The 107676-nt window shown below is 54.1% G+C and carries 102 protein-coding genes, 1 other RNA gene and 3 pseudogenes; 51 read left to right on the top strand and 55 right to left on the bottom strand.

The features are described 5' to 3' along the window. Positions 1-304 precede the first annotated feature (304 nt). Positions 305-1615: an MFS family transporter gene (locus AC1RKG_RS23370; RefSeq protein WP_020828328.1), complete on the top strand. Its 1311-nt coding sequence runs from the start codon at positions 305-307 to the stop codon at positions 1613-1615. A gap of 1 nt (position 1616) precedes the next feature. Here AC1RKG_RS23370 and AC1RKG_RS23365 read toward each other — a convergent pair whose 3' ends face one another. The 5 genes from AC1RKG_RS23365 to trxC form a co-directional block, all read right to left on the bottom strand. Continuing rightward, entirely contained in the window at positions 1617-1949 is a 333-nt protein-coding gene (locus AC1RKG_RS23365; RefSeq protein WP_020828327.1) for a YfiM family lipoprotein, read from the bottom strand. 239 nt (positions 1950-2188) lie between these two features. After that, positions 2189-3544 carry a CDP-diacylglycerol--serine O-phosphatidyltransferase gene (gene pssA, locus AC1RKG_RS23360; RefSeq protein WP_020828326.1) on the bottom strand — a complete coding sequence of 452 codons (1356 nt, stop codon included), beginning with the start codon at positions 3542-3544 and terminating at the stop codon, positions 2189-2191. A 153-nt stretch (positions 3545-3697) separates the two neighbouring features. Further along, positions 3698-6346 (bottom strand): bifunctional acetate--CoA ligase family protein/GNAT family N-acetyltransferase, encoded by a 2649-nt coding sequence (locus AC1RKG_RS23355; RefSeq protein WP_122080066.1) that lies wholly within the window; start codon positions 6344-6346, stop codon positions 3698-3700. Between the two features lie 169 nt (positions 6347-6515). Continuing rightward, positions 6516-7211, bottom strand: a complete 696-nt coding sequence (locus AC1RKG_RS23350) for a tRNA-uridine aminocarboxypropyltransferase (protein WP_142814526.1) — start codon at positions 7209-7211, stop codon at positions 6516-6518. Positions 7212-7331: 120 nt separating this feature from the next. Continuing rightward, positions 7332-7751 (bottom strand): thioredoxin TrxC, encoded by a 420-nt coding sequence (gene trxC / locus AC1RKG_RS23345; protein WP_041414882.1) that lies wholly within the window; start codon positions 7749-7751, stop codon positions 7332-7334. 208 nt (positions 7752-7959) lie between these two features. Here trxC and AC1RKG_RS23340 point away from each other — a divergent pair, with 208 nt between their 5' ends. Beyond that, on the top strand, positions 7960-9060 hold the full coding sequence (locus AC1RKG_RS23340) for a tRNA/rRNA methyltransferase (RefSeq protein WP_020828322.1): 1101 nt from the start codon (positions 7960-7962) through the stop codon (positions 9058-9060). Positions 9061-9132: 72 nt separating this feature from the next. Here AC1RKG_RS23340 and emrB read toward each other — a convergent pair whose 3' ends face one another. The 7 genes from emrB to AC1RKG_RS23305 form a co-directional block, all read right to left on the bottom strand. Next, positions 9133-10668: a multidrug efflux MFS transporter permease subunit EmrB gene (gene emrB, locus AC1RKG_RS23335; RefSeq protein WP_048761023.1), complete on the bottom strand. Its 1536-nt coding sequence runs from the start codon at positions 10666-10668 to the stop codon at positions 9133-9135. Positions 10669-10685: 17 nt separating this feature from the next. After that, positions 10686-11858 (bottom strand): multidrug efflux MFS transporter periplasmic adaptor subunit EmrA, encoded by a 1173-nt coding sequence (gene emrA, locus AC1RKG_RS23330; RefSeq protein WP_046372788.1) that lies wholly within the window; start codon positions 11856-11858, stop codon positions 10686-10688. A 25-nt stretch (positions 11859-11883) separates the two neighbouring features. After that, positions 11884-13335 carry an efflux transporter outer membrane subunit gene (locus AC1RKG_RS23325; protein ID WP_122080065.1) on the bottom strand — a complete coding sequence of 484 codons (1452 nt, stop codon included), beginning with the start codon at positions 13333-13335 and terminating at the stop codon, positions 11884-11886. A 24-nt stretch (positions 13336-13359) separates the two neighbouring features. After that, entirely contained in the window at positions 13360-13881 is a 522-nt protein-coding gene (mprA, locus tag AC1RKG_RS23320) for a transcriptional repressor MprA (protein ID WP_020828318.1), read from the bottom strand. Positions 13882-14040: 159 nt separating this feature from the next. Next, positions 14041-14394: an L-valine transporter subunit YgaH gene (ygaH, locus tag AC1RKG_RS23315; protein ID WP_020828317.1), complete on the bottom strand. Its 354-nt coding sequence runs from the start codon at positions 14392-14394 to the stop codon at positions 14041-14043. After that, a complete protein-coding gene (locus AC1RKG_RS23310; RefSeq protein ID WP_116691877.1) occupies positions 14384-15130 on the bottom strand; it encodes an AzlC family ABC transporter permease in 747 nt (248 codons plus the stop codon). Before AC1RKG_RS23310 ends, ygaH begins: the two co-directional genes overlap by 11 nt. A 124-nt stretch (positions 15131-15254) precedes the next feature. Continuing rightward, a complete protein-coding gene (locus AC1RKG_RS23305; RefSeq protein WP_048761032.1) occupies positions 15255-16454 on the bottom strand; it encodes an MFS transporter in 1200 nt (399 codons plus the stop codon). Positions 16455-16555: 101 nt separating this feature from the next. On the opposite strand from AC1RKG_RS23305, the gene AC1RKG_RS23300 reads away from it, so the two are divergent. Then, the gene (locus AC1RKG_RS23300; protein WP_020828314.1) at positions 16556-17434 is read left to right on the top strand and encodes a LysR family transcriptional regulator; all 879 of its coding nucleotides are present in this window, start codon (positions 16556-16558) and stop codon (positions 17432-17434) included. Between the two features lie 29 nt (positions 17435-17463). Here the strand turns inward: AC1RKG_RS23300 and proX (AC1RKG_RS23295) are convergent, their stop codons facing one another. The 6 genes from proX (AC1RKG_RS23295) to AC1RKG_RS23270 all read right to left on the bottom strand — a co-directional run bounded on the left by proX (AC1RKG_RS23295) (position 17464) and on the right by AC1RKG_RS23270 (position 24591). Further along, the gene (gene proX, locus AC1RKG_RS23295) at positions 17464-18465 is read right to left on the bottom strand and encodes a glycine betaine/L-proline ABC transporter substrate-binding protein ProX (RefSeq protein WP_020828313.1); all 1002 of its coding nucleotides are present in this window, start codon (positions 18463-18465) and stop codon (positions 17464-17466) included. A 50-nt stretch (positions 18466-18515) separates the two neighbouring features. Next, complete coding sequence (gene proX / locus AC1RKG_RS23290; RefSeq protein WP_046372790.1) at positions 18516-19511, bottom strand: glycine betaine/L-proline ABC transporter substrate-binding protein ProX; 996 nt, start codon at positions 19509-19511, stop codon at positions 18516-18518. Positions 19512-19574: 63 nt separating this feature from the next. Continuing rightward, positions 19575-20693, bottom strand: coding sequence for a glycine betaine/L-proline ABC transporter permease ProW (gene proW, locus AC1RKG_RS23285; protein WP_116691881.1), 1119 nt, complete (start codon positions 20691-20693; stop codon positions 19575-19577). Further along, positions 20686-21888 (bottom strand): glycine betaine/L-proline ABC transporter ATP-binding protein ProV, encoded by a 1203-nt coding sequence (gene proV / locus AC1RKG_RS23280; protein ID WP_020828310.1) that lies wholly within the window; start codon positions 21886-21888, stop codon positions 20686-20688. Before proV ends, proW begins: the two co-directional genes overlap by 8 nt. Before the next feature lie 406 nt (positions 21889-22294). After that, entirely contained in the window at positions 22295-22981 is a 687-nt protein-coding gene (locus AC1RKG_RS23275; RefSeq protein WP_041415640.1) for a response regulator, read from the bottom strand. 11 nt (positions 22982-22992) lie between these two features. Continuing rightward, positions 22993-24591 carry an ATP-binding protein gene (locus tag AC1RKG_RS23270; RefSeq protein WP_020828308.1) on the bottom strand — a complete coding sequence of 533 codons (1599 nt, stop codon included), beginning with the start codon at positions 24589-24591 and terminating at the stop codon, positions 22993-22995. A gap of 326 nt (positions 24592-24917) precedes the next feature. Between AC1RKG_RS23270 and AC1RKG_RS23265 the strand changes: the two genes are divergently transcribed. Both AC1RKG_RS23265 and AC1RKG_RS23260 read left to right on the top strand, forming a co-directional pair. Then, on the top strand, positions 24918-26273 hold the full coding sequence (locus tag AC1RKG_RS23265; protein ID WP_493183774.1) for a 2-hydroxycarboxylate transporter family protein: 1356 nt from the start codon (positions 24918-24920) through the stop codon (positions 26271-26273). Positions 26274-26407: 134 nt separating this feature from the next. Next, the gene (locus AC1RKG_RS23260) at positions 26408-27352 is read left to right on the top strand and encodes an MBL fold metallo-hydrolase (RefSeq protein ID WP_392455477.1); all 945 of its coding nucleotides are present in this window, start codon (positions 26408-26410) and stop codon (positions 27350-27352) included. Between the two features lie 5 nt (positions 27353-27357). Here the strand turns inward: AC1RKG_RS23260 and AC1RKG_RS23255 are convergent, their stop codons facing one another. Next, on the bottom strand, positions 27358-28251 hold the full coding sequence (locus AC1RKG_RS23255; RefSeq protein WP_493183773.1) for a LysR family transcriptional regulator: 894 nt from the start codon (positions 28249-28251) through the stop codon (positions 27358-27360). 123 nt (positions 28252-28374) lie between these two features. On the opposite strand from AC1RKG_RS23255, the gene AC1RKG_RS23250 reads away from it, so the two are divergent. Further along, on the top strand, positions 28375-29115 hold the full coding sequence (locus AC1RKG_RS23250) for an SDR family oxidoreductase (protein ID WP_493183772.1): 741 nt from the start codon (positions 28375-28377) through the stop codon (positions 29113-29115). A 73-nt stretch (positions 29116-29188) separates the two neighbouring features. Further along, positions 29189-29401 carry a DUF1289 domain-containing protein gene (locus tag AC1RKG_RS23245; RefSeq protein ID WP_020828303.1) on the top strand — a complete coding sequence of 71 codons (213 nt, stop codon included), beginning with the start codon at positions 29189-29191 and terminating at the stop codon, positions 29399-29401. Between the two features lie 75 nt (positions 29402-29476). Here AC1RKG_RS23245 and nrdF read toward each other — a convergent pair whose 3' ends face one another. The 5 genes from nrdF to AC1RKG_RS23220 form a co-directional block, all read right to left on the bottom strand. Then, positions 29477-30448, bottom strand: a complete 972-nt coding sequence (gene nrdF / locus AC1RKG_RS23240) for a class 1b ribonucleoside-diphosphate reductase subunit beta (RefSeq protein WP_020828302.1) — start codon at positions 30446-30448, stop codon at positions 29477-29479. 8 nt (positions 30449-30456) lie between these two features. Further along, the gene (gene nrdE / locus AC1RKG_RS23235; RefSeq protein WP_493183771.1) at positions 30457-32601 is read right to left on the bottom strand and encodes a class 1b ribonucleoside-diphosphate reductase subunit alpha; all 2145 of its coding nucleotides are present in this window, start codon (positions 32599-32601) and stop codon (positions 30457-30459) included. After that, positions 32583-32987 carry a class Ib ribonucleoside-diphosphate reductase assembly flavoprotein NrdI gene (gene nrdI, locus AC1RKG_RS23230; protein ID WP_020828300.1) on the bottom strand — a complete coding sequence of 135 codons (405 nt, stop codon included), beginning with the start codon at positions 32985-32987 and terminating at the stop codon, positions 32583-32585. The genes nrdE and nrdI overlap by 19 nt, the downstream gene beginning before the upstream one ends. Positions 32988-32995: 8 nt before the next feature. After that, positions 32996-33232: a glutaredoxin-like protein NrdH gene (nrdH, locus tag AC1RKG_RS23225; protein WP_020828299.1), complete on the bottom strand. Its 237-nt coding sequence runs from the start codon at positions 33230-33232 to the stop codon at positions 32996-32998. A gap of 280 nt (positions 33233-33512) precedes the next feature. Continuing rightward, positions 33513-33944 (bottom strand): carboxymuconolactone decarboxylase family protein, encoded by a 432-nt coding sequence (locus AC1RKG_RS23220; RefSeq protein WP_116691886.1) that lies wholly within the window; start codon positions 33942-33944, stop codon positions 33513-33515. 96 nt (positions 33945-34040) lie between these two features. Here AC1RKG_RS23220 and pdxR point away from each other — a divergent pair, with 96 nt between their 5' ends. Next, positions 34041-35474, top strand: a complete 1434-nt coding sequence (gene pdxR / locus AC1RKG_RS23215; protein WP_493183770.1) for a MocR-like pyridoxine biosynthesis transcription factor PdxR — start codon at positions 34041-34043, stop codon at positions 35472-35474. A gap of 66 nt (positions 35475-35540) precedes the next feature. Here the strand turns inward: pdxR and AC1RKG_RS23210 are convergent, their stop codons facing one another. Beyond that, a complete protein-coding gene (locus AC1RKG_RS23210) occupies positions 35541-35849 on the bottom strand; it encodes an ElaB/YgaM/YqjD family protein (protein ID WP_020828296.1) in 309 nt (102 codons plus the stop codon). 231 nt (positions 35850-36080) lie between these two features. On the opposite strand from AC1RKG_RS23210, the gene asr reads away from it, so the two are divergent. Continuing rightward, positions 36081-36554, top strand: a complete 474-nt coding sequence (gene asr / locus AC1RKG_RS23205; RefSeq protein ID WP_493183769.1) for an acid resistance repetitive basic protein Asr — start codon at positions 36081-36083, stop codon at positions 36552-36554. Positions 36555-36750: 196 nt separating this feature from the next. Here asr and AC1RKG_RS23200 read toward each other — a convergent pair whose 3' ends face one another. Both AC1RKG_RS23200 and AC1RKG_RS23195 read right to left on the bottom strand, forming a co-directional pair. After that, the gene (locus tag AC1RKG_RS23200; RefSeq protein ID WP_493183768.1) at positions 36751-37131 is read right to left on the bottom strand and encodes a DUF4440 domain-containing protein; all 381 of its coding nucleotides are present in this window, start codon (positions 37129-37131) and stop codon (positions 36751-36753) included. After that, positions 37128-38510 (bottom strand): MFS transporter, encoded by a 1383-nt coding sequence (locus tag AC1RKG_RS23195; protein ID WP_493183767.1) that lies wholly within the window; start codon positions 38508-38510, stop codon positions 37128-37130. Before AC1RKG_RS23195 ends, AC1RKG_RS23200 begins: the two co-directional genes overlap by 4 nt. Positions 38511-38616: 106 nt before the next feature. On the opposite strand from AC1RKG_RS23195, the gene AC1RKG_RS23190 reads away from it, so the two are divergent. Next, positions 38617-39513, top strand: a complete 897-nt coding sequence (locus AC1RKG_RS23190) for a LysR family transcriptional regulator (RefSeq protein ID WP_116691891.1) — start codon at positions 38617-38619, stop codon at positions 39511-39513. On the opposite strand, the gene AC1RKG_RS23185 is transcribed toward AC1RKG_RS23190, so the two are convergent. After that, complete coding sequence (locus AC1RKG_RS23185) at positions 39473-40513, bottom strand: alpha/beta hydrolase family protein (RefSeq protein WP_493183766.1); 1041 nt, start codon at positions 40511-40513, stop codon at positions 39473-39475. The genes AC1RKG_RS23190 and AC1RKG_RS23185 overlap by 41 nt on opposite strands. A gap of 138 nt (positions 40514-40651) precedes the next feature. Here AC1RKG_RS23185 and AC1RKG_RS23180 point away from each other — a divergent pair. Next, a pseudogene (locus AC1RKG_RS23180) lies at positions 40652-41655 on the top strand (helix-turn-helix domain-containing protein). 267 nt (positions 41656-41922) lie between these two features. Further along, positions 41923-42261, top strand: a complete 339-nt coding sequence (locus AC1RKG_RS23175; RefSeq protein WP_048761078.1) for a DUF2002 family protein — start codon at positions 41923-41925, stop codon at positions 42259-42261. A 27-nt stretch (positions 42262-42288) separates the two neighbouring features. Here the strand turns inward: AC1RKG_RS23175 and AC1RKG_RS23170 are convergent, their stop codons facing one another. Together AC1RKG_RS23170 and AC1RKG_RS23165 are read right to left on the bottom strand one after the other, a co-directional pair. Then, on the bottom strand, positions 42289-42735 hold the full coding sequence (locus tag AC1RKG_RS23170; protein ID WP_020828288.1) for a DUF1198 family protein: 447 nt from the start codon (positions 42733-42735) through the stop codon (positions 42289-42291). 66 nt (positions 42736-42801) lie between these two features. After that, a complete protein-coding gene (locus tag AC1RKG_RS23165) occupies positions 42802-43140 on the bottom strand; it encodes an MbeD/MobD family mobilization/exclusion family protein (RefSeq protein ID WP_020828287.1) in 339 nt (112 codons plus the stop codon). A gap of 173 nt (positions 43141-43313) precedes the next feature. Between AC1RKG_RS23165 and smrA the strand changes: the two genes are divergently transcribed. Next, the gene (gene smrA / locus AC1RKG_RS23160; RefSeq protein ID WP_041415633.1) at positions 43314-43886 is read left to right on the top strand and encodes a DNA endonuclease SmrA; all 573 of its coding nucleotides are present in this window, start codon (positions 43314-43316) and stop codon (positions 43884-43886) included. Between the two features lie 48 nt (positions 43887-43934). Here smrA and AC1RKG_RS23155 read toward each other — a convergent pair whose 3' ends face one another. Then, positions 43935-44348 (bottom strand): DoxX family protein, encoded by a 414-nt coding sequence (locus AC1RKG_RS23155; RefSeq protein ID WP_020828285.1) that lies wholly within the window; start codon positions 44346-44348, stop codon positions 43935-43937. A gap of 118 nt (positions 44349-44466) precedes the next feature. Here AC1RKG_RS23155 and AC1RKG_RS23150 point away from each other — a divergent pair, with 118 nt between their 5' ends. Further along, entirely contained in the window at positions 44467-44745 is a 279-nt protein-coding gene (locus tag AC1RKG_RS23150; protein ID WP_020828284.1) for a GNAT family N-acetyltransferase, read from the top strand. A 211-nt stretch (positions 44746-44956) separates the two neighbouring features. Then, on the top strand, positions 44957-45463 hold the full coding sequence (locus tag AC1RKG_RS23145; RefSeq protein ID WP_041414871.1) for a DUF1543 domain-containing protein: 507 nt from the start codon (positions 44957-44959) through the stop codon (positions 45461-45463). A gap of 104 nt (positions 45464-45567) precedes the next feature. On the opposite strand, the gene AC1RKG_RS23140 is transcribed toward AC1RKG_RS23145, so the two are convergent. After that, positions 45568-46302, bottom strand: a complete 735-nt coding sequence (locus AC1RKG_RS23140) for a class I SAM-dependent methyltransferase (RefSeq protein ID WP_493183765.1) — start codon at positions 46300-46302, stop codon at positions 45568-45570. A gap of 161 nt (positions 46303-46463) precedes the next feature. On the opposite strand from AC1RKG_RS23140, the gene AC1RKG_RS23135 reads away from it, so the two are divergent. Next, positions 46464-46916 carry a GNAT family N-acetyltransferase gene (locus AC1RKG_RS23135; RefSeq protein ID WP_493183764.1) on the top strand — a complete coding sequence of 151 codons (453 nt, stop codon included), beginning with the start codon at positions 46464-46466 and terminating at the stop codon, positions 46914-46916. 26 nt (positions 46917-46942) lie between these two features. Here AC1RKG_RS23135 and AC1RKG_RS23130 read toward each other — a convergent pair whose 3' ends face one another. Then, positions 46943-47614, bottom strand: coding sequence for a winged helix-turn-helix transcriptional regulator (locus AC1RKG_RS23130; protein ID WP_046372807.1), 672 nt, complete (start codon positions 47612-47614; stop codon positions 46943-46945). 264 nt (positions 47615-47878) lie between these two features. On the opposite strand from AC1RKG_RS23130, the gene AC1RKG_RS23125 reads away from it, so the two are divergent. After that, positions 47879-48664, top strand: a complete 786-nt coding sequence (locus AC1RKG_RS23125; RefSeq protein WP_052730602.1) for a MipA/OmpV family protein — start codon at positions 47879-47881, stop codon at positions 48662-48664. A 190-nt stretch (positions 48665-48854) separates the two neighbouring features. On the opposite strand, the gene AC1RKG_RS23120 is transcribed toward AC1RKG_RS23125, so the two are convergent. Continuing rightward, positions 48855-49790 carry a LysR family transcriptional regulator gene (locus AC1RKG_RS23120; RefSeq protein WP_020828278.1) on the bottom strand — a complete coding sequence of 312 codons (936 nt, stop codon included), beginning with the start codon at positions 49788-49790 and terminating at the stop codon, positions 48855-48857. A 136-nt stretch (positions 49791-49926) separates the two neighbouring features. Between AC1RKG_RS23120 and AC1RKG_RS23115 the strand changes: the two genes are divergently transcribed. Genes AC1RKG_RS23115 through AC1RKG_RS23105 form a run of 3 tightly spaced genes read left to right on the top strand, consistent with a single transcriptional unit; the run spans position 49927 to position 52114 of the window. Beyond that, positions 49927-50580 (top strand): DUF3313 domain-containing protein, encoded by a 654-nt coding sequence (locus tag AC1RKG_RS23115; protein ID WP_115058173.1) that lies wholly within the window; start codon positions 49927-49929, stop codon positions 50578-50580. Between the two features lie 40 nt (positions 50581-50620). Then, positions 50621-50971, top strand: a complete 351-nt coding sequence (locus tag AC1RKG_RS23110; RefSeq protein ID WP_046372809.1) for a DUF3302 domain-containing protein — start codon at positions 50621-50623, stop codon at positions 50969-50971. A gap of 6 nt (positions 50972-50977) precedes the next feature. Continuing rightward, positions 50978-52114, top strand: a complete 1137-nt coding sequence (locus AC1RKG_RS23105) for an HlyD family secretion protein (RefSeq protein ID WP_122080054.1) — start codon at positions 50978-50980, stop codon at positions 52112-52114. Between the two features lie 245 nt (positions 52115-52359). Here AC1RKG_RS23105 and AC1RKG_RS23100 read toward each other — a convergent pair whose 3' ends face one another. Further along, positions 52360-52680 carry a TA system toxin CbtA family protein gene (locus tag AC1RKG_RS23100; protein ID WP_493183763.1) on the bottom strand — a complete coding sequence of 107 codons (321 nt, stop codon included), beginning with the start codon at positions 52678-52680 and terminating at the stop codon, positions 52360-52362. A gap of 67 nt (positions 52681-52747) precedes the next feature. Between AC1RKG_RS23100 and AC1RKG_RS23095 the strand changes: the two genes are divergently transcribed. The 3 genes from AC1RKG_RS23095 to AC1RKG_RS23085 all read left to right on the top strand — a co-directional run bounded on the left by AC1RKG_RS23095 (position 52748) and on the right by AC1RKG_RS23085 (position 55583). Continuing rightward, positions 52748-53104, top strand: coding sequence for a hypothetical protein (locus AC1RKG_RS23095; RefSeq protein ID WP_493183762.1), 357 nt, complete (start codon positions 52748-52750; stop codon positions 53102-53104). Positions 53105-53692: 588 nt separating this feature from the next. Beyond that, positions 53693-54883, top strand: a complete 1191-nt coding sequence (locus tag AC1RKG_RS23090; protein WP_493183761.1) for a reverse transcriptase family protein — start codon at positions 53693-53695, stop codon at positions 54881-54883. Continuing rightward, positions 54870-55583, top strand: coding sequence for a retron Ec48 family effector membrane protein (locus AC1RKG_RS23085; RefSeq protein WP_493183760.1), 714 nt, complete (start codon positions 54870-54872; stop codon positions 55581-55583). Before AC1RKG_RS23090 ends, AC1RKG_RS23085 begins: the two co-directional genes overlap by 14 nt. Before the next feature lie 186 nt (positions 55584-55769). On the opposite strand, the gene cap3 is transcribed toward AC1RKG_RS23085, so the two are convergent. From cap3 to smpB, 7 genes and pseudogenes are all read right to left on the bottom strand, one after another. After that, entirely contained in the window at positions 55770-56201 is a 432-nt protein-coding gene (gene cap3, locus AC1RKG_RS23080) for a CBASS system CD-NTase/cGAS isopeptidase Cap3 (protein ID WP_493183759.1), read from the bottom strand. Positions 56202-56241: 40 nt separating this feature from the next. Further along, positions 56242-58011, bottom strand: a complete 1770-nt coding sequence (locus tag AC1RKG_RS23075; protein WP_493183758.1) for an E2/UBC family protein — start codon at positions 58009-58011, stop codon at positions 56242-56244. Next, positions 58011-59312 (bottom strand): CBASS cGAMP synthase, encoded by a 1302-nt coding sequence (locus tag AC1RKG_RS23070; protein ID WP_493183776.1) that lies wholly within the window; start codon positions 59310-59312, stop codon positions 58011-58013. Before AC1RKG_RS23070 ends, AC1RKG_RS23075 begins: the two co-directional genes overlap by 1 nt. After that, positions 59312-60382: a CBASS cGAMP-activated phospholipase gene (locus AC1RKG_RS23065; protein ID WP_493183757.1), complete on the bottom strand. Its 1071-nt coding sequence runs from the start codon at positions 60380-60382 to the stop codon at positions 59312-59314. Before AC1RKG_RS23065 ends, AC1RKG_RS23070 begins: the two co-directional genes overlap by 1 nt. Before the next feature lie 479 nt (positions 60383-60861). Next, positions 60862-62102, bottom strand: a pseudogene (locus tag AC1RKG_RS23060) (integrase). 203 nt (positions 62103-62305) lie between these two features. Further along, positions 62306-62669, bottom strand: a transfer-messenger RNA (tmRNA) gene (gene ssrA, locus AC1RKG_RS23055). Between the two features lie 49 nt (positions 62670-62718). Beyond that, a complete protein-coding gene (smpB, locus tag AC1RKG_RS23050) occupies positions 62719-63201 on the bottom strand; it encodes an SsrA-binding protein SmpB (protein WP_020828274.1) in 483 nt (160 codons plus the stop codon). 161 nt (positions 63202-63362) lie between these two features. On the opposite strand from smpB, the gene AC1RKG_RS23045 reads away from it, so the two are divergent. Together AC1RKG_RS23045 and AC1RKG_RS23040 are read left to right on the top strand one after the other, a co-directional pair. Continuing rightward, the gene (locus AC1RKG_RS23045) at positions 63363-63797 is read left to right on the top strand and encodes a type II toxin-antitoxin system RatA family toxin (protein ID WP_020828273.1); all 435 of its coding nucleotides are present in this window, start codon (positions 63363-63365) and stop codon (positions 63795-63797) included. Further along, on the top strand, positions 63790-64074 hold the full coding sequence (locus tag AC1RKG_RS23040) for an RnfH family protein (RefSeq protein WP_020828272.1): 285 nt from the start codon (positions 63790-63792) through the stop codon (positions 64072-64074). The genes AC1RKG_RS23045 and AC1RKG_RS23040 overlap by 8 nt, the downstream gene beginning before the upstream one ends. Positions 64075-64188: 114 nt before the next feature. On the opposite strand, the gene bamE is transcribed toward AC1RKG_RS23040, so the two are convergent. The 3 genes from bamE to nadK form a co-directional block, all read right to left on the bottom strand. Further along, positions 64189-64527, bottom strand: coding sequence for an outer membrane protein assembly factor BamE (gene bamE, locus AC1RKG_RS23035; protein WP_012146393.1), 339 nt, complete (start codon positions 64525-64527; stop codon positions 64189-64191). A 113-nt stretch (positions 64528-64640) separates the two neighbouring features. Further along, positions 64641-66302 (bottom strand): DNA repair protein RecN, encoded by a 1662-nt coding sequence (gene recN / locus AC1RKG_RS23030; RefSeq protein ID WP_493183756.1) that lies wholly within the window; start codon positions 66300-66302, stop codon positions 64641-64643. A gap of 86 nt (positions 66303-66388) precedes the next feature. Next, positions 66389-67267: an NAD(+) kinase gene (gene nadK, locus AC1RKG_RS23025; RefSeq protein WP_308530089.1), complete on the bottom strand. Its 879-nt coding sequence runs from the start codon at positions 67265-67267 to the stop codon at positions 66389-66391. Between the two features lie 124 nt (positions 67268-67391). Between nadK and grpE the strand changes: the two genes are divergently transcribed. After that, positions 67392-67964, top strand: a complete 573-nt coding sequence (gene grpE / locus AC1RKG_RS23020; protein ID WP_020828269.1) for a nucleotide exchange factor GrpE — start codon at positions 67392-67394, stop codon at positions 67962-67964. A gap of 51 nt (positions 67965-68015) precedes the next feature. Here grpE and ung read toward each other — a convergent pair whose 3' ends face one another. Beyond that, positions 68016-68699 carry a uracil-DNA glycosylase gene (gene ung / locus AC1RKG_RS23015; RefSeq protein WP_020828268.1) on the bottom strand — a complete coding sequence of 228 codons (684 nt, stop codon included), beginning with the start codon at positions 68697-68699 and terminating at the stop codon, positions 68016-68018. 346 nt (positions 68700-69045) lie between these two features. On the opposite strand from ung, the gene grcA reads away from it, so the two are divergent. The 3 genes from grcA (at position 69046) to AC1RKG_RS23000 (ending at position 71326) form a co-directional block, all read left to right on the top strand. Further along, positions 69046-69429 (top strand): autonomous glycyl radical cofactor GrcA, encoded by a 384-nt coding sequence (grcA, locus tag AC1RKG_RS23010; RefSeq protein ID WP_020828267.1) that lies wholly within the window; start codon positions 69046-69048, stop codon positions 69427-69429. 186 nt (positions 69430-69615) lie between these two features. Continuing rightward, positions 69616-70578, top strand: coding sequence for a Tle-like phospholipase domain-containing protein (locus AC1RKG_RS23005; RefSeq protein ID WP_128865108.1), 963 nt, complete (start codon positions 69616-69618; stop codon positions 70576-70578). Further along, entirely contained in the window at positions 70571-71326 is a 756-nt protein-coding gene (locus AC1RKG_RS23000; RefSeq protein WP_493183755.1) for an ankyrin repeat domain-containing protein, read from the top strand. Before AC1RKG_RS23005 ends, AC1RKG_RS23000 begins: the two co-directional genes overlap by 8 nt. A 58-nt stretch (positions 71327-71384) precedes the next feature. Here AC1RKG_RS23000 and srmB read toward each other — a convergent pair whose 3' ends face one another. Continuing rightward, positions 71385-72710 (bottom strand): ATP-dependent RNA helicase SrmB, encoded by a 1326-nt coding sequence (gene srmB / locus AC1RKG_RS22995; RefSeq protein ID WP_020828264.1) that lies wholly within the window; start codon positions 72708-72710, stop codon positions 71385-71387. 99 nt (positions 72711-72809) lie between these two features. Here srmB and trmN point away from each other — a divergent pair, with 99 nt between their 5' ends. Then, the gene (gene trmN / locus AC1RKG_RS22990) at positions 72810-73592 is read left to right on the top strand and encodes a tRNA(1)(Val) (adenine(37)-N(6))-methyltransferase TrmN (RefSeq protein ID WP_493183754.1); all 783 of its coding nucleotides are present in this window, start codon (positions 72810-72812) and stop codon (positions 73590-73592) included. A gap of 42 nt (positions 73593-73634) precedes the next feature. Here the strand turns inward: trmN and nadB are convergent, their stop codons facing one another. Continuing rightward, a complete protein-coding gene (gene nadB, locus AC1RKG_RS22985; RefSeq protein ID WP_020828262.1) occupies positions 73635-75236 on the bottom strand; it encodes an L-aspartate oxidase in 1602 nt (533 codons plus the stop codon). Positions 75237-75449: 213 nt separating this feature from the next. Between nadB and rpoE the strand changes: the two genes are divergently transcribed. The 4 genes from rpoE to rseC are packed head-to-tail and all read left to right on the top strand — an operon-like array spanning position 75450 to position 78141. Further along, positions 75450-76025 (top strand): RNA polymerase sigma factor RpoE, encoded by a 576-nt coding sequence (gene rpoE, locus AC1RKG_RS22980; protein ID WP_012146382.1) that lies wholly within the window; start codon positions 75450-75452, stop codon positions 76023-76025. A gap of 30 nt (positions 76026-76055) precedes the next feature. Next, a complete protein-coding gene (rseA, locus tag AC1RKG_RS22975; protein ID WP_128865105.1) occupies positions 76056-76709 on the top strand; it encodes an anti-sigma-E factor RseA in 654 nt (217 codons plus the stop codon). Continuing rightward, positions 76709-77668: a sigma-E factor regulatory protein RseB gene (gene rseB / locus AC1RKG_RS22970; RefSeq protein ID WP_020828260.1), complete on the top strand. Its 960-nt coding sequence runs from the start codon at positions 76709-76711 to the stop codon at positions 77666-77668. The genes rseA and rseB overlap by 1 nt, the downstream gene beginning before the upstream one ends. Beyond that, the gene (rseC, locus tag AC1RKG_RS22965) at positions 77665-78141 is read left to right on the top strand and encodes a SoxR-reducing system protein RseC (protein WP_046372820.1); all 477 of its coding nucleotides are present in this window, start codon (positions 77665-77667) and stop codon (positions 78139-78141) included. The genes rseB and rseC overlap by 4 nt, the downstream gene beginning before the upstream one ends. Here rseC and AC1RKG_RS22960 read toward each other — a convergent pair. Next, positions 78138-78976: pseudogene (locus tag AC1RKG_RS22960) on the bottom strand (hypothetical protein). The gene rseC and the pseudogene AC1RKG_RS22960 overlap by 4 nt on opposite strands. A 541-nt stretch (positions 78977-79517) precedes the next feature. Here AC1RKG_RS22960 and lepA point away from each other — a divergent pair. From lepA to acpS, 7 genes are all read left to right on the top strand, one after another. Further along, on the top strand, positions 79518-81317 hold the full coding sequence (gene lepA / locus AC1RKG_RS22955) for a translation elongation factor 4 (RefSeq protein WP_020828257.1): 1800 nt from the start codon (positions 79518-79520) through the stop codon (positions 81315-81317). A 30-nt stretch (positions 81318-81347) separates the two neighbouring features. Then, positions 81348-82325, top strand: a complete 978-nt coding sequence (gene lepB, locus AC1RKG_RS22950) for a signal peptidase I (protein ID WP_020828256.1) — start codon at positions 81348-81350, stop codon at positions 82323-82325. Positions 82326-82507: 182 nt separating this feature from the next. Beyond that, the gene (gene rnc / locus AC1RKG_RS22945) at positions 82508-83188 is read left to right on the top strand and encodes a ribonuclease III (RefSeq protein ID WP_493183753.1); all 681 of its coding nucleotides are present in this window, start codon (positions 82508-82510) and stop codon (positions 83186-83188) included. Beyond that, positions 83185-84093 carry a GTPase Era gene (era, locus tag AC1RKG_RS22940; RefSeq protein WP_020828254.1) on the top strand — a complete coding sequence of 303 codons (909 nt, stop codon included), beginning with the start codon at positions 83185-83187 and terminating at the stop codon, positions 84091-84093. Before rnc ends, era begins: the two co-directional genes overlap by 4 nt. Before the next feature lie 8 nt (positions 84094-84101). Further along, complete coding sequence (gene recO / locus AC1RKG_RS22935; protein ID WP_198640001.1) at positions 84102-84833, top strand: DNA repair protein RecO; 732 nt, start codon at positions 84102-84104, stop codon at positions 84831-84833. A 73-nt stretch (positions 84834-84906) separates the two neighbouring features. Next, positions 84907-85638, top strand: coding sequence for a pyridoxine 5'-phosphate synthase (gene pdxJ, locus AC1RKG_RS22930; protein WP_046372886.1), 732 nt, complete (start codon positions 84907-84909; stop codon positions 85636-85638). Continuing rightward, a complete protein-coding gene (gene acpS / locus AC1RKG_RS22925; RefSeq protein ID WP_020828251.1) occupies positions 85638-86018 on the top strand; it encodes a holo-ACP synthase in 381 nt (126 codons plus the stop codon). Before pdxJ ends, acpS begins: the two co-directional genes overlap by 1 nt. A gap of 63 nt (positions 86019-86081) precedes the next feature. On the opposite strand, the gene AC1RKG_RS22920 is transcribed toward acpS, so the two are convergent. The 3 genes from AC1RKG_RS22920 to AC1RKG_RS22910 form a co-directional block, all read right to left on the bottom strand. Further along, positions 86082-86342, bottom strand: a complete 261-nt coding sequence (locus AC1RKG_RS22920; protein ID WP_187961801.1) for a YfhL family 4Fe-4S dicluster ferredoxin — start codon at positions 86340-86342, stop codon at positions 86082-86084. A 128-nt stretch (positions 86343-86470) separates the two neighbouring features. Continuing rightward, positions 86471-88009 (bottom strand): phosphoethanolamine transferase, encoded by a 1539-nt coding sequence (locus tag AC1RKG_RS22915; protein WP_122080035.1) that lies wholly within the window; start codon positions 88007-88009, stop codon positions 86471-86473. Between the two features lie 134 nt (positions 88010-88143). Continuing rightward, positions 88144-88992 carry a MurR/RpiR family transcriptional regulator gene (locus AC1RKG_RS22910; RefSeq protein ID WP_041414843.1) on the bottom strand — a complete coding sequence of 283 codons (849 nt, stop codon included), beginning with the start codon at positions 88990-88992 and terminating at the stop codon, positions 88144-88146. Between the two features lie 168 nt (positions 88993-89160). Here AC1RKG_RS22910 and murQ point away from each other — a divergent pair, with 168 nt between their 5' ends. The 3 genes from murQ to yfhb are packed head-to-tail and all read left to right on the top strand — an operon-like array spanning position 89161 to position 92100. Continuing rightward, on the top strand, positions 89161-90054 hold the full coding sequence (murQ, locus tag AC1RKG_RS22905) for an N-acetylmuramic acid 6-phosphate etherase (RefSeq protein WP_122080034.1): 894 nt from the start codon (positions 89161-89163) through the stop codon (positions 90052-90054). A gap of 18 nt (positions 90055-90072) precedes the next feature. After that, positions 90073-91440, top strand: coding sequence for a PTS transporter subunit EIIC (locus AC1RKG_RS22900; RefSeq protein ID WP_493183752.1), 1368 nt, complete (start codon positions 90073-90075; stop codon positions 91438-91440). Between the two features lie 3 nt (positions 91441-91443). After that, the gene (gene yfhb, locus AC1RKG_RS22895; protein WP_128865099.1) at positions 91444-92100 is read left to right on the top strand and encodes a phosphatidylglycerophosphatase C; all 657 of its coding nucleotides are present in this window, start codon (positions 91444-91446) and stop codon (positions 92098-92100) included. 40 nt (positions 92101-92140) lie between these two features. Here the strand turns inward: yfhb and yiaY are convergent, their stop codons facing one another. Together yiaY and AC1RKG_RS22885 are read right to left on the bottom strand one after the other, a co-directional pair. Then, the gene (yiaY, locus tag AC1RKG_RS22890; RefSeq protein ID WP_122080033.1) at positions 92141-93292 is read right to left on the bottom strand and encodes an L-threonine dehydrogenase; all 1152 of its coding nucleotides are present in this window, start codon (positions 93290-93292) and stop codon (positions 92141-92143) included. Positions 93293-93491: 199 nt separating this feature from the next. Then, positions 93492-94544, bottom strand: a complete 1053-nt coding sequence (locus tag AC1RKG_RS22885) for a DUF2157 domain-containing protein (RefSeq protein ID WP_198640004.1) — start codon at positions 94542-94544, stop codon at positions 93492-93494. 183 nt (positions 94545-94727) lie between these two features. Here AC1RKG_RS22885 and tadA point away from each other — a divergent pair, with 183 nt between their 5' ends. Continuing rightward, positions 94728-95240, top strand: coding sequence for a tRNA adenosine(34) deaminase TadA (gene tadA / locus AC1RKG_RS22880; protein WP_044554547.1), 513 nt, complete (start codon positions 94728-94730; stop codon positions 95238-95240). Here tadA and mltF read toward each other — a convergent pair whose 3' ends face one another. Further along, positions 95241-96701, bottom strand: a complete 1461-nt coding sequence (gene mltF / locus AC1RKG_RS22875; protein ID WP_128865118.1) for a membrane-bound lytic murein transglycosylase MltF — start codon at positions 96699-96701, stop codon at positions 95241-95243. Between the two features lie 276 nt (positions 96702-96977). Here mltF and purL point away from each other — a divergent pair, with 276 nt between their 5' ends. The 6 genes from purL (at position 96978) to glnB (ending at position 107427) form a co-directional block, all read left to right on the top strand. Beyond that, positions 96978-100871 (top strand): phosphoribosylformylglycinamidine synthase, encoded by a 3894-nt coding sequence (purL, locus tag AC1RKG_RS22870; RefSeq protein ID WP_493183775.1) that lies wholly within the window; start codon positions 96978-96980, stop codon positions 100869-100871. Between the two features lie 810 nt (positions 100872-101681). Beyond that, positions 101682-103118, top strand: a complete 1437-nt coding sequence (locus AC1RKG_RS22865) for a sensor histidine kinase (protein ID WP_046372891.1) — start codon at positions 101682-101684, stop codon at positions 103116-103118. Positions 103119-103120: 2 nt separating this feature from the next. Continuing rightward, complete coding sequence (qseG, locus tag AC1RKG_RS22860; protein WP_130016682.1) at positions 103121-103993, top strand: two-component system QseEF-associated lipoprotein QseG; 873 nt, start codon at positions 103121-103123, stop codon at positions 103991-103993. After that, complete coding sequence (gene glrR, locus AC1RKG_RS22855) at positions 103990-105327, top strand: two-component system response regulator GlrR (RefSeq protein WP_020828186.1); 1338 nt, start codon at positions 103990-103992, stop codon at positions 105325-105327. Before qseG ends, glrR begins: the two co-directional genes overlap by 4 nt. A 128-nt stretch (positions 105328-105455) precedes the next feature. Beyond that, positions 105456-107078: an NAD+ synthase gene (locus AC1RKG_RS22850; RefSeq protein ID WP_115058250.1), complete on the top strand. Its 1623-nt coding sequence runs from the start codon at positions 105456-105458 to the stop codon at positions 107076-107078. Between the two features lie 10 nt (positions 107079-107088). Then, positions 107089-107427, top strand: coding sequence for a nitrogen regulatory protein P-II (glnB, locus tag AC1RKG_RS22845; RefSeq protein WP_004847623.1), 339 nt, complete (start codon positions 107089-107091; stop codon positions 107425-107427). The last annotated feature ends 249 nt before the right edge of the window (positions 107428-107676 follow it).

Raw genomic sequence — 107676 nt, 5'->3', positions numbered from 1 at the left:
TCAGAAGTGAAACGCCGTAGCGCCGATGGTAGTGTGGGGTCTCCCCATGCGAGAGTAGGACACTGCCAGGCATCAAATAAGCCAAGAGGCCATCCGCAAGGATGGCCTTTTTGCTATGTCCGCTATATAAATATTTGCTGTTATTTCGCCCAATTTTCACGCCAGTCTTCAATGCGCATCACAAAAATCACGCTATATTCTTCGCCCGCTATTTGTTTTAATTGTTAACTCAATATTAACACTTGAGTTACATTTAAGCGGCAGGACGCCGACTTCACGGTTTATCTGGCTCGGAGAATAGAAAATGACAGAAACAACCTCGGCGATTGAGGATGGAAATACCGTCGATCCGGCAGTGCAGGACAAAAAGAAACGCATTTTCGCTATTGTTGGCGCTTCATCGGGTAACCTGGTGGAGTGGTTTGATTTTTACGTCTATTCCTTCTGTTCTATCTACTTTGCCGCTTCATTTTTCCCCGCCGGTAACAGCACCACCCAATTGCTACAAACTGCCGGCGTGTTCGCCGCCGGTTTCTTCATGCGCCCGATCGGCGGCTGGTTGTTCGGTTATATTGCCGATAAGCATGGTCGCAAAAACTCGATGCTGATCTCTGTTTGCATGATGTGTGCAGGATCGCTGGTGATCGCCTGTTTACCGACCTATGAGTCGATCGGAAGTTGGGCTCCGGTGCTACTGTTGGTTGCGCGTCTGTTCCAGGGCCTGTCGGTCGGCGGTGAGTACGGTACCAGCGCCACCTATATGAGCGAGGTGGCAATAAAAGGGCGACGTGGTTTCTATGCTTCTTTCCAGTATGTCACGCTGATTGGCGGCCAATTGCTGGCGTTGCTGGTTCTGGTGGCTCTGCAGCAGATCCTCTCTGCCGAGGAACTAAAGGCTTGGGGCTGGCGTATTCCCTTTGCGATTGGCGCGGTATTGGCGGTAGTGGCGTTATATCTGCGTCGGTCGCTGAATGAAACCTCCGATGCCAAAACCCGTAACCATAAAGATGCGGGGTCACTGAAGGGGCTGTGGAAAAATCGTAAAGCCTTCCTGATGGTGTTGGGCTTTACCGCCGGTGGTTCGCTGAGTTTTTATACTTTTACGACCTATATGCAAAAGTATCTGGTCAATACTTCCGGGATGGACGCCAAGCTGGCCAGCGGCATTATGACCGCCGCACTCTTTATCTACATGCTGCTGCAGCCCTTGGTCGGGGCATTGTCAGACAAGATCGGTCGCCGCAGTTCAATGCTGATCTTTGCCTCGTTGGCGACCTTGCTGACCGTGCCTATCTTGCTGACGCTGAAAAATGTCAGCAACCCTTATGCGGCCTTCGGTCTGATTGTGCTGGCGTTATTTATCGTCAGTTTTTATACCTCGATCAGCGGGCTGCTGAAGGCTGAAATGTTCCCGCCGGAGGTGCGTGCGTTAGGCGTTGGCCTGTCTTATGCGGTGGCTAATGCGATGTTTGGCGGGTCGGCGGAATATGTTGCACTGTCGCTGAAGTCGTTTGGCTTCGAGAATGCCTTCTTCTGGTATGTTTCCGGCATGTGTCTGCTGGCGCTGATCGTTTCTCTTCGCTTGCACCGCAAAGGGAAAGAGATCCAGCTGTGAATCAGCGGGTTGCGTGGTAAAGGCTATAGCCGGTCGCTGCTCCCGCGACATCCCAGGCAAAATCTTTCCAACTCCAGCCGGTGCCGCCTTCGCGACTGTCATACAGTTCTTTGGCGGCGCCGAGCCCGATTGAAAACATCAGGCCAAAGCTGCGGCTGCGTGCCTCATTCCAGTTTTGATGATCGCCATAAGCCGCACCGGCGGCAGCGAAAGCCGCAGAGGCGACAAAGTGTTGTGCCTTGTCTTTCCCGGTCCAGCTGTCATTTGCCAGGTGGGTACAGCCGCTGGTGAGCAATAAAAAGGGGAGCACGGCCAGGCAGCGGAGTGGGCGCATAATGAAAACATCCTGTTGTCATGACACATAAAAACCCCGGCATAGGCCGGGGTGAGACTGCTGAAAAACATATAATGTTTGTCAGCAGGCGTTAAAGGTTTTGAAAATAAATCAGGAAAATCAATTTATTGATTTTCGGCTGATGACACAAAGGGGGAAAAACCACGCTTTTATTCCCCTTTGTCAACAATCTGACCCCGGCATAGGCCGGGGTCTGCGATAGCTAAATTATAGCGGGATTACAGTATACGGCTAATCAACCGGTCAATACGGATACGGCGCAGACGGCGGATCAGCTTGCGCACTTTGATCGGGTACTGCTGGATGCTTTGCAGTTCCAGGTAGTTCCCCACCACGGTGGTGTGAGTGCGGATGCACTCCAGCTCTTTATGCCGTTGCTCACGCATCTCCTGCTTGGGATCGTGGATCAGAATGGCATTTTCCAGATCCAGCCGCCAGGCGCGCGGATTGAGGTTATTACCGGTAATCAACTGCCATTCGTCATCCACCCACATGCCTTTCAGGTGGTAGCTGTTATCGCCGTCTTTCCACAGGCGAACAATCAACTGGCCGGTATCGACGTAGCGCTGCAAGCGGCTGAGAAAGCGTCGCAGGTTGATTTCGTACAGATAAGGCAGGGCGCCGATAATTTTGAACGGCTGATCTTCCGGAATATAGAAATCATTGGCGGTTTTGTCGCCCACAATAATTTCCACCTGTTTGCCCTGGCGCAGCAGATAGATGATATTGCGCACCAGCAGGGCCGGCAGGTTGAAGTAAGGGGTGCACAGCGTCAGTTTCTGATCGGCACAGGACATCAGATGGTGAATGGTTTTATTCAACACGCTTTGCTTACCCAGCCCAACCAGCGGCGTTACCGCCAGCTCATCGTTGCCCGCCTGGTTGCGAAACTGATAACCGGCTCGGCGCAGACCGAAACGAAATAAGCGAGTTTCGTTTTTGATCTCCGGGCTCTTGGGACGATCGTCACGATCCAAACGTTGCACGGCACCGGCGGTCAGCAGGTGCTGCTTGATGTAATCGATCATGGTATTGGCCAATTCGCCATTGGTGATCAACTGGTAACGATCGTAGCGGTATTTCTCATGCTGATGCAGGTAAACGTCATTGATGCTGGCACCGCTGTAAACCACGGTATCGTCGATCACAAAACCTTTCAGGTGCAACACGCCCAGGGCTTCGCGGGTATTCACCGGCACGCCGTAGATTGGCACGGCAAGCTCTGGGTGCTGGTCTGCCATTGAGCAATACCAATCGGCGTTGGTATTGGCGGCCGCGGCGCCGATGCGCCCACGCTGGGCACGATGCCAGTCGACCAGAATGCAAATCTCCAACGCCGGGCACCGCTGCTTGGCTTGATAAAGCGCGTTGAGAATATCGCGTCCGGCGTCGTCATGCTCCAGATACAGAGCGACCAGATAAATGCGTTGGGTGGCGTTAGCGATCAATTCCAGCAGCGTGGCACGGTAATCAGACGGTGTGTACAAAGTACGTACATCAGCTACCGTCTGGGGGAGTTTGGGCAGTTGTGCAAGGTGTTGTTGATGTTTGCTACGTTTAAATTTTGACAACATCACAGTGCGCTTCTTCTCTCATGATTAGATGGCCGGAACGCCAAATACGGGAAAACAGTAAATCGAATAATCGGGCGATAATACCACTAGTTGTCCCGATTGTGCGTATGTTTTGGCGTTAAGTGGTGGATTCGTAGCGCATTGCGACACAGGTCACTGCGCTTCTTCCGCCTGCAGCGGCAGGGTCAAATTGACAATACCGTCCTCAAGCTGCACATCGATGCCAAAGCCCAGCCGTTGCGCCAGCGCTATCATTCCGCGGTTATTAGGCATGGTGATGCCGGTCAGGCGGGCCAACCCGTGGGCGCGGGCATAGGCAATCATTTTTTCCAACAGTTGACGCCCCAGACCGAGCCCTTTCAGATCTGAACGCACCAGCACGGCAAATTCCGCGTCGGTATTATCCGGGTCGGAGAGGGCACGTGTTACGCCAATGATTTGGTCATCCCGCACCGCGACAAAAGCCATCTCCCGATCGTAGTCGATCTGCGTCATGTTAGCCAAATCGTCATGGGTAAACTCGTTGATCTCACTGAAGTAGCGATAGTAGAGATCTTCCTTGGTCACGCGATCGATAAAGTGTTTCAGCGCGGGTTCATCTTCTGGCAGGATCGGTCGGAACAGGCATTGCGAGCCGTCTTTCAATCCGATGGTTTCTTCCAGCTCATGAGGGTAAGGACGGATCGCCAAGCGTGCCTGCGGATCACCTTCGAACGGAGCAAGCTGCATGGAAACGTCGAGCAGGGTGAATTCGCTGCCAGAGGCCAGAACCGGGTGGATATCCAGACGGGTAATTTCCGGGCAGTCGAGGATCAGATTGGACACCTGCACCAGCAAGCGGCTCAGTCCAGGGATATCCAGCGGTCGTAAAGCGCTGCGGCCGCGAATTTTTCCGCCTTTCACCGCCTGCAATACCAGATAACGCGCCAGCGCCATATTCAGCGGCGGCAGCGCTACGGCGACCTGATTTTCCTGGCGCCATTCGATACCGCCTTCACCCAGCATGATCAGCGGGCCGAAAATGGCATCTTGCTCCACCGCGATACGAAGCTCCTGCGCTCCGGCGCGGTTGGCCATGCTCTGAACCAGCAGGCCGTGAATGCGCGCTTGTGGATAGGTACGTTTAACGCGGTCGAGAATTGCCTCAGCGGCGCGTTGTACCTCGGTAGCGGTGCGCAAATAGAGCATTACACCCTGAACTTCAGACTTGTGCGGAATATCGGGGGAGCGCAGCTTCAGGGCCACCGGATAGCCGATTTGCTCGGCAATATGCACGGCTTCGGCGCTGTCTTCGGCAATCCAGGTAGGCAGCGTCGTCAGGTCATAGGCCTTTAGAATCGACTGTACCTCGTGGGTATCGAGCTGCGTTGCGCCTTCCGCCAGCGCCTGCTGAATCAATCGGTGAGCGTCGGCGGTGTTGGCCGTCAGACCGACCGGAAGCGCCGGGGTTTCTTTAAGCTGTTTCTGATTACGGCGATATTCCACCATATGCATAAACGCGGTTACTGCACCTTCCGGCGTTCGGTAGGTGGGAATACCGGCTTCGGTAAATAACCGGCGGGCTTCTTGCGAAGAGTACTCGCCGCACCAGTTGGTCAGCAAAGTCACGCGTTTGCCACGCGGGTGCTGACGCACGGCCTCGATAATACGTTCGGCGGTCAGGGTGCCTGGGGCTGCCGCGCTAGGTGCGTGGATCAGCAATAAAGCGTCGTAGTCGTGGCTGTCGAGCAGGGTCTTGACCGCCGCCAGATAGCGCTGCGGTGTTGCATCGTCTCGCAGGTCAATCGGGTTGCCGGCGCGTATAAAGTCGGGCAAGGCGTCACCCAACTGCGCCAGGATCTCGTCTCCCAGCGGCGCCAGCTTGCCGTTGCGCCCCAACAGTTCGTCCAGCGCCATTGCCGCCGGTGCCGCACCGTTGCTGACGATCATCAACCGCTCTCCGCGCAACGGATGCATATGGCTCAGCGTTTCCACTGCCGAGAACAGCTCGTGGGTATCCTGTACGCGCAGTAAACCGGCGCGTTGGATTGCGGCATCGTAAGCGGCATCCAGCCCCTGCTGACTGTTTAGCAACAGTTGGGCCTGCTGACTGCGTCCGCTTTTGACCACCAGAATGGGTTTGTTGCGCGAAGCACTGCGCGAGGCAGATAAAAAGCGGCGCGCATCGCTGATGTTTTCCAGATACAGCAGGATGGCGCTGGTTTTACTGTCGCGCGCCAGAAAATCCAGCAGGTCGTCGACGTCGATATCCAGGCTGTCGCCCAGCGCGATAAAATAGGAAAAGCCGACTTCGCGTTGCTGTGCCCAGTCGAGAATGGTATTGGCCACCGCGGCGGACTGGGAAATAAACGCCAGCTTGCCCTTGAGGATCGGTACCGGCGAGAAACTGGCGTTGATGCCTTGCCAGGGGGCCAGCAGGCCCAGGCTGTTCGGCCCCAGCAGGCGCATCGAATAACGCTGCGCGCAGGCTTTCAGCTCGGCGAACTGTTCTGGCGGCGAGGAGAGCACAATGGCCGTTTTGCAGCCGCGTTTGCCCAAATCCTCAATCAAGGCCAGATTGCGATGCGCATGGGTACACAGTATGGCCAGATCGGGGCTGAGCGGCAGGCTGGCGACGTCCGGGTAGGCCATGACTCCGCATACCGCCTTATAACGCGGCGTGACGGGCATGACCGGCCCGTTGAAGCCGCCGGCCAGCAGGTTGCTCATCATCAGGTTGCCGGCGCGGCCAGGCTGCTGTGAAGCGCCGAGAACGGCAATCGATTTAGGACGTAAAAGCGCTTCTAACCCTCGCTGGCTCATGCACGGCTCCTTTATATCCGTTATCCTTCAAAAGACAGGGGTGTTGGCTGCCCTCTCTCACCCTGGTCACTTAGTTAACTAAGCTCCCTGGGATGCGTTCAGTTGCCGCCTACCTGTCTTTCGAATGCTATTGGCTATAGGCAACATTACCGCCTTGATTCTAGGCGTTTTACAACGGCTTTGCTGTGACCGATGCCTCCGGGCGAGTAGGTTTCCCTGCCAGATACTGTTGACGGAAGTAGCGAAAATGCTCAGCCAGGCCGTCGGCCGCGGCGGTATCACCGGCCTGTTGCAACAGCGCTGTCGCCACTTCCGCGGTGCAGTGCTGCTCGGTGCGGCTGGCTTCACGCAGTTGGTAATTTGAGGCGGCGGTAACATTGAGCGAAAACACCGGAAACTGATTGAGGTACGGGCTTTTGCGGAACATCTTGCTCGCCTCGGTCCAGGTGCCGTCGAGCATAATAAACAGCGGCGGTTTGCCACCGACGGGCAGTTCGCTGAATACCGGTCGTTCAGGGGCGGCATAAGATGCGGGAAACACCACGTAAGGCTGACGTTCGGGATCGTTAATCGCCGCCAGCAGGCCAGGGTCAACCTCGGTACGCGACCAAAGAAACGCCTGGGTATCCGGCAGAATATCGGCGATCAATCTGCCGGTATTGCTTGGTTTGAGCGGTTCTGCGCCAAACATGATCAGGCAAAAACGGCTGGCGGCCGGCTGCGGCTGGATAGTGTCACACAGGCAGTTTTTTTGTGGCAGCAGACACCCCTGACAACGCGTAATGCGGTTGCCACGCGCCAGAAAAGGGCGGGTTGATCGTTCCAGGCGAAACTGGCGCAGGCGAAGTACGGCGTTGTCGGTCATAAAGATCCCGGGGAAAAAAACGCCATTGTAACGCAGAAAAAAGCCCGACGGGAGCGTTCGGGCCGGTTTGAAATGCGGCGGTGTCATTGACAATGGGCAACACCGCCTGGACTTTCTGCGTTAAACTAGTTCATTGAGCCAGTTATCAAACGGCGTTTTCGGCATGGCGCCATTGAGCATGTCGACCATTTTTCCGTCGCGGAAGAGCATAATGGTCGGGATGCTGCGGATGCGGAAACGGGCGCTCAGTTCCGGTTCAGCCTCGGTATTCACTTTTACGAAGCGGACTTTACCGGCGCGCTCTTCGGCAACGTCTTCGAAGATCGGCGCAAAGCTGACGCAAGGGCCACACCACGGTGCCCAAAAGTCGACCACCACCGGCAGGCCATCCTGCAGCAGCGCGTCCAGTGTCGCGGCGGTGGCATTGATCACTTCACCGTCAAAAAGCGCATGGCCGCAACGGCCGCATTTTGCGCCGTCAGCCACACGATCTTCAGGTACGCGGTTGGTGGCATTACAAGCGGGACAAACTGTATTCATGATGACCTCGGATACTGGGAAAGCACGACATACCGCATTCGGGTTGCGGAGATGTATCTTTAATGCTGCTTATTATCGTTAAAAGCGCGTCAATGAACAAAGAGGTTTGTTCAATGAATACGATAGTTGTTAGCTTTTAGCGCAAGTAGGTGGCTTAGCACCCCAACATCAGGTAATCTTCGCGCCCTGCGCGTTGGTGGAGAAGAAAATGAACGATTCATTTAGTGGCAAGAACGGTAAAGTTAAAGTGATGTACGTCCGCAGTGACGACGACAGTAACGGCGACGACCGTAACAAGAATAAGCGTCCGGCCGGCAAAGGCCGTCCGGCAGACGGTGCTCGCTCTTCGGGCCGTACCGGTCAGGACAAGCCGCGCGGTAACAACGATCGCCGTGGCTCTGGCTCTGATTCCCGCCGCAGTGAAAGCGATCGTCCTCGCCGTCCAGCGCGTACTGAAGACCGTGGCGGTTATGATTCGCCATGGAAAACCGTGTCTCGTGGTCCGGAAGAAGAGCCGGCGTTCGATCACGGTGGCATCAGCGGCAAAAGCTTTATCGATCCAGAGCAACTGCGTCGCCAGCGTGCGGAAGAAACCCGTGTGTACGGTGAAAACGCCTGTCAGGCGCTGTTTGCCAGCCGTCCGGACGCGATCGTCCGCGCCTGGTTCGTGCAGTCGGTCACGCCGCGTTTTCGTGAAGCGCTGCGCTGGATGGCAGCCAACCGCAAAGCCTACCACGTGGTAGATGAAGAAGAGCTGGCCAAAGCGTCCGGCACCGAGCACCACGGCGGCGTATGCTTCCTGATCAAAAAACGTCAGGGCCTGGATGCGCAAACCTATCTGAAAGAAGCACCGGCGAAAGACTGCGTGCTGGCATTGGAAGAGGTGGGCAACCCGCACAACCTGGGCGCTATCGTCCGTTCTTGCGCACACTTTGGCGTGAATGGCGTTCTGTTGCAGGATCCGGCATTGCTGGAGTCCGGTGCGGCGGTACGTACCGCAGAAGGCGGCGCGGAACACATCAAGGCGATCAGCGCAGATGACTTCCTGTCGGTGCTGGATACTTTCCGCAAGGCCGGTTACGCCATCGTGACCACTTCTAGCCATAAAGGCACCCCATTGGCGCAGGCTAAGCTGCCGGCCAAAATGGTGCTGGTGTTGGGGCAGGAGCGTGATGGCCTGAGCGACAGCGCCTGGCAGCAGGGTGATATGAACGTGTCTATCGGTGGTACCGGCAAGGTAGAAAGCCTGAACGTATCGGTCGCGACCGGCATTTTGCTGGCCGATTGGTGGCGTCAAAACCAGGCTTAATATCCGTCGCCTGGCTGCAACGGTATAAATAAAAAACGGGCGCCTCTGGGCGCCCGTTTTGCTTTATCTGGTTTAGTGAGCGCCGCCGCCCCCACCGCCGGAGCTGAACGGCGGTTTCGCCACCCAGACCAGCACCAGCAGGACCAGGAACACCCCGGCTGACAGCCAGAAGATCTCGTTGGCGGAGATAATCAGCCCCTGCGCGGTGATCTCGTTGGCGATGTAGGCTGAGGCCTGCTGCTTGCTCATGCCAATTTGTTCCAACTGCCGGTACATCTCTTGGGATTGTGGGTTGTAAGGATTCACAAACTCCGTCAGCTGCGAGTGATGCTGCGATTCTCGCTGGGTCCACAAGGTCGTGGTGATCGATGTCCCGATCGATCCCGCCAGTGTTCGAGTAAAGTTCGACAGGCTCGATGCCGCCGCCATGCGCTCGGGCGGTAGACCGGACAGCGTAATGGTGGTCAATGGCATAAAGAAGCAGGCGATGGCGAAGCCCTGAATAAACTGCGGCCAGGCCGAGGCGCCGAAGTCCATTCCCGGTTCAAAGGTATAGGCGCGCCAGTAGAAGCACACCGCATACATAATGAAACTGAAGGTCACCAATCGTCTCATATCGAGCCGGTTGCCGAACTTGCCGATGATCGGCGACAGCAATACCGGTATCAACCCGACGGGTGCCGAAGCCAGCCCTGCCCAGGTGGCGGTATAGCCATAAACCTCCTGCAGCAACTGCGGCAATAGCACAATGGCGCCGAAGTACAGCATGTAGGCCAGGCTGATACACAGGCAGCCGACGGTAAAGTTGCGCGATTTGAACAGTGACAAATCCACCACCGGGTGGTCGTCCGTCAGTTCCCAGACAATCAGGAACAGCAGCGCCACCACCGCCACCACCGTCAGAACGATGATCTCGGTCGAGTTGAACCAGTCGAGCTCCTTGCCCTGATCGAGCATCACCTGCAACGACCCTATACCGACGATCAGCAGCACCAGACCGACGGTATCGATCGGTTTGATCTCGGTTTTGGTTTCCCTGCCTTTCAGCGTCGACATCGCCACCAGGATCACCACGGCACCGATCGGGATGTTGATGAAGAAGATCCAGCCCCAGTGATAGTTGTCACTGATATAACCGCCGAGGATAGGCCCGAAAATGGGCGCAACGATCACCGTCATCGACCATAGTGCCAGGGCCATCGCTCGCTTGGCGGGCGGATAGTTGTTCAGCAACAGACTCTGCGACAGCGGGATCAACGGCCCCGCGACCACACCCTGGATCACGCGGAAGAAGATCAGCATGCCCAGGCTGTTGGAAATGCCGCACAGCCAGGAGGCGAGTACGAACAGCGCGGTGGACCAAAGGAACAACCGCACTTCACCGATGCGCTTTGCCAACCAGCCGGTGATCGGGATGGAAATGGCGTTCGCCACGCCAAACGAAGTGATCACCCAGGTTCCCTGCGAGTTGGAAGACCCGAGGTTACCCGCAATGGTTGGGATCGCCACGTTGGCAATGGTGGAGTCCAGCACCTGCATAAAGGTCGCCAGGGCAAGCGCGACCGTCATCCAGGCGAGCTGAGCACCTTCAAGCGGTTTCTGTGCCAAGGTAGCCTCCCGCGCGCTTAACCGGCATTCGCATGGATCACGTCGGCGATCATTTGGTTAACCGGTGCCAGGTTCAACGCCAGGGCGTCGCTTTGGTACAGCGGTTTGTCGCGCACCACGTCAGACAGCACGCGGCCGTCCAGATTGGTGGTGTCAACTTTAACCAGGGTCGACAGACCGATACGCAGCGGATGATCGGCGATTTGCTTGGCGTCCAGTTCAATACGTACCGGCAGACGCTGAACCACCTTGATCCAGTTACCGGTGGCGTTCTGCGCAGGCAGCAGTGAGAAGGCGCTGCCGGTACCCATATCGATACCGACCACTTTACCGTTGTACACCACGTCATCACCGTAAATGTCACTGACTACGGTAGCCGACTGGCCGATACGCATATTGGCGATTTGGGTTTCTTTGAAGTTGGCATCAACCCAGATGTGATCGGCTGGCACCACTGCCATCAGCGGGGAACCGGCGGCGATTTGCGCGCCAACCTGTACGCTGCGGCGTGAGACATAACCGGTGATCGGGCTGATGATTTTGGTCCGTTGCAATGCCAGCCAGGCGTCACGCATTTGCGCTGCGGCCTGTTGAATGGCCGGCTGCTGCTCCAGCGGGGTATTCAATACCATCGCCTGGTTAGCGTTGTATTGCTGCACCGCCACTTCCAACGCCGCCTTGGCGCTGTCGACTGCATCGCGAGCATGTTGCAGCTCTTCACGGCCGATAGCGTCAACGCTGCCGAGCACGACGCGGCGTTTCAGATCGTTTTCAGCCTTGCTCAGGTCAGACTTGCGCAGGGCAATGTTGGCCTGATACTGCTTGCTGTTGATGATCAGCTGGTGGGTCTGACGCACGCTATTGGCCAGGCCGGTTTTGGCGCGTTCCAGCGCCTGTTCGGCATCGGTCGGATCAAGGGTAATCAACACGTCACCCTGTTTCACATAGTCGGTATTGTCGAAGTTGACGCGGTTAACGCTGCCGTTCACCTGGGCCATGATCTGGACCTGGTTACCGGAAACATAGGCGTCGTCGGTTTCCTGATGATGACGTAACACCAGGAACCAATAGACTAAATATGCCACCCCAATAACGATGAAAATAACCGTCAGCAGCAGCAGCCAAAATTTACGCTGCTTCTTTTTGCCTGCCGGTTGCTGCGGGTTTTGAGTCTCCGCGCTTGCGCTCATGGTGTTCTCCAAGCTCTCTATTTTATTATGCTTTTGAACCCGTAGCGGCCGGGGCCTGATAGCCACCGCCCAGCGCACGGATCAGTCCTATCTTCGCCTGCAGCAAATTGCTGCTGGCATTCAGTTCCGCCTGCTGCTGCTGCAAAAGCTGCGTTTGGCTGGTCAACAACTGGTCGCGCCCGATAATCCCTGCCTGGTATCGAGCGTTAGCGACGCGGTACACCTGTTGCATCGATTCGGACGCAGATGCCGCCTGCAGCTGCTGTTGCGCAGTGCTTTGTTGGACGGTGATGGCATCGGCGGTTTCCTGCACGGCATTCAGGATGGTTTGGTTATAGGACTCCACCGCCTGGTCATACAGCGCGGACTCCTCACCCAGCTTGCTGCGCAGCGCACCGGCGTGGAAGATCGGCAATGAAATTGCCGGCATCACGTTCCAGGCCTGGCTGGCCGCTTCAAACAGATTCGGGCTGGTCCCACTGGTGTTGGTGGTGGTCAGGCCGGCAAAAGCTGAAATGGTCAGGCTGGGGTAAAATTCTTTACGGGCGGCGCTGACGCGTTGGTTATAGGACTCCACCAACTGACGCTGTGCGGCGATATCCGGACGTTTGCCCAACAGATCGGCGGTCAGCTCACCTTTTGGCGCCATTAAATTGCTGGCGGGAAGGGCCACCGGGCGCAGGTGCTGCATGGCGTTCGGGCCCTGGCCTGCAAGCGCAGCCAGTTGGTGTCTGAGCTGTTCAATCTGCGATTGCAATTGCAGGATCTGCTGCTTGGCGCCGTCGGCTTGCGCCTGGGTTTGTTGCGGAACATCAACGCCGGTGATGCCGGCCTTGTATTGCTGTTGGCGCAAGTCCGCCAGGCGTTGGTTGTTGTCCACTTCCTGCTGCAACAGCTTTTCAAGCGCGAAATTGCTCTGCAACTGGTAATAGGCGGAGGCTACCGAACTGGTCAGCGTCAACGCGGCCTGTTCCTGCTCGGCGCGGGCCGCATCGACCTGTGCCTTGGCGGCGTTGACCTGGTTGCGGTATTTGCCCCACCAGTCGAATTCATAGGCCAGGTTCAGCCCCAGCGAGTTGGAGGTTTCGTAGATCGGTTGATGAGGATACCCCAGCCCCAGGTTCACGTTTTGCGGCACTTTCTGGCGATTGCTGCTGGCGTTGAGATCCAGATTCGGCCCGTTGGCGGCACTGGCTTCCCCCATTACGCTTTGTGCTTCGCGTACGCGTGCCGCTGCCTGTCGCAGCGAAGGGGAGCTTTGCAGCGTCTGGGTCATCAGCGCGTCAAGCTGCTGGTCGTTAAGCGCGCGCCACCACTGCGGGCTGACGTTCAACGAGCTGACCTTCGGCTGCGCAAGCTGCAGAGCCTGCGGATCCATCAGGGTGGATTGCGGGGCAATATTATCGGTAGACGCACACCCGGCCAGCAGTAATACGGCGAACAGTGGGGTGAATCTCCAGTTAAATGGGGATCGCATAGTATGTATGTACCTGAACAGAAATTATTGGGATAACTGTTCTGTAACTTCCATCTGGTCCAGGCGCGTCAACAGCTTACGCGTCAGCTTTTCAAGCTGTTGCTGTTCATCATCGTTCAGCGTGGACCACAGGAAATGCAGACACTTGTGCTGCGGTGGCAGCAATTGATTGAGAAACTCTTCTCCCTGCGGCGTCATGTGCAGGTGCAGGCAGCGACGATCGTTGTCGCTTTCACGGCGTTCAATCCAACCGCGTTTCTCAAGTTCGTCGGCAATGCGCGTGGCATTGGTCCGTGACGAGCCCAGGGCAGAGCTTAGCTCAGAAGGCTGAATGCTGTGGCTTTCCTGCGCATCCAGAGTAATCAGCGCCATAAACAATGTTTCGTTAATCCCTTGTGCTTTCAGCATTTTATTGCGGTTTTCCAGCAGCTTGCTTTGCATGTGCATGCACAGGCGGGTCAGCAGGATTTCCTGGTAAGGGAAATCTTTCTGACGCTTGGCGCGGAAATTAAGCATTTGTTCAATGGGAGCAAACGAGCTTTCCATAATTTTGGGCCTCATTAGTTTCGTTCGAGATAGTAACGATAGTGATTAATAATGTAAATGTTCAGCAGGGTGATTAATTTAGCAATTCGTGTCATTTGTCAGCGGATTGTCAATAAACCCACTTTAAGCAAAAGGGTTAATGCGACGTGCTGCCTAAGATTAAAGGTTACCCTGACTGAAAATCATAAATAACTTTAATGTAATGCCAAAGGATGCCGCGCCAATCAGCGTCGACAAAATGATGCTTTTGGTTCGGTAAAAACACAGGCCCAGCGCGGCGAAACCGACCAGAGTGGGCCACAGCTTGTCCGGTTCACGCATCACTACCGGGGTGCTGGAAACCACCAGCAACGCGCAGATTGAGGCGATGCCGATGCTGTCGAGTAACAGTGCGGTTTTACCGCGTTTGATCCCAGGTTGTGCCCGCGCAGGCGCCAAACGCAAGGGTAAGTAGCGGAACAGATAATTAGCACAGCCGACCACCAGGCCGATCACCAGCACATCAGTGTTCATCAATGGACTCCGTTGCCGAGGGTTGGAACAGGGCTGCGATACAACCGGCGCTGATGCCGGCCAAAATGGCCACTGGGATAGAGAACAGCACTACGCCAAGCAGCGCACCGGCCAGAGCGGCGGCGATGGTCAGGCTTTGCGGACGTTTAAATGCCGCCAGCAGGAAGCTGAGGAACAGCGCCGGCAACATAAAGGATAATGAGGCTTCAATCACCGGGAACTGCTCTAGTGGCCCATTGCCGAATACGGCACCCAGCGCGGTGCCTGCGACCCAAGACAGCCAGGAGCAAAGCGAGATGCCGATCATCCAGTTCTCGCTCCAACTGCGGTTATTGCGCATCAATTTAGCGGTGGCGGCGGCGAACACTTCATCAGTCAGGCCAAAGGCCCAGAGCGCAGTTTTGCCGCCCGACATGCGCGAGACGATGCGGTGGCGCAAAGCAGGACCATACAACAGGTGCCGTATATCCATTGCCATCACGGTCAGCGCGGAAACCCACAGTGACATACCGGCGCTTAACAAGGCGGTGATCACGAACTGGCTGGCGCCCGCATAGATGATGCAGGAGAAGAAAATGCTCTCTAGCGGGGAGAACCCCAGCTTAACGGCGCTAAGGCCAAACGCAAAAGCCACCGGCACATAGCCGATAACGATCGGTAAACTGTCGACAATGCCGTGGGTGAAGGTGGAACTGACGGCTGGGGGATTGATACTTTCTGCAGCTTGGCTTTGCATAATGTATTTGAATCGCAGGGTATATAGGGAACCAATAGTTTATCCCCAGAACATTACCAGAGAGTAAGTAATGTTTATACCCTGCGCCGCTAATAAATTTCCGCTATGACTATTCGCTTGCTAATCAGATGGCCGCCGGTCCCTGGGGATCATGACGCTTGCCCAACCACCAGGTGAGCAGGTTAAACAGGCACAAAATGCCCCCTGCTGCAGCGACCCCTGTCCACCCCGCGTGCTGATAGGCTGAGGCAGACAGCAGCGAACCCAGAGCGCCGCCGATAAAATAGCTGGTCATGTAGCCGGCCGTCAGGCGATTGCGCGCTTCCGGCATAATGCGATAAATCACGCTCTGGTTGGTAACGTGTACGGCCTGCACGGCCAGATCGAGGATCAGAATGCCGACGATCAGTGCCCACAGCGATTGTTTAGCGAAAGCGATAGGTATCCACGACAGCAGCAGCAGTACCAGGCCTACCGTAGTGGTTAATCCCGCCTTGCCCTGATCCGCCAAATGCCCGGCACGGGAGGCGGCCAACGCTCCGGCGGCCCCCACCAGCCCGAACAGGCCGATGACCCCTTCGGAATAACCAAAAGGCGGGGCCGCCAACAGGAAAGCCATTGAGGTCCAGAGCACGCTGAAGTTGGCAAAGGACAGCGCACCGAGCACTGCACGGGTTCGCAGCAGCGGTGAACCGCAAAACAGGGTGAAAATAGACTTCAGCAACTGAGGGTAATTCAGTCCGGAGTGCTGTTTGTAACGTGGCAGCGCGCGCCACAAGATCAACGCCATCAGGATCATCAGCACGCTGGCCACCCAGTAAATGGTGCGCCAACCGCCGATTGAAGCCAGTGCACCCGCTACGGTACGTGCCAAGAGAATGCCGAGCAGCAGGCCGCTCATAATGATGCCAACGGTTTTCCCGCGTTTTTCCGGGTGTGCCAACGTAGCGGCCAACGGCACCAAAATTTGCGCCACTACCGAGAACAACCCGGTGAGGGCCGTCCCCAGGATCATCATCGGCAGCGTGGTGGAGCTGGCGGTGATCAGCATGCCTCCGGCGGCCAGCAGCGTCATAAACACGATCAGCCCACGACGTTCAAACATATCGCCGAGCGGCACCAGCAGCAGCAGGCCTACGGCGTAGCCCATTTGGGCGGCGGTGACGATAAAACCGGCCTGATTGACCGATAGCCCAAAGTTTTGAGCGATGGTTTCCAGCAGTGGCTGCGCGTAGTAGTTACTGGCGACGGCCAAACCGGTGGCGATGGCGATCAGCACAATCAGTGCCGGGCTGAGGCCTGGAGGTGAATTTTGTTGGCTCATTGGTTTCAATCACAAGAAAAAGTGGTGCAAGTATCGGGCAGGACAGCGGGTTAAACCAATGTATAATTTTCATCTGATTAATCTCATTTAGAGATAAATGAATGAACCTGAAACAGATCCGTTTTGCGCTGGCGGTTGCCGAAGAGCAGAGTTTTACCCGGGCGGCGCAGCGCTGTCATACGGTGCAATCGGCGCTCAGCCACCAGATCGCCAAATTGGAAGAGGAGCTGGGCTGTGCATTGTTTGAGCGTACTTCGCGCCGGGTCAGGTTGACCACCGCCGGGCAGGCATTTATTCAACCGGCGCAGCGACTGCTGGCGGCAAAACAGATGCTGGTGGAAGAGGTTGTCGCCGCCAGCGGCACGGTTTCCGGTACCCTGACCATCGGCACAATTTCCACCATAAACGCGATTGATCTGACCGAAAAATTGGGTAACTTTCACCGCCATTATCCCGCAGTGAATATCCGGCTGTACGTGGGCATGAGTGAAGAGTTGTTGGAAGACGTTCGTCAGCAAAAGACCGATGTGGCGTTTGTCGGCCTCTGGCCGGGGGATATCGATATGCTGCCGGTGTCCCATCGGCAACTGACCGACGAGCCACTGGTGGCGTTGGTGTCACCACAACACCCGTTAGCCAGTCGGGAACGCGTGAATTTGCAAACCTTGTCGGAAGTGCCGCTGGTGGACTTTTACAGCGGGACCGGTGCCCGGCGCCAGACTGACCGCGCGTTTCAGGCTGCAGGCATCAAGCGTCACGTCAGTTTTGAGATTGACCATATCGAATGGCTGGAGAATTTGGTACGCCGTGGGTTGGCGACGGGCATTGTGCCGATTTCGACGGCGCAGCGCTTGAGCACGCTGGTGTCGATTCCGATAGAAGATGGTCCACGGCGTCAGGTGTACTGCGTTTGGCCGCAGCCGCTGCCACGGACCGCCGAGCGTTTTTTACAGTTTAGCGGGATTGAAATCAGCGAATAGGGCGCGACAGGTTGCCGCGCCCAGGGTGATTATTTCTTCGCGGCTTCCGCGGCGGTTTTCACCCAGCCGTCGAAGGTGGCCTGATGCGCCTTGATCCAGCCATTTACATGGTTTTGGATATCGGCTTCGGAGGCCTGGCCTTCATGCATCCGCAGGTTCTGCGCATTCACGTCGGCAATCGGCAGCTTCATGATGGCAAACAGCTTGGCGGCCGCCGGGTTGGCTTCGGCCCACTGCTTGTTGGCGGCGATGCGCATGGTGTTGACCGGGAAACCATAGTTGGCGCCGTTAGGCAGCTTGGTATCGAGGTTTTTCTGCTCGCCCGGCATGGCGGAGAACGGCACCTGCAACCAAACAACGTCGCGGCCCGGCACCAGCACGTCACTCACCCAGTACGGCGTCCAGGTGTAGTACAGCACCGGCTTACCTTCTTTGTAGCGAGTAATGGTATCGGCAATCATCGCCGCGTAGTTGCCCTGATTGTGCTCGACGGTTTTCTCCAGGCCGTAGGCTTTGATGTGATGGTTAATGGCCGCCTCGCAGCCCCAGCCTGGCGTACAGCCGGTCAGGTCGGCCTTGCCGTCGCCATTGGTATCGAACAGCTTGGCAATATTGGGATCTTTCAACTGTTCAACGTTGGTGATGTGGTATTTATCGGCGGTTTTCTTGTCGATCAGATACCCCTGCGCCGCCCCGTTGACGTAAACCCCTTCACGGTAAAATTTGGCGTCACCGCCTGCGGCCTTGTATTGATCGGCGTGCAGCGGATCCCAGTTTACCGCCAGGAAGGTCGCGTCGCCGGAGGCGATGGAAGTGTAGGCGACGTTGTAGTCCACTTCGCGGGTGTCTTTAACGTCATAGCCCAGCTTTTCCAGCGCCTTGCTGACCAGCAGCGTCTGGAAGGTCTCTTCTGAAATGGTGCTTTGCACCGGCTGAACGGTGACACCTTTACCGGGCAAGTCGGCGGCGGAAACCGCCTGTGAGCTAATCAGTGTGGTAAGGGCAACCGCCCAGATTCCTGTAGTGCGCATAGTGAAATACCTTTTTATGTTATGAAGCCGGAATTTCCGGCACCCTGGGATTATTTCGCTGCTGCCGCAGCCGTAGTGATCCAGCCGTCAAAAGTGACCTGATGCGCTTTGATCCAGCCGTCTACGTGACGTTGTATGTCGGCGGCGCTGTTCTCGCCTTTGTGCATGCGCAGGTTCTGCGCGTTCACGTCCGCCAGCGGCAGTTTCATGATGGCGAACAGTTTGGCGGCGGCCGGGTTAGCCTCGGCCCATTGCTTGTTGGCGACGATATGTTCGTTGTTGACGGAAAAGCCGTAATTTTTGCCGTTCGGCAAGGCGGTATCGTTATCTTTCAACGAACCTGGGCTGGCGGAGAACGGTACGGTTAACCAAACCACATCACGACCCGGTGCCAGCTCATCGCTCACCCAGTACGGCGTCCAGGTGAAATACAGCACCGGTTTACCCTGTTTGTAGCGAGTCAGGGTGTCGGCGATGATGGCGGAGTAATTGCCCTGGTTTTGAGTCACTGTGTTGCTCAGGCCATAGGCTTTGATATGGGTGTTAATGACGTTGCCGCACACCCAGCCAGGTTCGCAGCCGGCCAGATCGGCCTTGCCGTCGCCGTCGGCATCGAACAACTTCGCCAGCTTGGGATCTTTTAACTGGGAGATATCGCTGATGTGGTATTGATCGGCGGTTTTCTTGTCGATCAAATAACCCTGGGCCGCATTGGTGATATAGGCACCCTGGCGATAGAACTTCTTGTCGCCGCCGGCGCTTTGGTACATGTCGGTTTGCAGCGGATCCCAGTTCACCGCCATGTAGGTGGCGTCGCCGGAAGCGATAGAGGTGTAGGCGATATTGTATTCCACCTCGTCGGTAGGCTGGACGTCATAGCCCAGCTTGACCAGGGCGCGGTTGACCAATTCGGTCTGGAAGCTTTCTTCGGCGAGGGTGCTTTGCAACGGTTTTACCGTGACGCCTTTGCCGGGTAATTCGACGGCGAACGCCTGTGTGCTTAGCAATGAAGTCAGGGCCAGAGCCCAAATTCCTGTCGAGCGCATAGTGGTTCCTTCGTTTTTATAAATGCTGTCGGTGCCCCCGACGTTTGGCCGGGGGCAGGGCGATTAAGGCTTTTTGATGAAGGGCCGGGTGACTAACCCGATCGGGCCGTGAGCATACCAACGGCCGATGCCTTTGCTGCGGCGATCGCGCCCCAGCGATTGGGTGAGGCGGTCGAGAATAATCGCCAGGATCACGATACCGACCCCGCCAACGGCGGCCAGCCCCATATCCAGACGACCGATACCGCGCAATACCATCTGGCCCAGGCCGCCAACGGCGATCATCGAGGCGATAACCACCATCGACAGCGCCAACATCAGCGTTTGGTTTACGCCGGCCATAATGGTTGGCATTGCCAGTGGCAGTTGCACTTTAAACAGCAGTTGGCGCGGGCTGGCACCAAAGGATTCGGCGGCTTCGATCAGATCCTCAGGCACTTGGTTAATGCCCAGAATGGTCAGTCGCACGATCGGCGGCAGCGCAAAGATAATGGTCACCACCACCCCCGGCACGTTACCGATACCGAACAGCATGACGATCGGCACCAGATAGACGAAGGCCGGCGTGGTCTGCATGGCGTCGAGCAGTGGCCGGATCACCTTGCCGGCATGTTTGCTGCGCGCCAGCCAAATGCCGAGCGGCAGACCGATGACGATACAGAAGAACAGGGCGGTCAGGACCAGCGCCAGGGTCACCATGGCTTGCGACCAGGCGCCAATCGCACCAATGGCAATCAGCGACACCAGCGTCGCAGCCCCCATACCAAGGCTGGAGAGCTGCCAGGCAATCAGCGAGAACAGCAGAATGGCGATCGGGGCAGGCATGCCGAGCAGCAGCTGCTGAAAGCCGCTGAGAATAAAATCGACCGGTACGCGAATGCCCTGAAACAGCGGGCGAAAGTGCAGCACCAGCCAGTCGATGCCGTGGGTCACCCAGGAGTCAAACGGCACCCAGGTTTTGTGGAACGGATCCAGCAGGCTGAAATGTTCCTGTTGGACCGGTGCGCTGTTAAGCCAGTCGGCACCCTGAGCGGCCTGATTGGCGGCGTCATGGGTTTCTGGTGGCGGTGTGCTAGACCAGGCATCGCCGGCGGGCGCTGACGAGGTTGCGGCGTCAGTCGCCGGTGCGGCGCTGGGGTCGGCAGGCGCAGTCGCCCATGGATCCTGTGTAGTGTCACTCATTCGCTGGGCCCTCTTTATCTAAGGCCTGCAACAGCATGGCCTTGGAAATAATTCCGATATAGTTATTTTCTTCGCAGACCACGGGGACCGCACAGGGCGCCAGGGCAACCAATGAAATCAGTTCGCTCAGCGGCATGTCGGCCGGGACCGGGGCAGGGGCTTCCAGCAGGGCGTCATCCAACGTCTGGTTGGCCGCCAGCGCCTGCTTGAGTGAATCTACCGACACCACGCCGATAAATTTCTTCCCGCGTTCAATAACATAACCATAATCGCGGTCTTCATCGCGCAGCAGCTGTAGTGCTGAACGCGGACCAAAACCGGGGGTTTTGCGAATAAGGGCGACAGGACGACGCTGGGCGATATCCTTGGCGCTGAAAACGTGGCTGATATCGACGCCACGGAAGAAGGTGCGGACATAATCGTTGGCCGGATTATTTAATATTTCCTCCGGCGTACCGACCTGAATAACCTCTCCGCCTTGCATAATGGCAATACGATCGCCAATACGCATTGCCTCATCCAAATCATGGGAAATAAAGACGATGGTGCGCTGATGCTGGGCCTGTAATTTGACCAGCTCATCTTGCATCTCGGTACGGATTAATGGATCCAGCGCCGAGAAGGCTTCATCCATCAATAATATGTCCGGATTATTCGCCATGGCACGGGCTAATCCCACGCGCTGACGCATCCCGCCGGAAAGTTCATCGGGATAAGAATAGGCATAATTCTCCAGCCCGACCTGACGTAATGCTTCCAGGGCTTTTTCCTGGCGCTCCTGCGGTGGAATGCCGGCCAATTCCATACCGAACGCGGTGTTATTCAATACATTCATATGCGGCATTAAAGCGAATGATTGAAACACCATGCTGATCTTATTACGGCGTACGGCGCGCAGTGCGCTGTCGGATATTTTAGATATATCCTCGCCATCAATCAGCACCTGACCGCGGGTGGGTTCTATCAGACGATTGAGAAGGCGTACCAGGGTGGATTTTCCGGATCCGGAAAGCCCCATGATGACAAATATCTCGCCTTCTTCAATGGCCAGAGAGGCGTCTTTTACGCCCAGTGATAATCCGGTTTTTTCAAGCAATTGGTCTTTTGTCAGGCCTTTTTCAATCAGTTTGAAAGCGCGATCCGGATGTTCGCCAAATATCTTATACAGGTTCTTTACTTCGAGTTTAATTGCCATGCAATTTGCTGTTTCCTCTGATGAATTATCAAACGATAAAAATTTCCCAATAGAAAATAATAGTCCCCTATACCCTAACACAGTGAATATCTGAGACAACCCTCAATGTCCGATGAATGGGATATTGACGATTTACATCAAGTTTTCGATTGGTTATGGTAATGAGGTGAGTGCTCAATTATCAGTGACTGATATTTCCGATAAACGGTTGGTTTTAAGTAAGAATAATCCGCTCTGATTATTGCTGTTATTTGCCTGCCAAAGCCTGTTTTCGGACAATAAAAAACCCGACCAGAGGCCGGGTAAAAGTCATCAGTATTTCATCAATTTTCAACGACAGGTGCCGATATCGAGGGGATATCGCCGAAGTTATATTACCCCTTAAATATGACAGCCAGATGGCAGCTTATGCCTTGCGATACAGACGCCGCGGATGACCAATATTGCCGTACATCATTTCAACGCGCACAAACTGGGTGGCGACGCAGTATTCCAGATAACGTCGGGCCGTGGTTTTGCTGATCCCGACCTGTTCGACCACGTCTTCTACCGCATGCGCCGCTTCCGGTTGCTTGATAAACAGCGCCTGCACCAGCTCCAGCGTGTTGGTTTCTATGCCTTTGGCGCTGGGTTCGCTGGAGAACTGCTTGGATTGCAGGTTATACAGCGCGTCGACGTTGCTTTGGTCGATTACCTTGAAGGTGCGCTGGGTTTGCACAAACTGCATAAAGCGCTCCAGTGAGTTGCGCAGCCGCTTGTAGGAGACCGGTTTAATGATGTAATCGAAGGCGCCATTGCGGATCGCCTGGCTGCAGGTATTCATGTCGCTGGCGGCGGTAATAAAAATCACTGAACAGCCGGGGTTTTTCACCGCCGCTTCTTCCATCAGTTCAATGCCCTGGCCGTCAGGCAAAAAATTGTCCAGCAGGATCAGCCGTGGCTGGTGGGCATTGACTTTGACTCTGGCCTCGGCCAGCGTGGCGGCATAAGCCACCACCCGCAGAGCAAAGTTCTGCTCAATAAATTCCGCGTGCAGCGTCGCCAGCTGTGGCTCATCTTCCACGATCAAAACGTCCAGTGCTTCTGGTTGCATCATTCGGGTGCTCAAGATTGTTTAGGGATAAACAAAGAAAAAATAGCGCCGTGCGGATCGTTGTCCGACACTTCTATGCTGCCGTGCGCCTGCGCCACGTGGCTGGCAACCAGGTGCAGGCCGATGCCGTGGTCACCCTTGTCATCTTTGGTGGTGACGCCCTGTTCGAACAGCGTATCGCGCACCTCAGGGGCAATACCGGTGCCGCGATCGGCCACTTCAATCACCAGTTCATTGCTGCTGTCGCTGATATAAAGTTCTACCGCCTCATAGGGCGCACCGTAATGCAGCGTAGCGTCTACCGCATTATCCAGCAAATTGCCGATGATCGACATCAATTCGGTTTCATTCAATGCCGCAGGGATCTGCCGCAGCTGGCAGGCCGGGTCGAAGCGAAGCTCCACGCCTTTTTCCTTCGCGCTGGAGTATTTGCCCAGCAGCAGGCCGCATAATGCCGCCGAACTGAAACGCTGTGAGATAAAGTCGAGGATCTCCTGCGCACCTTCAGATTGCGCCTCCACATAACGGATGGCCTCGTCGTAGCGTTGCATATGCAGCAGGCCGGCGAGGGTGGCGGTCCAGTTCAGCTGTTCGTGGCGCATGATGCGCAGGTTGTCAGCATAGCGCTTCACCTGGCTAAGCTGGCTGCTCAGGGTGTTGATGTCGTTTTTGTCGCGGAAGCTGATCACCCAGCCCTGCAGCTCTTCTTCCTGCATGATGCGTACCCGGCTGGCGATAACCCGGACATGGTTGAAGCGACAGACCTCGTCATGGGTGTCATGCCCTAACTGTGAGGCGCCGAAGAAATCCGGCTGGGATTGGATCACCTCACCGATTTCTCTGCCCATCAGGGCGGCGGCGGGCTGACGCAAATCCAGCAGTTCGCGGGCCGCGTGGTTAATGGTGATGATCCGCAACTGAGGATCGACGGCAATCACCCCTTCATAGATTGCTTCCAGCAACGCTTTCTGTTGGCGTACCAACAGGGCAATTTCTTTCGGTTCCAGCCAGAACATTTGGCGTTTTAAATTCTTCGATAACAGCCACGAAAATACGAACAGCGCGATTAATAAAAGCACTATCGACCCAAGAATTTGCGTCAGAGTTCTGGAATTTAAATTGTCGATATGTGATTTGAGATAACCCACCGAAACAATGCCGATGACGTTATTATTTTCGTCCAAAATGGGCGCTTTACTGCGCAATGAAATGCCGATGCCGCCTTTGCGAATGGAAATAATGCTTTTGCCTTCGAGAACCTCTTTATTATCGCCGCCGACCATCGGCGTGCCGATACGGTTGGCATATTCAGAGTGATAAAGATGCCGGGTTTGCTTATCGCCGATAACGATATAGCTGGCATCGCTGCTGGCGCGAATTTTCTTCATTAGCGCTGCAATTTTAACCGGGTCTTTTTTTTCCACTGCGGTGATCAGGGAAGGGATCAGGGCAATCTCTCGGGCCTGCACCTGCGCTCGCGCGCCGAGGTCGCGGTGCAGTTGCGCATCGAGCTGGTAGTAGGTGTAAGCACCAATAAACGTCAACAGCAGGCAGGAGAAGGCAACCAGGCACAGGAATAGCTTGATTTGAAATGAGAGTTTTATACGCATGACCGGGGTTCGCCCTGATAAATCCTGAAGGCTTACCCTATCATGAGTGGCCGTTAATGTAATATTGCGCCGGATCAACTTGTGATCGCAGCCACGGGATTATTCTTGTCGAGGTGGTTAATGCAGCAGCTGCAATAAAACTGATAATTCTTAAAGTAAAAATAACGTTAACACCATTAAAACCACGGCAGATTTTACATAATCCTAATTAACACCATAGAAACCATAACCACCATTAAAAACCCTTTTTAACTTTGAACAAAATCACAGCAGATAATCCGTGCGTTTCTCTATGATGGCTGAACAAACTAATAAGAGGCCAGATTATGAGCACAACAGATGATTCTTTCCTCGCCGCCAAAGACAAAACCGCTGAAATACCGCTGCGGGAAAAATGGTGGCATATACTGGACAATTACAAAGTAGGAATTATTCCGTTGCCGTTCTTTGTTCTGGCCGGCGTACTTATTTTATTGGATTGCCTGGAAGGGAAATTACCGAGCGATATCGTGGTCATGGTTGCCACATTGGCGTTCTTTGGTTTTGCCTGCGGCGAGTTTGGCAAACGCCTGCCGCTGATCGGCAAAATGGGGGCCGCGGCGATCTGCGCCACCTTTATTCCTTCTGCGTTGGTGCATTACGGCTTGCTGCCGGACGTGGTGGTGGAATCGACCACCAAATTCTATAAATCGACCAATATTCTGTATCTCTACATCTGCTGCATTATCGTTGGCAGCATTATGAGCATGAACCGTCAGGTGCTGATCCAGGGCTTTCTGCGCATTTTCGCGCCGATGCTGTGCGGTGAGATTGCCGGCATGCTGGTAGGAATGGCGGTGGGCATGGCGTTGGGGCTGGAGCCGTTCCAAATCTTCTTCTTCCTGATTTTGCCGATCATGGCCGGTGGCGTCGGTGAAGGCGCGATCCCGCTGTCGATGGGGTATGCGGCGATTCTGCATATGGAGCAGGGGGTAGCCTTGGGGCGCATTCTGCCTATCGTCATGCTTGGCAGCCTGACCGCCATTGTTCTGGCCGGCTTGCTTAACCAACTGGGTAAACGTTACCCGCACCTGACCGGCGAAGGCAGCCTGATGCCGAGCAAGCAGGGCGAAAGCGAGATGAGCGCGGTGGAAAAAATCAGCGGTAAGGTGGATGTCAGCACCATCGCCTGCGGTGCGCTGCTGGCCATCCTGCTATACATGGTAGGGATGTTGCTGCACCGCATGATTGGCCTGCCGGCACCGGTTGGCATGCTGTTCGCCGCGGTGGCGGTGAAGCTGGCACATGGCGTGTCCCCACGCATTCAGGAAGGTTCGCAGGTGGTCTATAAATTCTTCCGTACTGCGGTCACCTACCCGATTCTGTTCGCCGTCGGCGTAGCGATCACTCCGTGGCAGGAACTGGTTAACGCCTTCACCTTCCAAAATCTGGTGGTGATCGTCAGCACCGTGTCTGCACTGGTGGCGACTGGCTTCTTCGTCGGCAAGAAAATTGGCATGCACCCGATCGATGTGGCGATTGTCTCCTGCTGCCAGAGTGGGCAGGGTGGCACTGGCGATGTTGCCATCCTCACCGCCGGCAACCGTATGTCGCTGATGCCTTTTGCGCAGATAGCTACCCGTATCGGCGGCGCGATCAATGTCTCGCTCTCTTTGCTGGTACTGGCCAAATTCTTCGTATAACTCAAAAAAATCCTTAGTGTTTCTTTGCCTTTCCCCGCCCCCGCGGGGATTTTTTTATTCATTTTTTGCCTCCGGCAGGCGTCATTTCCGCTTTGGGTTAATACTTAGCGCTCAAACGACAACAAGGAGTCACCATGTTCTGGAAACGTTACCTGCTGGGGGCGGCGCTGGCCGTTATGTCGCTGCAAACCCTGGCCGCCGCGCCGCAGGTGAAAACCCCCACGCCGGGTTTTTATCGCATCATGCTGGGCAGCTATGAAGTCACAGCCTTGTCTGATGGCGTGCTCCGTTTGCCGGTTGACAGACTGCTGCTGAACAGTTCGCCAAAGCAGATAGAGACCGCTCTGGCCGAGCATCATCAGGGCCTGCCGGTCGTCACCTCTGTTAATGCCTACCTGATCAATACCGGCAGCAAGCTGATCCTGGTTGATACCGGTGCGGGTTCGCTGCTGGGGGACGGGTTGGGCAAACTGGTCGTAAACCTCAAGGCTGCCGGTTATCAGCCACAGCAGGTGGATGAAATTTACCTGACGCATATGCACCCGGATCATCTCGGCGGTTTGACGCAAAACGGTAAAGCTGCTTTTCCAAATGCAGTGGTGCGTGCCGGGCAGCAGGATGCGGATTTTTGGCTTAGCGAGAGTCGGTTGAAACAGGCGCCGCCGAAGGAGAAAGCCTCGTTCGAGAATGTTATCGCCGCGCTCAAGCCTTATCAGGCCGCCGGACATTTTAAAACGTTCAGTAATGATGGTGAGCTGTCGCCGGGGATCAGTGCGTTTGCCGCCCATGGGCATACGCCAGGCCACAGCATCTATCTGGTGGAAAGCCAGGGCAAAAAATTGTTGCTGCTGGGGGATTTGATCCACGTGGCGGCGGTGCAGTTCGCCCATCCGCGTGTCGCGATAAGTTTTGATAAAGATGCCAAAGCGGCAGTAGCCCAGCGGCTGCGGGTGTTTAGTGATAGCGCTCAACGCAGTGTGCTGGTGGGCGGACCGCATCTGTCATTCCCCGGGTTGGGTTACCTGAATAAACAGGGGGAAGGTTACGACTGGGTGCCGCTGGAATATGGCGCCATGTAAGGCGTTTATCGGTTACGGGCGGCGAACACTTTGCTGAAAAAGTCGATGAAGACCCGAACCCGCGGTGAAAGTTGGCGGTTGCGCGGGTAGAGCAAGGAGACCGGCATCGGAGTGGAGGGGAATTGCGGCAGCAGGGGCAGCAAGCTGCCGTTGTCCAGGCTGTCGCGCAGGTGATAACGCGGCACCTGAATGATCCCCAGCCCCATGCGCGCCGCAGCAACCAGGCTTTCCGCCGCGCTGACCGACACCGTGCAAGGCAATGTCACCTGCCGCGCCTGGCCGGCCACAGTAAATTCCAGCGGCATCAGGGTGCCGCTGGCCGAGGAACGGAAGCCCACCATGCGGTGGCCTTCAAGTTCGCTGATGGAATGCGGCGTGCCAAAACGTTGCAGGTAGTCCGGGGCGGCGCAGGTAACCTCTTCAAGCTCGCCTAACCGACGCGCCACCATATCGCTGTCTTTCAGTTTGCCGACCCGCACCACGCAGTCGATACCTTCGCGCACCGGATCTACCAGCCGATCGCCCTCGCTCATAAAAAGTTCGATATCCGGATATTGCGTCAAAAAGTCGGGAAGTTCCGGCATTAAAAAGTGACGTGCCAACGTGCCGTGCACGTCGATGCGCAGCAGCCCACGCGGTTTGGCACCGGCAAACGCCATCTCGGCATCTTCGATATCCGCCAGAATAGTCAGGCAGCGTTGATAGTAAGCTTCGCCATCCAGCGTTGGGCTGACGTGACGGGTGGTGCGTTGCAACAACCGCACCTGCAGCCGGGTTTCCAGTTGCTTGATGGCATCGGTCACCGTCGATCGCGGCAGGTTCAGATCCTGTGCGGCCTGGGTAAAGCTGCGTTGTTCCACCACGCGGGTAAACAAGCGCATGGCATCGATTCTGTCCATGGTTATTGTTCGCTAAATTCGGATAGTGATAACGAAGAGTAGGGGATTATTCGCCGGGGCGAAAGGTGCATGATGTTGTCACGCCGGTAAGTCGCCGGCGCATAGCCGACGAGGATAGAGAGCATGAACACCAAGACTCAGCAAGTTGCTATTGTCACCGGCGCATCGCGCGGTATAGGCGCGGCCATTGCCGAACGCCTGGCTGCCGACGGTTTTACCGTGATCGTCAACTATTCAGGCAATCAGGCATTGGCCGATGAGCTGGTGCGCAAAATTGAACAAAGCGGGGGGCGGGCGCTGAGCGCCAGGGCGGACGTCAGCGACGCCGCTGCCGTTGCCCAGCTGTTTGACCGTGCCGAGCAGGCTTTCGGCGGCGTGGATATCCTGGTGAATAACGCCGGGGTGATTGCGCTGGCTCCGGTCGCAGAAATGAGCGATGCCGATGTCGATCGGCTGATCGGCATTAACCTGAAGGGGACCTTCAACACGCTGCGAGAGGCGGCGAAACGCCTGCGCGACAACGGGCGCATCATCAACTTTTCATCCAGCGTGGTCGGGCTGCTGCAGCCGAGCTACGGCATGTATGCCGCCAGCAAGGCCGCCGTCGAAGCGCTGACCAGCGTGCTGGCGAAAGAGCTGCGGGGGCGCAATATTACCGTCAACGCTATCGCGCCGGGCCCGACCGCCACCGGGCTGTTCCTGGACGGTAAAACGCCGGCGCTGATCGACCGGCTGGCGAAAATGGCCCCATTGGAGCGTCTGGGTCAGCCGCAGGATATCGCCGCGGCAGTGTCATTCCTGGCCGGTGCAGACGGTGCCTGGATCAACGGCCAAACCCTGCGGGCCAACGGCGGCATTATCTGATTTTACCGGGGCGGTTTCTCTCGCGGCAGGATCGGGTATCCTGTCGCGAGAAATCCACCGGAGGAAACGCCTTATGGTAGGCCGCAGCAGAAGAAGAAAAACCGGCAGTCAGATTGACGATGGCGTGCGTTCACCCTGCAATAATGTTTGCCAGATCGACACCGAAAACGCGTGGTGCCGGGGCTGTTGGCGCACGCTGGAGGAAATCGCCGCCTGGTCGAGTGCCGATGACGAGGAAAAGCGGGCCATTTGGCAGCGCATCCGACAGCGTACCGGAAATATCTAAACTGTAGGGGCGCGGTAGCCTGCGCCCGTTCAGCGGTTATGGTTTAGAGCGAAGTGATTCGCCCCGCGATTTCACTCAGAAATCCCAGTCGTCATCTTCAGTGTTGACCGCTTTACCAATCACGTAAGACGAGCCTGAGCCGGAGAAGAAGTCGTGGTTCTCGTCGGCGTTAGGCGACAGCGCCGACAGAATGGCCGGATTGACCTGCGCCATCGACGGCGGGAACAGCGCTTCGTATCCCAGATTCATCAACGCCTTGTTGGCGTTATAGTGCAGGAAGGTTTTCACGTCCTCAGTCCAGCCTACACCGTCGTACAGCTCTTCGGTGTAACGCACCTCGTTATCGTACAAATCCTGCATCAGATCGAAGGCGAAATTTTTCACCTGTTGGCGCCGCGCCGCGTCGACCTTCTCCAATCCTTTTTGGAATTTATAACCGATGTAATAACCGTGCACCGCCTCATCGCGGATGATCAGACGGATCAAATCGGCGGTGTTGGTCAACTTGGCGCGGCTCGACCAGTACATCGGCAGATAAAAGCCCGAATAGAACAGGAACGACTCCAGGAATACGCTGGCGACCTTCTTCATCAGCGGATCGTCGCTGCGGTAGTGGGCCAGAATGATGCTGGCTTTTTTCTGCAGCGCGCGGTTTTCCTCGCTCCAGCGGTAGGCATCGTCGACGTCCGGTGTCTGGCACAGCGTAGAGAAAATTGAGCTGTACGAACGAGCATGCACCGCTTCCATAAAGCTGATGTTGGAGTACACCGCCTCCTCATGCGGCGTAATCGCATCTTCGATCAGCGCCGGCGCGCCCACGGTATTTTGAATGGTGTCCAGCAGCGTCAGGCCGGTGAACACCCTAATGGTCAACTGCTGTTCCTTTGGCGTCAACGTTGCCCACGACGGAATGTCGTTCGACAGCGGCACCTTCTCCGGTAGCCAGAAGTTGGAGGTCAGGCGGTTCCACACCTCCAGATCCTTATCGTCTTCGATGATGTTCCAGTTGATCGCGCGCACCAACTGCGCCGGTTTAGGGGTATTCATAGATTGCCTCACAGTGCGCAGGACACGCAGCCCTGCACCTCGGTGCCTTCCAACGCCATCTGGCGCAGGCGGATGTAATAGATGGTTTTGATGCCTTTACGCCAGGCATAAATCTGCGCGCGGTTGATGTCGCGGGTGCTGGCGGTATCGCGGAAAAAAAGCGTCAGCGACAGCCCCTGATCGACGTGCTGAGTGGCGGCGGCATAGGTATCGATAATTTTTTCCGGCCCTATGTCGTAGGCATCCTGGTAGTACTCCAGGTTGTCGTTGGTCATATAGGGCGCCGGGTAATAGACGCGACCAATTTTTCCCTCTTTGCGGATCTCGATGCGTGACACGATCGGATGGATGCTGGAGGTCGAGTTATTGATGTAGGAGATTGAGCCGGTGGGCGGTACCGCCTGCAGGTTCTGGTTGTACAAGCCGTGCATCATCACCGACTGGCGCAGCGCCAGCCACTCTTCGCGGCCTGGGATGGCGATATTGGCGTCGGCGAACAGCGCGCGAACCCGTTCGGTTTGCGGCTGCCATTCCCGTTCGGTGTATTTGCTGAAGTATTCACCTGAAGCATAGGTCGACTCTTCGAAGCCGCCGAATGCGCTACCGCGCTCGATGGCCAACCGGTTAGAGGCGCGAATGGCGTGGTAAGCGACGGTATAGAAATAGATGTTGGTGAAATCAATCCCTTCTTCTGAGCCGTAGAAGATGCGTTCGCGGGCCAGGTAGCCGTGCAGGTTCATCTGGCCGAGGCCAATGGCATGCGAACTGCGGTTGCCTTCGGCAATCGACGGCACCGAGCGAATGTCGCTCATGTCCGCCACCGCCGTCAGCGCACGGATCGCGGTGTCGACCGCTTTGCCAAAGTCGGGGGCATCCATGGTTTTGGCGATGTTGAGCGAACCGAGGTTGCAGGAAATATCCTTGCCTACCTGGTCGTAGCTCAAGTCATCGTGATAGGTGCTGGCGCGGTTAACCTGCAAAATCTCGGAGCACAGGTTGCTCATGTTGATGCGCCCGGCGATCGGGTTTTCACGATTGACCGTATCTTCAAACATCATGTACGGATAACCGGATTCAAACTGGATCTCCGCCAGTACCTGGAAGAATTCACGCGCATTGATGCGTGATTTGCGGATGCGCTTGTCATCCACCATTTCGCGGTACTTCTCGCTGACGCTGATTTCCGAGAACGGCACGCCATACACTTGCTCGACGTCATAGGGCGAGAACAGGTACATCTCTTCGTTATTCTTCGCCAGTTCGAAAGTGATATCCGGGATCACCACCCCCAGCGACAGCGTCTTGATGCGGATTTTCTCGTCGGCATTTTCACGCTTGGTGTCGAGGAAACGCAGAATATCCGGGTGATGAGCGTTGAGATAGACCGCACCGGCACCCTGACGCGCGCCCAGTTGGTTGGCGTAAGAGAAGGCGTCCTCAAGCATCTTCATGATAGGGATCACCCCTGAAGACTGGTTCTCTATGCGTTTGATCGGAGCACCGACCTCGCGAATGTTGGTCAGTAAAAACGCCACGCCACCGCCGCGTTTTGACAGTTGCAGCGCAGAGTTCACCGCCCGACCGATTGACTCCATATTGTCTTCGATGCGTAACAGAAAACAGGACACCAGTTCGCCGCGCTGCTGCTTACCGCAGTTGAGGAAAGTGGGCGTCGCCGGCTGGAAGCGGCCCGAGATCATCTCCTCCGCCAAATCTTGTGCCAACGCGGTATCACCTGACGCCAGCGTTAAGGCGACCATGCACACCCGGTCTTCGTAGCGTTCCAGGTAGCGCTTACCGTCGAAGGTTTTCAGCGTGTAGCTGGTGTAATACTTAAAGGCGCCGAGGAAGGTCTCAAAGCGGAATTTTTTCGCATAGGCCTGTTGGAAAAGCTGTTTGATAAAGGCGAACTCGTACTGCGCCAACACGCTCTGTTCATAATAACCTTCCTCCACCAGATAGCGCAGCTTCTCCTCCAGGTTATGGAAGAACACGGTGTTTTGGTTCACGTGCTGCAGGAAGTAGTGCCGCGCTGCTAACCGATCCTTGTCGAACTGGATACGGCCTTCGGCATCATAAAGATTGAGCATCGCGTTGAGCGAATGGTAATCCAGCGCGCTTGCGGCGGGCCGGGTCAGTTCTGTCGTTGCCAAAATGCGGTTACTCCCTGTCGAACGTTTGCAACGTCTTGTGTGGTGCCGAGCAGCTCAAAGCGGTAAAGAAAAGGCACCTGACATTTTTTGGCGATGATGTCGCCGGCAATGCCGTACGCTGCGCCGAAATTGGTATTCCCGGCGGCGATAACGCCGCGCAGGAAAGCGCGATTTTGTGGATCGTTGAGAAAGCGGATCACCTGGATCGGCACGGCTCCTACGGCGCTGCCGCCGCCATAGCTGGGCACGATCAAAATATAGGGTTTATCCATCAGCAGTTTGCTGCGGGCGCCGGCGATAGGGATACGTATCGCCGGCAATCCCAGTTTTTCAACGAACCTGTGGGTGTTCTCCGAACTGCTGGAGAAATAGACCAGCGGGTTCATGGGCAACCTCAGGACGCCAGGGCGTGGGCCAGCGCGCCGATTTTGTCCGGCCGGAAGCCAGACCAGTGATCTTCACCGGCGATAATCACCGGAACTTGCTGATAGCCAAGGGATTTAACATGGTTCAGCGCCTGCTGATCCTGGGTGAGGTCGATCACCTGATAACCAATCCCTTGTTTATCGAATGCGCGATAGGTGGCGTTGCACTGGACACAGTCCGGTTTACTGTAAATAATAATGCTCATGATTCGCATTTACCTTTTAGGCTGAAGGAAAGGCGGACAGGTCAGATAACGGAGCATTGAACGGCGTTTCTGACGGCGTTACCAACCGCTACATGTTCCCTGCGGTTGATGAGTTAAATACTATATGTGGATATTTAATTTATCAACCACGCTATATATGGTGTTTTGGTGGGATTCACGTTGAGGCCGCATCAGGGCTGGAAAAGCAGAGGGAAAAATTTTTTTGGCGGTTGTTGGCGGGAAACCCCTCTCGGGCGAGAGGGGGGAAAGTGCGGTTTCGTCATTGACGCATGCTGATGGCCAGGCGGTTAAAGGCGTTCATGATGCTGATGGCGAAGGTTAAATCGGCAATTTCCGCATCGCTAAAGTGCGTCTGCAGCGCTTCAAACGCGCTGTCCGGTGCGCCAGTTGCGGCGATCAGGGTCACGGAGTCTGCCCACTCAAGCGCCGCGCGCTCGCGGTCGCTGAACGCATGACTCACGCGCCAGCCCGCCAGTTGGTCCAGCTTGGCGTTGTCAACGCCACTTTCTCTCAGTGCTTTACCATGCATATCCAGGCAGTAGGCACAGCCGTTAATCTGCGATACGCGCATAAACATCAGCTCAATTGTCGCCTTGTCCAGCGCGCCTTTCTCCAGTGCCATCAGGGCGGTCACCATGCCTTTGTAAGGGGCGGGAGAGAGTTCGGAATATTTCAAACGTTGCTTAATCATGGTCAACCTCAGTTAGCGAACAGCAGAATAATGAGGCTACTTTAATGGCGATATGGACTATGCTATAGAGCCATAAAATGATTATTTAACCAGGCCATGATGCGTCAGTTTCTCTCCTCTTTGCGGCTGGATGCTCAGCTCGCAGATCCTTTGTACCGGCAGATTTATCTGCGGATTAAAGACGCCATTGCGCAAGGAAGCCTGCTGGCGGGCAGTCGGCTGCCTTCGGTGCGTGGGCTGGCGAGCGATCTGGGCGTGGCGCGGGCCACGGTGGAAAGCGCTTACGGCCAACTTATCGCCGAAGGTTTTCTGCAAAGCCGGGGACAGGCTGGCACTTATGTTTCGCCGCAGCTGCAGAATCTGCCGGTACGCGCAGCATTGACGACGGAAGTGTTGCCAGCGGTGGCGGCGAATCCATTGCATCCGAGTGGTGCGACGCAGCCTTTTCAATTGGGGTTGCCGGCGCTGGATGCTTTCCCGCGCGCACTATGGCAGCGGATTGTCGGTCGCCAATTGCGTACTGCTCCTTTGGCGGCCATGGCTCATCCGTCAACTCAAGGGTTGCCCGATCTGCGCGCGGCGATCGTGAATTATTTGCAGCTTTCGCGTGGTATCAATTGTCGACCGGAACAGGTTTTTATTTGTGCCGGCTATCAGGCATTGCTGGATTTGGTGATCGGCACTTTACTCAAGACCGGTGACGAGGTGTGGCTGGAAGACCCCGGCTACCCGGTGACCCTACCGCTATTTCGCGCCGCCGGCATGCAGCCAGTGGCCGTGCCGGTTGATGAGCAGGGGATGAATATCGCCGTCGGTGTTGCCGCGGCACCTCGAGCACGTATGGCGGTGCTGACGCCGACCCACCAGAGTCCCCTGGGCGTCTCGCTTAGCCTGGCGCGGCGTATGGCCTTACTGGAGTGGGCACAGCAGCAGGGGGCATGGATACTTGAAGACGATTACGACAGCGAGGTTCGTTATCATGGTCGGCCGCTGCCGCCGTTGAAAAGTCTCGATCGTCAGGGCAGGGTGCTGTACGCCGGGACTTTCAGTAAAACCTTGTTTCCGGCACTGCGTATGGCTTATTTGGTAGTGCCGCTTGAACAGGTGGACGCTTTTGGACGCAGCAGCCGGTTACGCGGTTGCGGCTGCCCGCCACTGATGCAGGCTAGCGTGGCTGATTTTATCCATCAGGGGCATTTCTATCGCCATCTGAAACGTATGCGGCCTCTCTATCGCCAGCGCCGTGAATGGCTGGCGCAGGCGCTTGCACGACAGCTGGGGGAGTATTTGACGGTATCGTCGCAGGCCGGGGGCATTCAATTACTGGCACGATTGACGGCAAAAGGCTTGGATCGGAGGATCGCGCAAGAGGCCTGGCAACGCGGGTTGTCGATACAGGCACTTTCGGATTGGCACATAGCCAGTGCGGCGGGAGATGGCCTGCTGATGGGGTTTGCCAACTTTACCCAGCAGAGCGAGGCTGAGCGGGCAGTGGCCAGGCTAGCCGAGTTGTTTGACGCCACAAATTAAACGGCCCGCGGTTTCCCACGGGCCAGACGCACATCTGTTGTTTTATCTTTATGACTGCAAGGGGTGTTAACGCCGGGCCAGCAGAACGCCGAGGACGATGCCAACCGCGGCCCCGATCCCTACGCCCTGCCAAGGTTTGTCGCGCACGTAGCTGTCGGCTTGTTCGACGGCATCGCGGGCGTGCTGTGTCAGATTGCTGGAACCATTGAAGCGAGCACGGGCGTCGCGTAACACGCCTTTGGCTTTGCTGTGCAGCTCTTTCAGTTCCTCTTTGGTTTTGTCACCGGATGCACGTAGCACCTCATCCAATGTATCAGCCAAAAGAGTGACGTCCTGATCAATGTCGCGTTCTACTTTTTCTGATTTCTTAAACATTCGACTCTCCGTTTTTGACACATGTCTCTTAAGTGTAGACCATTTCTCAAAATGTGCCGGCGATCACGGTAAAATACCTGGTGGGATAACGTCATCGGCGATGCCTGTCTGTGTTGTACATTTGGTTACTCGGCGAAACCAATCACTCACGGAAGCGGCTCATCGATTCCTCTAGTATCTGCTTCAACGGCCCAACGGGGCTTACTGAAAAAACACTCTGAGGAATTAAAGATGAAAAAAGTATTAGCCCTGATCGTTGCTGCCACCATGGGTCTGTCTTCTGTTGCTTTCGCTGCTGATACTGCTGCAGCTCCGGCAACGGCTGCTCCGGCTGCAACCACCACTACCGCTGCGCCAGCTGCTGAGAAGGCTCCTGCTAAAGCCACTCATCATAAGAAAGCGCACCACAAAGCGACCAAGAAAGCCCCAGCTCAGAAAGCCCAGGCGGCTAAAAAGCACCACAAAGCCACCAAGAAAGCCCCGGCTCAAAAAGCTCAGGCCGCTAAAAAGCACCAAAAAGTAAGCAAAAAAGCTCCAGTACAGAAAGCTCAGGCTGCTAAAACTCACCACAAAGTAAGCAAAAAAGCGCCAGCTCAAAAAGCCCAGGCTGCTAAAAAACACCACAAAAAAGCGCCAGTGCAGAAAGCTCAGGCCGCTAAAAAACACCACAAAGCCACCAAAAAAGCAGCAACTCCAGCCGCTTAATTGAGTGAGGAATGCGGTGCCTGAGGGGGCCGCATCATCCCGACGTTATTGAGACACCCGGCTTGGCCGGGTGTCTTCTTTTGAGGGCTAGCTCATGATGATCAATCGCTATCTGTTCGAAGTGATTTTCAGCGCCGTCACCCTGTGTGGGCTGATCGTGGCCTGGGAACTGTTTCTGGCCGACGGTTTTCTCTGATTACTGCGCGATGGGCGTTTCATGCAGGTGCCGCCAGCCCAGCCCGGTTTCGGTTTGTTCAAACACCACGGTGGAGTTGCGCAGCGTCGCCGCCTGTCCAGGCAGCCTCTGTTTCTCGCGATAGCTGACCACTGCCCCCGTCGGCCATTCGGCCACCAACGTCATCTCTTCTATGCTGATTGCCAACCCCGGTTTGGCGGCCCGATGCGCACGGAAAAACGCGCTCAGTGCGGCAAAATCGAGTCGGCTGCCGTTCAGCGCGATCATGCTGAAGGCGGGATCAAAACGAGCCAACAGCCCCTGTTCATCTCCGGCCCCTTTTTCCAGCCAGTTTTCAATGGCGACGTGTGCGTTGATCACTTCGGTAAAATATTGGTTCATTGGTGTTCCTGTTGAGTATTGAGACGGCGCACTATGGCGCGGTTTGCGATGCGCAGGCACAGCAGCATGGGGATCAGCGTGCTGGCGGCGGCCAGGTAAAAACAACTTTTGTAGGCGACGGCGGGGGTAAAATGTTCCAGCAGCAGGTTGAGTAACAAGCTGAGCAGGGCGACACCCAGGCAGAAGCTGAGCTGTCGGTTGATATTCCACAGCGCACTGGCGTCGGCCAATTGCTCATCGGCAATATGCAAAAATGCGCTGCTCTGCGCGGTGCTGCTGCACAGGCTGCCGCCAAAGCCCATCAGGGCGAAGGCCGCAACCTGCAATCCGTAATCCCCAGCGTGCGCAATCTGCGACAGCGCCAAAATGCCCAACCCTTGCAGCAAACAGCCGAAGATAAACAGCGGTTTCGGGCCAAAATGGTTAAATTTCCTGCCGGTCAACGTGATGGCCAGGAACGAGGCCAGCGACCAGGGCAGCATCAGGCTGCCGACCTGCGCGGCACGCATGCCCAACTGATTTTGCAAATACAGCATGGCGATCAGGCTGACGCCGATAAACAGGCCGGGGATGCACTGATAAATCATCATCGACGTGCGCAACAGCGGATCCTGAACCAGGCGCAGGTTCAGCAAAGGGTGGGTAATGCGCAGGCTACGGCGCAGGAAATAGGTCAAGGCGATCGCTCCTGCGGCCAGCAGTAACGCGCCTTGCGCAAGGCCCCCGCGTTCCCCCAGCCGGGTGAGGCCCAGTAAGATCAGCGTCAGGGCCGTACAGGCGCTAAGCAACCCCTTGATCTCGAGCGGTCGACGTTGCGGATCGGGTACCTGAGGGCGCAGCCAGAGTGCGGCCAACAGCAGCGCCAGCGCGGCGAGCGGCAGGTTGGCAAAGAACACCCAGCGCCAGTCGAGCCGGTCGACAATAAGCCCCCCCAATGCCGGTGACAGTGCCGGGGCCAGCAGGCCTACCAGCATAATGGCGGCGGAAAGCCCCGCGCGCTCATGGCTACGGTACAGTTGGTAGGTCAGCGTTTGGCCGATCGGGATCAGCAACCCGCCGCCCATACCCTGCAGCACTCTCCAGCCAACCAGTTCGCCGATGGAATCGGCATAGCCCGCCGCCGCCGTTGCCAGCATAAACAAGGTTAACGACAGCAAAAACACCCGCCGTCCGCCAATGCGCTGCGCTAACCAGGCGCTGAGCGGGATCACCAGCGTCAGGCCGAGAATGTAGCCGTTACTGACCCAGGCCAATTCACCGACCGAAGCCTGCAGCGCATGACCGATTGAGGGGTAAGCGACGTTGGCGATAAACATGTTGATCAGATCGACAAAAAATCCGAGCAGGTAGACGATTGCGACTTTGATGCGATAGGGCATGGTGCCTCCGGTTGAAGGCCAGCAGTGTAACGGGCGGGAAAGTGCGGATAAATCGGCTACGAGCGATTACACTGTCAAAATTATTTTGATAATAAGGGGCAACAACATGCTTAACCTGCAGCGTTTGGCTATATTCGTGGCCGTGGTGGACGCCGGCAGTTTCACCGCTGCTGCGGTGGCGTTGGGGCAAACTAAGGCGGTGGTCAGCTTCAATGTCAAACAGCTGGAGAGCGAACTGGGGGTGTCGCTGCTGGTGCGCAGCACCCGACGGCTGGCACTGACCGACGCCGGCGAACGTTTTTATCAACGTTGTCTGCGGTTGTTGCAGGATGCGGAAAACCTCTTGGATGACGTACGTCGGGATCACCATGGATTGAGCGGCGTATTGCGCATCACCACTACGCCGGAATACGGCGCTCAGGTGGTGGTACCGGCGTTGGCGGCGTTTTCCCAATTGCATCCGCGCCTGCGCATTCAGCACGTTTCCTCTTCCTATCATGCCGATTTGATTTCAGAGCGTTTCGACGTGGCCATCCGGCTGGGACAACTGGCGGATTCCAGCCTACGGGCGGCACTGCTCGACAGCTTTGCTATTGTGCCGGTCGCCTCGCCAGCCTACCTGGCCCGCCATCCCATTGCGTCTCTGGCCCAACTGGCACAGGCACAGTGGATTGCTCACAGTCGCCTCAGTTCGCCGCTGAGTTGGCAGGTCATTACCCCTGAGCGCCAGGCGGTGCTGTTCAAAGTGGAAGATGCCGCCACGTTGATGGGCGACAGTGCCGCGGCGCTGTTGGCGTTTGCTTTGCACGGTGCCGGGGTGGCGCTGTTGCCCGAATGGCTGGTGCGGCCTGCCCTCGCCGAGGGCAAGCTGTGTCCGCTACTCACGGACCATCAGTTTCCTGCGCAGAGTATTTATGCGCTATACCCCAACACCCGCCACGTACCGGAAAAGGTGAGGGCGTTTATCGATTTCCTGCGGGCGCGGGTAGCCACGGATGAATAAATGCCATGATGGCGGCCAGCGTTTGCCGGTGTACGGCTTCGCGTTGTTCGCTGGAAGAGGCGCAAAGCACCGCCCCATCATCTTCTTCACTCGCCAGGATTTGCCGGCCTTTGGGCTGACAAACCGGCAGGAAATCGAAATGATTGCCGCTGGATAGCCTCAGTGCATGAATAGGTTGCTTTCCGTTATCCGCCGCCAGCGTGGCACCGCCAAGCCCGGGTTCCTGGCCGTCGGGCAAAAAGTGCTGTGGCTCGACGATCAGTAACGGTGCGCTGAGCCGACGCAGGCTGGTCGGCAGCAGGTAGGGCACCATGCCGGGATCTAGAGCCACCGCAAAGCGAATGCGCGGGTCGGTGTAGTCGGCGTCAAATGCCCTGGCGGAAAGCTTCGTCAGTGCGACGTTGGCTTGTGTATAAAACTGACAGTTGGGCGACTGCGGTGCTTGTCGGCAGCCATCGATGAAATCGCTCAGCCGGACTTTACCGCCGATAGCTGCAATGGTGCTGTAACCGCCCTTGGAGTGGCCGATAACGCCAATCGCCTGAGGGTTGAGCATCGGCTTCCAGCGAGGGTCGGTGGTGACGGCGCTAATCAAGGCGGAAATATCGCTGGTTTGTAACCACAGCTCGGCAGATAAAGCCGGAACCGAGTTACCGGTAGTGCTGCCTGGGTGGTTGGCCGCCACCACGATCGCGCCTTGTTGGGTCAGCGCTGCCGCCAGCCAGGCCTGGCTGGCGTTATTGCCGCCGCTGCCGTGGCTGATCACGATCAGCGGAAAATGCCCACTTGCTGCCGGCGCGTCCGGCTGACTCTCAATGCCGGTAAAGACCCGGTTTGCACCGATGAGCTGCGGTTTAGCCGTTTCAGTGGTGGGGTAGTAAATTCGGCTGACTAACGAACGCGAGCCGGCCTGAAAGGTTTCATCGTGGGTGGCGACCTGATAGGGGGACGCGCTCGCAGTACCGCACCACAGCATCAATAACAACAAGGTTGTTTTCATTTTCACTCCTCAAGGTATCGAGATTGAGAGGGTGGCATTGGCGGCGCCATCCGGCGACCTCGATCGCGATCCGGGTCGTTAAATGATTGTTTTAACAGTACACTGTTGATTCCGTGTGCAAACGACAAGACCTTGATGATGCCGCTTATTCCTCTCACATTTCTGTTCGGTCTGCTGTGCCTGGGGCTGCTGTATCGCCTCGGTCGTCCAACGGCGCGGCGCTGGGTCTTTCAGCTATTGTTGTTGCTGTGCGCGTGGCAAAGCCTGCTGGTGGGTATCCGTTATGGCTACGGCATAACGCAATTCAATCGGCTGCAACCGTTCGGCGCGATGGCGATCCCTTCACTGGCTTATGTCGCGTTTTTGGTGAGTACTCAGGGCCGTTTGCGGCGGCGCGAACTGTGGCATCTGATGCCGCTGTGCCTGACGCTGTTGGCCAGCCTGACGGCGCCCTTTTTGCTGGATGCCATGATTGTCGGGGGTTATCTGGGGTATGGAGCCGCATTGCTGTATGCGTTGCGGCGCGGTGAAATGCTTTGCCGCAGGTGGCGCTGGCGGAAAGTTGGCTGAGCTATCGACTGTGGCGCGGTGTGGGGGGCTTGCTGATCATGGTGGCGGTAGCCGAAGGGGTGATTGCGCTCGACTTTTCCCTGTTTGACGGGCGGCACGCCGGTTGGCTGGCAACGATCGATAATCTGTTGGTGGCGTTGAGCCTATGCTTGGTGCTGTCGCGCAGCCGACCTGCGGAAAGCCCGGTTGAGGTCATATCGGAAACGGCGGATAGCGGGGGGGAAGATGAGGATCAACTGGCCGAGTGGTTTGAGCGGGTGCAACAACGGCTGCTGCAAGATGACTTCTACCTGGAGCCTGAGCTGAACCTGGCCCGGCTGGCGCGCAAGGTGGGCTTGCCGGCGCGACGGGTTTCGCAGGCTATCAATCGGCATACGGGAATGAATGTGTCGCAATATGTGAATCAACTGCGTATTCGTCAGGCGGCGCAGTGGTTGCTCGCCGGTGATGAGCCGGTGACTGATATTATGCAAAAGGCCGGATTCACTACCAAATCGAATTTTAACCGCGAATTCTTGCGCATTCAGGGTGTGAGCCCAAGTGAATGGCGCAGGCAACAACAGCGGCTTTAAATAATACTTTGTTATCCCTTGCCGGGTTTGGATCGGGGCTATGCTAAATGCTGTTGATGAGCCGTACGGGCGTGCCGTCAATCTCTTGATTTTACGGTACTGAGGGTGTTTCCGGGCGTGATGTTGACGCTGCGCCTGCTGTTGCAAAAACGGCAAAATACCTGGTTAAGGAATATTCCTAAACCCACATCCATACCGAAAAATTTATTGTTTCATCTCATGATTACGGTAAGGTCGCTCAGCGGTCCAGAACGAGAGGAGAAATCGATGTATTTACGGCCGGATGAAGTGGCTAGAGTGTTGGAGAGTACGGGGTTTGAGCGTGATTATGTCACCGATCAAGCCTATGGTTACCGCAAGGGTGAGCACTACGTGTATGTGAATCGTGAAGCGCGGATGGGCAGAACCGCGTTGGTGATCCACCCGGCGCTGAAAGAGAAAAGCGTGCATTTCGCCACGCCGACCTCGCCGATACGCACCAGCGATCAGTACCTTGAGTTTCCCCTGGATTTAAGCAGCGATACCCCGAGTGCGCGTTATGGCATTCCCCACGGTTTCAGCTCGCGTGACGCGCTTTCGCGCTATATCTACAGCATGTTTCTGTAATGCATCCCCCGCCTGCGGGGGACATCTTCACCAATTGGCAATGGCTTCCTGGTTAAAACGCTCGTTGTAGGCGCGGCGGAACTGTGCCAGCTCGAAAGCATCGATATCCAGATCGGCAAAATAAAACAGCGCTGCTTCGGTGTGCTCGGCATGTAACTCTGGCGACAGACCGGCACGCAGCAGGGTTTCCCGCCACAGGGCAATCTGGTGGTCGTCTGCCTGTTTGATAAAGGTCAGATAGATAAACAGCAAATAGGCCGCCTGGTGCATCTCTTCGGTGTAACCGTTATTCAGCATGCGGATAAAGGTCTGGCTGTTGCGGCTCCCCATCTCCTGAATCATCGATTCAATCAGCATAGGTTTCACTTTCAACAGGTGGGCCAGAGAGTCAATGGCTTTGCGGGTATCGGAAGTTAGAATGCGGTAACCAATAATAAATACAACGATCAGGGCAGCGATGATGATCCAGGTCATTTATGATTTATTACACTCTCGGAACGCCAGTATTTGGCAGGAGGCGCTGCAGGACAGCGCCCGGTGTCAACGCTGTTCGCCGCTGAAATTGTCGGCTGCCCGCTGCTGATTGCGCAGGTGGTGGTTGAAGCTGGCGGCATCTTTGGCCAGTGCGTCCAGATGGGCGCCCAGCATTTTAATTTGCTTCACCAATGCGTGCTGCTCCGGCACTGAACTGGCGGTGCTCAGCTTGCGTACCAACTGTTCGTTCTGCATACGCAGTGCGACTTCGCGCTGTTTAGCCTCTTCCAGCAACTGCTGCAGGGCCTGATAGCTGTGCTGCCATTCACGGTGCTGCTTTTCGAAGCTGGCCTGCAACTCACTCATGGCATTTTGAAACTGGGTTTCCAGCTCGCGCATTTTCATGGGATCGATCCTTTGCGGCACTCAATAATGGTTTTGCAGTATAACGAAAACTGCACAGAACCTCACCCGTTGACGACGATTGCGGAAAATTCCCGGCTTGCAACCGGAGCTGTGGGTCTTACAATCAGGCTTATTCCGGCATGAAAGGCTTAGTGTCCAAGAGTGGCTTTGAGATGAGCAACCAAGACAAAGATTTTTTTGAACAGGCGATGGCGGATGTCATTCCGTTATCCCGCGGCCCCGAGACGTTGTACTTGAAGCCGCAGGAGACCATGGATAAGCGCGCGCGCCGTGAAGCGCAGGCGCTGCAGCAGGAAAACTTTCTCAGTACCGGCTTTCTCGAACTGATCCCCTGTGAGCAACCGTTGGAATATAAAGGCGAGGGCATTCAACAGGGCGTGCTCGACAAGCTGAGCCATGGCCGCTACCCGCCACAGGCCAGTCTGAACCTGTTGAAACAGCCGGTGGAGGCCTGTCGGCAAGCTCTGTTCCGCTTTATTGTACAGGCGGAAAAGCAAAGTCTGCGTTCGCTGCTGATCGTTCACGGCCGTGGGCGAGATGATGAAAGCCACGCCAACGTGATCCGCAGCTATGTCGCCAAGTGGCTGGCCCAGTTTGAGCAGGTGCAGGCTTTTTGTCGGGCGTTGCCGCGCGATGGTGGTGAAGGTGCCTGTTACGTGACGTTGCGCAAATCTGCACAGGCGAAAGCCGATAACTTCGAACGTCACGCCAAACGCAGTCGATAAACGGGCAACAGAAGGCCAGCCGGTAGCGGGGCCACCGGCTGGTGGGGGTTATTTATTGAAGAATTTATAATCCAGCGAATAACGTCCGGCGCCGGTGACCGCCAGCAGCAACAGCCCGCCAATAATGCTGATGTTTTTGAAGAAGTTTATTTCATTGCCCATCATTTCCATGCCGGTCATTTTCCAGAATGGGTGGCCGATAAACGCGGTGCCGAGTACGTAAAGGGCAAAAATAACCGCGATAGGGCGAGTAAATAACCCAAGAATAAGCGCAATGCCGAAAAAGAACTCCACCACCACGGCGATAATCGCCGCTAAATAAGGCATGGGCGTACCATACCCTTCCATTGCCGTGACGGTTGCACCAAAGCCAACCAGCTTCATCCAGCCAAATATGATAAACAGGATCATCAACAATATTCGGGATAGCAGAATAACGCCGTCTTTTGAGCTTTCACCCATTTTGAACTCCTCAGCCACTGTCACAATTATGTTGTGTTACTGATTAAAGAGTAGACTAATATTGGCTTTGTTGTAGCGACAACCGAGAGTTACGCACTTTTTTATAGGAATAAATTCTATGGATCTTAAATTTTTGGAAGATGAAAAGCGTTTCTATATAAACGATCAGCAGGGGAAGATGATTGCCGAGATATCTTTTGTGCCCAGCGGCGACAAATTAACCATCATTGATCACACCTGGGTTGACGAAGTGCTAAAAGGCCAGGGGGTAGGTAAAAAGTTGGTGGCGCTGGTGGTTGCCAAAATGCGCGCGGAAAACCGCAAAATCATTCCGTTATGCCCGTTCGCCAAACACGAATTCGACACCACGCCAGAATATCAGGATATACGCGCCTGAAACCTAGCGGGGCGTAACCACGTCCCGCTGCTCAGCACATGCCAAAGTTGCTACCACTGCGTTGGCCGGAACCTGCGGTCTTTGCGCGTAATCCATGCTGATAAGCTTTCCCCCCAATAGCGAACTCGCTCTTTGTGGCAGCGCTGGTTGCATAATAATCGCTATATAATATATTACATAACGATTATTAAAACAGCGGGATAGCAATCTAATGCCGGGATTATTGATGTTCTATGTGGGCGGCACCGCACCGGGTGCCAATATCGAATTGCACGACGTACAATTCGTTGCAGCGGAGCGGCCAGAACAGGCTTATCCCTTGCTGCGCGAGAAATGGTTTGGCGATAAGAACAAGGTGCATGTTGATGGCTATTCGCGTATTGAATGGGCGGATGGCTATGACGTGGCGCTGAAGGCAGAGCCGTTCGTCGGGCCGGAGAAGCTGTTCTTCGTTAACGTGGGCGGTTACCGCAGTGACGAGTTGGCTGAGCTGCACGAGTTTGGCCTGTTTGTCGCGCACAGTGCGGATGAAGCCAAAGAAAAAGCCAAGCAGACGCTACTGACCGGCAGCTTCAAGCAGCATAAGGATGATCTGGCAGAGGTGGATGATTGCCTGCTGTTGCAGTCACTGCAGGGTTACCATGTTCATTTGCAGGCCAATGCGCAGGGTAAAGCGGCGCAACCGCTGTGGCAGGGCTATTTGCCGATCGGCGAGTAGAACGTGATAGCGGCGCCGATGCCTGCAACCGCGGCCTAAGCCATTGGGGGGAGGCAGCCTCCCCAATATTGGATGTGTTCAGGATTTATTGCGGAAAAGAAGCATTAAGCAGGTTTATGAGCGGCGAGAATAAATATCATTGGGCGCTCTTTTTCTTCGTCCAGCGCCGGGTTTTCTGCGATTTGTTGAGCCGAAGGGCCCCATTCGTTCAGATAGCTAATAACGAAGCCTTGCCGGATCAGCAAGTTTACGTAGCTGCCAAGCGTGCGGTGCTGCTTGATGACCCCATCTGCCAACCAATTTGAAATCCGCTGACCTTCCTGCTGATAGCCGTTAACCGGCCACGACTTCTGCCCGTTTTGATCGACCCACCATCCCTGATGCTGTGGTGCGGTATAAATGGGGTGCTCGGCGGTGAAGATAAACTGCCCGCCAGCCGCCAGCGCCTGATAAACCGTGGCGAACAACCGTGCCAGATCTTCGATGTAGTGCAGCGTCAGTGAGCTGTAGGCGATATCAAAAGACGCCTGCGGCAACTGAAGCTGCTCCAGATCCTGCTGGCGGTATTCAATGCCGGCATCCTGGGTCATCGACTGCGCTTTACCGAGCATTTTTTCTGAGACGTCCAACCCCAGTAAGCTTACGGCGCCTTGTTCACGAGCGCTGCGGCAGAACCACCCGTAGCCGCACCCGAGATCGACTACGCGCTTGCCGTGCAAATCCGGCAGTATGCTGCGGATAGTCGGCCATTCCGGTGCGCCGTCCAGCCCGTTAACCGAGCGGCTGAGCTGGGCATAGCCGTCGAAGAAGGCCTGATTGTCATAAATATTTTGCGTCATAATGACTCCTGTTTTGGTGAAATCGCTGCCGGTTAAGGGGCAGCGTCGCCATATTATCTGCCCACCCTGCTGATTTCCATGATAAAGGTCGTGCTAACCTCCACGGGTTACCGCATAATTTTACGCCAGAAAAAGAATGAAAAATCACCTCAGGAAAAGATATGAAGATTATTTCGGTGCGTCAGTCCCCCGAGTTTAAACAGCAAGCGATCGGTTATTTCCAACAGCAATGGGCTTCGGAAGAAACGCTGATGATGTATGAGGATGCCATCACTCGTTGCATCGGTGCGGCTAATCCATTGCCGCAGTGGTATTTGCTGGTGGATAACAGTCAGATCCTGGGGGGCGCAGGATTAATCACCAATGATTTCATTAGCCGCGGTGAACTCTATCCATGGCTGTGCGCGCTGTATGTGGAGGAGGCCCACCGTAACCGCGGTTACGGCAGGTTGTTGATTAACCATGTAGCGGATGAGGCTCACCAGCTGGGTTTCCCACAGTTGCATTTGTGTACCGATCTGGAAGGCTACTACGAGAAACAGGGGTTTGCCTTTAATGGGTTGGGTTACCATCCCTGGGGCGAGGCTTCGCGAGTGTATACGCGGGATCTGTAAGAGGATTAACTGGCTCTGATAGCCAGTTAATAACGCTTTGGCAGCCGGTTAACCGCCAGCAAAATACCTTTTTCGACGGTAATATAATCTCCCTTGCGCAGGTCAGATAATATTTTCATGATGCCACTGCGCGAGAGCTGCGTTCGTTGCTGAATATAGCGTGGGACCGTAGTGGATAAGCGAAAGGCTTCTTTTTCATTCATTAGCATCAGCAAGTGATTGCAGACAACCTCGTAGGCATCGTTGCCTGACAATAACCTGTCGCGGATGCTCAGAACTTGGATGACATAGGCTTGTATATGCACTAAGTTTTGCCAAAGGTTTTCCCGTGCCAGCGTTTCCAGCACATCACTTTCCTGGTACATCACCAGTTCAACCGGTGATTCGGCCAGGAAAAATATCAACTCTTTAGGGAAGAAGGTTTCCGCGATACCGGCGAGCGAGGGTTCTCTAAAGTTGGCTATTTTCAAACCATCACTGTCGCGGCATGCGGACATTTCACCGGACTGGAGCAAGAACCAATGCCGAATGCCATTGTGAAATAAGCGAATTTTTTTGCCCGCTGGAAAAGAACATTTTTTACCATAGGGCATTAAGGCGTGCTTAATCGCCAAGATATGCTCTATCGGCTTATCATCTTTATTAAATAAAGTGGCTGAGTTTCTTTTCCCAAGAGTGAAGAGAACGTCTGTTTCCATAATGTCATGTTCCAGGGGCGTAAATTTATTACGGTGAAGCCAGGGTCGAATTTTTCCGCATACTATATTATGCCTTGTAGCTATGCAATTATGCAGCTCTGTCTGGTGGGTGGTGGCGGGCTGTGAATGGTAAAATAGGGTGAATATAATTAAAAATCAATTTGTTGCCTGGTGTGCATTTTTGGACACTTAAGCCGCTATCAGACAATTACCCTGGTGGAGTAGTATGCACGGCGTTTGATGCTCCCACTATGGATGATAATAATGAAACCGTGCTCAGATTTTCTAACTCCTCGCATTAGGGGGAGTAAGTTTAGTATTTCTCTTTCGCTAATTTTCGCTTACCTTATTTATTCGCCTTTTTCAGTTGCAGCGAGCTGGTCCTTAGGGGCAGCTGCGATGGTGAATGATTATGGTTATGTTGATACCGATGCTAAAACCCAGGGATTGCCCACGTTAAACTATGAGAAAGGGAACTTTTATATTCACTCTTTGGCGGCGGGGTATTATCTGCTGAATATGCCAAAGGATCAGATTTCGATCATCACCTATTATTCCCCCCTGGGTTTTGATCCGGATGATAGCAATAACAGCCAAATGAAAAAGCTGGATAAGCGCGATGGCACAGTAATGGCCGGGATGGCCTTCACCCATAAAGAGAAATGGGGGGTTATTCGCGCCTCGCTGGCTGGTGATACCCTTGATAACAGTAACGGTGTGGTAGGGGACGTGGCCTTTTTGTATCCAATCAAGGCGGGCAAGCTACGCCTTGTTCCCGGTATTGGCGCGGTCTACAACAACGGTAACCAGAACGATTACTACTATGGCATTGGCCATGCGGAGGCAAAAAGCAGCGGTTTCTCAACGTATTCGGCCGGAGAGAGCTGGAGCCCTTATGTGGAGCTGAGCGCCAACTACCAGTTTAACGAACATTGGTATGCCTTGGCGTCAGTGCGTGCCGTGCAGCTGAGCAGTGAAATCACCGATAGCCCAATGGTGGATAAAGATATCTCCAGCCAGGCTTTACTGGGCGGTGGATACCGATTTTAAGCTACATGTTCGTAAGCCTGTGCCGCCTTCAGGGCTTGCGTGCCTGTCTGCTCTGGCGACGCGACCAGGTTGCGAGCGAAGTGACGATCGGGAAAGACCGGTAAACGAGTAACTGTCGACGGTTCGGAAAGACGAACAGCATCACCTCGCTTCGGCGGGGTTTTGCTTTTAGTGTTTGTGGCCGTTATCGCTAAATCAGGCGCTGCTCATGCAGTTTCATATTATGCATGATGCTGTCCATCATCACCTGAACCCTGTGGGGTAACACCCCACGCTGGCGATAAATAAGAAAGGCTTGCATATCGATACAGCGCTCACGTTCAATACAAGGCATCAGTGACCCCGATTCCAGCGCAGAAGCGACGGAGTAATAAGGGGCATAGACGATGCCAAGCCCCTGTTTTGCCAGCTCGATGGCCGGCAGAATATTGTCGCATATGCTGCTGCCGGTGACTGCTACCTGCATCAATTGGCCCTGAGAACTATAACAGCTCCAGGTATTGTGGCTCCCTCCCAGCACCCGCAAGGTAATGCAGCGATGCGCAGTCAGCTCCTCTGGCTCGACAAGAGGGGCGTTCGCGATATAGTCCGGTGAGGCAAATAACCCGACGCGAAAACGGGTCAGGGGCCTGGCGATCAGGCTTTCATTTTGCGGCTGGAAGAAACTGATCAACAGATCGCAGTCACTGTCGAATACCGCACCGTACTTCTTCTCACGTTCATCCGGATTGCGGGTAACCAAATCGACGATCAGCTCCGGCGATTCGCGTAACAGCGGCGGCAGCAGATAACGGGTCAGGAATGAATGGATACCAATAGGTGCGCCCAGCGTCACCATGCCATTCAGACTGCGTTTATAGGTACCTGATATATCGAGCAGATCGTTATGCTCATCTAACAGCTGAGTGGCTCGGCGTAAAAATTGTTCGCCAAACTCGGTTAGCGACAAGCTGCGCGGGGTGCGTAAGAAGATCTCCAGGCCAAGCCGGCGCTCCAGCGCCGTCAGGGTGCGCGACACATTTGACTGTGGCATGTCTAGCCGCTGAGCGGCCTTGCTGACGCTGGCCGTTTCGGCAATGCAGCGAACGATCCTGAGTTCGTCGATCTTGAAGTCTTTTGATTTCACTCTACGCGCCAGTCTGATTTTGTATATCAAAAATGATATACATTTTTGCCTGTATTGTCATATGACTTATCAGTCACTAGCGGGTACTATTTCGATTAATTATTTATTGCTTATTAAATTAATATTGGAAGCTATGATGAGAAAAAAACGTGCGGCCATTTTGCCCTTGGTATTCATTCTGGCCGCTTGTTCATCCAAGGTCACCGAAAAAGAAAAGTATTCTACGTTCCTGAATAATTACAATGATATTACCCAGGGGAAATCGGCCTCCGGTAAGGACGTTTTATATTGGAAACAAACTAACGTTGACTATTCTAAATATAAATATTTGGTTTATCAGCCGATGATCTATTTCCCGCGTCCGAAACCCACTGAGATGGTAAGCCAGCGCGCACTTGATAATATCCTAAACTACACCAACCAGCAGTTTAAGCAGTCTATGGCATCCCATTTTATCTTAGAAGATGTGCCACGTGAAAATACGCTTATTTTCCGAGGGGCTATAACGGCTATCGATACCCATAAAAAAGGGCTTCAGGTGTATGAGGTATTGCCAATCACGCTACTGGTGGCGGCAACACAGAGCGTAACCGGTCACCGCACCATGGAGAGCTCTGTGTATATGGAAGGCGAGTTTATCGATGCTTCGACTAATCAGCCGGTTATCAAAGTGGTGCGCAAAGCGTCCGGAAATAATTTGAATAATGAAAAGGCAAAACTCACCGTAGACGATGTTAAAAATGCCATTGATATCATTGCCAAAGATATCAAAGAGTATAAGACAACATAAGCCTCAATGTGTTATTTAGCGTTACCAGCCAGGGTGTAGCATGTTTCTAGATTATTTTGCTTTAGGCGTATTGATCGCCGTGTTTTTGATTTTATTTTACGGCGTGATAATTATTCACGACATTCCTTATTTGCTGGCCAAAAAACGGCAACATCCCCATCAGGATGCCATTCACGTGGCAGGCTGGGTCAGCCTGTTTACCCTGCATGCTATTTGGCCACTGCTGTGGATTTGGGCGACGTTATATCGGCCAGAGCGGGGATGGGGCATGAGCGAGAAAGCCGAACACCCTGAAGTGCTGCAAGCGCGAATTCATCAGTTACAAAGCGAGTTACAGCGAATGCAGATGCCCGTTGCAGATGAAAGCTCGTCGTCCAATAAAGGGTGTTGAAAGGGTATGGATCTCTTAATTATTCTCAGCTACGTAGCGCTGAGCTACGGCGTTTTCAAACTGTTCCGTATCCCCATCAATAAATGGACCGTGCCGACCGCAGTATTGGGCGGCATTTTTATCGTAGGAGCTTTGATTCTGGGGATGAATTACAACCATCCTTATACCTACCGGGCGCAGAAAATCGCTGTTTCGGTGCCCATTGTTCCCCAGGTATCGGGAGTGATTGTCGAGGTTACGGATAAGACCAATGTGCTATTGCATAAGGGCGATGTGCTGTTTCGCCTGGATGATACCCGCTACCGTGCCCGGCTGAACAAGCTGCAGGCAGATCTTGCCAGCGCGCAGGCGGATGTAAGAACACGACAGGCTACGCTAAATGAGTCCTCGGCCAATGTACAGCGGGTTTATGCCGAGTATGAACGCACGCGCCAGGATTATCAGCGTTACGCCAAAGGCGCGGCAATGGCAGTTAACCCTTTCTCGGAACAAGACATCAGTCATGCCCGGCAGCAGTATCAAGCGCAATCTGCAGCGCTGCAGGCTGCCAAAGCTCAGCATCAGCAGGCGCAGGAGCGGCTTTCGGGCCACTACAATGGTGAGGACGCCCGCATTGCCAGCCTGAAATCACAGATTGCGGAAGCGACCTACAATTTGGAACAAACGACCATTCGAGCACCCAGCGAGGGTTATGTTACCCAGGTGCTGGCTCGGCCTGGCACCACCGCAGTGCGCTTGCCGTTCAAGCCGGTGATGATTTTTATTCCGCAGCAAAAACGGCAGGTGGTGGCGGTATTCCGTCAAAACTCGATCCTGCGTTTAACCCAGGGCGATAAAGCCGAGGTGGTATTTAACGGCTTGCCGGGGAAAATCTATGGCGGCTCGGTCACGCGGGTGCTGCCGGTCGTCCCCGACGGCAGCTATCAGGCCAGTGGTGTTATGCAAGGGCTAAACGTTGGCGCTCAGCAGGAGGGTGTTTACGTGATGATCGATTTAGACCCTGTTCCCGCGCTGGACAAATTGCCCGATGGGGTTACCGCACAGGCTGCGGTCTACACCGAGCACTTTGAGCATCTTTCCATCATGCGCAAAGTCCTGCTGCGCATGACCAGCTGGCTGCATTATCTCTATCTGGATCACTAACGACCAGTGGTGCGCTACAGACACAAAAAAGCCCGCAACGTGAATTGCGGGCTTTTTCGTTATTGCCACCGGATCTATCTGGGGTCACCGGCTGGCGGAGTCTGAATTGGTGTTGTAATTCATTGAAATAACTTAGGTAATCTCTAATTCAACTTTTCTTTGGTGCCTATACAGGTGCCTAAAAGTTTTTTCACCCCTTTTTGATGAGAAAAATAAAGCGAGATAGGGAGAAAGACTTGCTCTATTTATGTGTGCACTAATCCGGTAGCTCGCCTGGCTCTGAGTAAATCGATAGTGGTCAGGAATGGTGTCTGCTCTTGCCAGGTGAATCCTTTACGGTCGATGCGCACCAGTTCATAGCGTTCCACCAGGAAATTCACCGCATCAGCAAGTGTGATACCCGCCTCGATATGTTCCTGGATGGCTGAATTATCATGGAATGGTGTGTCGCTGAGCGTAAGACTGTAATGATGTTCCAGTAGGTACGTTAACAGTTGCTGCCAGACCTGAACGGGCGACAGGCGTGGCGAAACCGGCACCGTGGCCGGTACAGTTGAAATATGCATGAGTTGAGTCCCTGATAAAGGAAGAGGAAGGTGTTACCTGGTTACGGCTGACTGGGGATAATTTAGTGTGCCACTACACCTTGTGAGTTACTGGAGTGAATTTGCAGACTGGCCGACACCCGAAACTCACGCAATGTGGGTTGATTTTGCCAAAGAGATAAACCCCGAAGAAGACCAGACATGGATGCTTCGTAAATATACAAGTATAGTCAACTGGAAGGCTCCTGTTCCTCAACCTGGAACACCGCTTCATTTTCATCAAATGAATGGAGTTAATTACATCCTCGCTGAGGATGGCTTCCCTTTAGGAAGCATCGCAGCTGCAATCAACACAGAAAGAAAAGGTCTACTGCGTGTTAAGGTTGGAGATAAGTTGAACGTAGAGCTTGATTATATCGGGCCAAATGATATCAGAGCACGCTAATCTTTCCCTATGAAACTTCGTATGATTTTCATATAAGTGCCTAACCTTACTGGTAAATAATTTCTCAAATGAGGGGGCATTCGAAAATGCCCCCTGCAACACTATAAACTGGTTCAGCAGGGCTTGGTTTGCTTCCTGTACACGATTTCGCTGTCCACGTAGCTCCCTCAGGAACATTATGCTATTCCTTCAGGACCGAACTGGAGGGCACAATGATGGGTACTTCATTGGCTGGGACTGTACGGAAATGACATTAAAAGTTACCTATATTGCTGCATTTTGTGCTGCCGGATATTGTTTCTATCTGTAAACGCTGATAATGTTCATACAGCTCAAGCGCTTCGCTTTGAATGCTGCAACCATGTTATACAAATTGCTAGCTTTGCTTCCTTAGGGAGGCGTCTGGTTTACCAGACTCGATCCGAGGCCCCACCGTCGCCATCGACGGCTGGCGCCGTAGCTGTCGGGCATTACTTACGGTCGTAGAACACAGAGGCTGTTGCTAGCAATGTTTGGTGTATGCATCTCTGTTTTTCTGCACCCTTGATTATGGGGAGACCGTAAGTAACTTTGCCTCTGAGGTTTAATATGCCTTCTGATATCCCAATTAATAAAAGTAGTTCTGGCATTTCAACATTGAATGCACTTTCTAAGACTTTAGGCTTTTCACTTCCTGAGCTGGAAGAAATTAGAAATATACCATTAGATAAAAGATATTTTAAATTAGAAAAACCTAAAGCTGATGGAAGTTTGAGAGTTGTTTATCGGCCTCATCATAAATTGAAAAGATTACAGCGAAGAATCAACTCCAGAATATTTCGTGAGCTTGTTGTGTGGCCTGATTTTTTATTTGGATCAGTACCAAATGACAATGATGAAGAGCAATCCTTAAAAAGGGATTATATTACTTGTGCTGAGCAACATTGTTCAGCGAAATCAATTCTTAAGATAGATATAAGAAACTTTTTTGATAATATACACCGCGATTTAGTTAGCGATATCTTCAATGATTTCTTTAGCATAAAGTCAGAGGCTAATGAGTATATTGTCGATATTTGTTGTGCTGGAGATTTTATTGTGCAGGGGGCCTTGACCTCTAGCTATATTGCTTCACTGTGCCTGCATGATATTGAAACTAAAGTATGTCGAAGAGCCAGAAGGAAGGGATTAACATATACGAGGCTGGTCGATGATATAACTGTGTCGTCTAAAGTTTATGATTTTGATTTTTCTCAAATAAGAAAGCATATTGAAGATATGCTTGCTGAAAAAGATCTGCCTATTAATCCTGATAAGTCATGTGTTCATCAAATTTCTACAAAGCCCCTTTTAGTGCATGGTCTGAGAATCGATCACAGCAAACCAAGACTTCCTTCTGATGAGGTAAAGCGGATTCGTGCTTCTTTGCACAATCTAATAAATAATTCATCAAAAAATAATAATAAGACATCTCTGGCATACAGGGTTGAATATAATAGATGTATGGGAAGAATTAATAAATTAGGACGGCTTGGCCATGAAAAGCATTCTGTATTTATGGGGAAAATCAGAAAGGTGCGACCAATGCCATCTTATAGGGATATCAAAGAGTGCAAGAAAAAACTAAAACGGTTGGAGTATCTTTATTCAAAGGGGTTTAATAAAAGTGAAAAATATTTCAGAGATTTTCAATTGGTAGGGCATAATATATCTCTTATTAATAGAAGTAGCTCATTTTCCATTTTGGCAAAAGAATTTAGAATAAGATTGAATAAGGTTAAGCCTGATGTTGAAAAATAAAATATCCAGCACGGATAAGTTTATAATTGCTGTGGTTGTAATCTGTTTAATATTAGTGGGGATCTTATGCTTTTCATTTTTCAGAACGATTTATGGACTAAATCTTAATAAATTAGATTTTTGTTTGCAAAGTAAATGTATTGACTTTTTTGCAACTAAAATTACCGGTGTTGTTGCGCTCGCTCAATTCTTTGGATGGCTTGTCACATTAATTGCGGTGCTTGGTGGAGCGATTATTGCGTTAAGAACATATGTTACTGGCATAGGAAATAGTAACATCACTAATCACATTGCGCATTTCTCTATGTTTAGAGATTTTGTCAATTCAGAAATTAATAAGAGGAAGAAAATATCCCCGGACACAATAGATATACATATGTGGTATAATGTTATTTTCCCAGAATCCAAGTCTGGAAATTTAATGTACAGTCAAATATATCTTGACCATTTAAATGAAATAAAGGGTGTTGTTGAAGATGCAAACTTTCACATTTCAACTTTAACAGGGAAGTATAAATATCAAACACATCAGCGTAAAATGATAGAATCTCTTTCTAATGTAGGTGTATCTATTAATAATGGACCAAAAAATGTATTTATTGATATGGAATATGAGGCATTTAGCCTTATGGATTCAGTTAATAACACATTTGTCAGTGGTCATTATTTGTTTTGTGCACTTGAAAGGAAATATAATTAAAAAAAGGTAGACATCAATCCTTTAAGGAGTGTGTTAATCTATTAAAAAATAAATTAATATAATTATAATTTCACGGTCATGATTTTTATTGCTATGGAACATGCATTGAGTTATTTTTTTTGATTAATTTGCTATGTGAAATGCTTTATATATTTGAAGATCTAAAATTAGGTTAATCATTGTAGCCTAGCTTTTAATCCTGGTGGCTGTAGGCTTTTCTTTTAGAGGCTTTATATCGTTACCATACTTCTTCCCCAGCCATACTCCTTTCCGTCCTACAATCAACATAAACATAGGTTCAGTTGCAATCAAACCTGTTAGCCATGACTTTATATCAATATTAGATGGCTGAGGTAAATCCTCAGGATGGGTATGCCATTCACCTAAATAAACAAGAAAGCCATCAGAATTTTCAAATAATTCGTTAACTTTTTGTTGATGATGATTGCCTTTTCTCACCATTTGAGTACGACTCCTGATATCATCCTGACCAGGTTCTGAAATGTGAGTAATCACAATGTGCTTTCCTCTGCGTTCTCCTATTAGAACCCCTCCTGCCTCGGTACTGGCATAATGTATTTGTCGATATGAATTGAGTAGCTGCACGACGTCACTCATGATAACAACATGATTTTCAAAATTATCAACAAACACTAATTCATTTATGTTCATTACAAATAGGGCAATTAGATTGACGTGGCAAAAATTGAGGTTTGAGCGAACGTCCCCCCTCAAGTACATGTTCACTGTAAGTCCATTTTATCTTTGGTTCCAGAGTACTTAGCACTGCCATTTGTGCCAAAGATGCAGTTATGCTACTAACCGCAGCATCGTATGGTGTGTAAGTGCTACCACAGCTTTTGCTTTTCTCACTTGATATATCGAGATGGTAAAATCGAGAATCAATCCCGTTGCGGTACTTTTCGGGATTAGAAATCATGCATCCATAACAACTACGACCATCATCGATGAAAACTTTTGATGCCCGTCCGTTGCCATCATTGAATGCATGAATAATAATTGGTCTTTGTTCTGGTGAAATATTCCTTACTAAAGACGCCATGCGCTTAGATACTGGTGGGCGACCTGTAGCATCAATAATAATGTCGTATTTCTGCATTACATCCGTGCTGAGGCAAAACTGTTTTTCAAATCCGACAATCTTCGTCTTTAAATGCACAGAGTCTTGGAGTCTTCTCGCTAGTGAAATGGATTTAGACCATCCAAAATCATGCGATGATAAGGTATGGCGTCCAAAGTTACTGGGTTTGTATAAATCATCATCATAAAGGTGTAGGAAACCTTTACCAAGTCCAGCCCCGTTCCGAAGTAATAACTCCGCAAGATACCCACCAATTGTTCCACATCCAACCAGAGCTATACACCTTTCCGACAGGTTTGCTGCTCCTTCCCGCTGGGAATTTCTACTTAGTAGTGTCTCAATGTCCGCACGAACAATCCCCAGTCTTTGATATGTTATACAAACGTTTTTTCCTCCCAATATTTTGGCTAGTTTGACCGTTGAGTTTTTGGCTGATCTTTTATGTCTTCTAAAATCAATAGAGTTTGTGCAGAACTCAATGTAGATAGCGAAGATATCTTGGTTAAAAATATCAAAGAGAAAAATGTATCTTTTTTTTCCTTCCGCTTTGATGTGGTCGATGACCCTATTTCTGGCATTGTGATCCGCTTTTGCAAGCCAATCCAGTAAGTCTCGAAATGAGGCCGGGGGCCATTTCATGCCAGCAAGGCGGCTGGGGTTTACAGAAATGTAGTGTGTATTAATAAGGTATTCTTTTAACGAATTCCGGGGGAGATACCTTTGCTTAAGCCATTTTGAAATAACACTTTCCATGTCCTCCGGTGACGACTCCTCGACCGTTATGTACTCCAGTCTGGTCGCACCATCAGGCATAAGTGATTGCGACAGATGGGTTTTAAGTCTGGCCCCCCTGTTTGCGTTTGATAATATAAACAGGCTATCGCTGGGTCGCCAATAGGCAGCAAATTCACCTTCCAATTCTCTCTTATCGTTCAGCCCTTCTACAGTTGCTGATACTGAGTTAACTAGTGTTCGGCGTATTTGTGCATCAACTTCTCTAAACGTTTCCTCTAAGTTATTGGAATCCCAGTCTGCCTCCATTTGTTCTACGTAACATAGAAACCCTTCAAGGCTTACATGGGGCATAAGACGGTCTTTGAACTGCTCGGGAAGTTCAAAAATGTAAGCTATTGGTAATTCAGTAAAAGGGTCAGAGTGGGGCACTAAAGCAACATTAAAGTTACCGGCTACAGTCTCGTATTCTTTCGTATAATAGCCCTTGCGGGGATTCTGACTATATAGAATTGCTTTCTCAGGGAGATTGCGGGCTCGCGTATAGCGATACCCGCAGCCTATCATCACTTTATGGAGACGCCCTTCTTCCATCAGCCGCTTACCATCGTTTTGTTAATTTTTGTCGGTGCAGGCTCCTTAGATGGAGCATCGTGAAATGCAGGGGCCGCAGTTATTGATGTGATCAGCGAAGCATTGGTTACTCGCTCTCCAAAGGCTTCATTCATTTTTTGTAATGCATCATCTCTACTGCTTGCACATTCAGCATCAAGGAAAATACCATACAAGCTTCTCATAGTTTCAACGATGGTTCTTTGGTGAAGGTTATGATCGCACTCAGCAGGGAATAGTAACTTTTCATCAGTGTCGTCGGGGCTTTCTAAACCATTAGAGAATTCTTCAGGCAGTAACTTTGCAACGAGTTTCATCGTCCCTGTGAGGTCAGAACCATTGTGATCCTCTTTGTCGAGGATGTTTACCACTGCAGTCATCAGACTGATTGATGATGGTCCCCCAACGTCCCATTGAGCATCCCTCCAGGCCTTCATAAAGCGGCAAACTGAACGGAGGTGCCCGCCGATTCGCTTACAACTGTCGTTAAACCAGTCTTCAACGATTTTAGGATCGCTGATCGACCACCTTCTTTCACCATCACGTAGTGCTAAATTGACTTTGTCAGACTCTACTAAGTATGCCTCGCGCATATCTATGTTCGCTGATAAAGACTCAAACATTGCATCAGCACTCTTTATGAGGTGTGCAGAATCGGCTGCTGTTTGTTTTTTCTGGAATTGTTCTTTCGGGATTGCATACATCGGCACATCGATGTGTGTTTTCTCTCGAGGAATTTTGATACGGCCACAGGTGTTTTTTTCTTCAAACCACCATCCATCGTTTTCGGCTTCTAACGATTTCAGGGAAGTGTCTACAAGAAGGAGTAGCAGGGTATGACCAATGCGCGGTTCGGATTCGAAGACGGTCATGGGCATGTAAGTGCCATCATCAATATCCATTTCTTGACCTGGATGGAAAGGCCTGTTTAACGTATCATACTGAAAGCTTCCCTGAGTCCAGAATCGGGGCTGTAGTTTGATGAAGTCATCACGGGCTTCATCATCCATTTCAAAAATAAGTCGCGCGACTTCCGCTTGATCAGCACCAGAGAGGTAGCGAACATTAGTTTGCGCCAGTTCTAATCTCACTCCCTCGAGACTAAGTGCGTACGTTCTGACATCGATAGCAACCGCTCTGGCTTCCTTAAACACATCTCTCGTTCTTTCACGGACTATTTGTCGTAGCTCTTTCAGTTTCGTTGATTCACTCTTGCTCAGTTTGAGCTTACTGATTAAGCCATCCACATTGTGACTGTAGTAATTGTTAAAATCCCAACGCATCACAGTTTCTCCGGCACGATTGTGCGCTTAAAGGGTTTTGCTGGTGTAGTGAAGAAGTTTTTTAGTTTCGGGTTCTGAGCGAACTGAGTATTAGCGAGTTGCTTTCCCCTTGCACTTAAATTTTGCAGTGAACTCTCAGTGGCATTATCCAGAGTGATATCACTGGCTGCTTCATTGGGAATAACTTCATCTAAGTAGGTGTAGTTATCGAGTGCGCCATTGAGCGTAAGCTCACGCAAAAGCATATTTTTATGAAGATGCTGGTTAGCCGTCATGGTTGTCAGTACAAGTCTTTTACCCATTCCCCACAGGCGGCAGTATCCGTTCCACCATTTTTTGCTCAGTAGCTTAGGACTAAGTGAATACTCTTCACCGACAGTACCAATATTGAGGATGTGAATGTCTTTGTGAGTAACATTAAAGTCAGATTTCATATCCCTGAATACTTCCAGCAGCCCGATATAACTTGGGTTGTTAGCAACCAAACCTCCATCAGCAAAATACGAGTGTAGATCTTCGCAATAGTGTGGGGCAAAGTACGTTGGAGCAGCGGAGGTCGCGAGTGCGGCATCAATCAATTTTAACGGCCCGTCGCGCGTGAAAGCTGGGTTATGCGGTGTTTTGAAAAACTGAGGCTTTCCTGTAGAAAGATTCACTGCTGGGATCATAACTCGTCGGGACAAATCATTGAACTTGGTTTCAGCACCTATCATCGTTTCAATGGTTTCTCGGAGGGGAGAGCTACTGTAAATAGGTGCACAAAGTGACTTAAGCAAGTTGGTCAGGGACCACCTTGTTGGAAAAATGTCATTCGCTTTATCGTTGAACACTTTTTCCAGTTCGCGAGCGCTTTTGCCTGTAGCAAGGCCGAGAGCCAGTATCCCGCCTATTGATGTTCCAGTTATGAGATCAAAATAATCACCAATTTTGATGTCTTGTTCAGAATTCTTGCTGGCGAGTATTCTCTCAATCTCTGCAAGGACGCTGATAGTAAATAATCCTCTGGCACCACCACCATTAAGACTAAGTATGCGCACTTTGTGATTATCCACCGCACTTATATCAGACATTGGTCACCCCCTCGAATAGATAGATATTAGATGTGTCTGATCTGCTAATTTTCAATGTATAAAAAACCAGTATTTCAATAAAAAGTCAAAAAAACCAAAAATACTTATACTGCGATGCATTGCTCTGAGCTTTGTAGATAAGTGAGGATTTAATCCAAAGTCTAAAAGGGGGAACAGTTGAAATGACGGGTGAAGCTTTCTCCTCAAGTGTATGTTCAAAGTAAAAACAAGCTGGAGGCTTTACCTCATATGTGGATAAAGTGTTGTGAGCGTGAAAACTGTTCACGTGGGCTGACCCCGCCCCGCTAGCCGAGAGAAATTTTGTTATCGATGTTTATAGAGTGCTAATGGATTTAAACACCGCTCACGATATTGATGGTTTTTCTTTTTCCTCGAAGGGAGAAAACACGATAAAAAAAGAATAGCGGACTAATAATGCGATTCTTTTTTTGTTGAATTTTGATGACAAAAGATTGCTCTTATCCTACGAGCTTTAATCTTCTAGAACCTACTTCAATCATACTGCCGTTGTCTGCAGCCATCACAAAATCAGCCCACCACTGCATCATTGGTCGTCTCTGCTCAAGATAATCTGTACGGTTATAAGCACGGCGAACCTCATTCTTATCCACATGGGCTAATGCCGCTTCAATAACGTCAGGCAGAAAACCCTGCTCATTAAGGGCAGTACTAGCAATAGATCTCAAGCCATGAGAGACGAGCACACCACCAAAGCCAGCACGTTTAAGTGCAGCGTTTACTGTTTGGCTATTCATAGACTGATTCGGCTTAATACGGCTTGGAAAGATGAATTCTCGATTACCACTTAGTGGCTTCATCATCTCCAGAATTGCTATTGCCTCATCTGATAATGGAACCGTATGATCTCGGTTCATCTTCATTCGAGCTGCTGGGATTTTCCATTCCTTAGCATCAAAATCGATCTCATCCCACCGAGCTTCCGCCGCTTCAGCTGGCCGTGAGATGGTCAGAAGTTGCCACATGAACAAACATCGAGTAGGCAAAATAATGTTGGCATTTCTCATTGTCTGCATCACTTGTGGTAGCTGATCAGGGCGGATGCTCGGCATGTTCTTTTTCTGCGGTTTCTCAAAGGCTTTTCCAATATTGACACTGGGACTGCATCAATAAGGCCTGTGTTTTGGGCATAAATCATGACTTCATTGATACGTTGGCAAAGACGACGGACTGTTTCTAACGCACCTCTGGATTGAACCGGTTGGACTGCCTGAACCAATGTATGAGCTTTAATATCCGTAATATTGATCTTGCCAATTGCGGGGAAAACATCTCTTTCAAGTGAGCGCCAAATATCATGAGCATAGTCCTCTGTGACACTGGCTTTCTTGACGTTCCACCAACGCTCGGCAATCAACATGAACGTGTTAGTTTTGGCCTCTTGAGTGCCTCTTGACAGCTCCTTTTGATGCTCTTGTGGGTCGATATCTTTTGCCAATAAGGCTCGAGATTCAGCTCTGAGTTTACGTGCATCGGAAAGCGAGACGGCAGGGTAGGCACCAAAGCTTTACTTGGTTCTCAGCTTTGTTAGAGGCCGATGGTAACGGAATTGCCAGAGTTTGCTTCCACTAGATTTGATTAAGAGCGTCAACCCATCACCATCGTAAAGTTGGTAATCAGCGTCTTTAGGTTTGGCGGCTTTGATTTCCGTATCGGTTAACGGCTTGGTTTTTCTTGCCATGGGGAGTCTCCATGCGTTTAGGCCCAACGAAAACAATAGAGCTTTTCGTTGGGCCTATCAATGGGCCTAAAAGGTTCGGATTTAATTAGTTCTCTTCGGACTTCGCGGGACAAATTGAAGGCACAAAAAAGCCCGCAGGGCTTATGCCATGCGGGCTCTTTAGACTTTATCGGATGACTCTGGTAATCATCGATTGAAGATTTTGGTGGAGCTGGGGGGATTTGAACCCCCGTCCGAAATTACTACACCGTCGGCACTACATGCTTAGTCCAATCTTTACATTCGCCGGTCAGCTGCGGATGGACACGCCACTAACAAACTAGCCTGATTGGATTTAACGCTTCAGCCCCAGGCAGGACATCCACGCGATCTCTTTTGGGTTTGACCTCTCTTGATCCCCGTCCTAAGAGCGGAGGCTAGGGAGAGAGGGCTCTTAGCAGGGTATTAAGCTGCTAGGGCGTAGTTTTCGTCGTTTGCGACTATTTTTTTGCGGCTTTTTACGAGGCCAACCGCCCCTCGGCATGCTCCTAGGGCTTCGCAAATCCCGTCGAATCCAGAATCAGCCCCAAGTAACTTTGTGCAGTATACCAGAAGTTTAACCCGTTAAGCCAGAGGCTTATCGGTTGGCGTGCTTCATGATACGGGCTTTCGCCGTCTGCCACTCACGATCTTTGATATCATCGCGCTTATCGTGTTCTTTCTTGCCTTTGGCTACGCCGATTTTGACCTTGACCCAGGCATTTTTCCAATACATGGACAGGGCAACAACAGTATAGCCTTCGCGGTTAACGCGGCCGAACAGCGAGTCCAGCTCGCGCTTGTTCAACAGCAGTTTGCGGGTACGTGTCGGGTCGCAGACCACATGCGATGAAGCCACGCTGAGTGGCGTGATGGTGGCGCCAAAAAGATAGGCTTCACCGTCACGGAAGGTCACGTAGCTGTCGCTGAGGTTGGCTTTGCCGGCACGCAACGATTTGACTTCCCACCCTTGCAGGGACAGGCCCGCCTCGATTTCTTCTTCAATGAAGTATTCGAAACGTGCTCGCTTGTTTTGCGCAATGGTGGCTGAACCAGGTTTGTGAGCTTTTTTCTTTGTCATAGTGCGTTCATTATACTGGATGCGTCAGCGAAAGAAATCCTTTACCGCTCAGCACCTGCGCAATTTTTCGCATTTTTGGCTCCTGTCTTGCATAGCAGATTTTTTGTTTGCCGATAGATAAATGGTATGATTTGTATGTTTTGTGTCTCACAGGAAATGATATGCCCCAGATCAGTCGGTCTGCGTTAGTGCCGTTCAGCGCCGAGCAGATGTATCAGTTGGTTAACGATGTTCATTCTTATCCCGATTTTCTGCCAGGTTGTACCGGTAGCCGGGTGATTAACGCGTCCAACAATGAAATGACCGCCGCGGTGGACGTTGCCAAAGCCGGTATCAGCAAAACTTTTACCACGCGCAATACGCTGCTGGATAACCAGAGCATCAATATGCAACTGGTTGATGGCCCGTTCCGCAAGTTGATGGGGGGCTGGCACTTTACGCCGCTCAGTCCGGAAGCCTGTAAGGTTGAGCTGCACCTGGACTTCGAATTTACCAACAAACTGATCGAGTTGGCGTTCGGCAAGGTATTTAAAGAGTTGGCTGGCAATATGGTGCAGGCATTCACCCAGCGGGCGAAAGAGGTTTACAGTGTCTGAGATACGGGTTGAGGTGGTTTATGCCTTGCCGGAGCGTCAGTATCTGCGCAACGTGAAACTGGCAGAGGGCAGCAATGTTGAGCAGGCGATTGTGGCCTCCGGATTGCTGGAACTGCGCAGTGACATTGATTTGCAAAGTAACAAGGTGGGCATTTATAGCCGACCGGCCAAGTTGGGCGATGTGCTCAATGATGGCGACCGGGTGGAAATCTATCGCCCATTGATTGCCGATCCCAAAGAGCTGCGCCGTCAACGGGCAGAGAAGGCAAAAAAATAAGACGCTGAGTGCGCCTTATTTTTAATCAGAATTTTATCTTCCGAGTTGCAGCCTGTGACTGTCATGAAGAACTTGATTCGTCCCTCACGGGCCGGACGACAGTTCCTGTACTGATTATTTGGTCAGCGCAGGCTTGTTCTGAATATCCGTCAATACGCCCGCGCTGTTAAAGGTCAGCGTCAGAGTTTGCTGGGTGATATTTTCATGACCCGGCTGCTGGCGGAACACATAGAACCACGTCTGAGTACCGAACGGATCCTGCAGCATTGGGGTTCCCAATGTATAAGCGACCTGTTGCTGGGTCATACCTTTTTGGATTTTAGCTACGTCGGTTGACGTCAGGTAGTTCCCTTGGTTGATGTCAGGCCGGTAAACCACCTTCTCAAAAGTAGAACAGCCTGCAGTCAGCATCACAAGAACCACAGCGGCGGCAGTCAGCGTTTTACAGCGCATAGTAATCACATTCCTTTAGGGCATAGGATGCCGATGATAATAGACCTTGCAGCAGTTGGAAACCTTTACAGGGCCCCAATATGACCTCAGGAAAGTAAAAAAGTTGAGCTTTTCTATGCAGCAAGCAGTTCTTTTGCGTTCGCCAGGGTGTTTCGGGTGACTTCGCTGCCGCCAAGAAGGCGCGCCAATTCTTGCAAACGAGCACGTTTATCCAACGGTGACATCTGCGTTTCGGTTTCCGTGCCGTCAGTCTGCTTGCTGACAAACAGGTGCTGATGCCCACAACCGGCCACCTGTGGAAGGTGGGTGACGCACATGACTTGGGTAGATTCTCCAAGTTGACGCAACAGGCGCCCAACAATGGCGGCCGTCGGGCCGCTGATGCCGACGTCCACTTCGTCGAAAATCAGCGCCGGGGTTTCCATCTTGCGAGCGGTAATCACCTGGATAGCCAGCGCAATGCGGGACAGTTCGCCACCGGATGCCACTTTCGCCAGCGCTTGCAGCGGTTGACCTGGGTTGGTGGACACACAGAATTCGGTGCGGCTGGCCCCTTCAGCACTCAAATGCTGCGGCTCGAAGCGGACGTCGATATTGAATTTGCCGTGCGGCATGGAGAGGGCCTGCATGCTGTCGGTAATCAACGTGGTCAGCTCTGCAGCATAGTGCTGGCGCTTCTGGTGCAATTGCTCCGCTAACAGCAGCGCTTGCTGATGATGCAGAGTGACAGCCTCGTTAAGGTGTTCATGGTCGTTCTCTTGCTGCGACAGCAACTGCTGCTCATCCAGCATCTGTTGGTGCAGCTGTGGCAGTTCCTCTGGCGCAACGTGATGTTTCCGCGCCAGGTTAATTTGGCGCGACAGACGCTGTTCAAGTTCTTGCAGGCGGTTGGGGTCCAGATCCATGCGATCGGCATAGTGACGCAGTTCGTCGCTGGCCTCACTGATTTGGATCGACGCCTCTTCCAGCATGTCCAGCAGCCCGCTGAGTTTGTCATCCATGCCGGCCAGCTCAACCAGCAGATGTTTGGCGGTGTAAAGCTGGCTCAGCATGTTGTTTTCTTCATCGTCAGCCAGCAATTGCAGGGTCTGCTGGCTGATGGTCAGCAATTGGCCGCTGTTGGCCAGGCGTTTGAACTCCGAATCTATCTGTTCGAACTCACCGGCCACGGGCGCAAACTCGTTCAGCTCTTTCAATTGGTATTGCAGCAACTGTTGGCGTGCGTCGCGTTCGATGGACTGTTGCTGATGATGGGCCAGTTCGCGACAGCTTTGGTGCCAACGCTGATAAGCCTGTTGCATCTGCGCCAACAGGGCAGGTTCGTCGGCATAGGCGTCGAGCAGTTGCTTCTGGTGATCGGGCTTGAGCAGCAACTGGTGGGCATGCTGACCGTGGATTTGAATCAGCAACTGACCGAGTTCGCGCAGTTGCGAAAGCGGTACGGAAGTGCCGTTGATAAAGCCGCGTGAGCGGCCGTCTGCATTGATGACCCGGCGCAGCAGGCACTCATTGCTGTCGTCCAGGTGGTTCTGTTCGAGCCATTGGCGTGCAGAAGGGGTATCTGCCAGTGAAAAACGGGCGCAGATATCGGCACGGGCGGCTCCCAGCCGGACGACGTTACCGTCGGCGCGGTTGCCGAGGCACAGCCCCAGCGCGTCGATGGCGATAGATTTACCGGCGCCGGTTTCACCGGTAATCGCCGTCATACCCGGTTGAAAATCAATTTCCAACTCACGAACGATAGCAAAATTGCTGATGGTCAATTGCGCCAGCATGGGAACCTTCCTGTGTATAAACACATAACTGTAGTTTCATACAGTATAAACTGGTTTTATATACAGTAAAGGGGCTGGCGAAATTTTTAGAACAATTTTTTAGACCAGCCCAGCTTGGTGCTTAACGTGTTGAAATAGCTGTAGTCCTTTGGATGAATAAGATTCAAATGGAAATCACTGCGGCGTATCAATACTTCCTCGCCTTCCTGGATAGGCAGTGCGATCTGGCTGTCGCAGCTGATTTCCAGATCGCTGCCGATCTGCGAAAACTTCAGGCGAATGGTGCTGTTGCCGTTGATCACCAACGGGCGGGCCGAGAGGGTATGCGGGAACATCGGCACCAGCGCGATGGCTTCCAGCGATGGCGTCAGGATCGGGCCGCCGGCAGAAAGCGAATAGGCAGTCGAACCGGTCGGGGTAGCGATAATCAGGCCGTCAGAGCGTTGCGAGAAGGCGAAGCGATCGTCGATATACACTTCGAACTCGATCATGTGCGCCACTTTACCGGGGTGCAGTACCACTTCGTTGATAGCAGTACTGATGCGGCACTGTTGGTTCTCTTTGTGCACGATGGTTTCCAGCAGGAAGCGCTGTTCATCGATGTATTCGCCCTCCAGCACGTCGGCCAGTTGCTGCAGTGCGTTGTCGGGGTCAAGATCGGTCAGAAAACCGAGATTGCCGCGGTTAACGCCGATCACCTTGATGTCGTAGCGGGCCAGAACGCGGGCTGCGCCGAGCATATTGCCGTCGCCGCCGACCACTACCGCCAGGTCGGCCCTTTGGCCAATATCCGCCAGGCTGCCGGTAACCGCATCTTTTAACCCCAAATCCTGAGCGATTTGGCGTTCAATCATCACTGAATAGCCTCGGGCGACTAACCAGTGAAACAACATCTCATGCGTTGCCAGCGCCGAAGGGTGACGCGGGTGGCCAACAATGCCAATACAGGCGAATTTTTTATTCATTGTTGTGATTTTCCTCACCGGGACCAGTTTATGCCCCACATTGTGACCGGTTGACTTGAAACCCCGGTTTTGATCCCCATAATAAGCCAAGTTGCGAGATTAATGCTAAAACGCGGAGATATTCATGAGTAGTAAAGAACAGAAGACGCCAAACGAGCAAGTCTCGGAAGAAATGGAACAGCAGGAAGTCTTGCCGGAAGCGGCTGAGGGCGTCGATCTGCGGGATGAGCGCATTGCTGAGCTGGAAGCTCAACTGGCCGAAGCCCAGCAGCATGAACGCGACAGCCTGCTGCGTGCCAAAGCGGAAATGGAAAACGTCCGCCGCCGCACCGAGCTGGATATCGAAAAAGCACACAAATTTGCGCTGGAGAAGTTCTCCGGTGATCTGCTGCCGGTGCTGGATAACCTGGAGCGTGCGCTGGAACTGGCGGATAAAAACAATCCGGAACTGACGGCGATGATTGAAGGCATCGAGCTGACGCTGAAGTCCCTGCAGGACGTTGTGCGTAAGTACGGGATTGAAATCGTTGGTGATATTAACGTGCCGTTCAACCCGGATGTGCACCAGGCAATGAGCCTGATGGAATCTGCCGATCACCAGCCGAACCACGTCATGATGGTGATGCAGAAAGGCTATACGCTGAATGGTCGCCTGCTGCGCCCGGCGATGGTGGCGGTTTCCAAAGCCAAGGCTTAAGCCGAATTCAATAAGGAAAAGGCACCTGCGGGTGCCTTTTTTGCGTCAGGGTTATGCCTGCGGCAGTCGCGGTAGCCAGTCGATAGGCGCCAGCCCCTGCTGTTCCAACAGTTGGTTGGTTTGCGAGAAGTGGCGACAGCCCAAGAACCCACGGTGGGCGGAAAGCGGCGATGGATGTGGCGCTTTCAACACGTGGTGGCGGTTGCGATCGATAAAGTTGCCTTTTTTCTGCGCATGCGATCCCCAGAGCAGGAACACGATGCCTTCGCGGTTTTCATTCAGCGCGGCGATCACTCTGTCGGTAAAGGTTTCCCAGCCCAGTTTGGCGTGGGAGTGCGCCTGGCCGCCTTCAACGGTCAATACCGTGTTTAACAACAGCACACCCTGTTCCGCCCAGCTTTGCAGGTAGCCATGGCTGGGGCGCTCAAAGCCCGGGATATCCGTCGCCAGCTCTTTGTACATGTTTACCAGCGAAGGGGGCGCGGGTACGCCAGGGAGCACTGAAAAGGACAGCCCGTGGGCCTGATTCGGGCCGTGATAGGGATCCTGACCGAGGATTACCACCTTCACGTCCGCCAGCTCGGTATAACGAAAGGCGTTGAACACGTCTTTTTGCGGTGGGTAAATGGTCTTACCGGCCTGGCGTTCAGCGGCAACAAAGGCAAGCGTTTCATGAAAATAGGGCTGCTCTTTCTCCTTGCCGATAACATCATGCCAGGTGAGGGAGGTGGACATAAACGCTCTCCTTTGTTTTCGTTAACAATTCACTGGGCATAGCTTACCGTTTAGTGCCACGCAGCGAAACCTGCTTTTCTTTTTCCGCCGCGCTCCTGCATATAAATATTTTTTAAAATTTACAAAAATAATTGCGATGTGCTCTACAGGGAAAATTGACATAAAACATAAACTTGCCCATTCTCGCTCTGTGGGTACCCCGTGAAAATTGACTTTAATCAAAGAATTGCCCCGGCCAGACTGGTATACAGAACAACAAGACAACAATGGTTTTACCAAATGGCCGAAACCAACATTGGGTTTTCTTTCGAAGTAGAATTTTTCGCCCTTGTACGGAGGCAACAAAATGATTACTGGTATTCAAATCACTAAAGCGAACGACCAGGCGCTGGTGAACTCTTTCTGGCTGCTGGACGACGAAACATCAGAAGCCCGCTGCGTTTGCGCTAAAGCCAACTATGCGGAAGATCAGGTGGTACCGGTCAGCGAACTGGGCCAGATCGAGTACCGTGAAGTGCCATTGGAAATGCAATCGACCGTTCGCGTAGAAGGTGGTCAGCACCTGAATGTGAACGTGTTGCGTCGCGAAACTCTGGAAGACGCGGTTAAGCATCCGGAAAAATACCCGCAGCTGACCATCCGCGTGTCCGGCTATGCAGTGCGTTTCAACTCGCTGACGCCAGAACAGCAGCGTGACGTGATTACACGTACTTTTACAGAAAGTCTGTAATTTTACACACGCTTAATAAGGGAGCTTCGGCTCCCTTTTTTCTTGCTGCAACGGCCAGAAAGTGAATCCGGATCACATTCCTCGCAAAGATAATTCTTCTCATTACAGAACTGCTCCGACCTGCCGATAGCTACATCAGCACCCAATGAGGTGCGGCATTGATAAGTCTATCGACAAGGAGTCGGCATGAGTATGTCTTTGAGTTTTACCTCTGCGGTCAGCCCTGCGGCGATTCAGCCCCCGGCAACGCGTACGCTGCCAGAGCGTTTGGATCCTTCCCAGCCTACTGAACCCTCGGCATCAAAGGCGCCCGCGGCCACGCTTTCCCAGAATAGCCTGAATGCCCAGAACCTGCTGAACACGCTGGTTAGCGATTTGTCGGCAGCAGCGCCGGCGGCGGCGAATCAGGGCGTGACACGCGGTCAGCAGCCACAGAAGGGGGACTATACGCTGGCGTTACTGGCTAAAGACGTTTACAGCACCGGCAGTCAGGGCATCGAGGGATTCAATCGGTTGAGTGCCGATGCTTTGCTGGGGGTCGGCATTGATCCTGCCAGTCTGCAGGATGCGGCATCGGGTTTTCAGGCCGGGATTTACAGTGATAATCAGCAGTATGTGTTGGCCTTCGCCGGCACCAATGATATGCGCGACTGGTTGAGCAACGTGCGCCAGGCGACCGGCTATGACGATGTGCAGTACAATCAGGCGGTATCCCTTGCGAAAAGCGCCAAGGCAGCCTTTGGTGATGCGCTGGTGATCGCCGGTCATTCGCTTGGCGGCGGTCTGGCGGCTACGGCTGCGCTGGCAACGGGCACGGTGGCGGTGACTTTTAACGCTGCCGGGGTTTCCGACTATACGCTGAATCGTATGGGAATCGATCCGGCAGCGGCGAAGCAGGATGCACAAGCCGGTGGTATCCGCCGTTACAGCGAGCAATACGATATGCTGACCGGCACGCAGGAATCCACTTCGCTGATCCCGGATGCCATCGGGCATAAAATCACGCTGGCCAATAACGACACCCTGAGCGGTATTGACGACTGGCGCCCGAGCAAACACCTGGATCGCAGCCTGACTGCTCATGGGATTGATAAGGTGATCGGCTCGATGGCGGAGCAAAAGCCATGGGAGACGAAGGCCAATGCCTGAACGGCAGCGCCTATGGCAGACGTTAATGGTCGCCACGTTGGCGGTAATCGCGATCGCCGGTTTGCTGATGATGGCTAAGGAACAACAGATGAATCAGGAAATGTCTCCGTTTAACGGGCGCAGCAATCTGGCACTGGCTCAGGCAGTGGCGCGTGGTGACACCAACGGGATTGCCGAACAGGCAACTGAGGCGCGCCTGCATGAACAGGGGGACCGTCAGGTCACTTTGCTGCAATGGGCCATACTGTCGCAGCAAACGCAAAGCCTAAGCTCGCTGCTGGCGTTGGGGGCCGATGCGATCACTCCGGGCCTGGATGGCAATAGCGCGTTGCATACCGCCGCTGCGGTGCAGGACCCGCAGTATCTGCGATTGCTGTTGGCACATGGAGTGCCGCTGAACCCGCGCAATGCGGTGACCGGTGCTACGCCGCTGGCAGCGGCAGTATTGGCGGGGCGGGAGGAGCAAGTACGGCTGCTGTTGGTGTCCGGTGCCGATGTCACCCTTAGCGATCGGCTGGGGGATACGCCTTTGCACCTGGCGGCGAAAATCAATGCGCCGCAGTTGGCGCTGATGCTGCTGCAGGCGGGGGCGGACGCCAAAGCGCGCAATCAGCAAGGCGTGGCCTTCCAGTTCTATTTATCGCAGACGCCGACGGCATTGCAGAATGAAGAAATGCGCGATCGCTATCGTCAACTGAACGCCTGGCTGAAGGCCCATCAACAGGCGGCGCAATACGGACAGCAGTAACGGAGCATAAAAAAACCGCCTGCGGAAAAGGAGGCGGTTTTTATTCACTGCGGCGGTATTACTTCGCGCCGCTGCCCTCAGGCTTGGCCTTTGGCTGGCGGCGTTTGCCTACGTTTTTCGCATCGCGATGACGTACTTTTACCTTGGCTTTTTCTTTGTTCTTTTCTTTGTCTGACGCGCGTTTGGCCAGAACCTTCTTCGAAGGCTTGCCGTTGCTCTTTTCGCTTGGCACTTTGGTTGATGGACGCAGCTCATCGATCACGCGTGCTTTCAGCGGCTCGTTCAGATAACGGCCCACTTTGCCCAGCAGCAGGTGGTCGTGTGCTTCAACCAACGAAATTGCGGTGCCCTTACGCCCGGCACGACCGGTACGGCCGATACGGTGCAGATAGGTATCTGCGGTGCGCGGCATGTCGAAGTTGAACACGTGGGTGATATCCAGGATATCCAGACCTCGCGCAGCAACGTCGGTTGCGACCAGCACGTTCACACGGCCGTCCATCATACGTTTTACCGCTTCGTTGCGCTTGGCCTGCACCATTTCGCCTTCGAGGTAACAGGTGTTGATGCCTGCCTCGCGCAGCCAGCCGGCCAGCTCATGCACACGCTCACGTTTGCGCACGAAGATAACGGATTTCTGCACGTCCGGTTGCTGCAGCAAGTGCACCAACAGGGCGGTTTTATGCTGTACGTCGTCGGCGCGGTAGTACCATTGCAGGATCTTTTTACGTTCGCGGCGTGACGGATCGGCTTCGACCTCTACCGGTTCTTTCAGAATGCGTTCGGCGAATTCGCGGATGGCATCGCCTTCCAGCGTCGCGGAGAACAGCAGGGTCTGGTTACGCCAGCGGGTCTCGGCGGAAATGGTTTCGATGTCCTGCGCGAAGCCCATGTCGAGCATGCGGTCGGCTTCATCGAGGATCAGCGTCTCTACTGCGCGGCAGTCGAAGTTTTCTTCTTTAATATACTGCAGCAGGCGGCCGGTGGTCGCGACCACCACGTCCTGGTTTTCACTGAAGACTTCCGCGTGGTTCATATAGGCGACGCCGCCGGTAATGGTGGCGATATCCAGCGAAGTATGAGCAGCCAGTTCACGAGCCTGATCGGCTACCTGCATCGCCAGCTCGCGCGTCGGAGTCAGGATCAGTACGCGCGGTGGGCCGGACTTCTTACGTGGGAAGTCGAGCAGATGTTGCAATACCGGCAGCAAAAATGCCGCGGTCTTGCCGGTGCCGGTTGGCGCCGAACCCAATACGTCGCGCCCATCCATCGCAGGCGGGATCGCCTCGGCTTGAATGGCGGTTGGGCGTTCGTAGCCTTTATCGCGCAGGGCGTTTATCAGGCGTTCATCGAGTTCGAGTTCGGAAAAATTGGTTACTGTCATGGTCTACCTCTACTTGGGGCGCCGATTATAGACGGGTTGGCCGCGTTCTTCACCTATTTAAGCGGAAAGCATCTCTTTTCCCAAAAATCAGATTGCCTTATGCTACGCCAGTTTTGTCTTCAGGTGGTTATTGTGAGTACTCAATCGAAAGCAAATTTCACCCCGCGTCGCGGTGGTTTTACCTTTAAGCAGTTTTTTGTTGCTCACGATCGCTGTGCAATGAAGGTGGGCACCGATGGCGTGCTGCTCGGCGCATGGGCGCCCTTGGCACAGGCGCAACGCGTGCTGGATATCGGTAGCGGTAGCGGACTGATCGCGCTGATGTTGGCACAGCGTTCAGCCGAGTCCGTGCTGATTGACGCCGTGGAGCTGGACGAGGCTGCCGCCGCGCAGGCGCGTGACAACGCTCAGGAATCGCCTTGGCCTGAGCGTATCCAGGTGCATGCGCAGGACATTCATCATTATGCCCAGCACCATGCCGGCCAATACGACCTGATCGTCAGCAACCCGCCATATTTTGAGCCGGCTGTCGCCTGCCGGGACCAGGCTCGTCACAACGCGCGTTATACTGAAACGCTTACCCACGATGCTTTGCTGGAAAGCGCGGAACGGTTGATTGCCCCACAGGGGACTTTTTGCGTAGTGCTGCCGCATGATATTGGTGAGGCCTTTGAAAGTAATGCACAACGCCGTGGATGGCATACTGCGCAACGGCTGAACGTCAGCGATCGCGCCGATACGCCGTTACATCGCGTGCTGCTGGCCCTGACCCGTCAACCGACGGAAGAAAAAGCGGCGCAAAGCCTGGCGATCAAGCTGGCTGATGGCAGTTACACCGAGGCGTTCCGCCGTTTGATTACCGATTTCTACTTGTTCTATTGAAATGAAAAGGGCGCCACAGTGGGCGCCCTTGCGGTGTCGCTGCTAGGGTTGCAGTATGGTCGGCAGCGCTTCCGGCAGCATATCGGGGTAGTCCAGCGTAAAGTGCAACCCACGACTTTCCTTACGCGCCATGGCGCTGCGTACGATCAATTCCGCCACCTGCACCAGATTTCGCAGCTCCAGCAAATTGTTGGAGATACGGAAGTTGGCGTAGTACTCATCAATTTCCGCCTGCAGCGTATTGATGCGGCGCAGTGCACGCTCCAACCGTTTAGTGGTGCGCACAATACCCACGTAGTCCCACATAAATAGCCGCAACTCATGCCAGTTGTGCTGAATGACCACTCGTTCATCCGCGTCATCCACCCGGCTCTCATCCCACTGCGGCAGCTGTTTCGCCAACTTGATAAACGGCAGACGCATCTTGATGTCTTCTGCTGCTGACCAGCCGTAAACCAAGCACTCCAACAGCGAGTTGGACGCCATGCGGTTGGCGCCATGCAGGCCGGTATAGCTGACTTCGCCAATGGCATACAGCCCATCCAGATCGGTACGGCCATGCTGATCGACCATTACGCCGCCGCAGGTGTAGTGCGCGGCGGGTACGATAGGGATAGGTTGCGTAGTCAGATCGAAACCCAGCGTCAGCAGTTTTTCATGGATCATTGGGAAATGCTGAGTAATGAATTCAGCCGGTTTATGGCTGATATCCAGATACATGCAGTCCGCACCCAGGCGCTTCATTTCGTGGTCGATGGCGCGGGCAACGACATCGCGTGGTGCCAGTTCGCCTCGTGGGTCAAAATCGGGCATAAAGCGGCTGCCGTCCGGGCGCTTCAGATAAGCCCCTTCACCGCGTAAGGCTTCGGTCAGCAGGAAGTTACGTGCCTGCGGGTGGAACAGGCAGGTCGGGTGAAACTGGTTAAATTCGAGGTTGGCGACCCGGCAGCCTGCGCGCCAGGCCATGGCGATGCCGTCTCCGGAAGAGATATCCGGGTTGGTGGTGTATTGATACACCTTGGCTGCACCACCGGTTGCCAGCACCACCGTTTTGGCACGATAGGTTTCTACCTGCTCCAGCTCGCGGTTCCAGACGTAGGCGCCGACGACTCTGCGGGTGCCCGGCAGGCCGATTTTGTTGGAGGTGATCAGATCGACCGCATTGCGGCGTTCCATCACGCAAATATTGGGGTGGGCGCTTGCTTTCCCTACCAGTGTGGTCTCTACTTCTTTACCTGTAGCATCAGCGGCATGCAGGATACGGCGGTGGCTGTGCCCCCCCTCCCGCGTCAGGTGGTAATGCTCTTCGCCCTGAGCGTTGACTTCGGTGTCGAACAAGACCCCCTGGTCAATCAACCACTGCACGCAGTGGCGGGCATTGCCAGCGATAAACTCAACGGCGTCTCTGTCACACAGGCCGGCTCCGGCAATTAAAGTGTCATCAACGTGTGAGGCAATACTGTCCGTTTCATCGAAAACCGCGGCGATCCCGCCTTGGGCATAGAATGTGGCGCCTTCGTTGAGTGGCCCCTTGCTGAGTACGGTAACCTTGCAATGCTGCGCCAGGCGCAACGCCAGTGACAAGCCCGCAGCACCGCTGCCGACGATCAGTACATCGCTAACATGTTCAGATGATGGTTGCATAACGTATGATGTGTGCAGAAGAAGAGTGAAATTCATGTTAGCCTAATTGTCCGGGCAAAAGCCACGGATGGGTGACATCAACATAAAAAACAATGGCAATACGGAACTTCGCGTTCTGTATGAACTCCAAGCGAGTGCTTGCTCAGGAAAATAATGTATGGCTGGCAGTACAATTTTACGCGTGGAGACGGATTTGGGGAGAGTTTACCTCGGATGAGCGAGCAGTTAACGGATCAAGTTCTGGTTGAGCGGGTCCAAAAGGGCGATCAGAAATCGTTTAACTTACTGGTAATTCGTTACCAGCATAAAGTTGCGAGTCTGGTTTCCCGGTATGTACCGCAGGGCGATGTGCCGGATGTGGTGCAGGAGTCGTTTATTAAAGCCTATCGCGCACTGGAATCATTCCGTGGGGATAGCGCTTTCTATACCTGGTTGTATCGAATCGCCGTGAACACGGCAAAGAATTATTTGGTTGCTCAGGGCCGTCGTCCGCCATCCAGCGATGTGGATGCCAACGACGCAGAAAATTACGAAAGTGCGGGTGCACTGAAAGAAATTTCGAACCCTGAGAACTTAATGTTGTCAGAAGAGCTGAGACAGATAGTTTTCCGTACCATTGAGTCTCTCCCTGAGGATCTTCGCATGGCGATTACCCTGCGGGAGCTGGATGGTCTAAGCTACGAAGAGATAGCGGCCATCATGGATTGCCCGGTCGGAACCGTACGTTCGCGTATTTTCCGCGCCAGGGAGGCTATCGATAATAAAGTTCAACCGCTGATTCAACGTTAGCAATGGCGGACACAGGAAGGGTACTTAGGCATGCAGAAAGAAAAGCTTTCCGCTCTGATGGATGGAGAATCGCTCGACAGCGAGCTACTGAGTTCATTGTCTAAAGACAGGGCGCTTCAACAAAGCTGGCAGAGCTATCACCTGATACGTGACACACTACGGGGTGATATCGGGCAAGTCATGCATTTCGATATCGCAGATCGTGTTGCTGCTGCACTTGAGAAAGAACCCGCACGTCTGGTTCCTTCTGCCGTGCCGGAGTCTCAGCCGCAACCGCACACCTGGCAAAAAATGCCGTTCTGGGACAAAGTTCGTCCTTGGGCCAGCCAGATCACACAGATTGGCATGGCGGCCTGCGTGTCGCTCGCGGTGATTGTCGGCGTTCAGCAGTACAACCAGCCGGCTGAGCAATCGGCTGCCGCTGAATCACCAGCGTTCACTACCCTGCCAATCATGGGGCAGGCGTCACCGGTTAGCCTCGGCGTGCCGGCAGACAGTTTCTCTACCGGCAGCGGACAACAGCAGCAGGTGCAGGAACAGCGCAAACGCATTAACGCTATGCTGCAAGATTATGAGTTGCAACGTCGTTTGCATTCTGATCAGCTGCAGCTTGAGCAAAGCACACCACAACAGGCTGCCGTTCAGGTTCCCGGAACTCAGTCTTTAGGAATGCAACAGCAGTAATGAAGCAAATTTGGTTCTCCGTCTGTCTATTGACGGGCAGCCTGCTCTACTCAAGCATCGCCCCGGCGCAGCCCACTGCGTCCGGGGCGTTGTTGCAACAGATGAGCAGTGCCAGCCGTTCGCTCAATTATGAACTCGCCTATATCAGCATCAGCAAGCAGGGGATTGAATCGCTGCGTTATCGTCATGCGGTGATCGATCAATTGCCGCTCGGTCAATTGCTGCATATGGATGGTCCACGTCGTGAAGTGTTACAACGCGGCGGCGGGATCAGCTATTTCGAACCCGGTTTGGAACCCTTTACGCTGTCCGGCGATCATATCGTCGATGCGTTGCCGGCGATTGTTTATGCCGATTTCAGCCGCCTGGCGAAATATTACGATTTCATCTCCGTTGGCAGCACCCGTATTTCCGATCGTCCCTGCGAAGTGATCCGCGTGGTTGCGCGTGATGGCTCGCGTTATAGCTATATAGTCTGGATGGACGAAGATACCAAGCTGCCACTGCGGGTGGATCTGATCGATCGCGACGGCGAAACGCTGGAGCAATATCGGGTGATTTCGTTCGTGGTCGGGCCGCAAGTGCAGGGCGTGATGGAAGGGCTGATCAAAGCTAACCTGCCACCATTGCTGTCGCTGCCTGCGGTAGATAAAATCAAGCTGAGCTGGAGCACGGGCTGGTTACCGGCTGGGGTGGACGAGGTGGCGCGTAATCGCCGTAAACTGCCGAATGTGACAGAGCCGGTAGAGTCACGGCTTTACAGCGATGGTTTATTCAGCTTCTCGGTCAATATCAGCCCTGCGGGCAGCGGTGCGGGCCAGCAGTATTATCGTCAGGGTCGACGCACGATTCAAACCGAAGTGCGTAACGGCAATGAAATTACCATTGTTGGCGAATTACCGCCGGCAACGGCCAAACGCATTGCAGACAGTATTTCCTTCAAGGTATCACCACAATGATGAAAGAGTGGGCCACGGTCGTTTCGTGGCAACAGGGCGTGGCGCTGTTGCGTTGTGAGCCGAAAGCCGGATGCGGCAGCTGCACTGCTCGCTCTGGATGCGGTGCGCGCGCGTTAAACGAATTGGTGCCGGAAACCGAACACCAACTGCAGGTACGCATTGAGCAGCCGCTCGAGCCGGGTCAACGCGTCGAAGTAGGCATTGCAGAAGGCAGCTTGCTGCGTTCAGCGATGCTGGTTTATCTGACGCCGCTGGTGGGAATGATGCTGGGTGGCAGCCTGTTGCAATACTGGCTGGGTACTGACGCTTCTGCCGCGCTCGGTGCCTTGCTTGGCGGTGGCCTGGCTTTTATTCTGGCGCGTGGTCTGGCTCATCGTCTCGGCGAGCAAGCCAATTACCAACCTGTCGTTTTGCAAATTGGTTTACCGCCTGGGGCCATGCGCCTGCAGACGGAAAACGAACCTCTGCGTTAAAACTTCGGCCGCGTCACCGCCGGTTATGGTAGGCGGGGATGCGGCTGTAGATCATATGCTCTAACAGTGCGACAAACAGGTCTGCGCTGAGCAGCGAAAAATACCCTATCGTAAACAACGCATTCCCCTGGTTATCCAGCAGTCGAATGGTGCCACGTCGTGGATTATTCTCGAGTTCACGGATCTGTTCAATCGGGATTGATCCTTGTGCCATGATAACCGCCGTTGCGCTCAACTGTAGCGTTTGAACCTGTTTTCCTTGTCGGTTTCCGGGCAATAAATGATTCAGCCAGCGAGCTCCGCAGCTGAGATAGTGAAACGACAGCACTTCCCCCTGATACAACGCATTCAGCGCCAGCGGCCCACGTTGCTGGATCTGCTGATTAATAATGGTATCCGCCAGCCGCCAGGAGTGAGACAGGTTGCTGAACACCGGGTACCAGGGGTGTTCAGCCGAGGCACGAAATGCCATTACGTCGAATAGCCCGCCAAACAGGCGCCCGCCGCGAAAACGATAAATATCCCCAATTTTTTCAAAGGGGATAAAGCGTTCTTTGTGACTATGTTGGTTTATCACCCTAACGCCATGTTCGTACAGACGGTAAGTCACCGCTGGCCGCAGATAGTGGCGTAGCGCCAGAAGAATACAGCCGAGTACAATAGTGGCTGCGCCGGTTTGCAGTAGGGTCAGTATTGCATTTTCATCCATATTGCTCAGCAGCGGCAGCAACAGCAGCGCCGCACCAATGGTTAACAGCAGCGCCGCTGCCGTCAGAATGCCCCAATTGACCTTAGAAAAATCGTGCCGGCTCAGCATTTGCCCTTTATCGATCATTTTGCACCTTCCAATCAATACGTAGAGATATGCTGGTGAACCCCGGTGGGCATGCCGATGTAGTGCCCTGAATTATGTTTTGTCACGGTGTTCACCTTCATTTCTATAGAAGCTACCGGGAGGCGTATATGGGGTTTTTCCTAAAGCCGAAGGGGAGACTGCAATTCTAAGATATTGATCCAGATATTATTTAATCAATAACTCGGAGAGGGTTTATTGCGTTATTGGCGGTTATGTATTACTGCCGGATCCCGCCGATGGCGGAGAAAGAAATGCGGAGGGCAACGGCTGTTGCAACTCGGTGTTGTGAGCACGCTGAGTTTTGTTAACATCGGCTTTCATAACCCGGAGCGCTCTGTAACATTAAAGTGCACATAATAGAATGCCTTCACTGCACCGATCGCTAGGTTTTCAGTGTTGTGACATGTAGAATGCAGCGATTCAGGCGCAAGACGGCCGAACCCATTCACTGTCGCTTTAGGTCCATGCGGGTTTCTATAGGCGAGTAATTCAGAAATACCAAGGCAGAAAAACTTTTATAATGAAGCATATACGAAATTTCTCCATTATTGCCCACATTGACCACGGTAAGTCGACGCTGTCCGACCGCATCATTCAAATTTGCGGTGGCTTGACCGAACGTGAAATGGCCGCGCAGGTGCTCGATTCTATGGATCTGGAGCGCGAGCGCGGCATTACCATCAAAGCGCAGAGCGTTACGCTGGATTATAAGGCGCAGGACGGTCAAACCTATCAGCTCAACTTTATCGACACCCCGGGGCACGTTGACTTCTCTTACGAAGTTTCGCGCTCACTGGCCGCCTGTGAGGGCGCGCTGCTGGTGGTCGATGCCGGGCAGGGCGTAGAAGCTCAGACTCTGGCTAACTGTTACACCGCGCTGGATATGGATCTGGAAGTGGTGCCGGTACTGAACAAAATTGACTTGCCGGCTGCCGATCCTGACCGCGCCGCGCAGGAAATTGAAGATATCGTAGGCATCGACGCGACCGACGCGGTGCGTTGTTCCGCCAAAACCGGTGTTGGCGTGCCGGAAGTGCTCGAACGCCTGGTGCGCGATATCCCGGGGCCGCAAGGCGACCCGGATGCGCCACTGCAGGCCCTGATCATCGACTCCTGGTTCGATAACTACCTGGGCGTAGTTTCCCTGGTGCGCGTTAAAAACGGCACCATGCGCAAGGGCGACAAGATTAAAGTCATGAGCACCGGCCAAACCTACAACGCCGATCGTCTGGGTATCTTCACGCCGAAGCGTGTTGATCGCGACGTGTTGAACTGTGGCGAAGTAGGCTGGTTGGTCTGTGCAATCAAAGACATCCTCGGTGCGCCGGTGGGTGATACCCTGACGTTGGCGCGCCAGCCGGCGGACAAAGCCTTGCCGGGCTTCAAAAAAGTGAAGCCGCAGGTTTATGCAGGCCTGTTCCCGATCAGCTCCGACGACTATGAGTCCTTCCGCGATGCGTTGGGCAAGCTGAGCCTGAATGACGCCTCCCTGTTCTATGAGCCAGAGAGCTCCACCGCGCTGGGCTTCGGCTTCCGTTGTGGCTTCCTCGGCCTGCTGCACATGGAGATCATCCAGGAACGTCTGGAACGTGAATACGATCTGGAGCTGATCACCACCGCACCGACGGTAGTGTATGAAGTGGAAACTACCAGCAAAGAGACGATTTACGTTGATAGCCCGTCCAAGCTGCCGCCACTGAACAATATCGAAGAGTTGCGTGAGCCGATCGCCGAATGTCACATGCTGATGCCGCAGGAATTCCTGGGTAACGTCATCACGCTGTGTATCGAAAAACGCGGCGTGCAAACCAACATGGTTTATCACGGCAATCAGGTTGCGCTGACTTACGAAATCCCGATGGCCGAAGTGGTACTCGACTTCTTCGACCGTCTGAAGTCTACGTCACGCGGTTATGCGTCGCTGGATTACAACTTCAAGCGCTTCCAGACCTCTGACATGGTGCGTGTCGACGTGCTGATCAACAACGAGCGTGTCGATGCGCTGGCGCTGATTACCCACCGCGACAATGCGCAATACCGTGGCCGCGAGCTGGTGGAGAAGATGAAAGAGCTGATCCCTCGTCAGCAGTTCGACATCGCCATTCAGGCGGCGATCGGCACCCATATCATCGCGCGCTCCACGGTGAAGCAGCTGCGTAAAAACGTTCTGGCAAAATGCTACGGCGGCGACGTCAGCCGTAAGAAGAAGCTGCTGCAGAAACAGAAAGACGGTAAGAAACGTATGAAGCAGGTCGGTAACGTAGAGTTGCCGCAAGAAGCGTTCCTGGCCATTCTGCACGTTGGCAAAGACAGTAAGTAAGCGATAAGTTCGCGTAACTAGGGAGTTTGCATGGCGAATATGTTTGCCCTGATCCTGGCGCTGGCAACGTTGGCAACCGGGATCATTTGGGCCTTTGAGCGCTTTAGATGGGCGCCCGCCCGCCGCGCCAAGATTGCGGCGGTGAATGCGCAGACTGCGGGTGCCGTGGACGACAAAACGCTGGCCAAAGTGGCGAAACAACCGGGTTGGATTGAAACCGGCGCGTCGGTGTTCCCGGTGTTGCTGCTGGTCTTTGTGGTGCGTTCGTTTATTTACGAACCTTTCCAAATTCCGTCCGGTTCGATGATGCCGACGTTGTTGATTGGCGATTTTATTCTGGTGGAGAAATATGCCTACGGCATTAAAGATCCTATTACCCAGACCACGCTAATTGAAACCGGCCATCCGAAACGCGGTGATATTGCGGTATTTAAATATCCGTTGGATCCTAAATTGGATTATATCAAGCGCGTAGTCGGCCTGCCGGGCGACCGTGTAAGTTACGATCCGGTCAATAAGCGCGTAACCGTTCAGCCATCCTGTAATAGCGGTCAGTCATGCGATACCGCATTAGCGGTGACTTACAACGATGCGCAGCCAAGCGACTTTGTTCAATTGTTCAGCCGCAGCGGTATGGGCGAAGCCAGCAATGGCTTTTACCAGATCCCGCTGAGCGACAACGTGCCGCAGGGCGGTATCCGTCTGCGTGAACGCCAGGAGACGCTGGGCTCGGTTTCTCACCATATTCTGACCGTGCCGGGCACGCAGGATCAGGTGGGCGCTTACTACCAGCAGCCGGGTAAACAGTTGGCGGAATGGGTTGTGCCGGCGGGTCATTACTTCATGATGGGTGATAACCGCGACAACAGCGCCGACAGCCGTTACTGGGGCTTCGTACCGGAGAAAAATCTGGTGGGTAAAGCCACGGCTATCTGGATGAGTTTTGAAAAGCAGGAAGGCGAATGGCCTACCGGCGTAAGATTTAGCCGCATCGGTGGAATTCATTAATCAGGCGTCTATAAACGCAGCATTATATTTCCACTCGTTGTAGAATACCGGCTCGAGCGATAAAAAGTTGGCTCCCTGTTGGGAGCCACTGCAAACGAAACAGCTTTGGATTGGCTTTCGGCGAAGCAGGCCTGTTCCGTATGCTGCAAGTTTTTGACGCATTCTTGATCTATTGGTAACTCATGAACTCCATCGTAATAAATAGGCTACAGCGGAAGCTGGGCTACACTTTTCAACAGCAGGAGCTCTTACTGCAAGCGTTAACTCACCGTAGCGCCAGCAGTAAACACAATGAACGTCTTGAGTTTCTGGGTGACTCTATTCTTAGTTTTGTCATCGCCAATGCGCTCTATCATCGTTTTCCTCGCGTAGACGAGGGTGATATGAGCCGCATGCGTGCCACGCTGGTGCGCGGCAATACGCTGGCGGAGATGGGGCGCGAGTTCGATCTGGGCGAGTGTCTTCGCCTCGGGCCGGGTGAGTTGAAAAGTGGTGGATTCCGCCGCGAATCAATCCTGGCGGATACGGTGGAAGCTTTAATTGGCGGCGTGTTCCTGGATAGCGATATTCAAACTGTTGAACGACTGATTTTGGACTGGTATCGCAGCCGGTTGGACGAAATCAGCCCCGGTGATAAGCAGAAAGACCCCAAAACCCGTTTACAGGAGTTTTTGCAAGGTCGTCATCTGCCATTACCTTCTTATCTGGTGGTGCAGGTTCGCGGTGAGGCGCACGATCAGGAGTTTACTATCCACTGTCAGGTGAGTGGTTTGAGCGAACCCGTGATGGGTACCGGCTCAAGCCGTCGTAAAGCCGAGCAGGCGGCAGCGGAACAAGCGCTGAAAAATCTGGAGCTTGAATGAGCGAAGTAAAACAATACTGTGGTTTTATTGCGATAGTCGGTCGTCCCAACGTGGGCAAATCCACGTTGCTGAACCAACTGCTGGGGCAAAAAGTCTCCATCACCTCGCGTAAACCGCAGACGACCCGTCACCGCATTATGGGTATCGACACCGATGGCGCCTATCAGGCCATTTACGTCGACACCCCGGGTCTGCACATCGAAGAAAAGCGCGCCATCAACCGTTTGATGAACCGCGCCGCCAGCAGCTCAATCGGCGACGTCGAGCTGGTGATCTTCGTAGTTGAAGGCACTAACTGGACCGCCGACGATGAAATGGTGGTCAACAAACTGCGCAGCCTGAAATGCCCGGTTGTGCTGGCGATCAACAAAGTCGACAACGTCACCGACAAGTCCAAGCTGTTGCCGCACATTGCGTTCCTCAGTCAACAGATGAACTTCCTCGATGTGGTGCCAATCTCTGCGGAGAAAGGCATGAATGTCGATACCATCGCCGCTATCGCGCGCAAGGTATTGCCGGAAGCGGAACACCACTTCCCGGACGATTACATCACCGACCGTTCCCAGCGCTTTATGGCGTCGGAAATCATCCGTGAAAAGCTGATGCGTTTCCTGGGTGAAGAGTTGCCTTACTCGGTGACGGTTGAGATCGAACAGTTTGTGCCGAACGAGCGCGGTGGTTACAACGTGCACGGTCTGATCCTGGTTGAGCGCGAAGGCCAGAAGAAGATGGTCATCGGCAACAAAGGTGCGAAGATCAAAACCATCGGTATCGAAGCCCGTCAGGACATGGAACAGATGTTTGAAACCAAAGTGCATCTGGAACTGTGGGTGAAAGTGAAATCGGGCTGGGCGGACGACGAACGTGCGTTGCGTAGCCTGGGCTATACCGACGATCTGAAATAACCTCTCCAATGGACGGCTGGGAGCGCGCTTTCGTCCTGCATGGACGACCGTACAGTGAAACCAGCCTGATGCTGGATATGTTCACGGAAGGCCATGGACGGGTGCGCTTGCTGGCAAAAGGCGCGCGCAGCCGTCGTTCTAATCTGAAGGGTTGTCTGCAGCCCTTTACCCCTCTGTTAGTACGCTGGGGCGGTCGTGGCGAAGTCAAAACGCTGCGTAACGCCGAAGCGGTGTCCCTAGGTTTACCTCTCAGCGGCATGATGCTGTACAGCGGCCTCTACGTGAATGAGCTGCTGTCACGGGTGCTTGAGCAGGAAGCCAATTACTCGGTATTGTTCTTCGACTATCTGCAATGTTTGCAGGCGCTGGCGGCAGAAAACGTTTCGCCGGAGCAGGCACTGCGCCAGTTCGAATTGGCCTTGCTGAATCACCTGGGTTACGGTCTGGACTTCCTGCACTGCGCCGGCAGCGGTCTGCCGGTCGATGATGGTATGACCTACCGCTACCGTGAGGAAAAAGGCTTTATCGCCAGCCTGGTGGTGGATCACTACAGCTTTACCGGCCGCGAATTACGCGCGCTGGCGGAGCGTCAGTTCCCTGATGTGCAAACCTTGCGTGCCGCCAAGCGTTTTACCCGTATGGCGCTTAAACCCTACCTGGGCGGTAAGCCGCTCAAGAGCCGTGAGCTGTTCCGTCAGTTTGTCCGTAAACAGCCGGATACGCCGGTCGACGACGCCTGACCTTTTCTCCTTTTGCGCTACTGCACCCGCGTGTAAACTACCGCCACTGAAAATCGTTTTTTAGAGGGTTGTCATGGCTGATTTGCTGCTGGGCGTCAATATCGATCACATCGCCACGTTACGTAACGCGCGCGGAACCCAATATCCGGATCCGGTTCAGGCGGCATTTATTGCCGAGCAAGCAGGGGCTGACGGGATCACGGTGCACCTGCGCGAAGACCGTCGTCATATCACCGATCGCGACGTTCGCATTTTGCGCCAGACCATCCAGACGCGCATGAATCTGGAAATGGCCGTGACCGATGAAATGGTGGATATCGCCGTTGAGCTGAAACCGCACTTTTGCTGTCTGGTACCGGAAAAGCGCGAAGAGGTGACTACCGAAGGTGGGCTGGACGTTGCCGGGCAGCAGGAAAAAATGGCCATCGCCGTTGAACGCTTGGCGCAGGCCGGTATTCTGGTTTCGCTGTTTATCGATCCCGATCATCGCCAAATTGATGCAGCGGTCGCGGTGGGCGCCCCTTACATTGAAATTCATACCGGCGCCTATGCGGAAGCTGAAGGCGAACTGGCGGTCAAAGCCGAGCTGCATCGTATCGCCGTTGCCGCCACCTACGCCGCAGAGAAAGGCCTGAAGGTTAACGCTGGCCACGGCCTGACTTACCATAACGTTCAGCCGATCGCGGCCCTGCCGGAAATGCATGAGCTGAATATCGGTCATGCCATTATCGGCCAGGCGGTCATGTGCGGCCTGCCGGCGGCGGTGACGGATATGAAACTGCTGATGCGTGAAGCGCGCCGCTAATGGCCGTGCTGGGGCTGGGCACCGATATCGTTGAAATGGCGCGTATCGAAGCGGTCGTCGAGCGCAGCGGCGATCGCCTGGCGCGTCGCGTACTGAGCGATGCCGAATGGGAAGTGTATCAGCAGCATCAGCAGCCGGTGCGCTTTCTCGCCAAGCGTTTTGCAGTGAAAGAAGCTGCCGCCAAGGCCTTCGGCACCGGGATACGAAACGGATTGGCGTTTAATCAGTTTGAAGTGTTCAACGACGGTCTCGGCAAGCCGAATATCCGCTTGCATGCTCGCGCCGCCGAGCTGGCGCAGCAAATGGGGGTCACTTCCATTCACGTTTCGCTGGCAGATGAACGCCGTTATGCTTGCGCGACGGTGATTATCGAAGGGTAAGCCGGCGATCGGCCATGAAAAAAAGGGCGCCTGTTGGCGCCCTTGTCGATCTGAATTTCTGTGTCACAGCCGATCGGCATGATGCAGCAGCACAAATTTGTCCCACAGCTGTTCGTTGGTTTCGCGGTGCTCTGGATTGACGATAATGGTGTTGTCGATCGGGCACACCTGCTGACAGGTTGGGATATCGTAATGACCGACGCATTCGGTACAGCGATCGGTATCGATCTGGTAGATATCATCGCCCATCGAAATGGCCTGATTTGGGCATTCCGGTTCGCACATGTCGCAGTTGATGCATTTTTTGGTAATCAGCAGTGCCATTTCAGTTATCTTTTAATCGGTGCACACGAACAGGCGCGCAATCTATCATAAAACCCATTTTATTGGGCGTTTTTCCACCGGCGCCCGCCAATGCGTTGCTGCAGAGCGCTCACCCCTTGAGATGGCCGTCATAATAACTCTGGCGGGTCATTGGCCAACTGATCGAAATCAACCATTTCCTGACCATTGAAAGTCGGCCGCTTACCAGGCCCTGCTACTCGCGTATTCAGTTCTGGATGAGTCACGACTATGCCTGCCTGCCGGGCAAAAAGACGGATAAACTCAAAGGCACTGTGTGGCTCGTCAACAAAGATACGTTGGCGATCGGTATCAGAAAGCACCAAGAGCGGGACTTCGTAATTCTGTCGTGTATCGCCGCTATGTCGCAGATACACTTTGCCATCAATAGTTCGCTGAGAGAGACCGTGATCAGAGAAATAGATTAATTTAAACGGTGAATGGGTATCTTGCAGCATTTGGTAAGTATGTTCGATGAACCTATCCGTCTTGCGGTAGGTGGAAAGGTAGCAGGCGAGCTCAGTATTGCTGCTGGTGAAAACCGGCGGCTCACCACCGAGTCGTTCGCAAAAGTCAGAATGCGAACCCATAATATGCAGAACATATAGGTTCCCCGGTGAGTTGTTAGCCAACGCGGTTTGTAACAATGGCAGCAGTTCATCATCATCGGTGTTACGCGATTGATAATCTCCTTTTTTCAGGAACTGATATTCATCACTGAACATGGCTATTTTGGATACCGGTGCATCAAATTGACCAAGCAGTCCCTGATTGGAAAACCAATAAGTATGTAATCCTGCTGCTTTTGCCAACGTGACAATATTATCTGAGATATAGCTGATTTTTCCGTCGCTCAGTGCCAGAGTTCTCGGCAGGGATTCGAAGGTGTTCGGCGCGGTAGAAATATAATTACTGTAAAAGGTGCCGTTTACGCGATCCAAAAATGGGGTCGTTGACGTCGGGTACCCAAATAAGGACATATAATCCCTGCGCATGCTCTCACCCACTATAATGACATAGTTAGTCTGATTACTATTTACGCTATCAATAGTCCAGCGGGGCTCGGCCAGCATGCCGGCATTGATTTCTATCATTTGCCGATTATAACTTTGGTATGAGGACATCAATGAGGAAAAGAAATCTATCAACTTAATATTTCCGGCGTTTCCACTGAGTATTCTGGCAAACAGTACCACAATTAAAATCAGAAAAAACGGCATAGCCTTACGCGCCGAGAGCGGTTGACGCCAGCAATAGCGGGCGAGAAGAAACAGCATCATCAGTGTAGCGAAGGGTAACAGATAACAGCCTGTCGGTATGGCATGCAGGAATTCAACGGCCTCGACCCTGTTGGTTTGAAACAGCGCCGAGACCACTGCAACGGAAGGTGGGCCATATATCATGCCGACAGGGGCATAGATAGCACAAAGTATAATGTAGGGAATGACCAGGAAATACCGAGTGAGAGGAGAAATAGACAATAATAATAGCGTAAGGGAAATAAAAATAATATCAACCCCTTTACCGCCGCCGTAGCCCATCGATTTTATTAATATCAACGAAGTGACAACGAAAAGTAATAAATCTCGGAGTGCGTAAAGTGTTACGGAAGTGTGGAGTTTATTTAGAATGGCTGTGTGTGTTTTCATTAAGCTCAGTTGTCAATATATTGCTGTCCATGCCAGTTCAAACCCTGCTCGGAATTTGAACAATAAGAGCCACGTACTCTATTATTAGATAGGTTTTTTATACCTGGATATTTGTGGCCCGGACATTATACGACTCAGACGAGTTTTTTCATTAATTGTTCGCTGTGTTTGATGCGTTCGGGGGCGCGATCGAGATCGTGCTGAATTAAGGCCATAAACAGCAGGTCGGTGAGGGCATATTGAGCGGTACTGGAAGAAATGGCAGCGCTGCGGGTATTGGGCTCTTCGGCAATGGTATACAAACAGTGATCGGCACGTTGCTGCAGGCCGTTGGGTGAAAAACTGGTGAGCGCCAGCACTTTTGCGCCGGCAATGCGGGCTTCTTCCGCCGCCAGATTGATTTCCCGCCGTTCACCGCTGAACGAAATTGCCAGCAATAAATCCCGCTTATCCAGCGCCTGAACCGCCGCCAGCTGAACGTGCATATCCTGCTCGGCTACGGCAATAACGCCGATTTTCAACAGCTTGTATGAGAAGTCCTTGGCGACCAATCCGGAAGCGCCGATCCCCAATAAAATGACCCTCCGCGCCTGACGCAGCATTTCCAACGCTTGATGCAGGCGCTCTTCACTGTTGATATCTAGCGTGGCGCGCAGTGCAGCCTGCTTTTCCACCAACAGTTTTTCGCCGACGGCTTTCAACGAGTCGCTGCTGAGGATCTGGTTATGCACCGTGACCACAGGTTCTTTCTGCGGCTGGGCTAGCGTTTCACTCAGCGCCAACTTTAGCGCCGGGAAGCCTTTGTAGCCCATCTTCTGAGCAAACTTCACCACGCTCGACTGGCTGATGCCGGCCAGTTGAGCCAGCTTCTGCGAACTGAGATGGCGTGCCTGCTCCGCGTTATGCAGCAGAAAGTCCGCCAGCTTGCGGTCATTTTGAGCCAGGGTTGGATACATCTGGCGAATACGAAGAAGGGTACTCATTCATTTTTCCCTTGAGGCCAGCGGCCATTCTGCCACGTGGGAGGCGAAAACGCGCGGTGAAAATTTTTTGTGAGCGAGACTTTAAAATAGCAAAAAGCGCTCGCTTTGTTGAATAAAATATTCAAATAATGATTTCAGTTTGTGAATTAAAAATTCAAAGGTGAAGAGATGAATTTAGGCGCATTAGTATCCGAAAGCCGCAACCCGGCCACGCTTCGACTCGACGAGATGACAACGTTGGAAATGGTGAGTTGCTTCAATCAGGAAGACCGCAAGGTGCCGGAGGCGATAGAAAAGGTGTTGCCGGCTATCGCACAGGCAGTGGACCTGGCAGCGGCCGCATTGAAGGCCGGCGGTCGGCTGATTTATCTCGGTGCCGGGACCAGCGGCCGCCTTGGCGTGTTGGATGCCTCTGAATGCCCACCAACCTTCGGCGTGCCGCACGGCATGGTCATCGGGTTGATTGCCGGCGGTCCAGGTGCGTTGCTCAAAGCGGTAGAAGGCGCGGAGGATGATGCGGCGTTGGGTGAAGCCGATCTTATCGCACTGGATTTGACCGCGACCGACATGGTGGTGGGGCTGGCGGCGTCCGGGCGCACGCCTTATGTGATTGGTGCGCTGCGCTATGCACGACAACTGGGCTGCCCGACGGCGGCAATCTCCTGCAATCCGGACTCACCGATCGCCCATGAGGCGCAGGTGGCGATTTCGCCGGTAGTGGGGCCAGAGGCCCTGACGGGGTCCACTCGGCTGAAGTCGGGCACCGCACAGAAGCTGGTGCTGAACATGTTGTCGACCGGGGCGATGGTTAAACTGGGGAAGGTCTACCAAAACCTGATGGTGGATGTAAAAGCCACCAACGTCAAACTGGTGGATCGTGCCTGCCGCATCGTGGTGGAGGCCACCGGTGCTGAACGCAGTCAGGCCGAAGCGGCGCTGACACAGACCGGTTTTGAGGTTAAACCGGCAATCCTGATGATTCTGGCCGGCGTCGACGCTGAAGAGGCGCAGTTGCGCTTAAAGCAGCACGACGGCTATTTACGCGCGGCGTTGACGCGCTAACGACACCTGGGGCGGGCGATGGACAAAACAACGGCACTGGCAACACAGATTCTGGCAGGCATTGGTGGGGAAGGGAATATCCTGCGGCTGGAGAACTGCATGACACGGGTACGCGTCGAGGTTAGCGACGAGCAACGCCTTGATCTGGCGGCGCTCAAGCAGTTGCCAGGCGTCAAGGGCTACATCAAACAGGGCGAACAGCATCAGTTCATTGTCGGGCCCGGCGCCGCCGCCAAAGTGGTGGACGCGATGCGCTCATTGCTTACGGGGGCCCCTGCGGTTGCGGCTGCCGGGGACAACATCGCCCGCAACAAGGCGCAGGCCAAGCAGAAATATGCCGCGCCGATGAGCGGTGCGCTGAAAAAGCTGGCCGATGTCTTTATCCCTTTGATCCCGGCTTTCATCGCCTCAGGCCTGATTACCGGCATCATCAACCTCTTGAAGCGGCCGGACATTGCCGGCGAACTGGCGGTGAATTACCCCAACGTGCTCGGGCTGCTGGCCATTTTCGGCAGCGCGGTGTTTGCCATCATGAATATTTTGGTGGGGGTTAACGCCGCACGGGTGTTTGGCGGTTCGCAGGCGATGGGCGGTGTGATGGCCGGGATTCTCTCAAGCCCGGCATTGGCGCAGATTACTTTATTCGGCGAAGCGCTGCAGCCGGGGCGCGGTGGGGTGATTGCCGTGCTGTTGGTGGTGGCGTTGATGTGCTGGGTAGAAAAACGCCTGCGCAACTGGCTGCCGGAGTCGATTGAGCTGATCCTCAACCCGCTGATCACCACCTTGGTGACCGCATCCCTGGCTATTGTGATCCTGCAGCCGTTGGGCGGTTATATTTCAGGCGTGATTGCCCACGGCGCCAATCTGGCGATCGATAAAGGTGGCTTACTGGTGGGCGCGGTGCTGTCCGGGCTGTTTCTGCCGCTGGTGCTGTCCGGTTTACATCAGGGCCTGGTGCCGATCCACGTCGAACTGGTTCAGGCGCATGGTTCCAACCCGCTATTGCCTATTTTGGCGATGGCCGGGGTTGGGCAGGTTGGGGCCGCGTTGGCGGTATTAATGAAAACCCGCAATGCGCGCCTCAAAAAGGTCATCAAAGGGGCGTTGCCGGTCGGCATTCTCGGTATTGGCGAACCCTTGATTTTTGGTGTCACTCTGCCGCTGGGCAAACCTTTTATTGCCGCCTGTCTCGGCGGTGCGGTGGGCGGGGCGCTGATCAGCTATTGGAAAGTGGCAACGGTGATCACCTTTGGCATCTCGGGTTTACCTTTGGCGTTAACCATCGTCTCGGGTAAGGTGATGTTGTATCTGACCGGCCTGGTGATTACCATTGCCGCTGGATTTATTTTCACCTGGATAATGGGATTCAACGATCCTGAGGAGTAGCCCTTGAGCGAGAAACAGAGCCAGCAGGCCGGGGAAGGCCGCCGCGTGGTGTTCTTTGATCTGGACGGCACGCTGCATCAGGAAGACATGTTTGGCAGTTTCTTGCGTTTTTTGCTGCGCCATCTGCCGTTGAATCTGCTGCTGGTGGTGCCGCTGCTGCCGGTTGTCGGGTTGGCGCTGCTGGTGATGGGCCGTGCAGCCCGTTGGCCAATGAGCGTACTGCTGTGGTCGATCACCTTTGGGCGTTCGGAGGTCAGGTTAAAGGCGCTGGAGCAGCGTTTTGTGACTTATTTCCGCAATAAGGTGACCGCTTTCCCGGTGGTGCAAATGCGTTTGCGGCAGTACCTCGAGGCGCATGATGCACAGGTATGGTTGATTACCGGTTCACCGGAACGGCTGGTGGAGCAGGTGTATCAGGATTCGGCCTTTCTGCCGCAGATTCACTTGGTGGGCAGCCGCATCCTGCGGCGTTACGGTGGTTGGGTGCTGGCTTTACGTTGCCTGGGTGTCCAGAAGGTGACGCAGTTGGAACAACGTCTAGGCACGCCGCTTAAGCTGTATAGCGGCTATAGCGACAGCAAGCAGGATAACCCGCTGTTGTATTTCTGCGAGCACCGCTGGCGAGTCAGTAAACTGGGTGAGCTGCAGCAGTTGGAATAACCAAAGGGCGGAATTTCCGCCCTTTGCCGTTTTTGATGACTTACATTGCCGCGCGGAAAATGGCGACAATCTGCGCGTGAGTGGCCTGTATTGGGTTAGTGAAGCCGCAAGCGTCTTTCAGCGCGTTGGTGGCCAACGTATCCAGATCCTGTTCTTTCACCTGCAAATCACGCAGCCCGGCCGGGATGCCAACGTCTTGTGCCAGTAACCGAATGGCGGCAATACAGGCCGCGGCACCCTGCTGATCGTTAAGGTAGCTCACATCCAACCCCATGGCGGCGGCGATATCCTTCAGGCGAGACGCACAAACGCTGGCGTTAAATTCCTGCACGTGTGGCAGCAACACCGCATTACACACCCCATGCGGCAGGTCGTAGAAACCGCCGAGCTGGTGCGCCATCGCATGCACATAACCGAGAGAAGCGTTGTTGAAGGCCATCCCAGCCAGGAATTGGGCATAGGCCATATTTTCGCGCGCTTGCATATTGCTGCCGTCGGCAACGGCGTCGCGCAGCGATTCGGCGATCATGGTGACGGCCTTCAACGCACAGGCGTCGGTAATCGGGTTGGCGGCGCTGGAAACGTAGGCCTCAATCGCGTGGGTTAAGGCATCCATGCCGGTGGCGGCGGTCAGGCCTTTCGGCATCCCGGCCATCAGATGCGGATCGTTTACCGACAGGATCGGCGTAACGTGTTTGTCGACAATCGCCATTTTTATGTGGCGTGCTTCATCGGTGATGATGCAAAAGCGGGTCATTTCAGAGGCGGTGCCGGCGGTAGTGTTAATGGCGATCATCGGCAACTGCGGTTTTGCAGAGCGGTCTACGCCTTCATAGTCCTTGATGTCGCCGCCGTTGGTGGCCAGCAACGCGATGCCTTTGGCACAATCGTGCGGTGAGCCGCCCCCCAGGGAGATCACGCAGTCGCATTGATGCTCTTGCAGCAGGGCCAGGCCCTGTTTCACGTTCAGCGTGGTGGGGTTAGGGTGAGTGCCGTCATAAACGCAGCTTTCGATTTGCTGCGCGGCGAGCAACTGTTGAACCTGGGCGACTACGCCAATGTTATTCAACACTTTGTCGGTCACGATCAACGCCTGACGCAATCCCTGCTGTTTCAGGGTTTTTGCCGCTTGGTCCAGACAGCCGGAGCCAATCATGTTGACGGAAGGGATAAAGAAAGTTGAGGCAGCCATAAGTCACTCCTGGATAAAAGCTTTATTGCTTGCCCCAAACACTACTCCGCTAATTATTAAGTCATCATGATCTATCGCAACATCACAGAGATTAGGTCAGGTGATTGATTTAGTTTTAGTTTAACCACTTATACTTTGTGGGTTTGGCCCGATCAGAGTCAAACCCAGCAGTAACTCTTACCGTTAAAACCGGCGAGCCTTAATCATCGGTTTGGTCATGCGGTTTACGGCCCCATTGCCAGACTTTTTCCGCGTAATGTCCCAGCGCCCACAGGCTCAGGCCGAGCACCACAAAGAAAATCGCCTTGGGCATGGCGTCCCAGAAAAATTCGAAGAAGCGGGTATAGAGGTTAATACCGAGGAAGGTCAACCCAAACCCGCGTAGCATGGCGTCGTCGCGTTTCAGCCCCAGCCAGATGCACCCGACGGCGGCGAGGCCGAACAACAGACTCCAGTGGAGCAGTTCAATCTGACGTGCGTTATACCAGCTGTCGAGATCGCCATAATTCCCGAAAATCGACAGCAACCATAGGGCGATGAACAGATACAGCAAGCCCATCGCCAGCGAAACTCGCTCCAGCCCACGGCGAGCGAGCAGTGGTTGCAACAGCAATGCTGCGGCGATCAGCACCACGCCAAAGGCGATAAAGCGAATCGGGAAGCTCATGCCCAGCCAATAAGCCCCCCAGCCGGACAGATAGCCGGTCTCGGCACCAAAAGCATTGCCGAGCGACAGCAGGGCAAACCACCACACCAGCCCGGAACGGCTGCACCAGCCAATCACGCCATACAGCAGCGCGGCGAACGTCAACAGCAACGAGACCCGGCCACTGCCGTTATCCAGCCAGACGCCCATTTGCCACAGGGCGCAGGCGGTGAACAGCACGGCAACGAACAAGGCGGCTTCATTACCGTAGCGTTTCTCCGGATGCCGACGGCGGCGTCTCAGCGCCCAGACATAGCAAAGCGCGGCCACTACGGCGGCGATCGCCATACGTACTGGCGCATCAAAGCGGAATAATTCCCCCAGGCGATAAAGCAATTCGCTGTCAGCGAACAGGCTGCTGATGGCAATCACCAGCGAAGCTAGCGCGGCGAGAAACGCATAACGTGCCAGCCGTCGCCAGTCGAAGGGTTGTACCTCAACGTGTTGCAGCAGCTGTTGCTGCTGTTGCGCCGTCAGCGCACCTTCATCTACCCAGCCGTCCAGCGCTTTGCGCACGACGGTGGCGTTTTTCTTGCTGAGTTTCATGTTTCCTGTCCCTGAAAAACACCGTGATTCAATCAGTATATACCCGTTGTATTTCAAGCCGCAGTGAGTCATTTCTCCGCCGCTGAGAAGGGACGGCTATATTTTCCCCGGTTAACACGGGCGCAGCATGCAGCGCCGCTACTGTGTATAATGCCCGCCGCAAAGTGCACGAGGAATAATGCAATGACTGAATATAACGATGAATACTGGATGCGTCAGGCATTGCGGCTGGCCCTGCGTGCGCAGGAAGAGGGAGAGGTGCCGGTCGGAGCGCTGTTGGTACTGGACAATCAGGTGATTGGCGAAGGCTGGAACCGGCCGATTGGCCGCCACGATCCGACCGCGCATGCAGAAATCATGGCGCTGCGGCAGGGCGGGGCCGTGTTGCAGAATTACCGCCTGTTGAATGCGACCTTGTACGTGACCCTGGAGCCGTGCGTGATGTGTGCGGGGGCGATGGTGCATAGCCGCATTCGTCGATTGGTTTACGGTGCTGCCGATGTGAAAACCGGGGCAGCGGGATCGCTGGTGGATATTTTACGCCATCCCGGAATGAATCATCAGGTGGAGATCCTCTCCGGCGTGCTGGCCGAGGAATGCGCGGCTACCTTGAGCAACTTTTTCCGCATGCGCCGCGAACAGCAAAAGGCGTTGAAGCAAGCGCAACGCGCGCAGGCAGATAAGGATCCCGAATAATCAGAAGTTAAGTGCCAACTCCGGCGCCACTGCCGGATAGCCTTTCCCCAGCTCCGCCTGTTCGGCCGCTTCCTGCGCCGCCTTTCTTTCCCTTTCTTGCAGATACCCCACCAGGCTGACCTGATAGCGGCGGATGTTTTCCACGTAGTTATAGGCTTCGCGTCCGCGCGCATAGCCGTAGGTCAACTGCGGGTAGTAGCGCTTCTGGCTGAGCATCGGCAGGCGCTGTTTGACGTCGACCCAACTGTCCGGGTTGCCTTTTTGCATTTTGGTCAGCTTGCGGGCGTCGAGCATATGGCCCCAGCCCATGTTGTAGGCCGCCAGCGCAAACCAGATACGCTCATCTTCCGGCACGGTGTCGGGCACCTTGGCCATCAGCCGCTGTAAATAGAGTGCGCCCCCCTGAATGCTCTCCTCAGGATCGAGGCGATCGTTAACCCCCAGACCGTCGGCGGTGGCCCGCGTCAGCATCATCAGACCACGAACGCCGGTGGGTGAAGTGGCCTGCGGGTTCCAATGCGATTCCTGATAGGCAATGGCGGCCAGCAGCTTCCAGTCGATCTCGCTGGCGTATTTTTCAAACAGCGAACGGAAGGTGGGCAGTACCGAATCTATCGCCGACAGGAAGGTTTTGGTATCAACGTAATCGAAACTGCCCACGTGGCCGAGGTATTTCTCTTCCAGCCGCGCCAGCGTGCCGTCGTCCACCATCTGGCTGTAAAAATCCAGCATGGCCGCGTACAGGCTGTCGTCGGTGCCGCGCTTCAGGTACCAGGTGACAGGTTCTTCATCGGTGACGTCGAAAGCCACCGCCAGCTGCGGATGGATGCGCTGCAGCAGGGCGATGGTCACGGAGTCGCCGAGGGTGTAATCCAGTTTGCCGTCGGCGACCTGCTCGAGCAGCTCTTTGGAGGTGAGATCGCTGGAAGCTTCCCAACTGAGGTCCGGGAACTTACTTTGTTTGAGCTGTTTCAGCGTGCTGACGTGTGCCGAGCCGGAGGCGACCGCCAGCTTGCCTTTAATATCGGCAAAGCTTTTGGGGCGTGCGGTGCCCAGGCGATAAACCAACTGCTGGGAAACGGAATAGTAAGCCGGGCCGGTTCGGGCGCGGCTGAGGCGATCCTGATTGTAGATCAGGCCGGCGGCCAGCAGGTCGGCATCGTCATCGTCCAGATCGTCGAACAGGTCGTTGATGTTCTTATGCGGGATCACCACCAACTTCACCCCCAGATAGTTGGCGAAACGTTTCGCCAACTCGTAGTCGAGACCACTTGGCCCCTGCTTGGTAGTGAAATAGGTTAACGGCGAGTTTAGCGTACTGATACGCAACTCGCCGCGGGATTTGATCTCTTCGAGTTGCCCGCCCTGGCCGCCGCGCCAGGTAATATTGGGCCACAGGGCGAGCGCCAGAAGCAGGGTGACAACACCGATTAGAATGTAGTTTATTTTAAGGCGTTTCAAATAGTTATCCAGTGGTGGCACAGGTGCACTGCCGATTGTCATCCCGCATTTTCTTATGGTTAAATCACCAGTGCCGGGGCATTTTGCGCAACAAAACGCCAGCGTGCAACTTTATTGATACGTTATGACAATTCGATGGCGCGAACAGCTTTTATCAATAATAGCTACGCAAACGGTTTCGTCTGTCGCGCAGATTCTCTATAATGGCGCGCGTTTTCCCCCTGTTGCGCCCAATGAAGTGCTGAAGTCAGTTGCTTCGAAGACGAGAGAACTTTGATTATGGAAATACTGCGTGGTTCGCCCGCTTTGTCGGCTTTTCGTGTTACCAAACTGTTGTCCCGCTGTCTGGACGCCCAACTTCCGGTCAGTGATATCTACGCCGAGTACGTCCACTTTGCCGATGTCAGCGCACCGCTCAATGCCGAAGAACACGGCAAGCTCACGCGCCTGCTCAAGTACGGTCCCTCTCTCGCCGAACATGCCCCTGAAGGTCGCCTGCTGTTGGTGACACCGCGTCCGGGCACCATTTCTCCCTGGTCTTCCAAAGCCACCGATATCGCCCATAACTGCGGTTTGAAGCAGGTGGTGCGGTTGGAGCGCGGTCTGGCGTTTTACGTCAAGGCACCGACGCTGACTGAAGCGCAGTGGCAACAGCTTGCCGCATTGCTGCACGACCGGATGATGGAAACCGTTTTCAGCAGCTTGCAACAGGCAGAACAGCTGTTTGCTCAGCATCAGCCGACGCCTTATCAGGCGATCGATATGCTGGGGGAAGGGCGCAGCGCGCTGGAACAGGCCAACCTCAAGCTCGGTCTGGCGCTGGCCGAAGATGAAATCGACTATCTGCTGAATGCCTTTACCGGGCTGGGGCGCAACCCGACGGATATCGAACTCTATATGTTCGCGCAGGCCAACTCGGAGCACTGCCGTCATAAAATTTTCAACGCCGATTGGATCATCGACGGCGAACAGCAGCCGAAGTCGCTGTTCAAAATGATCAAAAACACCTTCGAGCAGACGCCGGATTACGTGCTGTCGGCTTATAAAGACAACGCCGCCGTGATGGAAGGTTCGCAGGTTGGCCGTTTCTTCGCTGCGCCGCAAAGCGGTCAGTATGACTATCATCAGGAAGAGGCCCATATCCTGATGAAGGTGGAAACTCATAACCACCCGACGGCGATCTCCCCGTGGCCGGGTGCCGCTACCGGTTCCGGTGGCGAGATCCGCGACGAAGGCGCTACAGGTCGCGGTGCCAAACCCAAAGCCGGTCTGGTGGGCTTCTCTGTTTCCAACCTGCGCATTCCCGGCTTCGAGCAGCCCTGGGAGCAGGATTTTGGCAAGCCGGATCGCATCGTAACCGCACTGGATATCATGACCGACGGCCCACTGGGCGGCGCGGCGTTCAATAATGAATTTGGCCGTCCGGCGCTGGTGGGATACTTCCGTACCTACGAAGAACAGGTTAACAGCCATAACGGCGTCGAGCTGCGCGGTTATCACAAACCGATCATGCTGGCGGGCGGTATCGGCAACATCCGCGCCGATCACGTGCAAAAAGGTGAAATCACCGTCGGCGCCAAACTGGTGGTGCTGGGTGGCCCGGCGATGAACATCGGTCTGGGCGGCGGCGCAGCCTCTTCTATGGCCTCCGGCCAGTCCGACGCCGATCTGGATTTTGCCTCGGTACAGCGCGACAACCCGGAAATGGAGCGCCGCTGCCAGGAAGTGATCGACCGCTGCTGGCAGTTGGGCGAACAGAACCCGATTTTGTTTATCCACGATGTGGGAGCGGGCGGTTTGTCTAACGCCATGCCGGAGCTGGTCAGCGACGGTGGCCGCGGCGGCCGTTTCGAACTGCGCGATATCCTTAACGACGAACCGGGCATGAGCCCGCTGGAAGTCTGGTGCAATGAATCACAGGAACGCTATGTGATGGCGATTGCCCCGGCGCAGATGGCGCAGTTCGACGAGATTTGCCGCCGTGAGCGTGCCCCTTATGCAGTGATCGGTGAAGCCACCGAAGAACAGCATTTGACGCTGAACGACAGCCATTTCGACAACCAGCCGATCGACATGCCGTTGGACGTGCTGCTGGGCAAAACGCCGAAGATGACGCGCGATGTGACTCGTTTGCAGGCTAAAGGCCAGCCGGTACAGCGCGACAACATTACTCTGGCCGATGCGATAAAACGCGTTCTGCACCTGCCGGCAGTTGCCGAGAAAACTTTCCTGATCACCATCGGCGACCGTACCGTGACCGGCATGGTGGCACGCGATCAGATGGTCGGGCCATGGCAGATCCCGGTAGCCGACTGCGCGGTTACCACCGCCAGCCTGGACAGTTACTACGGTGAAGCGATGTCGATCGGCGAACGCGCGCCGGTTGCCCTGCTGGACTTTGCCGCTTCTGGCCGCCTGGCGGTGGGCGAAGCGCTGACCAACCTGGCGGCGACCGAGATTGGCTCGCTCAAGCGCGTCAAACTTTCCGCTAACTGGATGGCGGCAGCCGGTCACCCGGGTGAAGATGCCGGCCTGTATGAAGCGGTAAAAGCGGTGGGCGAAGAGCTTTGCCCGGCGCTGGGCATCACCATTCCGGTGGGCAAAGACTCAATGTCGATGAAAACCCGCTGGCAGGAAGGCAACGAGCAGCGCGAAATGACGTCGCCGTTGTCTCTGGTGATCACTGGTTTTGCCCGCGTGGAAGATGTTCGCCACACCGTGACGCCACAACTGCGTACCGACAAGGGCGACACGGCATTGCTGCTGGTTGACCTGGGTAACGGCCATAACGCGCTGGGTGCCACTGCGCTGGCGCAGGTTTACCGTCAACTGGGCGACAAACCGGCCGATGTGCGTAACGTCGAGCAACTGGCAGGCTTCTTCAACGCGATGCAACAATTGGTCGCCGACCGCGCACTGCTGGCCTACCACGACCGCTCCGATGGCGGCCTGTTGGTGACGCTGGCGGAAATGGCGTTTGCCGGCCACTGCGGTGTACAGGTAGATATTCAAGGGTTGGGCGACGACGCGCTGGCAGCGCTGTTCAACGAAGAGTTGGGCGCGGTGATTCAGGTGACGGCCGATCGGCTTGAAGCGGTCCAACAGGCGTTTGCTCAGCATGGCCTGACGGACAATGTGCACCACATCGGCAGCGTACAGGCCGGCGATCGCTTTGTGATTACCCAGGGCGACAAACCGGTGTACAGCGAAAGCCGTGCCACGTTACGCACCTGGTGGGCGGAAACGACCTGGCAGATGCAGCGCCTGCGCGATAACCCTGAATGTGCCGATCAGGAGCACCAGGCCAAGCAGAATGAACGCGATCCTGGCCTGAACGTCAAACTGAGCTTCGCACCTGAAGAAGATATTGCAGCACCTTATATCGCCAAGGGGGCTCGCCCTAAAGTGGCGGTACTGCGCGAGCAGGGCGTTAACTCCCACGTTGAGATGGCGGCGGCATTCCATCGCGCCGGTTTTGATGCGGTGGACGTACACATGAGCGATCTGCTGGAAGGGCGCCGTGACCTGCAGGACTTCCATACCCTGGTGGCCTGCGGCGGTTTCTCTTACGGTGACGTGTTGGGCGCAGGCGAAGGTTGGGCGAAGTCGATTCTGTTCAACGAGCGCGTGCGCGACGAGTTCGAATCTTTCTTCCACCGTCCGCAGACCCTGGCACTGGGCGTGTGCAACGGCTGTCAGATGATGTCGAACCTGCGCGATCTGATCCCCGGAGCCGAACATTGGCCGCGTTTCGTACGTAACCTGTCAGACCGTTTCGAGGCCCGTTTCAGCCTGGTGGAAGTGGCGGCCAGCCCGTCGCTGTTCATGCAGGGGATGGCGGGTTCGCGTATGCCGATTGCGGTATCGCATGGTGAAGGTCACGTCGAAGTGCGCGATACGGCACATCTGGCGGCGCTGGAGCATCATGGTCTGGTGGCGTTACGCTTTGTCGATAATGCCGGTCAGGTAACGGAAAGCTACCCGGCCAACCCGAACGGTTCGCCGAACGGTATCACCGCCGTCACCAGCGCCAATGGGCGTGCGACGGTAATGATGCCGCATCCGGAGCGTGTGTTCCGCACCGTGAGCAACTCATGGCATCCGGAAGAGTGGGGTGAAGACAGCCCGTGGATGCGCATGTTCCGCAACGCCCGTAAGCAGCTGGGCTAAGCGATAACGCTGTGCTAGCCGAAAGGGACGCAAGAGATTGCGTCCCTTTTCAATTTATTTATGTCCATGGTTAAGACGATGGCGATTGTCTGCATTTTGCGACAGAGGGTATTTTCATTGTCTCTAAAAAGAGACACGTAACTTATTGATTTTTAATGACCAGAAATTAATTGGCTTAAGTTGTCGGTTTTTGGCGACAGGACGGTGTTTTTTTCTTCGCCAGCACATCTGAAAATGAGAGTGCTTTGGCATGGGTTTTTGTTTTTTTTATTTTAAATTCAGTTGGTTAATAAATTTATTGAAAAGTTGGCACGTTAAGTGCATTATTCTGCTCAGTTGCTCATTCAACTTTTTATGACGGCCCCGTAAATAGACGGAACAGTTGCCTCATAAGCCCCCCGAATGATGCCAAAGAAATGGTGCCTATCGTCCAACTAAACCGATAATAGCCGCGTAAGCGCTTTATCAAGCATCGGGCGACACGTGGAGTGAGGCACCGCCTGTATCCAACTGTGATGAGTGTTCATCAATTCCGGATACTTACGGATGCTATTCGTCCTGTTCGATGCCAGCCCTTGGGCTACATCACCCTGGGGACGAGAAATTAAGGGCATCCACACTTTCTTGCGATGGGGCAGTCTTGCCCCAACGTCAAATACCAAAGCATGCTCACCACTCTTTACCGATAAGTTCTGACCCGTACTCCCTACCTATGGCCTGATTCTCCTTATTTCCTGACGCTCCGCTGAACGCCGGGCTTTCCTCTCATCGGCGACTCGGTTAGCATCGAAGCAGACTAGAGACAATGAGATGATTTCGTTGAAAAGATGGCGTTTATTTCCCCGTTCGCTACGTCAACTGGTGTTGATGGCGTTCTTGCTGGTGCTGTTGCCGCTGCTGGTGTTGGCCTATCAGGCTTACCAGAGCCTGGATCACCTCAGCGCCCAGGCGGCGGACATCAACCGCACTACGTTGGTGGATGCACGACGCAGCGAGGCGATGACCAGCGTGGCGTTGGAAATGGAGCGTAGCTATCGCCAATATTGCGTGCTGGTGGATCCCACACTGGCGCGCCTCTATCAGAATCAGCGCAAACAGTATTCGCAAATGCTGGATGCCCATGCCCCAATCCTGCCGGATGAACGCTACTATCAAACCTTGCGCGATCTGTTGACTCAACTGGCAGCGATTAAATGCCAAAGCAGCGGTCCGGATCCGCAGGCTTCCACGCTGTTAGAATCGTTTTCACGCTCCAATGCCGAGATGGTACAGGCGACGCGTGCCGTGGTGTTTTCACGTGGTCAGCAGCTACAGCAGGCGATTGCCGAGCGCGGCCAGTTCTTCGGCTGGCAGGCGCTGATGCTGTTTTTAGTCAGCGTGATGCTGGTGGTATTGTTCACCCGCATGATTATCGGCCCGGTCAAGGCGGTGGAGCGAATGATCAACCGTTTGGGGGAAGGGCGAGCCTTGGGCAGTACGGCTTCCTTTAAGGGGCCGCGTGAATTACGTTCGCTGGCGCAGCGCATTATTTGGTTGAGCGAGCGCCTGGCCTGGCTGGAGTCGCAGCGCCATGAGTTCTTGCGCCATATCTCGCATGAACTGAAAACGCCGCTGGCCAGCATGCGTGAAGGCACCGAACTGCTGGCAGATGAAGTGGCAGGGCCGCTGACCTCCGATCAAAAAGAGGTGGTGACCATCCTCGATCAAAGCAGCCGACACCTGCAGCAACTGATTGAACAACTGCTGGATTACAACCGCAAACTGGCCGATGGCCCGGCGGAACATGAAAATGTCGAGTTGACCGAAATGGTCGAGATGGTCGTGGCTGCGCACAGTTTGCCGGCCCGGGCAAAAATGATCCGCACCGAGATCCAACTGGATGCGGAAATATGCTGGGCAGAGCCTACTCTATTAATGCGCGTGCTGGATAATCTCTACTCCAATGCGGTGCACTACGGCAAGGAATCCGGTAACATTTGGATCCGCAGCCGTCAGGTTGGACAACGGGTGCAGATTGATGTCGCCAACAGCGGCACGCCAATCCCCGAGGCCGAGCAAACCATGATTTTCGAGCCTTTTTTCCAGGGTAGCCACCAGCGAAAAGGGGCGGTAAAAGGAAGCGGTCTGGGGCTGAGCATCGCGCAGGATTGTATCCGCCGGATGCGCGGTGAACTGCAGCTGGTTGAAGTCGCCGGCGCAGATGTCTGTTTCCGTATTGAATTGCCATTAACCGCCGAGAATGAATAATAATGTACACATGGTCTAAACGCCTTCGTCTTACGCAGACCGAACGTTCACCGCGTGCCGCACTGGGTACGCCACTCGGCAAGCGTCGATTTTCTTTTTTAGGCAGCGTGCTTTTTATGCCGTTTCTGTTGGCAGGCTGTGTCGATCGCGCAGTCAGCGGTGGTCTGAATCAACCGCAGCAGGAAGCGATCCCGGACACCAAAGTGGTGGATTACCGCATTGCGGCCTGTGACAGTCTGTGGGCGCTGGATGATAAAGATGCGTTGAATAATTCACTGTACTGGCTGCGCGCTATGGACTGTGCCGATCGTATCGGTTCTACCCAGGCACGTGCGCTGGCGAAAACTCTACCCGGCAACAGCTGGGACGGCATTTTCAAACAGAGCATTTTGCTGGGCAGCGCCGAACCGACTTCGGGCGAGCGACGCCAGATAATTGACCGCCTGAACAGCTATCGCCTGGAGTTCCCAAGCTCGCTGCGCCCGCTGCTGCAGCTGTGGCGTCAACAGCAGGTACTGCAGGTCACCCTGTTTGATGAAAAAGCACGTTATCAGCACCTGCAGGAAAGCTCCGACAGCCAGATAGATCTGCTACGCCAGAATCAAATACGCCTACAAGCGCAGCTGCAGGACACGTCACGCAAGCTGGAAAACCTGACCGATATCGAACGTCAGCTCTCTTCACGCAAGCAGCTGCAAAGTGAAATCCCGGATAACAACGGGACACAGCCAAAAACCGACGCAGCGGGCAAGAAAGTGGCGCCGGCCAAGGCCGAAGAATCGGACGCCGAGCCGGAAAAGGGCACCGCCCTGCCGGTCGAGCCGGAAGATACTTACGCGCCGCCCCCCGCTAATAAGGAGTCTCACGCGCAATGACAGCACGCAAACCGGCCAATTTGTTATTGGTTGACGACGATCCCAGCCTGCTCAAGCTGTTGGGCATGCGCCTGACCAGCGAAGGGTTTCATGTCACCACCGCCGAAAGTGGCCAGGAAGCGCTACGCCTGTTAGGGCGCGAGAAGATTGATCTGGTGATCAGCGATCTGCGGATGGATGAAATGGACGGCATGGCGCTGTTTGCCGAGATCCAAAAACACCAACCGGGCATGCCGGTGATCATCCTGACCGCCCACGGTTCGATCCCGGACGCGGTGGCGGCCACTCAGCAGGGAGTGTTCAGCTTCCTGACCAAACCGGTGGACCGCGATGCGCTGTACAAAGCCATCGACGAAGCGCTGTCCCAATCATTACCGGCCGGTGACGACAGCTGGCGTGAGGATATCGTCACCCGCAGCCCTATTATGCTGCGCCTGCTGGAGCAGGCGAAAATGGTGGCGCAGTCAGACGTCAGCGTCTTGATCAACGGCCATAGTGGCACCGGTAAGGAAGTGTTGGCACAGGCGATCCACGGTGCCAGCCCGCGCGGCAAGAAGGCGTTTATCGCCATTAACTGCGGTGCGTTGCCGGAGCAACTGCTGGAGTCCGAGCTGTTCGGTCATGCCAAAGGGGCATTTACCGGCGCGGTCAGCAGCCGTGAAGGTTTGTTCCAGGCGGCGGCAGGCGGGACGCTGTTCCTCGACGAGATTGGCGATATGCCGCTTTCGCTGCAGGTGAAGTTGTTGCGCGTGCTGCAGGAACGCAAAGTGCGTCCGCTGGGCAGTAACCGCGATCTGGACATCGATGTACGCATTATTTCCGCCACCCACCGCGATCTGCAAAAGGCGATGGCGAAAAATGAATTCCGCGAGGATTTGTATTATCGCCTCAACGTGGTGAACCTGAAGATCCCGGCGCTGAACGAGCGGGCCGAGGATATTCCGCTGCTGGCCAATCATCTGCTGCGCGAATCTGCCAAGCGACACAAGCCGTTTGTCCGCAGCTTCTCTTCGGACGCCATGAAACGCCTGATGACCGCCACCTGGCCGGGCAACGTGCGCCAATTGGTGAATGTGATCGAGCAGTGCGTGGCCCTGACTTCCGCACCTGTTATCAGCGAAGCGCTGGTAGAGCAGGCGTTGGAAGGGGAAAACACCGCCTTGCCGACCTTTGTCGAGGCGCGTAATCAGTTTGAATTGCATTACTTACGCAAACTGTTGCAGATCACCAAGGGTAACGTCACCCAGGCCGCGCGCATGGCGGGCCGTAACCGTACCGAGTTTTATAAATTGCTGTCGCGCCATGAACTGGACGCCAACGACTTTAAAGAATGATGTTTTCCGCCGCGGCCTGCGCACGCAGGTTCTCAACAAACGCGGCGGAATGATTTACACTCCGTTCTCAATTGCTGGCATGACCAAACGCAAAGCACCATGGAACGTATTAAGCGGGACCCTAAACAATGAGCAGATCACTTTCCATCGCACTGGCCCAGTTGAATCTGTTGGTCGGTGACATCGAAGGCAACACCGAACGAATGTTGCAAACCGTGCAACAGCAGCAGAAGGCGGGAGCCGATCTGGTCATGTTCACCGAACTGGCGCTGTCCGGCTATCCGCCGGAAGACCTGCTGTATCGCAACGATTTTTACCAACGTTGTGACGAGCAACTTCTGCGTTTGCAGCAGGCCTCCACCGACGTGGCGATCCTGGTCGGCCACCCGTGGCGCGAAGGCGACAAACTCTATAATGCGCTGTCGCTGTTTTCTGAAGGGCAATTGCTGGCGCGTTACTTCAAGCAGCAGTTGCCGAACTACGGCGTATTCGACGAGAAGCGCTACTTCCAGGCCGGTAACGACACCTGCGTGGTTGAGCTGAAAGGCTACCGTTTGGGCCTGCTGATTTGCGAAGATCTGTGGTTCCCGGAGCCGGTGGATGCCGCCAAGGCCGCCGGAGCCGAAATGATTCTGTCGATCAACGCCTCGCCTTACAACCGCGAAAAACCGTACATCCGTAAAACCCTGATGGCCGGTCATTGCCAGCGCACCCATTTGCCGCTGGTCTATCTGAACCAGATTGGCGGACAGGATGAGCTGATTTTTGACGGTTGTTCGAAAGTCTTCGACGCGGCTGGCAACATGACCCATCGCCTGGCGGCGTTTGCCGAGCAGGTGACCCTGCTGGAATTCAACGAGCTGGACGTGGTGCCGATGACCGCTCCGGCCGCCGAGCTGCCGCAGTTGGCGCAGGTCTATGAAGCCCTGGTGCTGGCGGTGCGCGATTACGTGACCAAAAACGGCTTCAAGGGTGCCGTGCTGGGGCTTTCTGGCGGTATCGATTCGGCGTTGACGCTGGCGATTGCCGTCGACGCGCTGGGCAAAGACAAGGTGCAGGCGCTGATGATGCCGTTCCGTTATACCGCGGACATCAGTATTGCCGACGCCAGGGAAGAAGCGGAAATCCTGGGCATTGAATTCGATATCGTTTCGATTGAGCCGATGTTCGACGCCTTTATGGGCCAGCTGACGCCAATGTTCGCTGGGACCGAGCGTGATACCACGGAAGAGAACCTGCAGGCGCGCTGTCGCGGCGTGGTGTTGATGGCGCTGTCCAACAAGCGTCGCAGCATCGTGTTGACCACCGGCAACAAAAGCGAGATGGCCGTAGGTTACGCCACGCTGTATGGTGATATGGCCGGTGGCTTCGACGTGTTGAAGGACGTGCCTAAAACGCTGGTGTTCAAGCTGTCCGAATACCGCAATACCGTCTCTTACGTGATCCCGCAGCGCGTTATCGATCGTCCACCGTCCGCCGAGCTGGCGCCGGATCAGCTCGATCAGGACAGCCTGCCGCCGTACGACATTCTGGATGCGATTCTGGAAGGTTACGTCGAGCGCGATAAATCGGTTGCCGATCTGGTGGCCGAAGGCTTCGACGAGGCGATCGTTCGCAAGGTGATACGCCTGGTGGATATTAACGAATACAAGCGGCGTCAGGCCGCCGTCGGGCCGCGCATCACCGCCCGCAATTTCGGCAAAGACCGCCGCTACCCAATCACATCCGGCTTTGGCCGCAAAAATTGGTAAAGGAAAGAAGATGAAAAAGATCGACGCTATTATCAAGCCGTTCAAACTGGATGATGTCCGTGAAGCGCTGGCTGAAGTTGGCATTACCGGGATGACCGTGACCGAAGTGAAAGGCTTCGGCCGTCAGAAAGGGCACACTGAGCTGTACCGTGGCGCTGAGTACATGGTCGATTTTCTGCCGAAGGTGAAAATTGAGATCGTCGTGGCCGACGATATCGTCGATACCTGCGTGGAAACCATCATGCAGACCGCGCAGACCGGTAAAATCGGCGACGGTAAAATCTTTGTCTTCGACGTGGCGCGCGTAGTGCGTATCAGGACCGGCGAACAAGACGAAGAAGCTATTTAATGTGATCGTCTACCGAGCACCGCCAGCTTGAGTTTGGGCTGTGCTCGGCTTCCTCGTGTACTGCGTGTACACTCCGGGGCACTGCGCGCAGGCCGCACCCAATCTGGCTGGCGCTCGCTACGCCCTTGATTCCCGAGTCTGTGATCGTCTACCGAGCACCGCCAGCTTGAGCTTGGGCTGTGCTCGGCCTCCTCGTGTACTGCGTGTACACTCCGGGGCACTGCGCGCAGGCCGCACCCAATCTGGCTG

Source organism: Serratia sp. GW822-FHT06D09 (assembly GCF_058799515.1).
This window is presented reverse-complemented; position numbering and strand designations above follow the sequence as displayed.

What these genes read in the sequence shown, in the direction of transcription:
- AC1RKG_RS22915 (WP_122080035.1), bottom strand. Translation starts at nt 88,009, where the DNA reads ATGAAAACACACACAGCCATTCTAAATAAACTCCACACTTCCGTAACA.
- AC1RKG_RS23115 (WP_115058173.1), top strand. Translation starts at nt 49,927, where the DNA reads ATGAGAAAAAAACGTGCGGCCATTTTGCCCTTGGTATTCATTCTGGCC.
- recN (WP_493183756.1), bottom strand. Translation starts at nt 66,302, where the DNA reads ATGCTGGCGCAATTGACCATCAGCAATTTTGCTATCGTTCGTGAGTTG.
- era (WP_020828254.1), top strand. Translation starts at nt 83,185, where the DNA reads ATGAGCGAAGTAAAACAATACTGTGGTTTTATTGCGATAGTCGGTCGT.
- trxC (WP_041414882.1), bottom strand. Translation starts at nt 7,751, where the DNA reads ATGAATACAGTTTGTCCCGCTTGTAATGCCACCAACCGCGTACCTGAA.
- AC1RKG_RS23300 (WP_020828314.1), top strand. Translation starts at nt 16,556, where the DNA reads ATGAACCTGAAACAGATCCGTTTTGCGCTGGCGGTTGCCGAAGAGCAG.
- nadB (WP_020828262.1), bottom strand. Translation starts at nt 75,236, where the DNA reads ATGCAACCATCATCTGAACATGTTAGCGATGTACTGATCGTCGGCAGC.
- nrdF (WP_020828302.1), bottom strand. Translation starts at nt 30,448, where the DNA reads ATGAATACCCCTAAACCGGCGCAGTTGGTGCGCGCGATCAACTGGAAC.
- AC1RKG_RS23065 (WP_493183757.1), bottom strand. Translation starts at nt 60,382, where the DNA reads ATGTCTGATATAAGTGCGGTGGATAATCACAAAGTGCGCATACTTAGT.
- AC1RKG_RS23305 (WP_048761032.1), bottom strand. Translation starts at nt 16,454, where the DNA reads ATGAGCCAACAAAATTCACCTCCAGGCCTCAGCCCGGCACTGATTGTG.
- murQ (WP_122080034.1), top strand. Translation starts at nt 89,161, where the DNA reads ATGAATTTAGGCGCATTAGTATCCGAAAGCCGCAACCCGGCCACGCTT.
- pdxR (WP_493183770.1), top strand. Translation starts at nt 34,041, where the DNA reads ATGATGCGTCAGTTTCTCTCCTCTTTGCGGCTGGATGCTCAGCTCGCA.
- AC1RKG_RS23175 (WP_048761078.1), top strand. Translation starts at nt 41,923, where the DNA reads ATGTATTTACGGCCGGATGAAGTGGCTAGAGTGTTGGAGAGTACGGGG.
- AC1RKG_RS23105 (WP_122080054.1), top strand. Translation starts at nt 50,978, where the DNA reads ATGGATCTCTTAATTATTCTCAGCTACGTAGCGCTGAGCTACGGCGTT.
- rpoE (WP_012146382.1), top strand. Translation starts at nt 75,450, where the DNA reads ATGAGCGAGCAGTTAACGGATCAAGTTCTGGTTGAGCGGGTCCAAAAG.
- AC1RKG_RS23310 (WP_116691877.1), bottom strand. Translation starts at nt 15,130, where the DNA reads ATGCAAAGCCAAGCTGCAGAAAGTATCAATCCCCCAGCCGTCAGTTCC.
- AC1RKG_RS23000 (WP_493183755.1), top strand. Translation starts at nt 70,571, where the DNA reads ATGCCTGAACGGCAGCGCCTATGGCAGACGTTAATGGTCGCCACGTTG.
- nrdI (WP_020828300.1), bottom strand. Translation starts at nt 32,987, where the DNA reads ATGAACCCGCTGGTCTATTTCTCCAGCAGTTCGGAGAACACCCACAGG.
- pdxJ (WP_046372886.1), top strand. Translation starts at nt 84,907, where the DNA reads ATGGCTGATTTGCTGCTGGGCGTCAATATCGATCACATCGCCACGTTA.
- srmB (WP_020828264.1), bottom strand. Translation starts at nt 72,710, where the DNA reads ATGACAGTAACCAATTTTTCCGAACTCGAACTCGATGAACGCCTGATA.
- AC1RKG_RS23365 (WP_020828327.1), bottom strand. Translation starts at nt 1,949, where the DNA reads ATGCGCCCACTCCGCTGCCTGGCCGTGCTCCCCTTTTTATTGCTCACC.
- smrA (WP_041415633.1), top strand. Translation starts at nt 43,314, where the DNA reads ATGAGCAACCAAGACAAAGATTTTTTTGAACAGGCGATGGCGGATGTC.
- AC1RKG_RS23185 (WP_493183766.1), bottom strand. Translation starts at nt 40,513, where the DNA reads ATGAAAACAACCTTGTTGTTATTGATGCTGTGGTGCGGTACTGCGAGC.
- AC1RKG_RS23265 (WP_493183774.1), top strand. Translation starts at nt 24,918, where the DNA reads ATGAGCACAACAGATGATTCTTTCCTCGCCGCCAAAGACAAAACCGCT.
- AC1RKG_RS23275 (WP_041415640.1), bottom strand. Translation starts at nt 22,981, where the DNA reads ATGCAACCAGAAGCACTGGACGTTTTGATCGTGGAAGATGAGCCACAG.
- AC1RKG_RS23100 (WP_493183763.1), bottom strand. Translation starts at nt 52,680, where the DNA reads ATGCATATTTCAACTGTACCGGCCACGGTGCCGGTTTCGCCACGCCTG.
- proV (WP_020828310.1), bottom strand. Translation starts at nt 21,888, where the DNA reads ATGGCAATTAAACTCGAAGTAAAGAACCTGTATAAGATATTTGGCGAA.
- AC1RKG_RS23155 (WP_020828285.1), bottom strand. Translation starts at nt 44,348, where the DNA reads ATGGGTGAAAGCTCAAAAGACGGCGTTATTCTGCTATCCCGAATATTG.
- yiaY (WP_122080033.1), bottom strand. Translation starts at nt 93,292, where the DNA reads ATGGCTGCCTCAACTTTCTTTATCCCTTCCGTCAACATGATTGGCTCC.
- lepB (WP_020828256.1), top strand. Translation starts at nt 81,348, where the DNA reads ATGGCGAATATGTTTGCCCTGATCCTGGCGCTGGCAACGTTGGCAACC.
- AC1RKG_RS23170 (WP_020828288.1), bottom strand. Translation starts at nt 42,735, where the DNA reads ATGACCTGGATCATCATCGCTGCCCTGATCGTTGTATTTATTATTGGT.
- AC1RKG_RS23140 (WP_493183765.1), bottom strand. Translation starts at nt 46,302, where the DNA reads ATGACGCAAAATATTTATGACAATCAGGCCTTCTTCGACGGCTATGCC.
- AC1RKG_RS22910 (WP_041414843.1), bottom strand. Translation starts at nt 88,992, where the DNA reads ATGAGTACCCTTCTTCGTATTCGCCAGATGTATCCAACCCTGGCTCAA.
- proX (WP_046372790.1), bottom strand. Translation starts at nt 19,511, where the DNA reads ATGCGCTCGACAGGAATTTGGGCTCTGGCCCTGACTTCATTGCTAAGC.
- AC1RKG_RS23190 (WP_116691891.1), top strand. Translation starts at nt 38,617, where the DNA reads ATGCTTAACCTGCAGCGTTTGGCTATATTCGTGGCCGTGGTGGACGCC.
- AC1RKG_RS23250 (WP_493183772.1), top strand. Translation starts at nt 28,375, where the DNA reads ATGAACACCAAGACTCAGCAAGTTGCTATTGTCACCGGCGCATCGCGC.
- rseA (WP_128865105.1), top strand. Translation starts at nt 76,056, where the DNA reads ATGCAGAAAGAAAAGCTTTCCGCTCTGATGGATGGAGAATCGCTCGAC.
- grpE (WP_020828269.1), top strand. Translation starts at nt 67,392, where the DNA reads ATGAGTAGTAAAGAACAGAAGACGCCAAACGAGCAAGTCTCGGAAGAA.
- nrdH (WP_020828299.1), bottom strand. Translation starts at nt 33,232, where the DNA reads ATGAGCATTATTATTTACAGTAAACCGGACTGTGTCCAGTGCAACGCC.
- AC1RKG_RS23150 (WP_020828284.1), top strand. Translation starts at nt 44,467, where the DNA reads ATGGATCTTAAATTTTTGGAAGATGAAAAGCGTTTCTATATAAACGAT.
- AC1RKG_RS23260 (WP_392455477.1), top strand. Translation starts at nt 26,408, where the DNA reads ATGTTCTGGAAACGTTACCTGCTGGGGGCGGCGCTGGCCGTTATGTCG.
- asr (WP_493183769.1), top strand. Translation starts at nt 36,081, where the DNA reads ATGAAAAAAGTATTAGCCCTGATCGTTGCTGCCACCATGGGTCTGTCT.
- AC1RKG_RS23200 (WP_493183768.1), bottom strand. Translation starts at nt 37,131, where the DNA reads ATGAACCAATATTTTACCGAAGTGATCAACGCACACGTCGCCATTGAA.
- nadK (WP_308530089.1), bottom strand. Translation starts at nt 67,267, where the DNA reads ATGAATAAAAAATTCGCCTGTATTGGCATTGTTGGCCACCCGCGTCAC.
- rseB (WP_020828260.1), top strand. Translation starts at nt 76,709, where the DNA reads ATGAAGCAAATTTGGTTCTCCGTCTGTCTATTGACGGGCAGCCTGCTC.
- trmN (WP_493183754.1), top strand. Translation starts at nt 72,810, where the DNA reads ATGCTACGCCAGTTTTGTCTTCAGGTGGTTATTGTGAGTACTCAATCG.
- AC1RKG_RS23340 (WP_020828322.1), top strand. Translation starts at nt 7,960, where the DNA reads ATGAACGATTCATTTAGTGGCAAGAACGGTAAAGTTAAAGTGATGTAC.
- AC1RKG_RS22900 (WP_493183752.1), top strand. Translation starts at nt 90,073, where the DNA reads ATGGACAAAACAACGGCACTGGCAACACAGATTCTGGCAGGCATTGGT.
- bamE (WP_012146393.1), bottom strand. Translation starts at nt 64,527, where the DNA reads ATGCGCTGTAAAACGCTGACTGCCGCCGCTGTGGTTCTTGTGATGCTG.
- AC1RKG_RS23085 (WP_493183760.1), top strand. Translation starts at nt 54,870, where the DNA reads ATGTTGAAAAATAAAATATCCAGCACGGATAAGTTTATAATTGCTGTG.
- AC1RKG_RS23090 (WP_493183761.1), top strand. Translation starts at nt 53,693, where the DNA reads ATGCCTTCTGATATCCCAATTAATAAAAGTAGTTCTGGCATTTCAACA.
- tadA (WP_044554547.1), top strand. Translation starts at nt 94,728, where the DNA reads ATGACTGAATATAACGATGAATACTGGATGCGTCAGGCATTGCGGCTG.
- AC1RKG_RS23075 (WP_493183758.1), bottom strand. Translation starts at nt 58,011, where the DNA reads ATGGAAGAAGGGCGTCTCCATAAAGTGATGATAGGCTGCGGGTATCGC.
- acpS (WP_020828251.1), top strand. Translation starts at nt 85,638, where the DNA reads ATGGCCGTGCTGGGGCTGGGCACCGATATCGTTGAAATGGCGCGTATC.
- rseC (WP_046372820.1), top strand. Translation starts at nt 77,665, where the DNA reads ATGATGAAAGAGTGGGCCACGGTCGTTTCGTGGCAACAGGGCGTGGCG.
- smpB (WP_020828274.1), bottom strand. Translation starts at nt 63,201, where the DNA reads ATGACAAAGAAAAAAGCTCACAAACCTGGTTCAGCCACCATTGCGCAA.
- AC1RKG_RS23130 (WP_046372807.1), bottom strand. Translation starts at nt 47,614, where the DNA reads ATGGAAACAGACGTTCTCTTCACTCTTGGGAAAAGAAACTCAGCCACT.
- ung (WP_020828268.1), bottom strand. Translation starts at nt 68,699, where the DNA reads ATGTCCACCTCCCTCACCTGGCATGATGTTATCGGCAAGGAGAAAGAG.
- lepA (WP_020828257.1), top strand. Translation starts at nt 79,518, where the DNA reads ATGAAGCATATACGAAATTTCTCCATTATTGCCCACATTGACCACGGT.
- AC1RKG_RS23165 (WP_020828287.1), bottom strand. Translation starts at nt 43,140, where the DNA reads ATGAAAATGCGCGAGCTGGAAACCCAGTTTCAAAATGCCATGAGTGAG.
- proX (WP_020828313.1), bottom strand. Translation starts at nt 18,465, where the DNA reads ATGCGCACTACAGGAATCTGGGCGGTTGCCCTTACCACACTGATTAGC.
- AC1RKG_RS23070 (WP_493183776.1), bottom strand. Translation starts at nt 59,312, where the DNA reads ATGCGTTGGGATTTTAACAATTACTACAGTCACAATGTGGATGGCTTA.
- proW (WP_116691881.1), bottom strand. Translation starts at nt 20,693, where the DNA reads ATGAGTGACACTACACAGGATCCATGGGCGACTGCGCCTGCCGACCCC.
- AC1RKG_RS22850 (WP_115058250.1), top strand. Translation starts at nt 105,456, where the DNA reads ATGAGCAGATCACTTTCCATCGCACTGGCCCAGTTGAATCTGTTGGTC.
- AC1RKG_RS23220 (WP_116691886.1), bottom strand. Translation starts at nt 33,944, where the DNA reads ATGATTAAGCAACGTTTGAAATATTCCGAACTCTCTCCCGCCCCTTAC.
- rnc (WP_493183753.1), top strand. Translation starts at nt 82,508, where the DNA reads ATGAACTCCATCGTAATAAATAGGCTACAGCGGAAGCTGGGCTACACT.
- AC1RKG_RS23195 (WP_493183767.1), bottom strand. Translation starts at nt 38,510, where the DNA reads ATGCCCTATCGCATCAAAGTCGCAATCGTCTACCTGCTCGGATTTTTT.
- emrA (WP_046372788.1), bottom strand. Translation starts at nt 11,858, where the DNA reads ATGAGCGCAAGCGCGGAGACTCAAAACCCGCAGCAACCGGCAGGCAAA.
- AC1RKG_RS22865 (WP_046372891.1), top strand. Translation starts at nt 101,682, where the DNA reads ATGATTTCGTTGAAAAGATGGCGTTTATTTCCCCGTTCGCTACGTCAA.
- recO (WP_198640001.1), top strand. Translation starts at nt 84,102, where the DNA reads ATGGACGGCTGGGAGCGCGCTTTCGTCCTGCATGGACGACCGTACAGT.
- cap3 (WP_493183759.1), bottom strand. Translation starts at nt 56,201, where the DNA reads ATGAGTGACGTCGTGCAGCTACTCAATTCATATCGACAAATACATTAT.
- AC1RKG_RS23045 (WP_020828273.1), top strand. Translation starts at nt 63,363, where the DNA reads ATGCCCCAGATCAGTCGGTCTGCGTTAGTGCCGTTCAGCGCCGAGCAG.
- ygaH (WP_020828317.1), bottom strand. Translation starts at nt 14,394, where the DNA reads ATGAACACTGATGTGCTGGTGATCGGCCTGGTGGTCGGCTGTGCTAAT.
- qseG (WP_130016682.1), top strand. Translation starts at nt 103,121, where the DNA reads ATGTACACATGGTCTAAACGCCTTCGTCTTACGCAGACCGAACGTTCA.
- AC1RKG_RS23350 (WP_142814526.1), bottom strand. Translation starts at nt 7,211, where the DNA reads ATGACCGACAACGCCGTACTTCGCCTGCGCCAGTTTCGCCTGGAACGA.
- glrR (WP_020828186.1), top strand. Translation starts at nt 103,990, where the DNA reads ATGACAGCACGCAAACCGGCCAATTTGTTATTGGTTGACGACGATCCC.
- AC1RKG_RS22920 (WP_187961801.1), bottom strand. Translation starts at nt 86,342, where the DNA reads ATGGCACTGCTGATTACCAAAAAATGCATCAACTGCGACATGTGCGAA.
- mprA (WP_020828318.1), bottom strand. Translation starts at nt 13,881, where the DNA reads ATGGAAAGCTCGTTTGCTCCCATTGAACAAATGCTTAATTTCCGCGCC.
- AC1RKG_RS22885 (WP_198640004.1), bottom strand. Translation starts at nt 94,544, where the DNA reads ATGAAACTCAGCAAGAAAAACGCCACCGTCGTGCGCAAAGCGCTGGAC.
- AC1RKG_RS23125 (WP_052730602.1), top strand. Translation starts at nt 47,879, where the DNA reads ATGAAACCGTGCTCAGATTTTCTAACTCCTCGCATTAGGGGGAGTAAG.
- AC1RKG_RS23110 (WP_046372809.1), top strand. Translation starts at nt 50,621, where the DNA reads ATGTTTCTAGATTATTTTGCTTTAGGCGTATTGATCGCCGTGTTTTTG.
- grcA (WP_020828267.1), top strand. Translation starts at nt 69,046, where the DNA reads ATGATTACTGGTATTCAAATCACTAAAGCGAACGACCAGGCGCTGGTG.
- AC1RKG_RS23370 (WP_020828328.1), top strand. Translation starts at nt 305, where the DNA reads ATGACAGAAACAACCTCGGCGATTGAGGATGGAAATACCGTCGATCCG.
- AC1RKG_RS23270 (WP_020828308.1), bottom strand. Translation starts at nt 24,591, where the DNA reads ATGCGTATAAAACTCTCATTTCAAATCAAGCTATTCCTGTGCCTGGTT.
- AC1RKG_RS23210 (WP_020828296.1), bottom strand. Translation starts at nt 35,849, where the DNA reads ATGTTTAAGAAATCAGAAAAAGTAGAACGCGACATTGATCAGGACGTC.
- glnB (WP_004847623.1), top strand. Translation starts at nt 107,089, where the DNA reads ATGAAAAAGATCGACGCTATTATCAAGCCGTTCAAACTGGATGATGTC.
- AC1RKG_RS23005 (WP_128865108.1), top strand. Translation starts at nt 69,616, where the DNA reads ATGAGTATGTCTTTGAGTTTTACCTCTGCGGTCAGCCCTGCGGCGATT.
- AC1RKG_RS23135 (WP_493183764.1), top strand. Translation starts at nt 46,464, where the DNA reads ATGAAGATTATTTCGGTGCGTCAGTCCCCCGAGTTTAAACAGCAAGCG.
- AC1RKG_RS23325 (WP_122080065.1), bottom strand. Translation starts at nt 13,335, where the DNA reads ATGCGATCCCCATTTAACTGGAGATTCACCCCACTGTTCGCCGTATTA.
- pssA (WP_020828326.1), bottom strand. Translation starts at nt 3,544, where the DNA reads ATGTTGTCAAAATTTAAACGTAGCAAACATCAACAACACCTTGCACAA.
- AC1RKG_RS23245 (WP_020828303.1), top strand. Translation starts at nt 29,189, where the DNA reads ATGGTAGGCCGCAGCAGAAGAAGAAAAACCGGCAGTCAGATTGACGAT.
- AC1RKG_RS23145 (WP_041414871.1), top strand. Translation starts at nt 44,957, where the DNA reads ATGCCGGGATTATTGATGTTCTATGTGGGCGGCACCGCACCGGGTGCC.
- AC1RKG_RS23255 (WP_493183773.1), bottom strand. Translation starts at nt 28,251, where the DNA reads ATGGACAGAATCGATGCCATGCGCTTGTTTACCCGCGTGGTGGAACAA.
- AC1RKG_RS23355 (WP_122080066.1), bottom strand. Translation starts at nt 6,346, where the DNA reads ATGAGCCAGCGAGGGTTAGAAGCGCTTTTACGTCCTAAATCGATTGCC.